The following is a 115,093-nucleotide window of genomic DNA, read 5'->3' on the forward strand; positions in this document are numbered from 1 at the left end:
GTAGGCCATTTGATATCTGACCCGGTTCCCGGGTCAATATTTTGAAGTTCCCTGATGTAGGCTATCCAGAGTATCAGGCTAGTCTTGTCTTCATCACTGATGATGCCCAGTTGTAATTCAGTCTGCCAAATATTGATCGTTGATTTAGCATCTGCCAGCAACGCAGCTTTTCGTTGTGCTGCTGCTTCAGCTTCCTCCTCGGGAGTTAAGGGGGGAAGATCAATCCATATCGGGTATCCATCTTCTGCAATGCCTCTCTCTTTTCCTTCAGGTGGTGTCCCCGAATACTCCATAAACACATTATCGCTTACTTCGATTAAATCATCAGGGAGAGTCCCTGCGGTGAGATAGTCATTTTTCAACGCAACGGGATAAAAGGCGTTATTTTCTGGACTAAACCAATAATTCATATTTTTTCTCGGCTAATAGTTAGTAACCAATGGCGAAGATAAATCCCTGTAAGTCTGTGGTAGCAGCTGGATCTGATTTTATGGCTACCCCACCAACTCGCACTGTTGCGGCAGTTTTGGAGGTTCCATTCGCCGTTGCCGTTTCCACAAGGGTTTCGCCTGAGTCCATTGGAGTAGCATTTACAATCAGGGCTGCGTTAGGGAAAGATATGGGATAGTTAAACGCAGTTACACCGTCGTATCCTTTGACCGCTGCTCCGCTATTCAAAGTTGCTGTGAGAGCTACTTTTCCCCATTGCAAAATGACAGATGCGCCTCCGGCGATTGGGATTTTTAACCACCCGGAAGCACTCAATGAACCTGTAGCAGCCGCCATCTTTGCCGCTTCCCCTAAACCAAGGTTTTTGGAAAAGCGGTTACACATAGCGAAATCTGTAAAAATCCTCCCACCGCGACATAGAGGAGGAGAATTGATGGCCGTCATTGGTTATATCCGCGTATCAACAATCGACCAGAACAGCGATTTACAGCGTAATGCACTCACAAGCGCAAACTGTGACCGCATTTTTGAAGACCGTATGAGTGGAAAAGTTGCCAACCGCCCCGGTCTGAAACGCGCTTTAAAGTGCGTTAATAGCGGAGACACCCTGGTCGTGTGGAAACTGGACAGGCTGGGGCGCAGCGTTAAGAACCTGATCGCACTGATATCAGAGTTGCATGAACGCGGTGCCCACTTCCGCTCTTTAACAGACAGTATTGATACCAGCACAGCCATGGGGCGCTTCTTTTTCCATGTGATGTCGGCACTGGCGGAGATGGAACGTGAGCTGATCGTCGAACGAACACTTGCCGGGCTGGCAGCAGCCAGAGCACAGGGACGCATAGGAGGAAGGCCCAACGCATTAAAGCCGCATGAGCGGGAACAGATTGGACGGCTATTGACTATGGGGCATACCCGCCAGCAGCTGGCTATTATCTACGGGGTGGGGTTATCGACGCTTTACCGGTATTTTCCGGTAGATGGTCAGAGGAAGGATGACGCGGTAGGATTGTAATTCTTTTGCAAATATTGAAACGCCGCAGCGGTGCCATTTATCTCACGGAAATGGGCGCATTTATCGCGCGGCGCATCATCTTTTTTCGGTATTTGGATCAACCTCAATGATTGCCCTCATTCCTGTATCAATCCAGAGCTTAGTCACAACATATAAATCTTTCGTGCAACAAAACCGTCTGCATTGTAGGCATTCCCTTCCTGATCAATGCCTTTGGATGAACTTTTAAAGGTACATTTTATTTGCTTGTCGAGCCGAGAGTAAGTCACTTGACCTGCATAGTATGTCAAAGACCTGCCACCATCTTTCGTTACGACTTTATATCCGTTAGCAAAAGCGAGGCTAGGGAGAAGGCACAGTACAGCCAATACTATATTTTTCATTCTCTGACTTACCTCATTTCTTCTCACAGTTGCGCATCTTATAGAAGAACCCTGTATTTGCATCTTCCACAATGAACCTATCGCCAAAGGTTGGACGGCGAATGAAGGTCACGCCACCTTTTTCGGCTTTTTGTTTTAATCCATCATCAGTGTTTTCCAGTTCAGGGGAATACAACTGATCACCATTGGGCATTTGGACGATGAAGTTATTTTCATTATCAAGAACAGTCGAGGCTCTCGACAGAATTTTGGTAGCTGTGTCTTGGCTGGATATGCGAATGTCACAAATATATTTTCCAGGCCCCTGATCTTCTTCTGCGAGTACAGGTAAGGAGAATAACGAAAGCGCGATTATGAGAGCTTTTTCATGGAAGGCCTTAGGATGTTAACAAAAGTAACATTTTACAGAGGGAATGGATAAGAGCAAATAAGGCGTTATGAATGGGGAGATCTCAAACCGAAAAAGTCAATCTTACAAAACTTGGGGCGGTCTATTCCGTAAAAAGGAAGGGGCATGAAGCCCCTTCGTCAACATTAACCAGCGTGACGGTAAGATTCACGCATACCACACGATAACCATCAGCGAACGCTGCTTGAGGACTTTTGTGGCGAACGGTTCCCGCTTGGCTATCAGGTAAGGCGGCTAAGTCTACCCAAACTTGCCCTGTACGAGCCAAGCCTGCACGGTAACCCTGATCGTAAGCGCAGCCGCAACATTTATGGCGACCTTCACCACCTTGATCGTGAGGTAAGCTGATGAAAAGAGTATTGTAACGGTGTGACAGTTTACAAATGGTCATGCAATGCTCCTTATGAGCGTCATTTTATGGTTTACATGATCCTCTTTGCCTGGCACAATCAAGCGTCAGAAATGAAGGCAAGGCTAAGATTCATACGGGTTTGGCGACTCGTATTGGTCATGCTTTGTAAGCCGGGTTCATGCAAATGAATCCGGTTTTTTATGCCTAAAATTCAGGCGCAGCACTACATGTGGGGTGGTCAATCAATGGCGGCCCACATAGTCGATATTTTAGAGATGATTCTTTTGTGCACAAGGGTTTATTTTGACGTTAAGTTAAGGCTGTGAAAGGGTAAAAAGGCTAAGTCCTCGTACCGTAAGGCCTGGAAGACATGTCAATAATTAAAAAAAAAATTCAAAATTTGATCGAGTGCTGGTTTCTTCTACATGATTTTGAGTATGTGGATTCATGTTACTGGTAACGATGAGAAAACTACACTATTGAGTATTCGTCACTGGTGCTGAAAATAATCAGTCACCGAATTGTTAGTGATCTGCTAGACCGCCAGCCCAGACCCTCCGCAAAGAACCAAAATGTTCACAAAATATCCAACAGCCGACACTCCCAGCAATGCACTTACTACTTGATCCCAGGTCATCACAACAGGGAAAACTTGCCACAATAGAGCATTTTTCTGTTCGTTTTCTGCTCTACTTAACATAATGGTTCATTGCATGAACTACAATGTAGCAGCTAAATGAGATGGTCGTTTCTGACCAAATAAACACATCATGCATCAACAAAAAAGGCCGCATCCCGCAGCCTTTTCCTCTCACATTTACCCTTTCGGGAAAACCCAAACATGCTTCTCAGGCAGCGAAAGATGGCAGTGCTGCGGATCCCGAACCTCATGCCCATACGCACGAATGACAAAATCATCCCCACCGTGCGGAACAGGTACTCCCAGCGGTCGCCGAGATACATGCTGGTGAGCAGCGGCAGCTCAAGCTGATTTTCCCCTGGTCCCTCAACCACCGCCACGCGCTCGACGCGGATCACCGCCGTCGCTTCTTCACCGCTCTGCACCCCTTCACCGGCCTGACCCCACAGCACCCAGCCTTTCCCTTCAATACGCGCTTTGCCGTCGCGTACTTCGGTGACCTTGCCGTGCAGACGGTTGTTGCTGCCCATAAACTCGGCGTAAACAGCGTTTTCGGCGAGCCGTACATCTCCTGCGGCGTGCCCTGTTGCTCAATTTTGCCGTTGTTAAGCAGCAGGATGCGGTCGGAAATCGACATCGCTTCGTTCTGGTCGTGCGTCACCATCAGCGCCGATAGCCCGAGCTTGATAATCAGCTCGCGCAGGAACACGCGGGCCTCTTCACGCAGCTTGGCGTCGAGGTTAGAGAGCGGTTCGTCCAGCAAAATCACCGGCGGGTTGTACACCAGCGCACGGCCATCGCCACGCGCTGCTGCTGCCACCGGAGAGCTGGTGCGGGTGACGTTTGCCAAGATGGCCCAGACCCAGCTGGTCCAGCACGTCCTGCACGCGCTGCTGGATTCTCTTTGCCGGGACTTTGCGCAGCTTGAGCGGATAGGCCACGTTCTCAAACACGTCTTGTGCGGCCACAGGGCATAGACTGGAACACCAGCCCCAGTTACGCTCTTCCGCCGGGACCTCGCTGCGCGGCGTGCCGTCGTAAACTTTATTGTTGCCAATGACAATCGACCCTGCGTCGGTTTTCCAGACCCGCAACGGCGCGCAGCAGGGTGGTTTTACCGCTGCCGGAGGGCCTAACAGGGAGACCACTTCGCCGCGCTTCAGGTTCATGGAGACACCTTTTAAAACAGGATTGTCGCCGTAGGTTAAGTGCAGATCGTCAACCGCTAATTCAATCATGTATTTTCACTCCGAAACGAAGGCAATGCCCAGACCTACCACGACCAGCAGGATGTTAATGAAAGAGAGCGCCGCCACGATATCGATGGCACCCGCGGCCCAGAGGGAAACCAGCATCGAGCCGATGGTCTCCGTGCCGGGTGAAAGCAGGTACACACCGGTTGAATATTCGCGCTCAAAGATCAGGAACATCAGCAGCCACGAACCGATAAGACCGTAGCGGGAGAGCGGAATGGTGACGTGGCGGGTGATCTGCCCGCGCGTCGCCCCGGTGCTGCGCGCCGCTTCTTCAAGCTCCGGCCCCACCTGCAGCAGGGTGGAAGAGATAAGCCTCAGCCCGTAAGCCATCCACACCACGGTATAGGCCAGCCAGACGCTGAAAATGGTGCTGCGCAGCGAACGCAGCCAGACGATGACGTTTTCACGCATCCAGTCGGTCCAGGCGAACCCGGAAAGCCAGCCGGATTTCAGCGAGTTATCCAGCCACATCGGCAGGAACAGGAACACCCACAGGAACGCCAGACCCGCCAGCAGGCCAGGCACGGCGCGCGGCACCAGCACGCTGTAGTCCAGGAAACGCGTGGTGTTATCCGGCTTGCGGTGCATGGCAATGCCGACAAACAGGTAGCACACCACGGCCAGCGCGCCGCCAATCACGCCAATCGCCATGGAGTTGACGATGGCGCGCAGCAGGTTGGGCTGCGCCCAGATGGTGCGGAAGGTGTTCAGTGAAAGCTCGTCCCACAGCGAAACGCCCACGCCCCAATTGGAGATAAACGCGCGCAATACCACGCCGAGCAGCGGAACGCCGATGGTGACGGTGAGCCAAAAGGCAATCACTCCGCCAGCCACCCAGCGCCATTTACCCAGCGGCAGCGCGCGTGCCTGCGAGGCCTTGCCCTTCATGGTGACGAAGCGGTTGGCGGTGCGCATCAGGCGACGCTGGAGCATCACCAGCGGGATGGTGATGCAGATCAGCACCACGGCAACCGCCGCCATCAGGTTATACGATGGGGTACCCATCTTGTTCGTCAGCTTATAGAGATAGGTCGCCAGCACCATGTTGCCTTCCGGGTCGCCGAGTACCAGCATCAGGCCGAACACTTCCAGCCCGAGGAAGAACAGCAGCACGGTGGCGTACAGAATGGACGGACGCACCATCGGCAGGCTGACGGAGGTCATGACCTGCCAGGGCGACGCGCCCGCGGTGCGCGCGGCTTCTTCCACATCGGAGCCCACGCTGCGCAGCGCAGACGAGATATACAGATAGGCGTGCGGGACGTGCGTCAGGCCGGCGATGACCACAATGCTCGACATGTCGTAGATATTCCACGGCACAAAGCCAATCAGCGCCTCAGCCCACTGGGAGAGAAAGCCCACCGGACCGGCGGCCACCACGTAGCCGAAGCCCAGCACCATCGGTGAAACGAAAATCGGGACCAGGATCAGTGGCTCAATCAACCGGCGGCCGGGCAGGTCGGTACGCACCATCAGAAACGCCAGCACGCCGCCCAGCGGAATGGAGATAAAGACCAGCCCGAAAGCAAGGATAAAGCCGCTTTTCAGGGCCTTATAAAAATCAGGGTCGGTGAAAATAAATTCAAATGATTCAAAGCTCCACTCTTTTGACGGCGAAAAGAACGGCGCGGACAGGAAGCTCTGTATCACGATAAACGACAGCGGCGTGTAGATAACCAGGGCGGTTATCAGCACGACGATGCCTCGCGGCAGGCTTTGCCACTTTCTGCGTAATGTATTCATGGGGTATCCCTGGTGTTGCAGCCCAGAAAAACGAACTCAGTCGATAAGGGAGCGCGGCGTCCAGCGCCGCGCTCAGACGCTTATTTACCGGCGGCGGTACGCCACTCTTTGATGTACTCCAGGCGTTTTTTCGGCTGCAGGTATTCCAGCAGCGTTTCATCAACCGGAATTGGCTTCAGCGCGTTGCCGAGGATTTTGGTCAGGCCGTTGATATCGTTTTTCCCTTCGATATCGTTACGAATGGAGGGAATATCCGCCTGATTGGCCAGAATGTTTTGCCCTTGTTCAGACAGCACATAGTCCAGCCACAGCTTCGCGGCGTTGCTGTTTTGCGATTGCTGGCTGATGAACGACACGCGCGACAGCACCAGGGTGTAATCTTTTGGATAGGAAATGCCGAGCGACGGATCGTTCTTCGCACGCGCTTCCGCGTAGGAACCGAGGATGTTGAAGCCGATCAGGTTTTCACCGGAGGAGACGCGCTCCATCATGGTGCCGGTAGACGACTGCACCGATAAGCCACCTTTGGCGACGTCGGCCAGGGTCTTAAAGTAATTAGGATCGGCGTTGTGATCCTGAACCGAGAGCATAAAGCCCAGACCCGATTTTTCGATATCGTAGGTGGTGACTTTGCCCTTGAATTTGTCCGTCTGGCTGGCAATCAGCTTCGCCAGCGCGGCATGAGAATCCGGCACGTCGCCGGCCGGGATCAGGCGCTTGTTGTAGATAAAGACCACCGGCTCATAGGTGGTGCCGTAAGCCTTATCTTTCCAGACCGCCCATTTCGGCAGCTGGCTTTGCTCCGGCGATTTATACTCCATGGCGTAGTCGGTGGCGAGCTTCAGGCCGGTGTCCATAGAGGAGCTCCAGACCACGTCGCCGCTCACGCCGCCGGAGGCCTGTTCGCTGATGAAGCGGTTGTACAGCTCGGTGCTGTTCATGTCGTTGTATTCGACTTTAATGCCCGGGTAGGTTTTTTCAAAGCCCTGGATCAGCGGCCCAGCGGCCTTGATGTCGGTGGTGGAGTAAATAACAACCTTGCCCTCTTTCGTTGCGGCATCAACAACTTTTTGATACTCAGCAGGATACCCCTGCGGCAGGGCAGAAAGTGCAGAAGCAGAGAACAGTACAGTAGCGGTAAGCAGAGAAATTCGGAACGTGTTCGACATTATAGTTAACCTTTTAGTTACATTTGAGGAACTAATTGTCAACATAGCGTATCGGGCTTCACCCACAAGAGGGAGAAGCGGGCAATGATTCCGAAGTGTGATTGTCGCCGTCGTTTCAGCAATTAACACCATAAAATCCGCGAACGTTAGCCTGTGAACGGTTCTGGATTACGGTTTATCGGGCGCTTTGCGGTATAACCTTCGCGGATGACCAATATTGCCATACAGCATTTCGACGCTGATTAACCCGCTCTCCACGCAGTATTCAAGGTAGCGACGCCCCGTGGTTTTGCTGATCCCCACGTTTTCCACCACCTCTTCAACCGACATCGCGGTGTCGGGATGCTCGGCAAACAGGTTTTTAATCCGTTCCAGCGTTTGGGGTTCAATGCCCTTCGTCGACGGCGTAATGGAGGCTTCCGCGGCGGGCAGGTTAAACAGGCGATCCAGCGCATGCTGGTCGACCACCTTCACCTGCTGCACGGTGTGGATGAAACGCATAAACCGCTCCAGAGAGGCGTGCAGGCGCTGGAAAAAGACGGGCTTAATCAGGTAGTCAAACGCGCCGCTGCGCATGGCGTGGCTGCACGTCTGCATATCGCTGGCGGCGGTGATAAAGATCACCGAACACTCATAGCTTTTCAGCAGCGGGTTATCGATGAGCTCAACGCCTTTACCGTCCGGGAGATAGTTGTCCAGCAGGATCAGCCGCGGCTGATGCTGACGAATTAGGCTACACGCCTGCTCAATCGACGCGGCGATGCCCACCACGCGCAAATGGAAATTCTGCTCGATATATTCGCGATGCAGCTCCGCCAGGTGCGGCTCATCTTCAACTATCACAACGTCAAGTGGTCGGGTGGTGCTCATGCTTTAGCCCTGTTGATCGGGGAGTAGAATAGGAATAAACACAGAAAAAATTGTGCCCTGCGGCGTGTTGTCGGCAATCTCAATACTGCCGCCAGCCTTGTCGATATAACCTGCCACCAGGAACAGGCCAATACCGTGCTCGGTACCCACAATGTCGTTTTCGCTGTCCGGCTTGCTGCTGAACCCCTGGCGGAAAATGTGCGGCTTCAACGCATCGTCCACCCCGCAGCCCCGGTCGGCCACCTCGATCAGCAGCTCCTGGTTACGGTCAGAAATGTAGAGTTCTACCGGCGCGTGGACCGGCGCGTTGAGGGTCGCCTCCACGGCGTTGTCCAGCAGGTTACCAATAATGGACATCAGCTCCGTTTCACTCAGCGCGGCAGGCAGGCGGGTGAGCTGGCAGGCGGGGTCAAACAGCAGCTCGATGCCTTTTTCGCGCGCGCTGACGTATTTTCCGAGCAGAAGCCCGCACAGCGCCGGGGAGGCAAAATGGGCTGAGACAAAGTCCAGCACGCGCTGCGCGCCCTCTGACTGCACCTGGATGTAACGGATCGCCTCGTCATAGTGTTTCATCTGCAGTAACCCGACCAGCGTGGCGGTCCAGTTCAGCTGTTCGTGGCGCATAATGCGCAGGTTATCCGCATAGCGTTTGATCTGACTGAGCTGGCTGCTGAGCGTGTTGATGTCATTTTTGTCACGAAAGCTGTACACCCAGCCGCTTTCAACGCCCGGTTCGACCTCAATCGCTACCCGGTTGACGATCACCTCCCGCTGGTTCAGCACCACAATCTGGTCGTGGCTCCCGCTGCTCACCGAGGCGTAGCGCTGGGATAAAAATCCTGGCGACGTTTGCAGAATGTCTTCCAGCGGTTTCCCGATAAGTTCTTTCTCACTTTGCCTTATATCCAGCATTTCTCGTGCCGCGCGGTTAATTAAAATCAGCTGCTTCTCACCGTTGACGGCAAATACCCCTTCGTACATGGCTTCCAATAGCGCGCGCTGCTGTAAAACCAGCTGAGCGATATCTTTTGGCTCCAGTCGGAACATCTGTTTTTTGAGGTTGCGGGTAAACAGCCAGGAGAAAATAAACAGCAGCAGCAGAAGCGCAGCGCCGTACAGCCCGGACTGCCAGAGAATGCGGGCATTAATGTTGGCAATATACGAGGTCAGATAGCCGACCGAGACAATGCCAATCACCTGATGCTGCGCGTTGAAGATGGGGGCTTTGCTGCGTAGCGACACGCCAATTCCGCCCTGGCGCACGGAAATAATGGTTTTGCCCTTTAACACCTCCGCATTATCCCCGCCGATCATCGGTAAATTAATACGCTCCGGGGATTCCGAATGATAAAGGTGCTGTTCCTCGGTATCGCCAATCACAATGTAGCTGGCATCGCTTTCGGCGCGCAGGGGCTGAATTAAACGGGCGATGCCGGGGATATCTCTGGCCGCAACCATTGCTGCCAGACCCGGCATCAGCGCGATCTGGCTGGCCTGAACCCGGGCGCGCTGGCCGAGATCGTGATGGAGCTGTCGGTCAATAAAATGAAACAGGATTGTTCCCAGCAGAACTAACAGCAGGCAGGAGAAGCACACCAGCGCTAAAAACAGCTTTACCTGAAAAGAGAGTCTGCGTTTCATTCAACCTGCGGAAGTTATGCAAAAGTGACATTTGCCGAGCCTGACATGTGCCAATAGCGGACGCAATCTGGCGAGAAAAGAGTTGTGACCTGGCTTTTCGTTTTCGGCGTTATAGCCATCAGGATCCCGTAAGGCTATGCTTCATTCAGCACGATAATAATTACAGAGGCAATGTCATGGATAAAGAACTACTGGATGCGGGTTACCGGGCCTATACCGGCGAGAAAATTGACGTTTACTTCAATACCGGGATCTGCAAACACTCGGGTAACTGCGTGCGTGGGAGCGCAAAGCTGTTTAATCTGAAACGTAAGCCGTGGATCATTCCCGATGAAGTGGACGTTGAAACGGTTGTACGCGTGATTGATACCTGCCCGAGCGGTGCGCTGAAGTATCGCCAAAAATAAGCGAGGAACCATGGATATTCTGGAAGGCCATAACAAGTTTTACGTGAATGATGCGAACGGCAATCAGGTCGCGGAGATTGTATTCGTACCGACCGGCGAGCACCTGAGCATTATCGAGCACACCGACGTGGATGAGAGCCTGAAAGGGCAGGGCGTCGGTAAACAGCTGGTGGCGAAAGTGGTGGAGAAGATGCGCGGTGAGAACCGTAAAATTATCCCGCTGTGCCCGTTCGCGAAACATGAGTTTGATAAAACGCGGGAATATGACGATATTCGGGCGTAAATAACACCGGCGATGGCCGGTGTTTTTTCATCTCGCCTGCTCAAATAGCAATATCAACGCGATCAGCACCATTATCCCTCCCGATGCCATGCTTATCAGACGCGCCGCCTGTGGCCGGGTCGCCAGTACCGCTTTCGAACCATACCCCACCAGCAGATAGACCAGCGTACAGGTGATAAGGTGCATCACGCCAAGCGCGGACATTTGCACCGCTATCGACCAGCTTCCGGTCGGGTCTGTAAACTGCGGAAGCAGCGCTAGGAAAAGTAAAAAAACTTTCGGGTTAAGGCCGCTAATGCAGAGCCCTTTCACCGCCCACTGCCTCCAGTTTCCCGCATGGTGGGCGGCCTTTTCCGGTGCGGCAGGGTGACGCAACAGCCCGATGCCAAGCCACAGGAGATACACGGCCCCCGCGACGGTCAGCCCGGTTAACGCCAGCGGATGTTGAGCAATCACTACGCCCACGCCAGCCACCACAATCAGCGTGGCTAACAGATGCCCGGACATTAACCCCATCACTGCCGGCACCACGCGTCGCCCGTTAATACCGGCGCTAATGGCGTAGGCCCAGTCGGCGCCCGGCGTCATGATAAGCAGAAAAGAAACCACCCAAAAGCCAGCCACAATACTCATTTCCATCGTCCTGAAGACTCCCGCAGTGCGTCAAAGGTTGAGAAAAAGAATATCGCTAACCCTGCGAAATAGGCTTTCAATGTTATGCTCATAACACCGTGAAATTGAGAAAATCTTCCACATGGATAGCATCGATCGAAAAATTCTTGCTGAGCTACAGTCTGATGGCCGTTTATCCCTTACCGAGCTGGCGGAAAGAGTGAATCTGAGCCTCTCGCCGTGCCATCGTCGCGTGCGGGCGCTGGAGCAAAGCGGGGCGATAACGGGATACCGTGCCAGCCTCGACCCCGCCAAAATGGGGTTCAACTTCCTGGCGATAGTGTTTGCGACGCTGAAGGAGGGTGACCGCAAGGCGGTTAGCGCGTTTGAAGCGGCGGTGGAGGACATTCCGCAGATCGTGCTGGCACAGCGCCTGTTTGGCGATCCCGATTATCTGATGCACGTCGTGACCCGCGACCTGTCCGCTTTCCAGAAACTCTACGACGAGAAGCTCTCCGCCATGCCCGGCGTGCAGCACCTTCGATCTACGCTTGTCATGAAAACGGTGGTGCAGGACAGACCTTTTCCGCTGGAATCAGCTGGGCGAGACTGAGAGGCATGCCCGGCAGAACGCCGGGCATGCAGGGCGTTTAGCCGACAAACATCACCGATACGCACAGCACGCCGACGATCAGCGTCAGCAGGTTGCCAATGGAGCGGTACTGTTTCAGCGATGGGATCAGATACGTCGACAGCGTCGGCATGATAAACAGGATCATGGCGATAAGCGGGCCGCTGATGGCGTAAATCATCGAAATGGCGTTCGGGTTAATGCAGCAGACGGCAAAGGTGATTAACGACACCCCCATAATGGAAATCGCGCGGTTAAAGGCGCGGCTCTTTTTCACGCCCACCTGATTGAGCGACGACTTCACGATCTCCGTCGCCCCTTCAATCACCCCAAAATAGGTGCCGAGGAACGATTTCGACATCGCAATAATCGCCACGATAATCCCGGAAATGCCCAGCCACGCCGGTGAAGAAGGCATCATCGACAGCGCGGACAGGATCGTTACCCCTTGCTCTTTGGCGGCCACAATGTACGACGGCGGAATTGAGAGCAGGCAGCTGAAGACAAAAAACAGCACGCTCAGGCAGATGATCAGGTACGCCACCTTCATGATTTTCTTGCATTTATCCATAGCACCGTCGGCAAATTTCTCGCGGCGATCAACGGCAAACGTTGAGATAATCGGGGTATGGCTGAAAGCAAATACCATCACCGGAATCGAAATCCAAACCTGATGCAGCGTATGACGATCGACGGCCATCTGGCTGGTCAGCAGCGAAGGTTGCCAGCTTCCGGTCAGATAGAGCGAGACAAAGAGAAAATAGGCAATCAGCGGAAACACCAGGAAGCCCATCACTTTTATCGTGATATGGCGTCCCATCAGGAAGATCAGATTCAGAACCAGCACCACCCCCAGGCTGACCAGCACGCGAACGGCGGTATCCACCGTCAGGTGTTTCGCCAGCTGCTCCGTGAGCGAGTTGGTGATGGCCACCGCATAAATCTGCACCACCACAAAGAAGGCGATGAAATAGAGCGTGGTGATCAGATTGCCAATCTTCCTGCCGTAGTAGTGCGAGACGGCGCCGGTGATCCCTTCATTGCCTTTTGTTTTTGACGACAGGATAAATTGCGCCAGCGCTCTGTGCGGCCAGTAGGTTAAGGGATAGGCCACGAGGGCGGTAATAAACAGGACGATAGCGCCTGCGGAGCCCAGCTGAATGGGCAAGAACAGCGTTCCTGCGCCCACGGCCGTGCCATAGAGAGCGAAACTCCAGAGAGTCTCATCTTTTGACCAAATTTTCGACATTAGAGCAACGTATCAACTATCAAACCATCGGAATGGCGTGCAATTTACCATAGTTATGCCTGAAGAGCGCAGTTGCTTCGACGGAGTTTGGCCGGAACGGGCGTCCGGCCAAAGGCGGTTTAGCCTGCCAGGGCGCGCCGTTGCTGGCGACGCTTAAGAAATTTCTCGCGCAGGCAATCGTATGCCCAGTTATAGAACATGGTGTACGGCAGGAAGAACAGGAAGAAACCTATTTCCAGCGTGAATGCCTGAGGCAGGGTGACGCCCAGCACCGCGGCGACAATCGACACGCCAATCACGATAAACCCGCATTCGAACCCCAGCGCATGCAGCGCGCGCACTTTTGCCGTACGTTTGACGCGCTGAACCGGCCAGAAACGGTCGAAGCCGAAGTTATAAATAATGTTCCACAGCATGGCGGTGGTGGCCAGAATAATGGTCAACCCACCCATCTCCACCACGGAACGCTGCATGAGCCACGCTGCCGTAGGGGCGAGGATCGCCGTCGCAATCCCTTCAAAACAGACAGCATGAAAGATCCGCTCCGGCAGTTTACGTTGGAGTGCATCCTGATGTTGCATAGTCATAGACCTCATTAATTCGCCGGTATGGGCGTTGATGCAGCCTATTTTCATCGCTAAAGCTGATATATTAAAGATAGTATCCATCGCTAAAGTAGATAGGTTATGCGCTATTCACCCGAAGCCCTTAATGCGTTTGTCGAGACCGTTGCGGCGGGCTCGTTTTCTGCCGCCGCACGTCGGCTGCGTAAAAGCCAGTCGACGATCAGCACGTCGATTGCCAATCTTGAGGCCGATCTCGGTTTCGAGCTGTTTGACCGCTCGGCGCGCCAGCCGGTGTTAACGGTCCAGGGAGAACAGGTGCTGGGCTACGTGCAGGCCATCCTGGCCGCCAGCACGCGGCTGGACGAGCTGGCGGTGTCGCTAACGGCGCAAACGGAGGCGCGTCTGACGTTTGTCCTTTCCGATACCCTCAACCCGGACGTGCTGGAAGAGATGATGAAACAGTTTGACGCGCGTTTTCCCCATACGGAATTCGAATGTCTGATTGGCGAGGAAGAGGACGTGATCCATCTGCTGCAAAAGGAGCGAGCGCAGATTGGCCTGACGGAAGCGCGCGACAGTTACCCTACGGATATTGGTGTCACCCGGTTGCCGATGCAGACCCGCATGGCGATCTACGTCGCGATCGCGCATCCGCTGGCCGGACAACATGACGTTCAGCATGACGAGCTGCACGGCTGGCGGGAGCTGCGGCTCAGCACCTATCTTGAGCGCGAGGCTGAGATCGCGCGCGGGCCCGTCTGGTCAGCCCCGAATTACCTGTTACTCTTGAGTATGGCGGTACAGGGATTTGGCTGGTGCGTGCTGCCGTGTGCACTGGTGGATGAATTTGCCGCCGCGAAATCCCTGGTACAGCTCAGTGTTCCCGGCTGGCCACGGGCGATCGGCATCGATCTGCTGTGGAATAAACGATCCCCTCCCGGCGTTGCCGGAAGCTGGCTGCGGCAGTATCTGCAGGATGCGCGCTGATCCTTGTGATTAAACTCACTATTTTTAAACAATTAAGATAATTGCCAGTAACAATCCTCTACTATCGTCATGTCATTTAACACAGAGGTCGTGATGAAAGATGTCGTAATAGTGGGTGCGTTGCGTACAGCTATCGGCTGTTTTCAGGGAGCGCTCGCGCGTCACTCGGCGGTTGACCTGGGCAGCGTGGTGGTAAAAGCGCTGGTGGAACGCAGCGGGATCGCAGCACATGAAGTTGATGAAGTGATCCTTGGACAGGTCCTCACGGCCGGTGCCGGGCAAAACCCTGCGCGTCAGGCGGCGCTGAAGGGCGGGCTGCCCAATACCGTTTCCGCCATCACCATCAACGACGTCTGTGGTTCAGGATTAAAAGCGCTGCATCTCGCGACGCAAGCCATTCAGTGTGGTGAAGCGGACGTGATCATCGCGGGCGGGCAGGAGAATATGAGCCGCGCGCCGCACGTGTTGACCGACAGCCGGACCGGCGCACAGCTGGGCAACAGCCAGCTGCTCGACAGCCTGGTGCATGACGGGCTGTGGGATGCGTTCAATGACTATCATATGGGCGTGACGGCGGAAAACCTGGCGCGCGAGTACGGCATCAGCCGTGAGGTGCAGGATGCCTACGCGCTAAGCTCGCAGCAAAAAGCGCGTGCGGCGATTGATTCCGGTCGTTTTCGCGACGAGATTGTCCCGGTCAGCACGCAGCGTCAGAGCGGCGAGCGTATCCTCGTGGATACCGATGAACAGCCGCGCACCGACGCCAGCGCTGAAGGCCTGGCGAGGCTGAACCCCGCGTTTGAAATGCAGGGCTCGGTGACGGCGGGAAATGCCTCTTCCATTAACGACGGCGCTGCCGCTGTCATGATGATGAGCGAAAGCAAAGCCCTTGAACTCGATCTTCCCGTCCTGGCCCGCATTAAAGCATTCGCCAGCGTAGGGGTTGATCCTGCGTTAATGGGGATCGCACCGGTCTACGCTACCCGCCGCTGCCTGGAGCGCGCGGGGTGGCAGCTTTCGGATGTGGATCTGATCGAAGTGAACGAAGCCTATGCCGCGCAGGCGATCTCCGTCGGAAAAATGCTGGAGTGGGATCCCCTGCGGGTCAACGTTAACGGCGGCGCGATCGCGCTGGGGCATCCTATCGGTGCGTCCGGCTGCCGCATCCTGGTTTCGCTGGTCCACGAAATGAAAAAGCGCAATGCCCGCAAAGGGATTGCCACACTTTGTATAGGCGGCGGGCAAGGGGTGGCGCTGGCCATCGAACGCTAACCTCTTCTCAAACAAAATGACCTCCTCCGGGAGGTTTTTTTTCGCGTCCTTTTTCTCCCGGCGGTTGAATTGTGATCCGAACATCATTTCCGCTATAAACAAAAATAAAAATGAAACGTTGTTTTAAATACAATTGAAAAGCCCACTTTATGCCGATAGTATGTGCTCATTATGAAAAACGGAACGCTGTTTCGTTTATTTCCGCCTTCGGGCATGACCACATCTGGAGGTTACCGTGGACGTCAGAGAAAGCATCCACAGTGCGCACGCCAAAACGCTGGATACTCAGGGGCTGCGCAATGCATTTTTAGTCGAGAAGGTATTCGAGGCCGACAGGTACACCATGGTTTACAGCCATATCGACCGCATTATTGTGGGTGGGATTATGCCCGTCACGAAAAGCGTCTCCGTGGGCGGTGAGGTCGGTAAACAGCTGGGCGTGAGCTACTTCCTCGAGCGTCGCGAGCTGGGGGTGATTAACATCGGTGGGCCGGGCACCATCACCGTAGACGGACAGTGCTATGAGATTGGCCACCGCGAGGCGCTGTACGTGGGTAAAGGGGCGAAAGACGTGGTCTTTGCCAGCATCGACGGCAGCAGGCCTGCGAAGTTTTACTACAACTGCGCGCCGGCTCACTCTACCTACCCAACCAAAAAAGTGACCCCGGCAGACGTCGCACCCGTGACGCTGGGCGACAACCTCACCAGCAACCGCCGCACCATCAATAAATACTTCGTGCCGGACGTGCTGGAGACCTGCCAGCTCAGTATGGGATTGACCGAGCTCGCGCCAGGCAACCTGTGGAACACCATGCCGTGCCATACCCACGAGCGCCGCATGGAAGTCTACTTCTACTTCAATATGGATGAGGACGCCTGCGTGTTCCACATGATGGGACAGCCGCAGGAAACGCGCCATATCGTGATGCACAACGAGCAGGCGGTGATTTCACCGAGCTGGTCCATTCACTCCGGCGTAGGGACGAAAGCCTACACCTTTATCTGGGGAATGGTGGGTGAAAACCAGGTCTTTGATGATATGGACCACGTTGCTGTCAGCGATCTGCGCTAGTCGCGGACGGTGAAGCATAAACCTGCCTGTGAGTGACAGGCTCTGAAAGAGTAAGGAATAAACATGATTCTGGATGCATTCTCTCTGCAGGGGAAAGTGGCTGTGGTTTCCGGGTGCGACACCGGGCTGGGTCAGGGGATGGCGTTAGGCCTGGCGGAAGCGGGCTGCGATATCGTCGGAATTAATATCGTTGAACCGACTGACACCATCGAACGCGTGACGGCCCTGGGCCGCCGTTTCCTGAGCCTGACCGCTGACCTGCGTAAAATCGATACCATTCCTGAACTGCTGGCGCGCGCGGTGGCTGAATTCGGTCATATCGACATTCTGGTGAACAACGCCGGGCTGATCCGCCGCGAAGACGCTATCAGCTTCAGCGAGCGCGACTGGGACGACGTGATGAATTTGAACATCAAGAGCGTATTTTTCATGTCCCAGGCGGCGGCGAAGCATTTTATTGCGCAGGGGAAAGGCGGCAAGATCATCAATATTGCCTCTATGCTCTCGTTCCAGGGCGGTATCCGCGTGCCGTCTTACACCGCGTCCAAAAGCGCCGTAATGGGCGTGACCCGCCTGCTGGCAAACGAATGGGCGAAGCATAACATCAACGTGAATGCGATTGCGCCGGGCTACATGGCGACCAACAACACGCAGCAGCTGCGTGCGGACGAGCAGCGTAGCGCGGAAATCCTCGACCGCATTCCGGCGGGACGCTGGGGTCTGCCGAGCGATCTGATGGGGCCGGTTGTCTTCCTGGCCTCCTCCGCATCGGATTACATCAACGGCTACACCGTGGCTGTAGACGGCGGCTGGCTGGCGCGTTAATTCCACCCGTATTAAGAACCTCTGCCCGTGGGCGGAGGTTTTTTTGCGCAATAATTGGCTTAGTCCATATCGCTAAAGATGAAAAATCCATACTAAAAAATCACAAATGACGGCAATCACACTTTTATTGCTTAAATATTAACTGATTAGTAAAAATACGTGATTATTCGCCACGAGTTGAAATTGTAATGTCCATCACAGAACCGTATGCCGTAGCGGAATAATCCATAACTTCGCGATTTCCTGCCTGACACTTTTCCTCGCTTTCTCGTAATTTCAGTTAACGAATTTTGCTGTTGAGGCAGGAAAAATATGACATCTATAAATGACTCTACCCTAATGCCCGCTGCGCTGCGCGATACTCGCCGCATGAACCAGTTTGTCTCCATTGCCGCCGCCGTGGCGGGCCTGTTGTTTGGACTGGATATCGGCGTCATTGCCGGCGCGCTGCCGTTTATTACCGATCACTTTACCCTCAGCAACCGTCTGCAGGAGTGGGTGGTGAGCAGCATGATGCTCGGCGCGGCCATTGGCGCGCTGTTCAACGGCTGGCTGTCGTTCCGTCTGGGGCGCAAATATAGCCTGATGGTCGGGGCAATTCTGTTCGTTGCCGGCTCCATTGGCTCGGCGTTTGCCGCTAACGTTGAAATCCTCCTGCTCTCCCGCGTGCTGCTGGGCGTGGCGGTGGGGATTGCGTCCTACACCGCGCCGCTTTATCTCTCCGAAATGGCGAGTGAAAACGTGCGCGGCAAGATGATCAGCATGTATCAGCTGATGGTCACGCTGGGTATTGTGCTGGCGTTCCTGTCCGACACCTACTTCAGCTACAGCGGCAACTGGCGCGCGATGCTGGGCGTGCTGGCCTTACCGGCGCTGGTGCTGATCGTCCTGGTGATTTTCCTGCCAAACAGTCCGCGCTGGCTGGCGCAAAAAGGGCGTCACGTGGAGGCGGAAGAGGTCCTGCGCATGCTGCGCGATACCTCGGAAAAAGCGCGCGAAGAGCTGAACGAAATCCGCGAAAGCCTGAAGTTAAAGCAGGGCGGCTGGGCGCTGTTTAAGATCAACCGCAACGTGCGCCGCGCCGTCTTCCTCGGCATGTTGCTGCAGGCGATGCAGCAGTTCACCGGCATGAATATCATCATGTACTACGCGCCGCGCATTTTCAAAATGGCCGGATTCACCACTACGGAACAGCAGATGATCGCAACCCTGGTGGTCGGGCTGACCTTCATGTTCGCCACCTTTATTGCGGTATTCACCGTGGACAAAGCCGGGCGTAAACCGGCGCTGAAAATCGGTTTTAGCGTAATGGCGATCGGCACGCTGATCCTCGGCTACTGCCTGATGCAGTTTGATAACGGCACGGCCTCAAGCGGGCTTTCCTGGCTTTCTGTCGGTATGACCATGATGTGTATCGCAGGTTACGCGATGAGCGCCGCGCCCGTGGTGTGGATCCTGTGCTCCGAAATTCAGCCGCTGAAATGCCGTGACTTTGGCATCACCTGTTCCACGACCACCAACTGGGTGTCGAACATGATCATCGGTGCGACGTTCCTGACGCTGCTGGACGCGATTGGCGCAGCGGGAACGTTCTGGCTCTATACGGTGCTGAACGTAGCGTTTATTGGCGTCACGTTCTGGCTGATCCCGGAAACCAAAGGCGTGACGCTGGAACATATCGAGCGCAAGCTGATGGCTGGAGAAAAACTGCGGAATATCGGCGTGCGATCGTAATGCCTGTTTAAGCGTTCAATACAAGTCAGAGTTGGTAAAATGGTTAGTAATTACAATAATAACGTAATGAAATTCACTACCAACTCTGGCAGGGTAGGATGAATAGAGGGATTTGAACTTAGGATAATTCTTAGGATAATGTATCATCGGAACACCGCTGTTATTTGCGCAACATGAAACGCATCCTAAAAAGAAGAATGTCTATGTCTGAGATGGATATCAAAAAAAGCACCGATCTTGATTTTCCCCGTTATACCTCCCCGGCAATACACGCTAAAGAAATTGATCTTTTCGGTTTATTAGCGGTCCTTTTGGCGGCCAAAAAACGCATTGTCACCATTACCCTTGCTTTTGCACTGGCGGGGCTGGCCATTTCATTTTTACTGCCGCAGAAGTGGACCAGTAAAGCAGTGATTACTCAGGCAGAATCGTCGCAGTGGAACCCGCTGCGCCAGATGATGGTAGCGTTGCAGGTACTTGACGTGGACGCGAAAATTTCCCGTCCGGAAGTCTTTGACATGTTTATTAAAAAGTTTCAGTCGCAGTCATTGCTCGAAGAGTACCTGAAATCCTCTCCTTACGTGATGTCACAACTTAAAGATGCCGAGGTGGATCCGCTTGAGCTGCATCGGGCGATAGTTAACATTTCAGACAGAATGAAAGCGGTGAATGACGCTCAGGGAAAAGACGCGGATAAAGCGCCTTTTGTCTCCTGGACATTGAGCTTCACTGCGCCGACAGCTGACGATGCGCAAGCCGTCCTGGATGGATACATCGACTATATCGCGGCTATTGTTGAAAAAGAGACGGTGCAGAATATCCGCAACCAGATCGCCCTGAAAAAGAACGTCGTTGAGCAGCAGCTGGAACTGGATCGTGTCCGTCTGACTAATATTCACAATACCAACCTGCAGCGACTGAATTATTCGCTGGAAGTGGCCAATGCCGCAGGCATTAAGAAACCGGTTTACAGCAACGGGCAGGCCGTAAAAGATGACCCGGATTACTCCGTTGCGCTCGGCGCTGACGGTATCGCGCAAAAGCTGCAGATCGAAAAAAATCTGAAGGACGTGACCGAGCTGAATGCAGAGTTCCAGAACCGGGAATACTACCTCGCACAGCTGAAAAAGCTCTCCTTTGCCGATGTTAAACTTGAGCCATTCAGGTACCAGCTTTCTCCCTCCATGCCGGTGAAAAAGGATGGCCCGGGCAAGGCTCTGATTGTCGTTCTGGCGGCGCTCCTGGGGGGGCTGTTTGCCTGCGGTAGCGTTTTACTGCGCGAGGCGATGCTCGCCCGTACTTCGCCACCAGAGCCGGTAGTGGAATAAGCTCTGCAGTTTAAAAAGGCGCTGAATACAGCGCCTTTTTTTATGTGCATCGATTGTGTTAAAAATGAAACACAGATAAGGAGGGATGATGAAAACGATCGGCCTGTTAGGTGGAATGAGCTGGGAATCGACAATCCCTTATTACCGCCTGATTAATGAAGGGGTAAAGCAGCGTCTTGGCGGTCTGCACTCCGCCAGCCTGCTGCTGCACAGCGTTGATTTTCACGAAATTGAAGCCTGCCAGTCGAGCGGTGAGTGGGATAAAGCCGGGGAGATCCTGGCCCAGGCGGCGCTGGGGCTGGAGCGCGCCGGCGCCGAGGGAATCGTGCTTTGTACCAATACCATGCACAAAGTGGCGTCGCATATTGAGGACCGCTGCGCGCTGCCGTTTCTGCATATCGCGGACGCAACCGGGCGTGCGGTTGCGGCATCCGGAATGCGCCGCGTAGCGCTTTTGGGTACACGCTACACCATGGAACAGGATTTTTATCGTGGACGTTTGCACAGTGAATTTGGGATCGAAAGCCTGATCCCTGATGAAGCAGATCGGGCGCGCATCAATCAGATTATCTTTGACGAGCTCTGCCTCGGTACCTTCACCGAATCTTCCCGCGCGTATTACGTCAGCGTGATTGAAAAGCTGGCGCAGCAGGGGGCTGAAGGGGTGATCTTCGGCTGCACCGAGATCGGCCTGCTGGTGCCAGCCGAGCGAAGCCCCGTCCCGGTATTCGATACCACCGCCATCCATGCCGAGGATGCCGTGGCGTTTATGCTGTCATAACGGGTTTTGCAGGTCAGGTAAGCGAAGCGCCACCTGACGCGCGTGCTCCTTTAAGTGTTCGGTGAAAGCGTCCACCAGCGCGGAAGCCGGACGGTGCAGCGGGCGGATCAGGCTCACGGTGAACGGGACGGAGACGCTAAAGCGGCGGATGACGATCCCGCTTCCGGCATAGTCCAGCGCCGTGAGCGGATTCACCACCGCGACGCCGACGCCTGCACGCACCATCGCGCAAATCGAAGCCGCGCTGTGCGTTTCCACTACCATTCGTCGTTTGACCTGATGCTCGGCAAACAGGGTATCCAGCAGCTGTCTGTAGCTGTCGGTCTGCGACAGGCTAATGTAGTTTTCCCCGTGGAAATCCTCCGGTGTGAGCACCGCCTTACCGGCAAGCCGATGCCCGGCGGGCAGAACGCACACTTCATCTAACGAGATCAACTCCGTGCGTGCCGTTCCCGCTGGCGTGGAGAGGGTTTCGGTCAGGCCTAAATCATGGCGCTGAGCCGAAAGCCACTCTTCAAGCAGGGGTGATTCCTGAGGCACGATGGTGAGGCTGACCTCCGGGTATCGGGCCAGAAAGGGCTGCAGCAGCATCGGCAAAAAAGATTGCGAAAAGACGGGCAGGCAGACGATCGACAGCTCCCCCTGGCGAAACTCGCGCAGGCTTTCCGCAGCACTCACTATTCTGTCCAGTCCGTACCAGGAGCGCTGAACTTCCTCGAACAGGCGTAACCCCTGCACCGTAGGGTGAAGCCTGCCCCGGGTACGTTCGAACAGCTTCAGCCCCAGCACTTTCTCGAAGCGGGCCAGCTCGCGGCTGACCGTCGGCTGCGAGGTATGCAGCATCTGTGCGGCTTCGGTGAGATTGCCGGTGGTCATCACGGCGTGAAAAATCTCGATGTGGCGTAAATTGACGGCGGGCATAGGGCACCTGAAAGCAGATTACTGTCCATATCATTTTTGCATAGACTCGCGATAAAACGATATTTTTTATTCTCTTCGCGCTGTGGCGTAATCTTCAAAACGCATTTACCCGGAGAAGACCATGCCACGCCCGCTGAACCAGACTGATACCGATTTGAACGCCGACAACCTGCTGCGCCTGCCCGCCGAGTTTGGCTGCCCAGTGTGGGTCTACGACGCGCAGATCGTTCGCGAGAAGATCGCCGCCCTGCATCAGTTTGACGTGGTGCGCTTTGCCCAGAAGGCGTGCTCCAATATTCATATTCTGCGCCTGATGCGTGAGCAGGGCGTGAAGGTGGACTCCGTCTCGCTTGGCGAAATCGAGCGCGCGCTGGTGGCCGGATTCGATCCGAAAGCCGACGGCGACGCGATCGTCTTTACCGCAGACGTGATCGACGATGCGACGCTTGCGCGCGTCCACGAACTGCAGATCCCGGTGAATGCCGGTTCTGTAGATATGCTGGAGCAGCTGGGTCAGGTTTCTCCCGGCCATCGAGTCTGGCTGCGCGTGAATCCGGGCTTTGGTCATGGGCATAGTCAAAAAACCAATACCGGCGGCGAAAACAGCAAGCACGGGATCTGGTATGCCGATATGCCTGCCGCGCTGGAGGTATTACAGCGCTACGGCCTGAAGCTGGTGGGTATTCATATGCACATTGGCTCTGGCGTCGATTACGGCCACCTGGAGCAGGTGTGCGGCGCGATGGTGCGCCAGGTTATCGACTTCGGTCAGGATCTGGAGGCGATCTCTGCCGGTGGCGGTCTCTCCATTCCCTATCGCGAAGGCGAAGAGGCGATCGATACCGATCACTATTACGGTCTGTGGAGCGCCGCGCGTGACCAAATCGCCGCGCATCTTGGCCACGCGGTGAAGCTGGAAATTGAGCCGGGTCGTTTCCTGGTGGCGGAAGCCGGCGTGCTGGTTTCGCAGGTGCGCAGCGTCAAAGAGATGGGGTCTCGCCACTTCGTATTGATTGACGCAGGTTTTAACGATCTGATGCGTCCGTCCATGTACGGCAGCTATCACCACATTACCGCCCTGGCTGCCGACGGCCGCGACTTAACGCAGGCGCCGCGGGTTGAGACGGTCGTTGCGGGACCGCTGTGCGAATCGGGTGACGTGTTCACCCAGCAGGAAGGCGGCAAAGTGGAGACCCGCGCGCTGCCAGAGGTCAAACCGGGTGATTATCTTGTGCTGCATGATACCGGTGCCTACGGGGCGTCGATGTCATCTAACTACAACAGCCGCCCGCTGCTGCCGGAAGTGCTGTTTGATAACGGCAAGGCACGGCTGATCCGTCGTCGTCAGACCATTCAGGAACTGCTGGCTTTAGAACTCATCTGATGAAAGTACGGCCCCGTTGTAACCGAATCGCGTAACACCAGCGTGCCGGTAAACGGCGGGATGGCATCGACCGGCTGGTTTTTTGCCAGCCGGATCGCCTGATCGATGGCCGTGACAATCATATTGTCGATGGGCAGATAAACCGATGAGAGCGCAGGCTCCAGCCATTTCGCGCTTGGGGCATCGTCAAAGCCGAACAGTGAAATATCCTGCGGAATTTTAAGCCCCGCCTGGTGTAACGCTTTGGACGCCCCCAGGGCCATATCGTCGTTACAGGCAAACAGGGCGCTAAAGGGCACACCGTCGGCAATCAACTCCTTGCATAGCTCGTATCCCCGCGTCATTCCCGCATCGCCGTACTTTATCCGACGCTCGTCCAGGCGGATGCCGTGCTTTTCCAGCGCCTTACGGTAGCCCATCAGCCGCGCTTTACCCGTGGGGGTGTGGATCGGAACGGTGATACAGGCGATCTCCCGATGGCCCTGGGCGATCAGGTAATCCACGGCCTTAAACGCGGCATCCTGCTGTTCGAAAAACACGCAGCGATCCGGCACCTGGCTCACTTCACGGTTAATGACCACCAGCGGCGTTTTCACGGTGTTCATCAGTTTGACGATCGCTTTTTCGCTCATGTAGCGCGTGTAAAGCACGATGGCATCGCACTGGCGATCGGCCAGCATCTGCACCGCCTGTTCTTCCTGTTCCGGCGCGTCGTGACCGTCGGTGACGATCAGCTGTTTTCCGTGAGTTTCCGTCTGCCGCGACGCCTGCTGGAGAAGACGACCAAAGTAAAAGCCGTCGAAGGTCGAGACGACCAGGCCAATGCTGTTGCTGGTCTGGTTAGCCAGCGAACGCGCGAGAAAGTTCGGGCGATATCCCAGCTCTTCCATCGCAGCAAAGACCTGCTGACGCGTACTCTCTTTAACCTGACCCGTGCCGTTCAGCACGCGCGAGACGGTAGCCTTCGACACGCCCGCACGCAGTGAGACATCCAGCATTGTTGCCATTCTACATTCCTGCTTCCACGTAATGGTTTGCAGTTTAACACAGACCTCACGGCGTATAGGCGATGCGGGAAGCGCAAAACTTCTGCCACGATCACGCTTTTTGGTCACGATTCGTCATGCATGCCTGAAGTAAAACTAAATAGTCTGACTCTGGTAAAATAATCGCCGAACCGAGCTGGGGCGACAGGCCAGCAAATACATGAGAAAACGCAGGTGAAATGTGAAAAAGATAGCCATCTTCCCGCTTTACCAGGCACCGCAGTATGCGGAGCAGGTCACCGACTGGCTCTGGCAGGCCTTTGGCGAAGGGCTTTCTCGGGAATTTTTCCACAGCATTGTTGAGCACAGCCAGACGCCGGGAACATTACCGCTGACCTTTATCGCCGTAGAAGACGAACAGCTTGTTGGTACGGTAGGGCTCTGGCGCTGCGATTTGATCACCCGTCAGGATCTCTTTCCGTGGCTGGCGGCGCTCTACGTTGACGACGCGGCGCGTGGCAAGGGGCTGGCAGGAAAGCTACAGCAGCACGTTATTACCTGGGCCGCACAGGCGGGATATGAAGAATTGCACCTCTGGTCTGCCTGCCGCGACTTCTACGAACGTTACGGCTGGCAGTATATCGGTGATGGGCTGGAATACCCCAACACCCTGGTCCACCTCTACCGTTATTCGCTCTGCGCTTCCGCAGGTGATGCAACGGAGTGACGGCGAACCAGCGTCGGGCTAAACAGATGCGTAATATCCGGCGGCTGGCGCTGTTCAGCCAGAGCTAGCGCGAGCTCGGCGGCCTGCGTTGCCATGGTGATAATCGGGTAGCGCACGGTGGTCAGACGCGGGCGCACGTAGCGAGAGACCAGCACGTCATCGAAGCCAATCAGCGAAATTTCTGCCGGTACCTCAATCCCGTTGTCATTCAGCACCCCCATTGCCCCTGCGGCCATCGAGTCGTTATAGCTGGCAACCGCCGTGAAATTCCGCCCGCGACCGAGCAGTTCGGTCATGGCCTGTTCACCACCGCTCTCATCCGGTTCACCGTAGGCCACCAGACGATCATTACACGGCAGTCCGTTTTCGCGCAGGGCATCGTAGTAGCCCTGCAGGCGGTCTTCCGCATCAGAAATCGGATGATTGGAACAGAGATAGCCAATCCGGGTATGGCCCTGTTGAATCAGATGACGGGTCGCAAGCCAGGCGCCGTAGCGGTCATCGAGGGCCACACAGCGTTTTTCAAACCCGGGAATAATGCGGTTGATGATCACCATTCCGGGCATCTGCTTCATCAGGTGAATCAGCTCGGCATCCGGGATCATTTTGGCGTGAACCACCAGCGCGGCGCAGCGGTGGCGGATCAGCTGCTCGATGGCCTGGCGTTCTTTTTGCTCATTATGATAGCCATTGCCGATCAGCAAAAAATTGCCCGTCTGATAAGAGACCTGTTCAACCGCTTTCACCATGGCGCCGAAAAAGGGGTCGGAAACATCACCCACTACCAGCCCAATGGTTTCGGTGGACTGCTGGGCGAGCGCGCGAGCATTGGCATTGGGATGATAATTCAGGGATTCCATGGCGGTTTGTACCGCCTGGCGCGATGCGTCACTGGCTTTTGGGGAGTCGTTAATCACTCGAGAGACGGTTGCCACCGACACACCTGCCAGACGGGCCACATCCTTTATTGTCGCCATTCATTACCTTCTTATTGGGGGTAAGCGTTTACACACCAAATAGTGTTGCGGAAAAGCGCCGCGCATTCAAGGGGAGCGGATTTCCGCTCTCCACAAACGTGACGCAGGACAACACTGGTAGTGTAATCGTTACACGCGCAGTCATGTCTGAAGAATGTCAATCTGAACCTTTGGTTACACTTTGCGTCAGGCTGTTGCGATTGTCCGATGGCAAGGATATTAGAGAGGTTGATACAGTCGAAATCCCAGAGGTATTGATAGGTGGAGTCAACTCCGGTTGATTAACACGCTTACACCAGCCTGCGTTTTTACGCAGGTTTTTTTTTGCCTGAAAGTTCAACCTGTAACAGCAATAGAAAATATTCACACCTGGTTGCACTTCGGCTCATTCCCTTGCGTTTTCCTGCTGGCGAAGCGCAGGTCGAACGACCACAATCAAGATCCCAGAGGTATTGATTGGTGAGAATTCTTAGTACGGTTTCGTACTCATCTCTTGCACCAACCTGCGCGGATGCGCAGGTTTTTTTTCGCCTCCACTTTTGCTGTCGCTCCCGTATCACTTCTCGTGTAATCTGCCACCATTTACTATCAACCCTCCACACTGGCTGGCAAATGGAGTTGAGATGCTATTTGGGTTCTTCCGTACACTGTTCCGCATTCTTTTTCGCATCCGCGTCACTGGCGATGCCCAGGCGCTTCGCGGCGAACGCGTTCTCATCACGCCAAATCATGTTTCCTTTATAGACGGCATTCTGCTGGCGCTATTTTTACCCGTGCGCCCGGTGTTTGCGGTCTATACCTCTATCAGCCAGCAGTGGTACATGCGCTGGCTCACGCCGCTGATTGATTTTGTGCCGCTCGATCCGACAAAACCGATGATGATTAAGCATCTGGTGCGTCTGGTTGAGCAGGGGCGTCCGGTGGTTATTTTCCCGGAAGGGCGTATTTCAGTGACCGGTTCGCTGATGAAAATCTACGACGGCGCGGGGTTTGTTGCTGCGAAATCAAAAGCGACCGTGGTGCCGCTGCGCATTGAAGGTGCCGAGCTAACGTATTTCAGTCGCCTGAAAGGGCTGGTAAAGCAGCGTCTGTTCCCAAAAATCACGCTGCATATTCTGCCGCCCACGTCGTTACCAATGCCGGACGCGCCGCGTGCCCGCGATCGCCGTAAAATCGCCGGGGAAATGCTGCATCAGATTATGATGGAAGCGCGCATGGCCGTGCGCCCGCGCGAAACGCTGTATGAATCTCTGCTTTCCGCGCAGCACCGCTATGGTGCGAAGAAAAACTGCATCGAAGACATCAACTTTACCCCGGATACCTATCGCAAGCTGCTGACTAAGACCCTGTTTGTGGGCCGCATTCTTGAGAAGTACAGCAAAAAGGGCGAAAAGATTGGCCTGATGCTGCCTAACGCGGGCATCAGCGCGGCGGTGATTTTTGGTGCGGTTTCCCGGGGGCGCATCCCGGCAATGATGAACTACACGGCGGGCGTGAAAGGGCTGACCAGCGCCATCACCGCGGCCCAGATTAATACCGTCTTTACCTCTCGTCAGTTCCTGGACAAAGGCAAGCTCTGGCATCTTCCCGAGCAGCTCACTCAGGTGCGCTGGGTCTTCCTTGAGGATCTGAAAGCGGACGTAACCACCGGCGACAAGCTGTGGATTTTTGCTCACCTGCTGATGCCGCGTCTGGCGCAGGTCAAACAGCAGCCGGAAGATGACGCGATTATCCTCTTCACGTCGGGATCGGAGGGCAACCCGAAAGGCGTCGTCCACAGCCACAAGAGCATTCTGGCGAACGTTGAGCAGATCAAAAGCATTGCCGACTTTACCGCGGATGACCGTTTTATGTCGGCGCTGCCGCTGTTCCACTCCTTTGGCCTGACGGTGGGGCTGTTTACGCCGCTGCTGACCGGCGCAGAAGTATTCCTCTATCCAAGCCCGCTGCATTACCGCATTGTGCCGGAGCTGGTGTATGACCGTAACTGTACCGTGCTGTTCGGCACCTCAACCTTCCTGGGCAACTACGCGCGTTTTGCTAATCCCTACGATTTCTATCGCGTGCGGTATGTGGTGGCCGGTGCGGAAAAACTGCAGGAGAGCACGCGTCAGATCTGGCAGGACAAGTTTGGCCTGCGCATTCTCGAAGGCTATGGCGTTACCGAGTGTGCTCCCGTGGTCTCGATTAACGTACCGATGGCGGCAAAACCGGGTACGGTGGGCCGAATTCTGCCGGGGATGGACGCGCGTCTGCTGGCCGTGCCGGGCATTGAGGACGGTGGCCGTCTGCAGCTGAAAGGGCCAAACGTGATGAACGGTTATCTGCGCGTAGAAAACCCAGGCGTGCTGGAGGTGCCAACGGCGGAAAACATCAACGGCGAGATTGAAACCGGCTGGTACGACACCGGTGATATTGTCCGTTTTGATGAACAAGGCTTTGTACAGATTCAGGGACGCGCGAAGCGCTTCGCCAAAATCGCCGGTGAAATGGTCTCTCTGGAAATGGTTGAGCAGCTGGCGACGGCCGTGTCCGCGGATAAGATGCATGCGACGGTGGTGAAGAGTGATGCCAGCAAAGGCGAGGCGCTGGTGCTGTTTACGACCGACGCTGAGCTTAAGCGCGACAGGTTACTGAGCTATGCGCGTGAACACGGTATCCCTGAACTGGCGGTGCCGCGCGATATTCGCTTCCTGAAGCAGCTCCCGGTGCTGGGTAGCGGGAAACCCGATTTCGTGACCCTGAAAGGCATGGTTGAAGAGGCGGAACAGCAAAATGCGTGAGTCAGTACACACTAACACATCGCTCAGATCGAAAGGCATGATGGCCGTTATCGCCGCACAGTTTCTCTCTGCGTTCGGTGATAACGCGCTGTTGTTTGCCACTCTGGCGCTGCTGAAAGCCGAGTTTTACCCCGACTGGAGCCAGCCGATCCTGCAGATGGTGTTTGTGGGCGCTTACATTATCTTTGCTCCGTTCGTCGGGCAGGTGGCGGACAGTTTCCCGAAAGGCCGGGTGATGATGTTTGCCAACGGCCTCAAGCTGCTGGGTGCCGCCAGCATTTGCTTTGGCTTCAACCCGTTTATTGGCTACACGCTGGTGGGCATTGGTGCCGCCGCCTACTCCCCAGCGAAGTATGGCATTCTCGGAGAGCTGACCACGGGCGATAAGCTGGTGAAAGCCAACGGCCTGATGGAGTCGTCAACCATCGCCGCAATCCTGCTCGGTTCCGTCGCGGGCGGCGTACTGGCCGACTGGCACGTCCTGGCGGCACTGGGCATCTGCGCGGTGGTGTATGGCGGGGCAGTTGTGGCGAACCTGTTTATTCCTAAGTTACCAGTGGCTCGCCCGGGGCAATCCTGGCGCTTTAAACCGATGACCGGCAGTTTCTTTACCGCCTGTCGCGTGCTGTGGCGTAACGGAGAAACGCGTTTCTCCCTGATGGGAACCAGTATGTTTTGGGGGGCGGGCGTCACGCTGCGTTTCCTGCTGGTGCTGTGGGTGCCGGTGGCGCTGGGGATTACTGACAACGCGACGCCGACCTATCTTAACGCGATGGTGGCCATCGGCATTGTGGTGGGAGCAGGTGCGGCGGCGAAGCTGGTGACGCTCGAGACGGTAGCACGCTGCATGCCCGCAGGGATCCTGATTGGCGTCGTGGTGCTTATTTTCTCGCTGCAACATGCATTATTGCCTGCGTATGTCCTCCTCATCCTGATTGGTATTCTGGGCGGTTTCTTCGTGGTACCGCTGAACGCGTTGCTGCAGGAACGTGGTAAGCAGACCGTCGGGGCGGGGAACGCTATCGCGGTACAAAACCTGGGTGAAAACCTGGCGATGCTGCTAATGCTGGGGCTCTACTCGCTGGCGGTAAAAGTCGGTGTGCCGGTGGTGGGGATTGGCGTCGGGTTTGGCGGGCTGTTTGCGCTGGCGATTGCGGGATTGTGGGTCTGGCAGCGTCGGCGCTGATAAGTGCGGCCTGATGCCCTCACCCCGGCCCTCTCCCACAGGGAGAGGGAGCAAACCCTAAAAACGGCAACGTGCGTTGCCGTTTTGCTTTTATTACGGTGCAGGATACGTATAAACCTGATGTACCGCTTCAATCTCCGCTAACACCTCTTCACTCAGGTTCAGGTGGAAACTCTCAATATTGGTTTTCAACTGTTCCATCGTGGTCGCGCCCAGCAGGGTGCTGGCAACAAACGGCTGACGACGCACGAAGGCCAGCGCCATCTGCGCAGGGTCAAGACCGTGACGCTTTGCGATATCCACATAGGCGGCAACGGCTTTCTGCGTCTGCTCGCCGCTGTAGCGGGTAAAGCGGCTAAAGAGGGTATTTCGCGCCCCGGCCGGTTTCGCGCCGTTCAGGTATTTCCCCGTCAGCGTGCCAAAGCCGAGACAGGAATAGGCGAGCAGTTCCACTTCTTCATACTGCGTCACTTCGGCCAGACCCACCTCATAGCTACGGTTAAGCAGGCTGTATGGGTTCTGGATGGTGACGATACGCGGCAGATCGTGTTTATCCGCCAGGTGCAGATAGCGCATTACGCCAAAGGCAGTTTCGTTAGAGACGCCAATGTAGCGGATTTTTCCCGCGCGCTGGCACTCGGTCAGCGCTTCCAGCGTTTCCAGCAGCGTTACGGCGGGGGCGCTCTCATTCCAGCTGTAGCCGAGCTTACCAAAGCAGTTGGTTGGGCGCTGCGGCCAGTGCACCTGATACAGGTCGAGGTAGTCGGTTTGCAGGCGCTTCAGGCTGGCGTCCAGTGCGGCGCGGATATTCTTACGATCGAGGATCTGATTCGGGCGGATCCCGGTATCGTTGTTGCGCGCGGGACCACTGACTTTGGAGGCAATCACCAGCTTTTCACGGTTGCCGTGTTTTGCCAGCCAGTTACCGACGTAGGTTTCGGTAAGTCCCTGCGTTTCCGGACGTGGCGGGACAGGGTACATCTCCGCGACATCAATCAGGTTAATCCCCTGGCTGACGGCGTAATCGAGTTGTGCATGGGCATCGGCTTCGCTGTTTTGTTCACCAAATGTCATCGTGCCCAACCCCAGTTGGCTTATTTCCAGAGCGCTGTGGGGGATACGGTGATAATGCATAGCCGGCTTCCTCAGTAGACTTATAGACCGCGTCAGGGCGTGCCCGACAAAGGAATATAAACATGGCAGAGGGGAAGCAAAAGGGGAAGAAAAAAATCAAAAAGGCCAGCAAGCGACTGACCTCTCTCTGTTTATCGCTCGATAATTTGCGATACTTCGTCGCGATTGATCTGCATTTTATTGCCTTCCTGGTCGCGGTAGCTGACCAGACCGGTATCATCGTCGACTTCGGGTTTGCCGTCGGTCAGGATCATTCGACCGTCTTTTGTCGCCATAACGTAATCGCTGCTACAGCCCGATACGGCAAACGCTAAACCGACTGCTGAAACTAACACTGCCCATTTTTTCATCGTTATCGTCCTCATCTGGCGCGTATCAAATCATAATCTAGTATTAACCCGATATGGCGACTTGAGGAAGCGGTAAAATCTTAAAAAGCAGTCGATTATGTTTGAGAGCTCGCAAAATAAGTAAAAAACTATGTTTTTAACAGGAAATGACGTGCCAGGAGCGCGCCGGTGAAATTCTTTTTGAGATAAAAGCCGCGCGGCAGCGTCAGTATCGGCTCGCCCCGCGCGCCGATTGCCTCGGTAAGCGCTTTGCTGTTGGCCGCTTTCGGGCGCAGCTGTAATACTTCTCCGTGTCGGGCGGTGATGCGCTCTACCTGCCCAAGCACAATCATGTCCATCAGCTCCTCCCAGTCCAGCCGCAGCTGTTGCTCCTCATCGTCGTTCGGGCTCCAGAGCAGCGGCGCGCCAATGCGACGCTCAGCCAGGGGGATCTGACGCTCACCTTCGACCGGCACCCACAACACGCGCTTCAGCTTGTGGCGCACGTGGCTGGTTTCCCACGTCACGCCGGTGTTGCCGGTTAATGGCGCTACGCAGACGAAGGTGGTCTCAAGGGGCTTGCCCTGGCTGTCTATGGGGATGGTTTTTAACTCCACGCCAAGCGCTGCAAAATCCTGCTCGGGTTTGCTCCCTGCGCTGGCGCCCAGCCACAGCTCAAGCAGCATGCCGATCCAGCCTTTATCCCTTTTCAGATCCTTCGGGATCTGAAGCCCTGCCATTGCCGCCAGCTCGCCAAGCGAAAAGCCTGCCAGACGCTGTGCCTGCTGTAGCAACTGGCCCTCGCTGGACGGCGGCGAGAGCAAGGGTGTAAGCGGATGCATGAAGGTAACCTTTTGATTAAAAAATAAACGAAGAAATTGTCCCCTGTGGATAGAGTTTAACTATTTCTGTACCAATATTCCATGTATATGATTTATAGGTTTTTTTATTCTTTTGAAATCGTTTCACCAGACTCAGAAAACCGGTTGTTCAAATCTGGTCACTGACAATGAACAGGATCTTACACCATGTTATCCACAGAAAAATGGGATAACTGGGCATAACCCTGACTACTGTTTCAATTTACAGCCTTGACGTGCGATGAAAATCGAATTTTCAAACAAATTGTGACTAACTTATTGGCACAATCTGTGGATAAAACCGACGCTGTTCGATCTTTCATCAGCACGACGATCCCTGATGTGATGATCGTCACGCTATTCTGTTTTTTGTGCATAAAAATACATTTAACTTTATGAAAAATATTGGATTATTTAAATGACGCGAAAGCGTTGGTAAGGCAGGGTTTGAGGTTGTTCATCGGTAATCAGACACTTCTTCACAACTATATCCACAGAAAAGGTGAATAAAATTCCCTTCACTGCCTCTCATCTGTTTATAACTCAGCACTTATTTGTGAGTTATTCAAATGTTATTAGGTTGCATCCCTGTAAGAGAGTGGTTTACCGCCTCCCTGTAGTGTGAAACAATCATTCATATATAAGGTTTAGTTTGGGGTAGTCCGGTGATTGATGACGATGGCTACCGCCCGAACGTAGGAATAGTAATTTGTAATCGTCAGGGCCAGGTAATGTGGGCCCGGCGATATGGTCAGCACTCCTGGCAGTTCCCGCAAGGCGGGATCAATCCGGGAGAGTCCCCAGAACAAGCGATGTACCGGGAGCTTTTTGAAGAGGTCGGTTTAAGCCGAAAAGATGTTCGCATCCTGGCTTCGACCCGCAACTGGTTGCGTTACAAGTTACCGAAACGTTTGGTGCGTTGGGACACAAAGCCGGTTTGTATCGGCCAGAAACAGAAGTGGTTTCTGTTGCAGTTGGTGGGCAACGATTCAGACATCAATATGCAAACCAGCAGTACGCCGGAGTTCGATGGCTGGCGCTGGGTGAGCTATTGGTATCCTGTTCGTCAGGTCGTGTCATTTAAACGCGATGTTTACCGTAGGGTGATGAAAGAGTTTGCAAGTGTGGTAATGCAGCTTCAGGAGATCCCGCCTAAGCCGCAGAGCGCACCTGCCTGGCGACGTAAAAGAGGTTAAGCTACGCAAATCATGCTCACCCGCTTGCGAGAAATAGTCGAGAAGGTGGCCAGTGCTCCGCGTCTGAACGAGGCGCTGAATATTCTGGTCACTGACATCTGTCTTGCGATGGAGACCGAGGTCTGTTCGGTGTATCTGGCCGACCACGATCGGCGCTGCTATTACCTGATGGCGACCCGTGGTTTAAAAAAACCACGTGGACGCACCGTCACGCTCGCATTTGATGAAGGTATCGTGGGTCTGGTTGGGCGGCTGGCTGAACCCATCAACCTTGCTGATGCGCAAAAACACCCCAGCTTTAAATACATCCCTTCCGTAAAAGAAGAGCGCTTCCGCGCTTTCCTTGGCGTGCCGATTATCCAGCGTCGCCAGCTGCTCGGCGTGCTGGTTGTCCAGCAGCGCGAGCTACGTCAGTACGATGAAAGCGAAGAGTCTTTCCTCGTCACGCTGGCCACGCAGATGGCGGCGATCCTCTCCCAGTCCCAGCTTGCCGCGCTCTTTGGTCAATATCGCCATACGCGCATTCGCGCTCTTCCGGCATCGCCAGGCGTAGCGATTGCGGAAGGCTGGATGGACGCCACGCTGCCGCTGATGGAGCAGGTTTACGAAGCCTCAACGCTTGATGAAGCGCTTGAGCGCGAGCGTCTTACCGCCGCGCTGGAAGAGGCGGCGAACGAATTTCGTCGTTACAGCAAGCGCTTTGCCGCAGGCGCACAGAAAGAGACGGCGGCCATCTTCGACCTCTATTCGCACTTGCTCTCCGACGCGCGTCTGCGTCGTGAGCTGTTTGCGGAGGTGGATAAAGGCTCGGTCGCAGAGTGGGCGGTTAAGAAGGTCATCGAAAAATTTGCCGACCAATTTGCGGCACTGACCGACGGTTACCTGAAAGAACGGGCTGGCGATCTCCGCGCTCTGGGACAGCGTCTGCTGTTTCATCTCGATGACACCATTCAGGGGCCGAATGCCTGGCCAAAACGGTTTGTTCTGGTCGCCGATGAGCTCTCGGCAACGACGCTGGCTGAACTGCCTCAGGACAGGCTGGCCGGTGTGGTGGTGCGCGATGGTGCCGCCAACTCACACGCCGCCATTATGGTGCGCGCGCTGGGTATCCCAACCGTTATGGGAGCGGATATCCAGCCGTCGGTACTGCACCGCCGTACGCTGGTGGTTGACGGCTATCGCGGTGAGCTGCTGGTCGATCCTGAGCCGGTTCTGCTCCAGGAATACCAGCGCCTTATCAGCGAAGAGAATGAATTAAGCAAGCTGGCGGAGGATGACGTTAACCTGCCCGCACAGCTTAAGAGCGGAGAGCGGATCAAAGTCATGCTCAACGCCGGTTTAAGCCCTGAGCATGAAGAAAAGCTTGGCAGCCGCATCGACGGTATTGGTCTATACCGTACTGAAATCCCGTTCATGCTGCAGAGCGGTTTCCCCTCCGAAGAGGAGCAGGTGGCGCAGTATCAGGGGATGTTGCAGATGTTTAACGACAAACCTGTCACCCTGAGAACCCTCGATGTCGGCGCGGATAAACAGCTGCCCTATATGCCGATCAGCGAAGAAAACCCGTGCCTGGGCTGGCGTGGGATCCGCATTACGCTCGATCAGCCGGAGATCTTCCTGATCCAGGTGCGTGCAATGCTGCGCGCCAACGCGGCGACGGGCAATCTCAGCATCTTACTCCCGATGGTCACCAGCATTGATGAGATCGACGAGTCCCGGCGACTGATCGAACGTGCAGGCCGTGAAGTGGAAGAGATGATCGGCTATGCGATCCCGAAACCACGGATCGGTGTGATGCTTGAAGTGCCGTCTATGGTCTTTATGCTGCCGCAGCTGGCAAACCGTGTTGATTTTATCTCTGTCGGCACGAACGACCTGACGCAATATATTCTGGCCGTCGACCGTAACAATACGCGTGTCGCCAGTATCTACGACAGCCTGCATCCGGCGATCATTCGCGCGTTAGCGATGATTGCCCGTGAAGCGGAACAGTACGGCATTGATTTACGCCTGTGCGGTGAAATGGCCGGGGATTCAATGTGCGTTGCGATCCTGATTGGTCTGGGATACCGCCATCTGTCGATGAACGGTCGCGCTGTCGCTCGCGTGAAGTACCTGCTGCGGCATATTGACATCAATGATGCCCGCGAGCTGGCTGAACGCAGCCTTGACGCGCAGCTGGCAGCAGAGGTTCGTCATCAGGTCGCGGCGTTTATGGAACGGCGCGGTATGGGCGGCCTGATCCGCGGCGGCCGCTAATTTGCATTTCTCCCTCTCCCCGTGGGAGAGGGCTGGGGTGAGGGCATCAGGCCGCACAATACCCTATACACATCTTTTACATCTCTGGCGCATCCTCCTCGCCCGCCTTGTGCTATGATTCGCAACTTTGGAGCCTCTGCTTACGGCAGAATCGCATTTCTACCGCTGTCCACTTTCAGCGGAATAACAACATCTTGTGGTGACAGATGAACAGTGGTTATCTGCATTTTCCGGAATTTGATCCGGTCATTTTCTCAGTAGGACCTGTTTCGCTTCACTGGTACGGTCTGATGTACCTGGTGGGCTTCATTTTTGCCATGTGGCTCGCTGGCCGTCGCGCCAGTCGTCCGGGCAGCGGCTGGACGAAAAACGAAGTTGAAAACCTGCTCTATGCGGGCTTCCTCGGCGTGTTCCTCGGTGGCCGTATTGGGTACGTGCTGTTCTATAACTTCCCGGTATTCCTGAATGACCCACTCTATCTGTTCCGCGTGTGGGACGGCGGCATGTCCTTCCACGGCGGCCTGATTGGGGTTATCCTGGTGATGGTGATTTTTGCCAAACGCACCAAACGCAACTTCTTCCAGGTTTCAGATTTTATCGCACCGCTGATCCCGTTTGGTCTCGGCGCTGGCCGTCTGGGTAACTTTATCAACGGTGAGCTGTGGGGCCGCGTCGACCCGAGCGTGCCGTACACGATGCTCTTCCCGGGCTCCCGCGCAGAAGATATCGCGCTGCTGCCATCACACCCGGAGTGGCAGTCCATTTTCGATACCTACGGCGTTCTGCCGCGCCATATGTCTCAGCTGTACGAGCTGGCGCTGGAAGGCGTGGTGCTGTTTATCATCCTCAACCTGTTTATCCGTAAACCGCGTCCGATGGGCGCTGTCTCCGGCCTGTTCCTGATTGGCTACGGCGCATTCCGTATTATCGTCGAGTTCTTCCGTCAGCCAGACGCACAGTTTACCGGCGAATGGGTACAGTACATCAGCATGGGGCAGATCCTCTCCATTCCGATGATTGTCGCGGGTGCCATTATGATGATTTGGGCGTATCGTCGTCGTCCACAGCAACAAATTTCCTGAGGAACCATGAAACAGTATCTTGAATTGATGAAAAAAGTGCTCGACGAGGGCACGCCGAAAAACGACCGCACCGGCACCGGTACGCTCTCCATTTTTGGCCACCAGATGCGCTTCAATCTGCAAGAAGGCTTCCCACTGGTGACGACAAAGCGCTGCCATCTGCGCTCGATCATTCATGAACTGCTCTGGTTCCTGCAAGGCGATACCAACGTTGCGTATCTGCACGAAAATAACGTCTCAATCTGGGACGAATGGGCAGATGAAAATGGCAACCTGGGCCCGGTTTACGGCAAGCAGTGGCGCGCCTGGCCAACGCCTGATGGTCGCCATATTGACCAGATCACCACCGTGATGAACCAGCTGAAAAACGATCCGGACTCGCGCCGAATCATCGTTTCCGCCTGGAACGTCGGCGAGCTGGATAAAATGGCGCTGGCACCGTGCCATGCGTTCTTCCAGTTCTATGTGGCGGATGGAAAGCTTTCCTGTCAGCTCTACCAGCGCTCCTGTGACGTGTTCCTCGGCCTGCCGTTTAACATTGCCAGCTATGCGCTGTTGGTCCACATGATGGCGCAGCAGTGCGATCTGGAAGTGGGTGATTTTGTCTGGACCGGTGGGGACACCCATCTTTACAGCAACCATATGGAACAGACGCATCTCCAGCTGACCCGCGAACCGCGTGCGCTGCCGAAGCTGATTATCAAGCGCAAACCGGCATCAATCTTCGATTATCGCTTTGATGATTTCGAGATTGAGGGCTATGACCCGCATCCGGGCATCAAAGCGCCTGTCGCTATCTGATGCGATAAAGCGTGACACAACCGGTGCTCTTTAGCGCCGGTTTTTTTTCGCCTTTATCCCGTTTCCCGAAGCGCTATCCAGAAAGCGTGCAACGCGCTGCAACACTCTCAATTCTCCGGATAACGCCTCGTAAAACGAGGATCCGTCGCTCGTCATCTTCACGGCGCTTCGCCACACTCCCGGTATGAAAAAAGAGAACGGTTTTACGCTTATCGAAACGCTGGTCGCGATTTCGCTTGTCGTTATCCTCAGCGCCTCTGGGCTGTACGGCTGGGACAGCTGGCAGCGGCAGCAGCGGCTATGGCAAACCGCCAGTCAGGTGCGAGATTACCTGCTGTTTCTGCGCAATCATGCCAACCGCTACAACCGCGACCATCAAATTACCCGTCTGCGGGTGGGAGGCATGGATTGTCTGGTGAGCTCTGCCGCGCAAGGCTGTGAGAAGGGCAGTCCCTTTGTGCTGATACCACTCTGGCCTGAGGTCGCGATCGGCGAGGTAACACCGTCGCTCGCGTTCTATGGATTAAAGGATACGGCATGGGCAGGGCGAATACGCGTTCAAAGCCGCGCAGGAGAATGGTTGATTATTGTCTCAAATGGAGGACGAATCAGGATGTGTAAGGTCTCTGCGGGAGGTTCATGTCGATGAAGCAGCGAGGTTTCTCACTGACTGAAGTTCTGATTGCAACAGTGATTAGCAGCCTTTTACTGATAAGCGCATCGCGTTTTTTACCCGGCTTGCAGCGGGCGGTCTTAGTGCAATCTGGCCAGAGACAACTGGAGGAAGAGGTCTGGCACCATCTGTTTGCCATGGGCAAACAGCTTCAGCGTGCGGGGTACTGCGCGGGAAACTGTCAGGGACAGGCGCTGATGACAGCCAGGCAAGGAAGTTGCGTCATTGTGCGGTGGGATGCCAACAGTAACGGCAGCTGGGATAACAGCGCATCAGAAAATGACAGCACCGGTTTTCGACTGGAGTCTGGTGCGCTTGAAACCCAGCGTGGAGCGACCTCATGTGAAGGAAAAGGATGGGAAAAGCTCACGGACCCGGACATGCTTACGATCGCGCATTTTGTGGTGAGAAAAGTGGAGCATGCCGGTTTTGCGCCAGAGGTGAATATCGAACTGGCGGCGATTCATAAAGGCGAGCAGGGGGAGCCCTGGCAGGCGTTGTATACGGTCACGGGGTACAACCTGTGAATCGTCAACGCGGAATGTCTTCGCTGGCGTTGGTTCTGCTTTTACTGGTGCTCGGTACCCTGATCCTCACGGGTCTCAATCAGCAGCTCACAACCTTTAGCGCGCTCGTCGGCGGTGAGAGCCGTTCGCTTCAGCAGCAGGCGACGGTGCAGTCCGCGCTTGAGTGGGGACGAGTTCAGAGCTGGTCGTCAGAGACACAGGTTCAGTGCAAAAAGACACCGGCGTGGCGAGTGTGTTTGCGCCAGCTGAGTGGGGCGCGTGTGCTGCTGATTGCCGGAGACAGCGGCCTGCTGCTCTGGCGCGCAGGAGAAATTGTCGACGGGAAAGTTCGCTTTTCGCCTCACGGCTGGAGTGATTTTTGTCCCCTTAAGGAGAGCGCGTTATGCCAGCTGCCGTGAACAGAGAAAAAGGGTTTAGCATGGTTGAGGTACTGCTGGCGATGATGCTGCTGGTTATCGTCGTGACGGCTCTGTCGGGTTATCACCGGGCTCTGGCGGCGCGGTTTACCCTATTTAATCAGTATCGCCAGCTCTGGCACCATGCCTGGAATCAGTCTCAGCTCTCAACAAATGTTCTCCCGGCAGGCTGGCAGGCCAGTCGGGGGCAGACAACGCACGCAGGATGTGTCAGCATCACGGTCACACTTATTTCTCCTCTGGGGCGGCGCGGTGAGATAACGCGCCTGCATTGCCCGGTTAGCCAGTAGTCGGGAGCGTCTATGTTAAGGGTCTACCACTCAAATCGTCTGGATGTGCTGGAAGCGCTGATGGAATTTATCGTTGAGCGCGAGCGGCTTGACGATCCTTTTGAGCCTGAAATGGTGCTGGTGCAGAGCACCGGTATGGCACAGTGGCTGCAAATGTCGCTTTCCCGTAAATTTGGCATAGCCGCAAATATTGATTTCCCGCTCCCCGCGAGCTTTATCTGGGAGATGTTTGTGCGCGTGTTGCCGGACATCCCGGAGCAGAGCGCCTTCAATAAACAAGGCATGAGCTGGAAGCTCATGGCTCTGCTGCCAGAAATGCTGCAGCACGATGAATTCGCCATGCTGCGCCACTACCTCAATGACGATACCGATAAGCGCAAGCTGTTCCAGCTGGCGTCGCGCACCGCCGATCTCTACGACCAATACCTTGTTTACCGTTCTGACTGGTTAATTCGTTGGGAAGCGGGCGAGCTGGTTGAAGGGCTACCGGAGGCGCAAATATGGCAGGCACCGTTGTGGAAAGCACTGGTAGAGCATACGGAGAAACTTGGGCAGCCTAAGTGGCACCGTGCCAACCTGTACGATCGGTTTATCTCCATACTCGAGAATGCGTCGGAGCGCCCGGCCCGACTGCCGTCACGCGTTTTTATCTGCGGGATATCCGCATTACCGCCTGTTTATCTGAAGGCGTTGAACGCGCTGGGTAAACATATTGATATCCATATTTTGTTCACCAACCCTTGCCGACAGTATTGGGGGGATATCCTCGACGAACGTTGGCTTGCGCGGCTGGTAACTCGCCAACGAAAGCGCCTTTTTGAAGAACGTTCCGTCCCGCTGTTTAAAGACGGCTCGACTGCCGGGCAGCTTTTTGATGAAGACGGTATCCAGAACCTGCCCAATCCACTGCTTGCCTCGTGGGGGAAGCTGGGGCGAGACTACATTCACATGCTTTCAGACATCACTTCATCAGGCGAAGGTGACGTGGATGCCTTTGTCGATATTACCCCGGATAGCCTGCTGCATCATATTCAGCTGGATATCCTCGATCTGGAAAACCATGCCGTGATGGGCGTGACGGCGAACGAATTCGAACGTAGCGACAGCAAGCGCAAGCTGGATGCTGACGATCGCAGCATCACGATCCATGTTTGCCATAGCCCTCAGCGTGAGGTCGAAGTGCTTCACGACCAGCTGCTGGCGATGCTGCAGGACGATCCCGAACTGACGCCACGCGATATTGTGGTGATGGTGGCGGATATCGACAGCTACAGTCCCTTCATTCAGGCTGTCTTTGGTAGTGCGACGGGCGAGCGATATCTGCCTTACGCTATCTCTGACCGTCGTGCCCGCCAGTCGCATCCGGCACTGCAGGCCTTTATCACTCTGCTTTCACTGCCGGATAGCCGCTTTATCTCCGAAGATGTCCTGGCGTTACTGGATGTTCCCGTGCTGGCTGCACGCTTCAGCATCACTGAAGAGGGGCTGCGCTACCTTCGTCAGTGGGTGAACGAATCTGGCGTTCGTTGGGGGATCGATGACGATAACGTTCAGGAGTTCGAACTTCCTCCTACCGGGCAGCACACGTGGCGTTTTGGCCTGACGCGTATGCTGCTGGGCTACGCCATGGAGAGCAGCCAGGGCGAGTGGAATGCGGTGCTGCCTTACGATGAGTCCAGCGGGTTAATAGCTGAACTGGTGGGGCATTTAGCGTCACTCCTGATGCAGCTTAACCGCTGGCGACACGAGCTGATGCAGTCGCGTCCGCTTGAAGCGTGGCTCCCGGTTTGCAGGGCATTGCTTAATGATTTCTTCCTGCCAGACAGTGACACCGAAGCGGCAATGGCACTGATTGAAACGCAGTGGCAGGCGATCATCGATGAAGGCGTGAACTCCCACTATCAGGAGGCAATCCCGCTGTCACTGTTGAGGGATGAGCTGACGCAGCGGCTCGATCAGGAGCGAATCAGCCAGCGTTTCCTGGCTGGCCCCATCAATATCTGCACCCTGATGCCAATGCGTTCTATCCCGTTTAAAGTGGTCTGTCTGCTTGGCATGAACGACGGCGTTTATCCGCGAGCGCTGGCACCGCTGGGGTTCGATTTGATGAGCGCAGATCCAAAACGGGGTGACCGTAGCCGCCGCGATGATGACCGCTACCTCTTCCTTGAGGCGCTCATTTCCGCCCAGAGTAAGCTCTATATCAGCTATATCGGCCGTTCCATTCAGGACAACAGCGAGCGTTTTCCCTCCGTTCTGGTGCAGGAGCTGGTGGACTATATCGGCCAGAGCCACTATCTGCCGGGGGATGAAGAGCGCAACTGCGATGAAAGCGAGCAGAGGGTGAAAGCTCATATCACCTGTTTCCACAGCCGCATGCCGTTTGACCCGGTGAACTACACGGCCAGCGAGCGCCAGAGCTATGCGCAGGAGTGGTTACCGGCAGCGAAAAAGGAGGGGAGTGCGCATACCGACTTCATACAGGAGCTTGACCCGCGCCCTGTCGATACCCTTACCTTCGAACAGCTTCAGCGGTTTTGGGCGCATCCGGTGCGCGCCTTCTTCCAGCAGCGATTGCAGGTCAATTTCCGTTCTGAAGAGAGTGAAATTCCTGATGCAGAGCCCTTTACGCTGGAAGGGCTGGAGCGCTACCAGTTAAACCTGCAGCTGTTGAATGCGCTGGTTGAAGAGGAAGATGCGGACAAACTTTACCGCCGCTACCGTGCTGCAGGACAGCTGCCCTATGGGGCGTTCGGAGAAATTGTGTGGGAGGCGCAGTGTCAGGAGATGACCGCCCTGGCAGAGCGCGTAAGAGAGTGCCGACAGCCAGGAAAAAGCATTGAAATCGATCTCAACTGCAATGGTGTACAGCTCACGGGCTGGTTAACCCAGGTTCAGCCGGACGGGCTGCTGCGCTGGCGACCCTCTATGCTTAGCGTTTCACAGGGTTTGCAACTCTGGCTGGAACATCTTGTCTACAGTGCGGATGGTTATAAAGGTGAAAGTCGGATTTTCGTGCGCAAAGAGGGCGAATGGCGCTTCCCGCCGATGGAGTCTGAGCAGGCGTTACGGTATCTGTCTTTGTATATTGAGGGCTACCGTCAGGGAATGAACAAACCGCTCCTGCTACTGCCGGAAAGTGGCGGGGCCTGGATAAAAGCCTGTTATGACGCACAGAATGATGCGATGTTAACGGATGAGGCGTCACTGCAGAAAGCGCGCAGTAAATTTATGCAGGCCTACGAAGGTAACATGATGGTGCGGGGCGAAGGTGAAGATGTCTGGTATCAGCGTTTATGGCGAACGCTTGAGCCAGAGTACTTTGAGGCCATCACGGAAGAGGCGCAGCGCTACCTGCTGCCGTTGTTTAAATTTAATCAGTCCTGAGCGCTGTATAAAAATTGCGCAGTATGGGGTGTTCATTTATGATGCACTTCTTATCACGGACTGATGTACCCAATAAAGAGATGTTGGCGTGTCCAGCACGCAATGTATTAATGATGTAGCCGTGATAAAGAGGTAGCACCTTGTTTAAAGCGTTTGTTTTGTTTTTCGCCCTCTGGGTACCTGTCACTCAGGCAAACTCCGGTTGGCAACCCGTTCAGGAAACTATTCGTAAAAGCGAAAAAGATACCCGTCAATATCAGGCTATTCGTCTTGATAACGGCATGACTGTGCTGCTGGTTTCCGATCCGCAGGCGGTGAAGTCCCTCTCGGCATTAGTGGTGCCGGTTGGATCGCTGGAAGATCCTGACGCGCATCCTGGACTTGCACACTATCTGGAACATATGACGCTGATGGGGTCAAAAAAATACCCGCAGCCAGATAGCCTGTCCGAATTTTTGAAAATGCATGGCGGCAGCCACAATGCCAGTACGGCACCGTACCGCACGGCCTTTTATCTCGAAGTCGAAAATGATGCGCTGGAAGGCGCGGTCGATCGCCTTGCTGATTCCATCGCCGCCCCCCTGCTGGATAAAAAATATGCCGACCGTGAACGCAATGCCGTCAATGCTGAGTTGACCCTTGCCCGCACGCGAGACGGTATGCGCATGGCCCAGGTCAGCGCCGAAACCATCAACCCTGCGCACCCGGGTTCGCGCTTCTCCGGCGGTAACCTGGAGACGTTAAGCGACAAACCGAACAGCCCGGTGCTTGATGCCCTGCACGCGTTTCGCGATAAATACTACTCCGCCAACCTGATGAAAGCGGTCATCTACAGCAATAAACCGTTGCCGGAACTGGCAGGCATGGCGGCTAAAACGTTTGGCCGGGTGCCGAATAAAAATATCGACCTGCCGCAGATAGACGTACCGGTTGTCACGGATGCGCAAAAAGGGATCGTTATCCACTACGTGCCGGCGCTGCCGCGCAAAGTGCTGCGCGTGGAATTCCGCATCGATAACAACACCGCACAGTTTCGCAGTAAAACCGATGAGCTGGTGACCTACCTGATAGGTAACCGTAGCCCGGGCACGCTTTCTGACTGGCTGCAAAAACAGGGGCTCGTGGAAGGTATTCGCGCCGACTCCGATCCGGTTGTGAACGGCAATAGCGGCGTGCTGGCGATCTCCGCCACCCTGACCGACAAGGGCCTGGCAAACCGTGATGAAGTGGTGGCGGCGATCTTCAGCTACCTCTCTTTACTGCGTGAGAAAGGCGTCGATAAGCGCTACTTTGATGAGCTCGCCCACGTGCTGGATCTCGATTTCCGTTACCCGTCCATTACCCGCGATATGGATTACGTTGAGTGGCTGGCGGATACCATGATCCGCGTGCCGGTGGAACACACCCTCGACGCGGTCAATATTGCCGACCGGTATGACGCCGATGCGGTAAAAGCCCGCCTGGCGATGATGACGCCGGAGAATGCCCGCATCTGGTACATCAGCCCGAACGAACCGCATAACAAGACGGCGTATTTTGTCGATGCCCCTTATCAGGTAGACAAAATCAGCGCGCAGACCTTCGCCGACTGGCAGAAGAAGGCCGGGGAGATTGCGTTGAAGCTGCCGGAGCTGAACCCCTATATTCCGGATGACTTCTCGCTGATCAAAACGACTAAAGATTACCCACACCCGGCGCTGATCGTTGATGAGCCTACCCTGCGCGTGGTGTACACCCCCAGCCGCTACTTCGCAAGCGAGCCAAAGGCCGATGTCAGCGTGGTGCTGCGTAACCCGAAAGCGATGAACAGCGCTAAAAATCAGGTGATGTTCGCGCTCAATGACTATCTCGCCGGGATTGCGCTCGATCAGCTCAGCAACCAGGCGGCCGTGGGCGGGATCAGCTTCTCCACCAACGCCAACAACGGTTTGATGCTCAATGCAAACGGCTATACCCAGCGTTTGCCTCAGCTGTTCCAGGCGCTGCTGGAAGGGTATTTCAGCTACACGCCGACGGAAGAGCAGCTTGAGCAGGCCAAATCATGGTATGCGCAGATGATGGATTCTGCGGAGAAGGGCAAAGCTTACGATCTGGCGCTTATGCCGGCGCAAATGCTGTCACAAGTTCCTTATTTCCAGCGAGAGGACCGCCGCGCGCTGTTGCCTTCGATCACCTTAAAAGACGTGCTGGCTTACCGTGACGCGCTGAAAACCAACACGCGTCCGGAGTTCCTGATCGTCGGCAACATGAGTGAGGATCAGGCCAAAACCCTGGCGGAGAATGTGCGCACTCAGCTCGGTTCGAAAGGCGACGAGTGGTGCCGCAACCAGGACGTGCTGGTTGAGAAAAAACAGAATGTGATTTTTGAAAAGTCGGGTAACAGCACGGATTCCGCGCTGGCCGCGGTATTTGTGCCAACGGGCTATGATGAATTCGCCAGCTCAGCGCAGAGTGCCGTGCTGGGGCAAATTATTCAGCCGTGGTTCTATAACCAGTTACGCACAGAGGAGCAGCTTGGCTACGCGGTGTTTGCCTTCTCCATGAACGTAGGTCGACAGTGGGGGCTGGGTTTCCTGCTGCAAAGCAGCGATAAACAGCCGGCGTATCTCTGGAAGCGTTACCAGGCCTTCTTCCCGCAGGTGGAAGCAAAACTCCGCGCCATGAAGCCGGAAGAGTTTGCGCAGATCCAGCAGGCCGTCATCGCACAGGTGATGCAGCCGCCGCAGACGCTGGGTGAAGAAGCCTCGCAGCTGAGCAAAGATTTCGATCGCGGTAATCTGAAATTTGATTCGCGTGATAAAGTAGTGGCCGAGATAAAACAGCTGACGCCGCAGAAGGTTGCCGACTTCTTCCATCAGGCGGTCATTAAGCCGCAGGGAATCACCATCCTGTCTCAGGTTTCCGGTAGCCAGAACGGGAAAACGGAGTACGTGAACCCGAAAGGCTGGAAAGTCTGGAAGAGCGTCAGCGCGCTGCAGCAATCTATGCCCTGGAGTAAGAAAGAATGACCGATACCGCTGAGTCCCTTGATCCCTTACGTTTACCTCTGCAGGGTGAACGATTGATTGAAGCCTCAGCGGGAACGGGAAAAACCTTCACCATTGCCGCCCTGTACCTGCGTCTGCTGCTGGGGCTTGGCGGCAACGCCGCTTTTCCACGCCCTTTGAGCGTGGAGGAGCTGCTGGTGGTGACCTTCACCGAGGCTGCCACCGCTGAGCTGCGGGGCCGTATTCGCAGCAATATCCACGAGCTGCGCATCGCCTGTCTGCGTCAGAGCACGGATAACCCTCTCTACGCGAGCCTTCTGGAAGAGATTGCCGATAAGCAACAGGCAGCCCAGTGGCTGCTCCTCGCTGAACGGCAGATGGATGAAGCGTCCGTCTTCACCATTCACGGTTTTTGCCAGCGTATGCTGAGCCTGAATGCGTTCGAGTCCGGAATGCTGTTTGAACAGCAGCTCATTGAAGATGAATCCGTGCTTCGCTATCAGGCCTGTGCGGATTTCTGGCGTCGCCACTGCTACCCGTTACAGCGCGATATCGCCGAAGCGGTACATGCCCTGTGGAAGGGTCCGGAGGCGCTGCTGCGCGCTATCGATAGTTATCTGCAGGGTGAAGCGCCGGTCATAAAATCCCCGCCGCCAGCGGATGAAACCCTGGCCTCACGGCATGAAAAAATCATCGCGAGAATTGCCGACATCAAGCAAAAATGGATTGAGTCCGTTGGCGAGATTGACGCAATCATCGAAAATTCCGGGATTGACCGACGCAAGTTTAACCGTGGCAATCAGGGTAAATGGATTGACAAGATCAGCGCCTGGGCGCAGGAAGAGACGCGAGGCTACCAGCTCCCGGACGCGCTGGAGAAATTCTCCCGGCGTTTCCTGGTTGAGCGGACCAAAGCCGACGGCATTGTGCCTGAGCATCCTCTGTTTGTGGCGATTGAAACCCTGCTGGCTGAGCCTTTAACGCTCAACGATCTGATGATTACCCGCGCCATGACGGAAATTCGCGACGCCGTCGCGCGTGAGAAACGCCGCCGGGGTGAACTGGGGTTTGACGATATGCTGAGCCGACTCGATGCGGCGCTGTGCAGTGAAAATGGCGAAGCGCTTGCCGCCGCGATTCGCTCCCGCTTCCCGGTGGCGATGATTGACGAATTTCAGGATACCGACCCTCAACAATACCGCATTTTCCGTCGTATCTGGCGCCAGCAGCCCGGTACCGCGCTGTTGTTAATCGGCGATCCGAAACAGGCCATTTATGCCTTCCGCGGTGCGGATATTTTCACCTACATGAAAGCCCGCAGCGAGGTTGACGCGCACTATACGCTCGACACCAACTGGCGCTCCTCTCCCGGCATGGTGGAAAGCGTCAACGCGCTCTTCAGCCGCATGGATACGGCGTTTATGTTCCGGGAGATCCCGTTTCAGCCGGTAAAATTTGCCGAGAAAAATGCCTCGTTGCGCTTCGAGTTCAACGGCGAGACGCAGCCTGCCATGAACTTCTGGCTGCTGGATGGGGAAGGCTACGGCGTTGCCGACTATCAAAATACGATGGCCCAGCACTGTGCCGCGCAAATCCGCGACTGGCTCAGTGCGGGCGCGCACGGTAAAGCGCTGCTGTGGAAGGGGGATAAACCTGCGCCGGTAAAGGCATCCGATATCACGGTGCTGGTTCGCAGCCGTCAGGAAGCCGCGTTCATCCGCGATGCCCTGACGTTACTTAATATCCCCTCCGTCTATCTCTCAAACCGCGACAGCGTCTTTGAAACGCTGGAAGCGCAGGAGATGCTATGGCTGCTGCAGGCCGTGCTGGCTCCGGAGCGGGAAAGCACGCTGCGTAGCGCATTAGCGAGCGCGATGCTCGGGCTGAACGCGCGGGATATTGATGCGCTCAACAATGACGAAGCCGCGTGGGATGCCGTGGTAGAAGAGTTTGTTCGCTACCGCGAAAAATGGCAGAAGCGCGGCGTGATGGCGATGGTGCGTGAGCTCATGGCGCAGCGCCACATTGCGGAGAATATGCTGGCGACAGCAGGCGGCGAGCGCCGTTTGACCGATATTTTACATATCAGCGAACTGCTGCAGGAAGCCGGTACGCAGCTGGAGAGCGAACACGCTCTGGTACGCTGGCTGGCGCAGCAGATTGCCGATCCGAACAGCAATTCGTCCAGCCAGCAGATGCGCCTTGAGAGTGATAAACATCTGGTGCAGATCGTCACCATTCACAAGTCGAAAGGCCTGGAATATCCGCTGGTCTGGCTGCCGTTTATTGCCAATTATCGCGTACAGGATCAGGCCTTTTACCACGATCGCGAGTCTTTTGAGGCGGTGCTCGATCTCAGCAACGCGGAGTCCAGCGTTGAGCTGGCCGAAGCCGAGCGTCTGGCGGAAGACCTGCGCCTGCTCTACGTAGCGCTGACCCGTTCGGTCTGGCACTGCAGCCTGGGCGTTGCGCCTCTGTTCCGTCGCCGTGGCGAAAAGACCGGGGAGAGCGATTTTCATCTGAGCGCGCTGGGGCGGCTTATTCAGCACGGTGAACCCAAAGACGCGGCAGGCCTGCGCCAGTGCATCGAATCACTTTGCACAGAGCATGTTGCCCTGCATATTCCGTCGCAGCCCGACAACAGCCGCTGGCAGATGCCGGAGCTACGTGAGTCAGCGCTCCATGCCCGCCAGGTAGTACGCACCATTGCCGACGACTGGCGCGTCACCAGCTACTCCGGTTTACAGCAGCACGGGCAGAGTATTGCGCAAGATCTGATGCCAAAACTGGACGTGGATGCCGCAGGAGCCGGTAGCGTACCCGCTGAGCCGGTGCTCACGCCGCACCAGTTTCCGCGCGGCGCCTCGCCGGGCACGTTTTTGCACAGCCTGTTTGAAGAGCTGGATTTTACCCAGCCGGTATCCGAAGAGTGGGTGCTGAAGATGTTACAGAGTGGCGGCTACGATGCGCAGTGGCAGCCGGTTCTCACCGACTGGATCCGCGCTGTACTGCACGCGCCGCTCACGACGCAGGGGATCTCCCTGAACCAGTTGACTGCCAAAGATAAGCAGGTGGAGATGGAGTTTTATCTTCCTATCGCCAGCCCGCTCAGGGCCGAGGCGCTTGATGCCCTGATCCGCGAGTACGATCCGTTATCCGCCGGGTGCCCGCCGCTGAACTTCCGCCAGGTGCAGGGGATGCTCAAAGGCTTTATCGACCTGGTTTTCCGCCACGAAGGGCGCTACTACCTGCTGGACTACAAATCGAACTGGTTGGGTGAAAGCAGCGAAGCCTACACCCAGGACGCGATGGCCTCTGCCATGCAAATGCATCGCTACGATCTGCAGTACCAGCTTTACACCCTGGCGCTGCACCGTTACCTGCGCCATCGCATGGCAGATTACCGCTACGAAACGCATTTTGGCGGCGTCATTTACCTTTTCCTGCGCGGAGTGGATGCAAATGACCCGCGTTCCGGCGTCTTTAGCACGCGTCCGGCAGCGGAACTGATTGAAAAAATGGATAACCTGTTTGCTGCAAGCACGGAGGAGGTGGCATGACGATGCAGGCGCTACTGCTGGACGCGGTTGAACAACGATTACTGCGCCACCTGGATGTGCAGTTCGCCATGATGGTGGCTGGCGAGGAGCCTGCCGTCATGCTTGCCGCCGCCATTCTGAGCAAAGACGCGGGGGAAGGGCACGTATGTCTGCCGCTGTCGCGTCTGGCGGTGGATGAGAAAATGCCTCCGGCTTTACAGGCGTGTTTCGCGCTGCTGGGGGACGCAGTGGACTGGCAGGAGATATTACTCGGCTCGCCTGCCGTGAGCGGAGCCGATACCGGGACGCCAATGATCCTTGTCGGCGAGCGTTTATATCTTAACCGGCTGTGGCGTAACGAACTGACGGTAGCGCGCTTCTTCAGCGAGACCAACGCCCCGCTTCCCTGCGATGAAGCGCAGCTCCGGCAAACGCTGGATACGCTGTTTACCTCTGACGACGCGACAGACTGGCAGAAAGTGGCGGCAGCCGTGGCCTTAACGCGACGGATCTCGGTGATTTCTGGCGGCCCGGGCACCGGGAAAACGACCACTGTGGCAAAACTGCTTGCTGCCCTGATTCAGCTATCGGGTGAGCAAAAGTGCCGTATTCGCCTGGCGGCCCCCACCGGTAAAGCGGCGGCACGTCTGACTGAATCGTTAGGCGGCGCGCTGCAAAAACTGCCGCTAACCGGGGATCAGCTTGCGCTTTTCCCCAATGAAGCCAGCACGCTGCACCGTTTGCTAGGCGCACAGCCGGGTAGCCAGCGTCTGCGCTATCATGCCGGTAACCCACTGCACCTTGATGTTCTGGTAGTGGATGAAGCGTCAATGATTGACCTGACGATGATGTCGCGTTTGATCGATGCGCTACCGCCGCACGCGCGCGTCATTTTCCTCGGCGATCGCGACCAGCTTGCCTCCGTGGAGGCGGGGGCCGTGCTGGGCGATATCTGCACCTATGCCAGCCTGGGATATACCGCGGAACGCGCTCAGGAGTTAGCCCGTCTCACCGGATGTTCGCTCACCTCTGAAAACCATTCGCTTGCAGGGGCGCTGCGCGACAGCCTGTGTCTGCTGCAAAAAAGCTACCGTTTCGGCAGCGACTCCGGCATCGGCCAGCTTGCGGCAGCGGTGAACCGGGGCGACCAGCGCACAACCACTGCGGTATTTGACGGTACCTTTACGGATATTGAGAAAAAATCGCTGCAAAGTGGGGAAGAGTATCAGGCAATGCTGGACGACGCCCTGCAGGGGTACCAGCACTTTCTGACGGGCGTACAACAGCAAAGTACGCCGGAGCAGGTCATTGCCGCGTTTGGCGAGTATCAGCTGCTCTGTGCGCTGAGGGAAGGTCCCTTTGGCGTCCGGGGTCTGAACGACAGGCTGGAACAGCTGCTGGCGCAAAAACGCAAAATTAACCGTACCCCGCACTCGCGCTGGTATGAAGGGCGACCGGTGATGATCTCCCGTAACGACAGCGCGCTGGGATTGTTTAACGGGGATATCGGGATTGCGCTCGACTGCGGTCAGGGCCTGCGCGTCTGGTTCCAGATGCCGGACGGGAGCGTGAAGTCTTTCCAGCCCAGCCGTTTGCCCGAGCATGAAACCGCCTGGGCGATGACGGTGCATAAATCCCAGGGCTCCGAGTTTAACCATGCGGCGCTGATCCTGCCCACGCAGCTTTCACCCGTAATTACCCGCGAGCTGATCTATACCGCCATTACGCGCGCGCGTCAGCGCCTGTCTCTTTATGCCGATGAACGGGTGCTGGTGCAGGCGATCGCCACCCGAACGGAACGCCGAAGCGGGCTGGGCGCGATATTTGAGTCCCTCTGAATGAAAGCCCTCGCCGGACGGTGAGGGCGTCGTATCATCCCAGGTCAGCCATCAGCACTTTTGAACGGCGCTGATAGTTGTACATCTCTTTCTTCGTTTCGGGCAGAGAATCGATATCCACCGGCGTGAATCCGCGCTCCTGGAACCAGTGAATGCTGCGCGTCGTCAGGACGAACAGCTTGCTCAGTCCCATCTGGCGCGCCTGTGCCGCCACGCGTTCAAGCAGCATTTCGCCGCGTGAAGAGCTACGGTAATCAGGATGCACCGCCACGCAGGCCATTTCACCGATCTTCTCTTCCGGGAACGGATAGAGCGCGGCGCAGGCAATGGTCAGGTTATCGCGCTGAATAATGGTGAATTTGTCGATCTCCATCTCCAGCTGTTCGCGTGAGCGGCGCACCAGAATACCCTGCTGTTCCAGCGGGCGGATCAGCTCCAGAATGCCGCCGATGTCGTTGATGGTGGCGCGGCGGATCTGCTCCGCACTCTCCATCACAATCTGTGTACCAATACCGTCGCGGGAGAATAGCTCCTGCAGCAGGGCCCCGTCTTCCTGATAGCTGATCAGGTGGCTGCGGCGCACGCCGCTGCGGCAGGCCTTCACGGCGCCACGCAGGAAGCGAACGGTGCCGGAGTGGTAATCGCCTTCGGCTTCCAGCGCTTCCACGCGGGCCTGGGCTTCATTCGGGAAGAGTTCCGGTACGATTGTTCCTTCAGCGTCCACGACGCCCTGCGAGGAGCAGAACCCAATCATTTTTTCCGCCTTCAGCTTGATCGCCAGCTGCGTGGCAATCTCTTCGGACGTCAGGTTAAAGCTTTCGCCCGTTACAGAGACAGCAACCGGGCCCATCAGCACGATGGCTCCGCTGTCCAGCTGGCGATGAATAGCTTCTTCATCAATACGACGAATGCGGCCGCTGTGGCAGTAATCCACGCCATCGTCCACGCCGAGCGGCTGGGCAATGATAAAGTTGCCGCTCACGACGTTGATATGCGCGCCCTGTAGCGGCGTATTGTTCAGGCTCATGGAGAGGCGAGCGGTAATATCCAGCTGCAGCAGACCCGCCGCCTGTTTCACCAGCTCCAGGGTTTTGGCATCGGTAACGCGGGTATGCTTGTGGTAAATCGGCTCGTGGTGGTGAGCGGCCAGGTTGGCGTCGATCTGCGGACGCGCGCCATACACCACCACCAGGCGGATCCCGAGGCTGTGCAGCAGGCCAATGTCATTGACGATGCTGGAAAAATTTTCATGCTCAATGGCTTCGCCACCAAGCATGATGACAAACGTTTTTCCCCGATGGGCGTTGATATAGGGAACAGAATGGCGGAATCCCTGGACCAGTTCGGTTCTACGTTCCTTCACCATGGCACGACCCTTAATGAATGTTTATTCGTAATTTCTGTATTTTTATTCGATTGTGGCCGCGTGTGCAAGTGCAAATTTTCCGCGACCCACAGAAATTGGTAAGTAAACCGTGCGTTAGCGTATGATTGTTTACCCTTTTATAGATGACAGTTTATGCGTCATTCGTTAAAGTTTTCGGTCAATTTGGACATTTTGTATATCAGTCAGTGTTCTTGCTCGGGAGAAGCATGTCGGGATCCAATTCAGCAATAAGCCGCCGCCGTTTGTTAAAAGGGGCCGGGGCAATGTGGTTGCTTAGCGTCAGTCAGGTCGGTCTTGCCGCCACCAGTCAGGTGGTGGCGGTGCGCGTCTGGCCGTCGTCGACCTATACGCGCGTGACGGTCGAATCCAATCGCGTGCTGAAATATAAGCAATTTGCCCTCAGCAACCCGGAACGCGTAGTGGTGGATCTCGAAGGCGTTAACCTCAACTCCGTGCTGAAAGGGATGGCGGCGCAGATCCGCGGCGACGATCCGTTTATTAAATCGGCGCGCGTCGGGCAGTTTGATCCACAAACCGTGCGCATGGTGTTTGAGCTTAAACAGAACGTTAAGCCGCAGCTGTTCGCCCTGGCGCCCGTCGCGACGTTTAAAGAGCGTCTGGTGATGGATCTCTACCCGGCCAATGCGACGGACATTCAGGATCCGCTGCTTGCGCTGCTGGAGGACTACAATAAGGGCGATCTTCAGCGTCAGGTGCCGCCTGCGCAAAGTGGCCCGCAGCCCGGAAAAGCAGGGCGCGATCGTCCGATTGTGATCATGCTCGATCCAGGACACGGCGGCGAAGACTCCGGTGCGGTGGGGAAATACCGCACGCGTGAAAAAGACGTGGTGCTGCAAATTGCACGCCGCCTGAAGGCGTTGATTGATAAAGAAGGCAATATGCGCGCCTATATGACGCGCAATGAAGATATCTTTATTCCGCTGAAGGTCCGGGTGGCGAAAGCGCAGAAGCAGCGCGCCGATTTGTTCGTGTCGATCCATGCGGATGCCTTCACCAGCCGCCAGCCAAGCGGCTCGTCGGTATTCGCGCTCTCAACTAAAGGCGCGACCAGTACCGCAGCAAGATTCCTGGCTGACAGCCAGAACGCCTCTGACCTGATTGGTGGCGTGAGCAAAAGCGGCGACCGCTACGTCGACCACACTATGTTCGATATGGTGCAGTCGCTGACCATTAACGACAGCCTGAAGTTTGGTAAAGCGGTGCTGGGCAAGCTGGGCAACATCAATAAGCTGCATAAAAACAGCGTTGAACAGGCCGGGTTTGCGGTACTCAAGGCACCGGATATCCCGTCCATTCTGGTAGAAACCGCGTTTATCAGTAACGTCGAAGAGGAGCGTAAGCTCAAGACGGCAAAATTCCAGCAGGAGGTTGCGGAGTCGATTCTGGCGGGGATACGGGCGTATTTCTCTGACGGGGCGACGCTGGCGCGGCGCGGGTAAATCTTTCAGCCGGGTAAATGCCCGGCAAATTCACAAACGACAGATACAAAAAAACACCCTTGAGGGTGTTTATTGTTTTTAGAAGTATTGGTTGCGGGGGCCGGATTTGAACCGACGACCTTCGGGTTATGAGCCCGACGAGCTACCAGGCTGCTCCACCCCGCGTCCGTCTTTCTACTCGTGTAGAAACTTACTTCTTCAAATTTGATTGGTTGCGGGGGCCGGATTTGAACCGACGACCTTCGGGTTATGAGCCCGACGAGCTACCAGGCTGCTCCACCCCGCGTCCGTCTTTCTACAGTCGTAGAAGATACTTCATCAAATTTTAATTGGTTGCGGGGGCCGGATTTGAACCGACGACCTTCGGGTTATGAGCCCGACGAGCTACCAGGCTGCTCCACCCCGCGTCCGTGGATGCGCACTATACTCGGATAGGTTTGTGATGCAACCCCTTTTTCACATAAATCATGATTTTGTATGTAAATTGAACGACATGGCTCTGTTTGGACTATTTTTTGCGCAAAATTTGCCAAAGGGCATGCGATCGCATTTCATTAGCCCTGGCGGTTTGTTATCTTCATCACGCGGAAATGGGCAACTTAAAGACGAGATATAATGAAAGGACGTTGGGCGAAGTATCTGATGGCGGGCGCAATGGTAGCGATTCTTGCGGCCTGTTCTTCCAAACCGACCGATCGCGGTCAACAGTATAAAGACGGGAAGTTATCCCAGCCTTTCTCTTTAGTTAATCAGCCTGATGCCGTCGGCGCACCGATTAATGCCGGTGATTTCTCCGAGCAGGTCTACCAGATCCGCAACGCGTCGCCGCGTCTGTATGGCACCCAGAGTAGCGTGTATAACGCGGTCCAGGACTGGCTGAAAGCAGGCGGCGATACGCGCAACATGCGCCAGTTTGGTATCGACGCCTGGCAAATGGAAGGGGCCGATAATTACGGTAACGTCCAGTTTACCGGCTACTACACCCCGGTTATCCAGGCACGACACTCCCGTCAGGGCGAGTTCCAGTATCCTATCTACCGTATGCCGCCAAAACGCGGTCGTCTGCCGTCTCGCGCTGAGATCTACGCCGGTGCGCTGAGCGAAAACTACGTTCTGGCCTACAGCAACTCCCTGATGGATAACTTCATCATGGACGTTCAGGGCAGCGGCTACATTGATTTTGGCGACGGTTCGCCGCTTAACTTCTTCAGCTATTCCGGTAAAAACGGCCACGCCTATCGCAGTATCGGCAAGGTGCTGATCGACCGCGGCGAAGTTAAGAAAGAAGATATGTCGATGCAGGCGATCCGCGAGTGGGGCGAGAAACACAGCGAAGCCGAGGTGCGCGAGCTGCTGGAGCAGAACCCGTCGTTCGTCTTCTTCAAACCGCAAAACTTCGCGCCGGTGAAAGGGGCCAGCGCGGTTCCGCTGATTGGCCGCGCATCGGTAGCATCGGATCGTTCGATTATTCCTGCAGGCACCACGCTGCTTGCTGAAGTCCCTCTGCTGGACAATAACGGCAAGTTCAACGGTCAGTATGAGCTGCGTCTGATGGTGGCGCTGGACGTCGGCGGGGCAATTAAAGGCCAGCACTTCGACATTTATCAGGGTATTGGCCCTGACGCAGGCCATCGCGCGGGCTGGTATAACCACTACGGACGCGTGTGGGTACTGAAGGCGGCGCCGGGTGCTGGAAACGTATTCAGCGGCTGATTGTGGTATTCTGAGCACAATACGGATTACTGTTCAGGGTGAGGAAAACCTCACCCTTTTTACATCTGAGGTTTTATGTCTGTGGTAATCAGCGACGCCTGGCGCCAGCGTTTTGGCGGGACGGCACGTTTATATGGTGAAAAAGCCCTGCAGCTGTTTGCGGATGCGCACGTCTGCGTCGTGGGCATTGGTGGTGTGGGGTCGTGGGCGGCAGAAGCGCTGGCGAGAACCGGTATTGGCGCAATTACCCTGATTGACATGGATGACGTTTGCGTCACCAACACTAACCGTCAAATCCATGCCCTGCGCGATAACGTTGGCCTGGCAAAATCCGAGGTGATGGCGGAGCGTATTCGTCTCATCAATCCGGAGTGCCGCGTGACGGTGATCGACGACTTTGTGACGGCAGATAACGTCGCGGAGTACATGAGCAAAGGCTACAGCTATGTGATTGACGCCATCGACAGCGTGCGGCCAAAAGCGGCGTTGATCGCATACTGCCGTCGCTACAAGGTGCCGCTGATCACGACGGGCGGTGCGGGCGGGCAAATCGATCCGACGCAGATCCAGGTGGCCGATCTGGCAAAAACCATTCAGGATCCGCTGGCTGCCAAGCTGCGTGAACGGCTGAAGAGCGATTTTAACGTGGTGAAGAACAGCAAAGGCAAGCTGGGCGTCGACTGCGTGTTCTCGACCGAAGCGCTGGTCTACCCGCAGGCGGATGGCTCAGTCTGCGCAATGAAAAGCACGGCGGAAGGGCCAAAACGAATGGATTGCGCCTCCGGGTTTGGTGCGGCCACCATGGTGACCGCCTCCTTCGGCTTTGTGGCGGTGTCTCACGCCCTCAAGAAAATGATGGCGAAGGCGGAACGTCAGGCCTGAGCCTGACGTGCGGCATCCAGTACCGCGTCGCTGAGCGCGATCAACCCCTGACCGCGCGAGGCGCTGAGCTGCGCGCGCAGCCCAAGCTCATCAAATAACGCCAGCGGCGAATGCGTCAGCAATTCCGCCGCGCTTTTCCCTTCCACAGCGGTCAGCAATACGGCCAGCAGGCCACGGACTATGCGACCTTCGCTGTCGCCGAAGAAGTGCAGCTTCTCGCCGGAGACGCTCACGCCCAGCCAGACGCGGTTTTCACAGCCAGCTATTTCTTTCGCCTGCGCTTTGAGATCGTCTGAAAGGGCAGGGAGCTGTTTACCCAGCAGGATCAGCTGTCGATATTTATCTTCCCACTGCTGGAGCGGGGCGAAGGTCTGTTTTAAGGTCTCTTCTGTTATGACCGTGCCAAACGGATGTCCGGCTAAAGCAGCGCTAGTCATTAATCCACCAGTATTTCAAGGGCTCGGTCAACGGCGGCAACCAGCGCGTCGACATCGCTTTGGGTATTATACGGCGCAAACGAGGCGCGCAGCGTACCGTTAACGCCGAGCGCCGCCAGCAGCGGCTGGGCGCAGTGCTGTCCGGCACGCAGGGCAATGCCGTACCCGGCGAGCAGCGTCACCATGTCGCTATGGTGAACGCCCGCAAAATCAAAGGCCAGCAGGCTGGAGTCCTGAACGCGGAACGATCGGAATCCCGGGCGCTTTTTGAGTTCTTCCTCTGCCAGCGTCGCCAGCCCCCGGCTCCAGCTTTCAGCCTGGACAATGTCGGTTTCAGCCAGCCACTCCAGCGCCGCGCTTAAGCCAATCACCCCCGCCACGTTCGGCGTACCGGCCTCCAGGCGATAGGGAACATCCTGAGTTTTGAAGCCATCGAACGACACTTCGGTAATCATTTTGCCGCCACCCAGCCACGGCGTCATTTTTGCCAGCAGTTCTGGCTTGCCGTACAGCGCCCCTATACCGGTTGGCCCGTAGAGCTTATGTCCCGAGAAGGCATAGAAGTCGATATCAAGCGCCTGCACATCAGCGGGGAAGTGCACCACGCCCTGAGCGCCGTCGACCATCACCACCATCCCGCTGGCATGGGCAATCCGAATGGCCTGAGCCAGGTCCGGGCAACCACCCGTGACGTTCGACATCTGTCCGAGCGCCAGAATGCGGCTGCGAGGGGTAATCAGTTCGGGGAGACGGGCTACGTCGGGAAGAAGGTCTGCACCCAGTGGAAGCTTCACCACGCGTGCACCCGTTTGCTCGGCCGCCATCAGCCATGGCACCAGGTTGGCGTGATGTTCCGCCTCGCTGACGACGATCTCATCGCCCGGCTGAAGCAGCGGGCGCGCGTAGCACTGGGCCACCATATTGATGGCCTCGGTCGTGCCGCGCGTCCAGACGATGTTTTTCCCGCTTTCAGCATTGATCAGACGCGCGACCTGATCGCGTGCGGCTTCGTAGCGCGCGGTTAATCGCTGCGCTTCGGCAAACTGGCTGCGATGCACGTTCCCGGCGCTCAGGCTGTAGAACTGCTGCGTGGCCGCAATCACCGCCTGTGGCTTAAGGGCGGTGGCGGCGCTATCCAGGTAAATACCGGCATCGGCCAGGGCCGGAAACTGTGCGCGGAACTGCGCAGGACTGAAAGCGTTCATGGGATTCCTCATTTCAATATAGCGATCGTCGCGCAATTTCAGCGGCAGGGCAAGGAGGTTGATATCTATCAGAATTGTCTGCTTATCCTTACGACCTCAAAAAAGCAGGTTATGCTAAATAGTGTTAGGCGGATGTTTTAGCCTGTTATAAATCGAGGTTTGAATAGCATTAATTGCTAAAGGAGAATAATCATGAATAAGACAGCTGCAATCATTTCTGCCTGTGCGTTTACTTTTGCCCTGAGCGCCTGTTCTGGTAATAACTACGTGATGCACACCAACGATGGTCGTTCTATCGTTTCGGAAGGGAAACCGACTACCGATAATGATACCGGGATGATTTCGTACAAAGATGCTAACGGGAACAAGCAGCAGATCAACCGCACGGACGTTAAAGAGATGAAAGAGATCGAGCATTAACAGATCGCAGGCGAAAAAAAAGCACCGCAAATTGGCGGTGCTACATTAATCACTATGGACAGACAGGGTAAATGTACAGGAAGTGAAAAATTGGTAGCGTTGCTACCGTGGTCTGAATCGCAGACCAATTGCAAACACAACAACACAACATCACAACCGTAAGCCAAAAGCCCTTCAGAACACGCATTCCGAAAAAAGCTCTTCGTTCCGGCTCAGGAAGTGCCGCCACTATAGGTATTTGCTGGTAGTTCCTCAACGGACAAATTATAATGGCTCAGATAAAAAAAACTAATAGGTTAAACGTTGTTTCCTGTTTGTTAAAATCCGTTAACATCTAAGCCAGATAACCATGTCAAAGCGATTGCCACCCCTTAATGCATTACGTGTTTTTGATGCAGCAGCACGTCACCTGAGCTTTACCCGCGCAGCAGATGAGCTTTTTGTGACACAGGCCGCAGTAAGTCACCAAATCAAGTCTCTGGAGGATTTTCTGGGCCTTAAGCTGTTTCGTCGACGCAACCGTTCGTTGCTGTTGACCGAAGAGGGGCAGAGCTATTTTCAGGATATTAAAGAGATTTTTTCCCAGCTTACGGAAGCCACGCGTAAGCTGCAGGCTCGCAGTGCAAAAGGTGCTCTGACCGTCAGTTTATTGCCCAGTTTTGCCATTCATTGGCTGGTGCCGAGACTCTCAAGCTTTAACTCAGCTTATCCGGGGATCGACGTTCGAATCCAGGCGGTAGATCGTCAGGAGGACAAGCTGGCCGATGACGTGGATGTTGCCATTTTTTATGGTCGCGGTAACTGGCCGGGCTTGCGCGTTGAAAAATTATACGCAGAATATCTCCTGCCGGTCTGTTCTCCTCTGCTGTTAACAGGTGAGAAGGCGCTGAAGTCACCCGCTGACCTGGCTCAGCATACGCTTTTGCATGATGCCTCTCGCCGCGACTGGCAAACTTATACCCGTCAATTAGGTCTTACACATATTAACGTGCAGCAGGGACCCATTTTTAGCCACAGTGCGATGGTGTTACAGGCTGCCATTCACGGGCAGGGCGTGGCGTTGGCGAACAACGTCATGGCGCAGTCCGAAATTGAGGCAGGCCGCCTGGTTTGCCCTTTTAATGATGTACTGGTCAGCAAGAATGCGTTTTATCTGGTTTGTCATGACAGTCAGGCAGAACTGGGTAAAATAGCCGCCTTCCGGCAGTGGATACTGGCGAAAGCGGCAACCGAGCAAGAAAAATTCCGCTTCAGGTATGAGCAATAACGTTTGTGTGCCGGGCACGCATCAATTCAGGACTTAAACATGACCAGCCGATTCATGCTGATTTTTGCCGCGGTGAGTGGCTTTATTTTTGTTGCACTGGGCGCCTTTGGCGCACATGTATTAAGCAAGTCTTTGGGCGCAGTAGAGATGGGCTGGATCCAGACCGGCCTTGAATATCAGGCATTCCACACGTTGGCGATTTTTGGGCTGGCGGTGGCGATGCAGCGTCGTATCAGTATCTGGTTTTACTGGAGCAGCGTGTTTATGGCGCTGGGTACCGTGTTGTTTAGCGGTAGCCTGTACTGCCTTGCACTCTCACATCTGCGCCTGTGGGCGTTTGTTACACCTGTCGGCGGCTTCAGCTTCCTGGCGGGTTGGGTATTAATGTTTATCGGAGCTATCCGTCTGAAACGCAAGGGCGTTGTTCATGAATAAGGTTGTTTTATATTGTCGCCCGGGGTTTGAGAAAGAGTGCGCCGCGGAAATTACCGATAAAGCGGCGAAGCGCGAAGTCTTCGGCTTTGCCCGCGTAAAAGAAAACGCGGGCTATGTGGTATTCGAGTGCTATCAGGCTGAAGACGCAGACAAGCTGGCGCGCGAGCTGCCGTTCAGCTCGCTGATCTTCGCTCGCCAGATGTTTGTCGCGGGTGAGCTGCTGAAGGATCTTCCGCCGGAAGACCGCATCACGCCTATTGTTGGCATGCTGCAGGGCGTGGTGGAGAAGGGCGGCGATCTGCGCGTTGAAGTGGCGGATACCAACGAAAGTAAAGAGCTGATGAAGTTCTGCCGTAAGTTCACCGTGCCGCTGCGTGCGGCGCTGCGTGATGCGGGCGTGCTGACGAACTACGAAACGCCGAAGCGTCCGGTGGTGCATATCTTCTTTATCGCACCGGGCTGCTGCTATACAGGCTATTCGTACACCACCAACAACTCTCCCTTCTTTATGGGTATCCCGCGTTTGCGCTTCCCGTCCGATGCGCCAAGCCGTTCCACGCTCAAGCTGGAAGAGGCGTTCCACGTCTTTATCCCGGCAGATGAGTGGGATGAGCGTCTGGCAAACGGCATGTACGCCGTCGACCTTGGCGCGTGTCCGGGCGGCTGGACCTATCAGCTGGTGAAACGCAATATGTGGGTATCGTCCGTTGATAACGGCCCAATGGCGCAAAGCCTGATGGACACCGGGCAGGTCACCTGGCTGCGTGAAGACGGTTTCCGTTATCGCCCGAACCGTAACAACATCTCGTGGATGGTGTGCGATATGGTTGAGAAGCCGGCAAAAGTCGCCGCGCTGATGGCCTCCTGGCTGGTCAACGGCTGGTGTCGTGAGACCATTTTCAACCTCAAGCTGCCGATGAAAAAGCGCTATGAGGAAGTGTCGCAGAACCTGGCCTACATTCAGGAACAGATGGACGAAAACGGTATTAACGTAGAGATCCAGGCGCGTCAGCTGTATCACGACCGTGAAGAGGTGACGGTGCATATTCGTCGCTGGTGGGCTGCGGTCGGTGGACGTCGCGACGAGCGATAGTGCGCTGATTGCCCCTCACCCCGGCCCTCTCCCCAAAGGGGCGAGGGGGGAAAAGACCGCACCGGGCAGTTTCCTCTCCCCCATGGGGAGAGGGTAGGGTGAGGGGATATTAACGTTCTAACCGCAACTGCTGTAAATTCCCGTCCAGCTGTAAATCCGTCTGTAGCGTTGCGATTTCCCGGCAGATAAACGCCATCTCTTTATGCGCCTCCAGCTTCTTGCGCCACTTTTCCGGTACCCCATCCAGACGGGCGTAAATCCCTTCCAGACTTTGAAAATCGGTCAGCAGCTGCGCGGCGCTTTTCGGCCCAATACCGGCGACACCCGGAACTTTAGAACTGCTGATGCCTGCCAGCCCCCAGTAATCCGGCAGTTGCTCGGGCGATACGCCGAACTCGCTGGCAATAAACGGCGCGTCCAGCCAGCGTTTTTGAAAATAGTCACGAATGCGAATAGTCGGAGAGAGCAGCTGGCAATAGCCTTTGTCAGTTGAAACGATAGTGGCCTGATGTCCGGCACTTGCCACCTTTACGGCCAGGGTGGCCGCGAGATCGTCGGCTTCGTTTCCCTGTGCGCCCCAGCAGGGAACGCCCCGCTGTTCAAATGCAGCGCGCAGCATGGGCAACTCGGCGTGAAGATCGTCCGGCATCGGGGCGCGTCCGGCTTTGTAGTCGGGCAGACGCTGGTGTCGCCAGCCCGTGTTGCGGGCTTCGTCATCAAATACCGCGACCGCATGGGTGGGCTCACTGTGGCGGATAAGCTGTTCCAGCGCGTGCAGGCAGGTGTCTTTACAAGGCGTCCCCTGTACCGCATGGATACGGCGAATCAGGTTAAGAGCATCGACGATAAGTAAATGAACGGCCACAGATAATCTCCCTTCTATCTCATGCGTGAAGGGTAACACTGTCAGCAGCGTGAAACTATGAATGGTGGGGAAAACAGGAAGAAGCCTCGCAAAACGAGGCTTCCTGAGGGGCTTAATCGCAGGTTACGATCTTCATCGCCAGGCCGCCGCGAGAGGTTTCGCGGTATTTGGCGTTCATATCTTTACCGGTTTCGTACATGGTTTCGATAACCTTATCGAGACAGACGCGCGGTTCGCTGGTACGGCGCAGCGCCATACGTGCCGCGTTCACCGCCTTCACGGAGGCAATCGCGTTACGTTCGATGCACGGTACCTGTACCTGTCCGGCAACCGGGTCACAGGTCAGCCCCAGGTTATGCTCCATGCCGATTTCCGCAGCAATGCACACCTGTGTCGGGCTTGCACCCAGCAGTTCGGCCAGACCCGCCGCCGCCATGGAGCACGCCACGCCGACTTCACCCTGACAGCCCACTTCCGCACCGGAGATAGACGCGTTCATCTTATACAGCGAACCAATCGCACTGGCGACCAGCAGGTAGCGCGCCAGCGAGTTCGCGTTCACTTCACGGATAAACTTGTCGTAGTACGCCAGCACCGCCGGAACGATACCGCAGGCGCCGTTAGTCGGCGCGGTGACCACTCGGCCCCCTGCGGCGTTCTCTTCGTTTACCGCCAGGGCGAACATGTTGATCCAGTCTACAACGGCCATCGGGTCCGTCGTCGTTTTGTCGGTGCTCACCAGCATACGGCGCAGTGCAGCAGCGCGACGCGGCACGCGAAGCTTGCCCGGCAGAACGCCTTCGGTGGTGATCCCGCGCTCAATACCGCCGCGCATCACTTCCCAGACGTTAGTGAAGTGCTGTTCGAGCTCTTCTTTACTGTGAAGTGCCAGCTCGTTTTTCATCATCAGGCCGGAGAGGGAAAGGCCCGTCTCCTGACAGTGACGCTGAAGATCCGCCGCCGTTTTGTACGGATACGGCACTTCGACAGAAGAGGTATTGGTTTGACCAAAGTGGTCTTCGTCGACGATAAAACCGCCGCCGATAGAGTAATACGTCTGGCTGTATACCGCTTTGTCGCCGGCCAGCGCGGTAATGCGCATGCCGTTTTCGTGCAGCGACAGGTTGTCCGCATGGAAATTCATGCAGTGGTCAACCGGGAATTCAACCTCATGCTCACCGTTCGCCAGCAGCAGGCGACCGTGGGTGTTCACATCCTGGATGAAGCCAGGGATCGCATCAATATCAACGGTATCCGGCAGGTTTCCCGCCAGGCCCATGATAATGGCGATATCGGTATGGTGGCCTTTCCCGGTCAGGGAAAGCGAGCCGTATACATCGACAACCACGCGGGTAATGTCATGCAAGATACCGCGTGCAATCAAGTCATCCGTGAACTGCTTACCGGCTTTCATTGGTCCGACGGTGTGAGAGCTGGAAGGACCAATACCGATTTTGAAGATATCGAATACGCTAATCATGATGCGTCCATTGCTTTCAGTCAGAGAGGGAGGAGTGCGCCGTCCGAAGACGGCGCGGGTGATGATCAGAACATGGTGTACAGGGAGTAGAAGATCGCAGAGATTGCGATAAGACCCATGATAACTACAAACACGTTGCTCACATGACCGCTGTACTTGCGCATAGCAGGGACTTTCTGAATCGCGTACATCGGCATCAGGAACAGAATCATCGCGATGACCGGGCCGCCCAGGGTTTCAATCATGCCCAGGATGCTTGGGTTCAGCGTTGCTACCGCCCAGGTGGTGAGCAGCATGAACAGCGCAGTGATTTTGTTCAGCTTGTTGATTTCAATGCTCTTGCCTTTACCGCGCAGAGATTTAATCACCATACCGTTGAAGCCTTCACGCGCGCCGAGGTAGTGGCCCAGGAAGGATTTGGTGATGGCGATAATCGCGATGATTGGTGCCATCCACGCAATGACCGGTGCGTTAAAGTGGTTCGCCAGGTAAGACAGAATAGAGATGTTCTGCTCTTTCGCTGCCGCCAGATCCACCGGGGAGAGGCTCAGTACGCAGCTGAAGACGAAGAACATTACGGTCAGTACCATCATGATGTGAGCGCGTGCCAGGATGCTGGAGCACTTCTTCTCTGCGCCATTACCGTACTCTTCACGTTTCGCCACAGCGAAAGAAGAAATGATTGGGGAGTGGTTGAAAGAGAACACCATCACTGGAATCGCCAGCCAGAGGGTCATCAGCAGGCCGTTACCGGTTGCCGATGCGCTGCTCAGGGACAGGGTTTCCAGCGCTGCACCGTTCCACTGTGGGATCAGGTAGCAAGCCAGCACCATCAGAGCAATAACGAACGGGAAGACCAGTACGCTCATTGCTTTCACAATCATCTGCTCACCGAAGCGAACGATAGTCATCATGCCCACGATCAGGATCAGAGACAGAATCGCACGCGGCGGCGGCGTCATGTGCAGCTGGTGCATCATGAAGCTTTCAACGGTGTTGGTGATTGCCACGCTGTAGACCAGCAGAATAGGGTAAATCGCGAAGAAGTAGAGCAGGGTAATTAGTTTACCTGCGCCAACGCCGAAATGCTCTTCAACAACTTCAGTGATGTCTTCGCCCGGGTTTTTACCGGACAGCACGAAGCGGGTCAGACCGCGGTGTGCAAAGAAGGTCATCGGGAAAGCAATGATAGCCATAATGATCAGCGGGATCAGACCGCCGACGCCTGCGTTGATAGGAAGGAACAGTACACCAGCGCCGATTGCTGTGCCGTAAAGGCCAAGCATCCACATGGTATCCGTTTTGCGCCAACCACTTCGGGATTCAATCGAAGCAACGGTGCTGGTTTGAGTGGTTTCCATCTGTATCTCCTGGAGGAAGCGAATTGTCAGGTTTTTTAGTCAAATCCGATGAAAAAGTGCCTGACGGTAATATGAAATTCGTTCAGTGACGGTTTTTTAATAATTTTCGCCCGTAACTATTGGCGGGCGGAAAGATACATTCTAGTTATGAATCTATCAGTGATCCTGATCCCAAATGCAATAATCCACTTATGATGTGGGCATCTTTAGACCATTTATCTGTTAAAAAAACATCAAAGAGAATTTACGGGCGCGAAGGCTACCACCAACGACATGTGAGCTGAAAGACTGACCCGTGATATAGGTGTCTTTCGCTGTAAAGAAATGGGTTTTTAGTATTTTCTGGCATGTAATTTAGATTAAGGCTGATAATTTACGGTTGAAAAAACAAGGTAATCGTTTGCGTTTGCGCATAGTTTGTAAAAGACATAAGTGATGCGTATGAATTACCTCGGTAATAAAAAAGCCGGGACGCGCAACAGGGCGACCCGGCTTTGATCAGATGCTGCTGAGCGTTAGGTGCAGATTTCGTAGCAAGGAATGTAGGCTGAGCCCGGCAGCTTCATGCGGTGCTGAGCGACAAAGCCCTGCAGCATGTCGTCCATGCGGCGCATCATCTCCGGATCGCCGTGGATCTTGTACGGACCGTACTGTTCAATGGCGCGGATGCCCATCTCTTTGACGTTGCCCGCCACAATCCCGGAGAAGGCACGACGCAGATCGGCCGCCAGGACTTCCACCGGCTGGTCCGGGTAGAGTTTCAGGTTCGCCATATTTTCATGCGTTGGCTCGAACGGGATCTGCAGGTCCGGCGCGATGCGGATTGACCAGTTAAAGCTGTACGCATCGCCGGTATCGCGACGGTTTTCTTTTACCAACGGCATCGCTTTTTTCATCTGGCGCGCCACTTCCGCGGCATCGTCAATGATGATGCGATAGTGACGACGCGCGGCTTCACCCAGCGTGTGCACGATAAACTCGTCCAGCACGCGGAAGTAGTCGGCGCTCTCTTTTGGCCCGGTCAGGATCAGCGGCAGAACCTGATCTTTGTTGGCCGGGTTCATCAGAATACCCAGCAGATAGAGCAGCTCTTCCGCTGTCCCCACGCCGCCCGGGAAGATGATAATGCCGTGGGCGATACGGACAAACGCTTCAAGACGTTTCTCGATATCCGGCATGATAATCAGCTCGTTAACCAGCGGGTTAGGCGGCTCAGCGGCTATGATTGACGGCTCGGTCATGCCGATAAACCGCCCCTCTTTATAACGCTGCTGCGCGTGTCCCACTGCGGCACCTTTCATTGGTGCTTCCATCGCACCTGGACCGCAGCCGGTACAGATGTTCAGCTCGCGCAGGCCGAGCTGCGTTCCTACCCGACGGGCATAAAGGTATTCGGTTTCGTTAATGGAGTGGCCGCCCCAGCAGACGACCATGTTCGGCGCTTCGCCAACGTGCAGGGCGCGGGCGTTACGCAAAATGGAGAACACCAGGTTGGTGATATGGACTGAGCTTTCCAGGTCGAGATGCTGGAAACGGCCTGCGTTGTGGATCTGCCCGTTAACAAACAGGATGTCACGCAGCACGGCAAACAGGTTAGCCTGAAGTGAACGAATGATGCGCCCGTCGACAAAGGCCTCTTCCGGCGGGTTGATGACTTCAAGCTTCACGCCACGCTCGCGACGCAGCACGTTGATATCAAAGCTTTCAAAGCGGGACAGTAGTTCTTTACTGTTATCTGTCAGGCTTCCGGAGTTCAGTACGGCAAGTGAACAGTTACGAAACAGTTGATAAAGATCGCTGCTGGCCGTGCGCTTAAGCATGTCCACTTCCAGCTGCGACAACATATCCATTGAGCCAAGCGGGCTAATATGTGTAATCAAGTGAGCTCCTTACGGGACGATTATCGTCTTTCCCTGTTGATTACAATAGCCCTGGCGTGTGACGTTTCACAACCTAAAGCGCGGAAGATACCGCGCATATTGTGAAAATATTTATATTATTGACGCACCAGCCGTCCCGTTGCCGGCACAAAATCGGTGTTGGTGCGCCACGGGTTGATGTCCAGACCGCCGCGGCGGGTGTAGCGCGCGTAAACGCTCAGTTTTTCTGGCTGGCAGAAACGCTGAATATCGCTAAAGATACGCTCCACGCACTGCTCGTGGAATTCGTTGTGATGGCGGAACGACACCAGGTAGCGCAGCAATTTTTCCCGGTCGATTTTCGGGCCGCGGTACTGGATCTGCACCGAGCCCCAGTCCGGCTGGTGGGTGATCAGGCAGTTGGATTTCAGCAGGTGGCTGACCAGCGTCTCTTCGACCACTTTTCCGCTCGCGGCGTTTTCGAGGTAATCGGCGCTGAATTCATAATTCTCCACCTCAATATCCTGATCGTCGATGCAGGTCCCGTTGAAGTGGGCGACTGGCTGCCCTTCCAGCTCGTGCAGGCGATACAGTGAAACGCTCACCTTTCCCTGCGCGCAGGCGCTTAAATCACGTTCCAGGGTGTGCTGAACGTCGTCCCAGCTGTTGAATTTTGTCTGGTTAAAACTGTTGAGATAGAGCTTAAAGCTTTTGGACTCGACGAGATTAACGCTGGCGTAATCCAGCTCAACGTGGCCCACCGCCACCTGCGGCAGACCGCGCGCGTTAAGCCAGGAGAGTTCGTACAGCGTCCAGATGTCACCGCCGACAAACGGCAATGCGTCTGCATGCAGGCCCAGAGGATCGCGGTTCAGGCTGCGCGGCACGCCCTGAAGCAGGCTTGCATCGTAGGTATCGCGGTAATCGGTCGATTTACCCAGCGTTAAGCCGGTTAACGCCTGATGATTTTCGTAAGACATGTTTCATAGCCACTTTACAGGTACACTTATGGCCTGAGTTTATCCTGTCTGACAAGAAGAGAGAAATCGGTGGACATCGAAACTGCAAATGCCCTCACTACCTTCACGGCCCGCTACTGTGACGCATGGCATGAAAAGGACCAGACTTGGCCGCAAAGTGCTGATTTGTATGGTGTACCTTCGCCGTGCATTATCTCTTCAGTCGACGATTACGTTATCTGGCAGCCAAAACCTTTCGACGGCGAGCAAAATGTAAATGCGGTTGAACGGGCAATGGACATTATGGTACAACCAGCGGTTCATGCGTTTTATACCACGCAGTTCGCAGGGGATATGCCCGCGCGCTTTGCTGATGTTACGCTGACGCTGTTGCAGACCTGGAGCGAAGACGATCTGCAGCGTGTTCAGGAAAACCTGATTGGTCATCTGGTCACGCAAAAACGACTTAAGCTTTCTCCGACGCTCTTTATTGCCACGCTGGACAGTGAACTGGACGTTATCTCCGTCTGTAACCTGTCAGGTGAAGTAATTAAAGAGACTATCGGCACCCGCAATCGCGAGACTCTCGCCCCCTCTCTTGCGGATTTCCTTACCCGACTTGAGCCACTTCTGTAATCCATGATGCTATAGCGCGTGTGAGAGATCTCTTACAACGTTTGTGAGAGATCGCTGAAGATTCAGTATTACCTCATTTAATTCAGATTAATATCACTCTGTTTTTCAATGGATTACCTGTTCATCGTATCGTTTTTAGGGATTTCTTACGGCTTACAACCCAGAAAGGGTGGGTTGTAAGACGAAGCGGAATAGCGGATTCTATCTCCGTCGACAGGACGCCGACACGAGAAACGAACATCAGGATGACGGCGTTTCTCACACAGGACTCGTCAGGATGGCGCTGCAGGAAGGCTTCATTATGAAGCGAAGTGGATAACGCAGGATGCGTAAGGGACACCTCCAGGAAGGAGAACGAGAGCCGGTCAGGATGGTCGGTGGGTCAGGAAGGCCAGGACGTTTCAGGATGAGACAAACACGTCAGGAAGATGTGTGCAGGATGCATTGGCTTACGGATGACCAGGCCTTCGGGCTTCAGGAAAAGTTGTCACGGATGAGCAGGGAGCACGAATTGTAGCTGGAATGCTGCGAAACGAACCGGGAGCACTGTTTTTACAGTGCTCCCTTTTTTTATTTCTGCCTTCCGCAATGCTATGCTGCGCGCCGTTCACTTTTTCAGTTGAGGTTACTATGACGCAACACGATAGCGTTCGTGCTCAGTTGCACGCCATCGAAGCCCTTTTGCGCCAACATCAGCTGTGGCAGGAGACCGCGCCGCAGCCAGAAGCGTTCGCGAGCACCCAGCCCTTCTGCCTGGATACGCTGGCCCCGTATGAGTGGCTGCAGTGGGTGTTAATTCCCCGCATGCACGCCCTGCTTGAGGGCGGTCACCCGCTTCCGCAGGCGTTTGCTGTCTCTCCCTACTATGAAATGGCGCTCGAGGCGACGCACCCTGCGCGCGACGTGATGCTGGTCGAACTGGAAAAACTGGATGCCCTGTTTGCCGGTGAAGATGCATGACGCTTGAGATCCTCTATCAGGACGAGTGGCTGGTGGCGGTGAATAAACCGTCAGGCTGGCTGGTACACCGCAGCTGGCTCGATCGCGATGAGAAAGTGGTGGTGATGCAGACCGTTCGCGACCAGATTGGTCAGCATGTTTTTACCGCCCATCGTCTCGACAGGCCGACCTCCGGCGTGCTGCTGATGGGGCTTTCCAGCGAGGCGGGACGCCTGCTGTCACAGCAGTTTGAACAGCATCAGATGCAAAAGCGCTACCACGCGATCGTGCGCGGCTGGCTGACGGAAGCCGCCACGCTGGACTATCCGCTGGTAGAGGAGCTGGACAAAATCGCCGATAAATTTGCCCGCGATGACAAAGGTCCGCAGCCCGCAGTAACGGATTATCGCGGCATGGCGACGACCGAAATGCCGGTTGCAACCAGCAAATTTCCGACCACACGCTACAGCCTGGTTGAGCTTCTGCCTAAAACCGGGCGTAAGCACCAGCTGCGACGCCATCTTGCGCACCTGCGCCATCCGATTATTGGTGACAGCAAACACGGTGATTTGCGCCAGAACCGCAGTGCGGCCGAACACTTTGGCTGCCATCGTCTGATGCTGCACGCCAGCGAGCTGAGCCTGACGCACCCGTTTACCGGCGAAGCGCTGACCATCCGTGCGGGGCTGGACGACGTCTGGATGCAGGCGCTGTCACAGTTTGGCTGGCTGGGACAACTCCCCGAAAATGAAAGGGTTGAGTTTGTATCGGGCAACGTTCAGGATGAACGATAAACGTATTCATTATGGGAAAATATCATGGCTGAAGTAGGCATTTTTGTCGGCACAATGTACGGCAACTCGCTGCTGGTAGCGGAAGAGGCTGAGGCAATACTCGCCAGCCAGGGCCATAAAGCCACGGTCTATGAAGATCCGGAACTGGCAGACTGGGAAAAGTATCAAGATAAATACATTCTGGTGGTGACCTCCACCACCGGGCAGGGCGATCTGCCGGACAGCATCGTGCCGCTTTTCCAGGGCATTAAAGACCAGCTTGGCTATCAGCCGGACGTGCACTACGGCATCATTGCCCTGGGCGACAGCTCTTACGCCAACTTCTGCGGCGGCGGCAAGCAGTTCGATGCGCTCCTGCAGGAACAGAGCGCCCAGCGCGTCGGCGAGATGTTGCTGATTGATGCCGGAGAGCATCCGGAGCCTGAAAGCGAATCAAACCCATGGGTCGAGCACTGGGCAACTCTCCTTAAATAGTTGTGTAGGCCGGGTAAGGCGGAGCCGCCACCCGGCGCTACACCCCGCTCCAAACGCCAATTCCGTGAACCACCTTCCATTCCCCTGGGCTTATGCCATAAACAACCTCTCATACACCCTTTAATACTGTGTTTCTGCACGGTGAGGTGATGAGGCACTCCTTCATATACTTTTCCGGTCACTATAAAACGGCGTCAGGCCGTACCAAAACGACAAAACACCAATCTCATTCTGATTACCCTACCGGTGCTGTACAGAATGAACCAGGCGAAAGCTATGTTTCAGGAGTGCAACAATGAGTACATTAAGCCACGCAGCGAGCAGCGCTGAAAAGCGCACCAACGCCCGCTACTGGATAGTGGTGATGCTGTTTATCGTCACATCCTTTAACTATGGTGACCGCGCCACGCTGTCGATTGCCGGTTCGGAAATGGCAAAAGATATCGGCCTTGATCCGGTGGGCATGGGTTACGTTTTCTCCGCATTCTCATGGGCCTACGTCATCGGGCAAATTCCTGGCGGCTGGCTGCTGGACCGTTTTGGATCTAAACGCGTCTATTTCTGGTCCATCTTTATCTGGTCGATGTTTACCCTGTTGCAGGGTTTCGTCGATATCTTCAGCGGCTTCGGCATTATCGTGGCGCTCTTCACGCTGCGCTTCCTGGTAGGCTTAGCGGAAGCACCTTCCTTCCCGGGGAACAGCCGCATTGTCGCTGCCTGGTTCCCGGCGCAGGAGAGGGGAACGGCGGTGGCGATTTTCAACTCCGCACAGTACTTCGCAACGGTGATCTTCGCGCCAATCATGGGCTGGCTGACGCATGAGGTGGGCTGGTCGCACGTCTTCTTCTTCATGGGCGGGCTTGGGATCGTCATCAGCTTCGTCTGGCTGAAAGTGATCCACGAACCTAATCAGCATCCAGGCGTGAACAAAAAAGAGCTGGAGTACATCGCGGAAGGCGGCGCGCTGATCAATATGGATCAGAAATCCGCAAAAGCAAAAGTCCCGTTCAGCCAGAAATGGGCGCAGATCAAGCAGCTCGTCGGTTCGCGTATGATGATCGGTATCTATCTGGGCCAGTATTGTATTAACGCCTTAACCTACTTTTTCATCACCTGGTTCCCGGTATACCTGGTGCAGGCACGCGGCATGTCGATTCTGAAAGCGGGATTTGTCGCGTCGGTCCCGGCAATCTGCGGCTTCGTCGGCGGCGTGCTCGGCGGAGTGATTTCCGACTGGCTGATGCGCCGTACCGGCTCGCTGAACATTGCGCGTAAAACCCCGATTGTGCTCGGCATGCTGCTCTCCATGACCATGGTGTTCTGTAACTACGTCAACGCCGAATGGATGATTATCGGCTTTATGGCGATGGCCTTCTTCGGCAAAGGCATTGGCGCGCTGGGCTGGGCGGTGATGGCGGATACGGCGCCGAAGGAGATCAGCGGCCTGAGCGGCGGCCTGTTCAACATGTTCGGCAACATCTCCGGGATTGTTACGCCTATCGCTATCGGCTACATCGTCGGCCCACCGGCTCTTTCAACGGTGCGCTAATCTACGTGGGTGTGCATGCGCTGGTGGCGGTGCTGAGTTACCTGGTGCTGGTGGGGGATATCAAACGCGTCGAACTTAAACCTGTAGCGGAGCGTGGATGATGACAACGCAATCGAGTCCAACCGTTACGGAGATGAAGGTCATCCCGGTGGCCGGGCAGGACAGCATGCTGCTCAATATCGGCGGTGCGCATAACGCCTGGTTTACCCGTAATATCGTTGTGCTGAAAGACAGCGCAGGGAATACCGGCGTGGGCGAGGCCCCGGGCGGAGAGGTGATTTACCAGACGCTGGTTGATGCCATTCCGCAGGTGGTGGGCCAGGAGATCGCCCGTCTGAACAAGGTGGTTCAGCGGGTGCATAAGGGCAATCAGTCGGCAGACTTTGATACGTTCGGTAAAGGTGCCTGGACGTTCGAACTGCGCGTCAACGCGGTTGCCGCGCTGGAGGCCGCCCTGCTCGACTTGCTGGGTAAGGCGCTCAATGTTCCGGTTTGCGAGCTGCTGGGGCCCGGCAAACAGCGCGATGCGGTAACGGTGCTGGGCTATCTGTTCTACGTTGGCGATCGCAATAAGACCGATCTCCCGTATCTGGCGCGATCCACGGGCGATCACGACTGGTATCGCCTGCGCCACCAGGAAGCGCTCTCCAGCGACGCGGTAGTGCGTCTGGCCGAGGCGGCGCAGGATCGCTACGGCTTTAAGGATTTCAAGCTGAAGGGCGGTGTGCTGCCCGGCGAGCAGGAGATTGAAACGGCCCGGGCGCTGAAAAAACGCTTTGCGGATGCACGGATCACCGTCGATCCCAACGGCGCATGGCTGCTGGACGAAGCGATTAGCCTGTGCAAAGGGCTGGGGGATGTCCTGACCTATGCGGAAGACCCCTGTGGCGCGGAGCAGGGCTTCTCTGGCCGTGAAGTCATGGCCGAGTTTCGTCGCGCCACCGGGCTGCCGGTCGCGACCAATATGATCGCCACCAACTGGCGTGAAATGGGTCATGCAGTGATGCTGAACGCCGTCGACATTCCGCTGGCGGACCCTCACTTCTGGACGCTTTCAGGTGCAGTGCGCGTGGCGCAGCTGTGCGATGACTGGGGGCTGACCTGGGGCTGTCACTCGAACAACCACTTTGATATTTCGCTGGCGATGTTTACCCACGTTGGCGCGGCGGCGCCGGGTAACCCGACCGCCATCGACACCCACTGGATTTGGCAGGAAGGGGAAGCCCGCCTGACGAAAAATCCGCTGGAAATCATCAATGGCAAGATTGCCGTACCGGATGCGCCGGGGCTGGGCGTGGAGATTGACTGGGATCAGATCCATAAAGCCCATGAGGCGTATAAAAAGCTACCGGGCGGCTCGCGTAACGACGCGGGCCCGATGCAATACCTGATCCCCGGCTGGACATTTGACCGTAAGCGCCCTGTTTTTGGACGTCACTGATAAAAGGATTACACGATGAGTACTTTTTCTACCCCTGTAGTCACCGCCATGCAGATCGTTCCGGTTGCTGGCCATGACAGCATGCTGATGAACCTGAGCGGCGCGCATGCGCCATTCTTCACCCGCAATATTGTCATTATCAAAGACAATTCCGGCCATACGGGCGTGGGCGAAATTCCGGGCGGGGAGAAGATCCGCCGGACGCTGGAAGATGCCATTCCGCTGGTCGTGGGCAAAACGCTGGGTGAGTACAAAAATATCCTCAACACCGTGCGCAACACCTTTGCCGATCGCGATGCCGGAGGGCGTGGCCTGCAGACCTTCGATCTGCGCACCACCATTCACGTGGTTACCGGGATTGAATCCGCGATGCTGGACCTGCTGGGTCAGCATCTGGGCGTTAACGTTGCGTCGCTGTTGGGCGAGGGGCAGCAGCGCAGCGAAGTGGAAATGCTGGGCTATCTGTTCTTTGTCGGCGACCGCAGGCTGACGCGATTGCCTTATCAGAGTCAGGCTGATGAACAATGCGACTGGTATCGACTCCGCCACGACGAGGCGATGACCCCGGATGCGGTGGTGCGCCTGGCGGAAGCCGCGTACGAAAAATATGGCTTTAATGATTTCAAACTGAAGGGCGGCGTGCTGGCCGGTGAAGAAGAGGCCGAAGCCGTCACCGCGCTGGCAAAACGCTTCCCGCAGGCCCGCGTGACGCTGGATCCGAACGGCGCGTGGTCGCTTGATGAAGCGATCAAAATTGGCAAGCAGCTGAAGGGCGTGCTGGCGTATGCGGAAGATCCGTGTGGGGCTGAACAGGGCTTCTCGGGCCGTGAAGTCATGGCGGAATTCCGTCGCGCCACGGGGCTGCCGACCGCGACCAATATGATTGCCACCGACTGGCGTCAGATGGGACACACCCTGTCATTGCAGTCCGTCGATATTCCGCTGGCTGACCCGCACTTCTGGACGATGCAGGGGTCGGTGCGCGTGGCGCAAATGTGCCACGAGTTTGGCCTGACCTGGGGCTCGCACTCTAATAACCACTTCGACGTGTCGCTGGCGATGTTCACGCACGTTGCCGCCGCCGCTCCGGGCACGATTACCGCTATCGACACGCACTGGATCTGGCAGGAAGGTAATCAGCGTCTGACTAAGCGGCCGTTTGAGATCAAAGGTGGCATGGTGCAGGTGCCTTCCTCACCGGGGCTGGGAGTTGAGCTGGATATGGACCAGGTCATGAAGGCTCATGAGCTGTATCAGAAACACGGTCTGGGCGCGCGCGACGACGCGATGGCGATGCAGTATCTGATCCCGGACTGGACATTCGACAATAAACGCCCGTGCATGGTACGATAAACGCATTGGGACCGCTCCCACGAGCGGTCTTTTACGTGGTGTATGCTTAACGTAACGACTATGCGTAAGGATGGCTTATGAAAATTGTTATCGCACCGGACTCGTATAAGGAAAGTTTGAGTGCGCTTGAGGTTGCGACAGCGATAGAACGTGGTTTTCGCGAGATCTTCCCCGAGGCGGTTTACGTCAAACTGCCGGTCGCGGACGGTGGCGAAGGGACGGTTGAGGCGATGATCGCGGCAACGCAGGGACGCATTGTGCATGTTCCGGTGACCGGTCCGCTGGGTGAGCGCGTGGAAGGGTTTTATGGCTTATCCGGAGACGAGCAGAGTGCCTTTATTGAAATGGCGGCGGCAAGCGGCCTGGAGCTGGTCGTCCCTTCGCAGCGTAATCCCCTGAAAACCACCTCCTGGGGCACGGGCGAACTTATTCGTCACGCGCTGGATGCGGGCGTTAAGCATATCATCATCGGCATCGGCGGCAGCGCTACCAATGACGGCGGAGCAGGGATGGTGCAGGCGTTGGGGGCAAAGCTGCTGGACGCCAGCGAACAGCCTCTTGGACAGGGCGGGGGCGAACTGGGAAAACTCGCGCGTATCGACCTGAGCGGGCTGGACAGACGTCTGGCGGAGTGCCGGATAGAGGTCGCCTGTGATGTGACGAATCCGCTCACCGGTAAGGATGGCGCGTCAGCCGTATTTGGCCCGCAAAAGGGGGCCACACCCGAGATGATCGTCACCCTGGACAACGCGCTGGCGCAGTATGCGAGAGTCATTGCCCGGGATCTGGATATCGACGTGCTAAACCTTGCTGGCGGCGGCGCGGCGGGGGGCATGGGGGCCGCGCTGTACGCCTTTTGCGGCGCGGAGCTGCGCCAGGGCATTGAGATCGTGACCGATGCGCTACACCTGGCCGACCAGGTGGCCGATGCGGATCTGGTGATCACGGGAGAAGGCCGCATCGACAGCCAGACGATCCACGGCAAAGTCCCTGTTGGCGTGGCGAAAGTGGCAAAACGCTTTAACAAACCCGTTATCGGCATTGCAGGCAGCCTGACGGCGGACGTTGGCGTGGTACACGATCACGGCATTGATGCGGTGTTTAGCGTGATCTACACCATCTGCTCACTGGAGGACGCGCTGGAAAATGCCAGCGAGAACGTCAGGATGACCGCAAGGAATATCGCGGCGGTGCTGAAAGTGGGGCAGGGAATGTAGTTCTCCCTCTCCCTGTGGGTGAGGGCATCAGGCCGCACCCGCAATTGTAGGCCCGGTAAGCGTAGCGCCACCGGGCTTTTACCTCAGCTCCCCAGCAACTTCGTCGCTTCCCGCGTTACGTTATCCATTTCATCCAGCAGCTCCAGGAACTCCGGTTCAAGCTCCGATTCCGGCGTGCCGGCACGCAGCTGCTGCTCCAGCAGCTGGCAGAGGTTTTTCAGCCGCGGCACGCCGCTGTACCCGCAGCTGCCGTGCAGCTTGTGGATTGCTTCCAGCAGCGCTTCCGGGTTTTCACCCACCAGCTGCTCTTCCACCTTATTGCGAATTTCCGGCAGAAACGCGACCAGCATTTGCAGCATTTCGCGGGCCAGGTCGGGCTTACCTGCCGCCTGGCGCAGCGCAAGCTGCCAGTCAAAGGTGGCGTTCTGGTTAACGCTGATTTCAACCGGCTCGCTGGAAACCGTGTACGTCCCGCCAATATGACCCGGCTTGTAGCGTAACAGCAGGTTGTGAAGTTTCTCTTCATCGATGGGCTTCGCCAGATAATCATTCATTCCGGCGCTCAGCAGCTTCTCTTTCTGTCCGGCCATCGCGTGCGCGGTGACCGCAATAACCGGGGTTTGCTGCTGATGCGGCAGCTGGTGGATCAGCTCGCAGGCCCGAATGCCATCCATGCCCGGCATCTGTATATCCATCAGGATTAAATCGAACTGCATCTGCTTCGCCTGTTCAACCGCCTGCGCGCCGCTGGTGCAGAGCTCAACGTGCTGAACCTGGTCTTCAAGCAACGCGCCAATCAGCTTCAGGTTGGCCGGATTATCATCCACCGCCATCACGCTCATCGGCAATTTTTGCTCGTCGTCAATCAGCGGGAGAGCATGCTGGCTAAGACGACAATACTCCGTAAGCGCGGGCAGGAGGCGGGTAGAGGTGAGCGGCTTCAGCAGACACGCGGCGGCTCCGTCGTTTTTCAACTCCTCTGCATTAATCTGGGCGTGGCAGGGTAGCGCCAGCAGCAGATAGTCGGTCATTGACGCGGCTTTCGCCAGCCGCTCCTGCTGCATGGTCAGTTCGCCGGTGAAGGTGACCGGGATCCCCATCAGCAGAATGTCGTAGTGCTCAACGGAAAGGGCCGAGAAGGTTGGGCTGTAGACCACCTCCAGCGGCGTGGTGCTTAAAATATCGAGCGCGCATTGCGCTGCCGCCGCGTTAGGTTCGACGTAGGCCAGACGCTTGCCTTTCAGGCAGTCCGTCACCGGGCCATCGGTTAGCACGTTCGGGTTGAGGTCCAGATTAATGTGGAACCAGAAGGTTGAACCGCGATTCGGCTGGCTGTGGAAAGAGATATCGCCGCCCATCTCGTTCACCAGGCGCTGCGTGATCACCAGCCCCAGGCCGGTACCGCCATGACGGCGGGAGATACTGGCGTCCGCCTGACGGAACGCCTGGAACAGACGCGACTGATCCCGCTCCGGAATACCGATGCCGGTATCGCGGATCTGGACTTCAATCTGCACCTTATTGCTGCTGATGGAGCGTTTTTCTACCAGAATGTCGATGTTACCGCTTTCGGTGAATTTAATCGCATTCCCGACAAGGTTGGTAATGACCTGCTGCAGGCGCAGCGGATCGCCAATGACGTTATCCGGCACGTCGTTTTTAATATTAAGCGTCAGCTCAAGGCCTTTGTCGTGCGAGGAGTGCGCGAGCAGCGTCACCACCTCATCGAGCGTACTGCGCAGCGGGAACGGAATACTCTCCAGGATCAGCTTGCCCGCTTCCAGCTTGGAGAAGTCGAGCACGTCGTTGATGATCGCCAGCAGGTTGTTGGCCGAACGTTCAATGGTGTGCAGGTGATCGCGCTGAGTCGGGTTGAGCTCGCTTTTCAGCGTCAGGCGGGTAAAGCCGATCACGCCATTGAGCGGCGTACGCAGCTCGTGCGACATATTGGCAAGGAATTCCGACTTGATACGTGCCGCTTCCTGGGCGCGCTTTTTCGCCAGATCCAGCTCAACGTTCTGGATCTCCATCTGCTCCAGCGTTTCGCGCAGGTCGGACGTGGCCTGGTCTACGTTGTGCTGCATCTCTTCGTGATACGCCGCCAGCGACATGGCCATCGAGTTGATGCCGTTTTTCAGCATATCCAGCTCACCCAGCATAAACCCTTCCACCCGGCTGTCGAGCTGTCCCCGGCGGATGCGGTCAACCGTATTAACCATGTTGCGGATGGGGCCCGTCACGTCGCGCATCAGGCGCCAGCCGAAGATCAGCGCAATGCCAATGCAGAACAGCATCATCACGCCAGAGATGAAAATTTCTTTGTACTGCTGTAGCCGGACCGACTTGAGATCCAGCTCCAGCGCCACGTATCCCAGCATATTGTTGCTGGATTTGGCGTCTGATTGCGCAGACTCATCGGGGGAATAGCTTTCCGATACGATCGGCGTGCGCAGGATCATGATATCACCGCGCCGCAGTACGGTGAGGTGGCGCGGGAACGGCGTACCATCCGGGATCTTCAGGGCCGCCGGATCGAGATGAAAATTCGAGGTGACAAACAGGCGGTTATGTTCGTCGTAAACGGAAATGGCGCGTACGATGTCCGAGTGACGGCGGTGGAGCACGCTGATTAACTGACCAATGGATTCGCGGTTTTGCAGGTTCATACCGTACTCGCTGGAAACGGCAAGCGGTTCGATAATGCTGGCGCCTGCATCCTCCAGCTGCCGCTGCAAATCGTTATAGCGGTGCACCACAAAGAAGATACTCAGCAGCAAACCGATGAGAACGGTGGGGGCGAGGATCAAAATCATCATGCGCGCGCGCAGGCTGTAGTTGGTCATGGCGTTCCGTTATGGGACAATTAAGATAATTATGTTTATGTGAGAAAAATCTCGGCGATGGCGCAATTCTACTCTGCAAAGCGACGCGTGACGACGCGTCAAATCATTACTGTTGAAGCCACGGACCTCGATCCGTTTGGTCAGGGAGTGGCACGTCACAATGGTAAGGCTCTGTTTATAACAGGTTTACTGCCAACAGAACGAGCAGAAATTACGCTGACGGAAGATAAACGCCAGTTCGCGCGCGGACAGGTTAAGCGTCGCCTCAACGATAGCCCGGAGCGCGTGAAGCCCCGCTGCCCACATTTTGGCGTTTGCGGGGGCTGCCAGCAACAGCATGCGAGCAAAGAATTACAGCAAAAAAGCAAAAGCCGCGCGCTGGCGCGTCAGCTTAAACATGACGTTAACGAAATTCTTTCCGATGTGCCCTGGGGCTATCGTCGACGCGCGCGCCTGAGCCTCAGCTATCAGCCAAAAACGGCGCGGCTGGAGATGGGGTTTCGCAAGGCCGGCTCCAGTGACATTGTCGATGTGCAGCAGTGCCCCATTTTGGTGCCCCATCTTGAGGCATTGCTTCCGGAAGTGCGCACCTGTCTTTCCGGGCTGGACGGCGTTCGCCACCTCGGGCATGTCGAACTGGTCATGGCAAACAATGGACCGCTGATGGTCCTGCGCCATACCGCGCCGTTGTCGAAAAAAGATCGCGAAAAACTGGAACGCTTTTCGCATTCCCACGACCTGGCGCTTTTCCTTGCACCACAAAGCGAGATACTTGAGCAGGTTACCGGTGAGGCGCCCTGGTATGCGTCAAACGGGCTACGCTTAACGTTCAGCCCGCGGGATTTCATTCAGGTGAATGATGGCGTTAACCAACTGATGGTTGAGAAAGCGCTGACGTGGCTGGACGTTCAGAAAAGCGATCGGGTGCTCGACCTGTTCTGCGGAATGGGCAACTTCACGCTGCCGCTGGCGCGAGAAGCGGCCAGCGTCGTCGGCGTGGAAGGCGTTGAGGCGCTGGTAGCTAAAGGGCAGGAGAACGCGCAGCAGAACGGCTTGCAAAATGTGACATTCTTTCATCAAAATCTTGAGGAAGATGTCACCCAACAGCCGTGGGCAAAGCAGGGCTTTGATAAAATTTTGCTCGACCCGGCGCGTGCCGGTGCCCCGGGTGTGATGGCACATATTATTAAACTCGCGCCGAAGCGTGTGGTCTATGTTTCCTGTAACCCGGCAACGCTTGCCCGGGACAGCGAGGCATTAATCAGCGCGGGTTACCAGATTCAGCGTCTGGCAATGCTGGACATGTTCCCGCACACTGGACATCTGGAATCGATGGTGTTGTTCGAGCACATCTAATTTGTTTGGCTTGTCGACTTCGACAGGCCCAGGTCCCTAAAGGAGAGGACAATGGTTGCGGTAAGAAGTGCACATCTTAATAAAGCTGGGGAATTTGACCCACAAAAATGGATCGCAAGTCTGGGAATTTCCAGCCAGCAGTCGTGTGAACGCTTAACCGAAACCTGGGCCTATTGTCTGCGCACTACGCAGGGGCATCCGGATGCCGATCTTCTCCTGTGGCGCGGCGTGGAGATGGTGGAAATCTTATCCATGCTGAACATGGATATTGAAACGCTGCAGGCCGCGCTTCTCTTCCCCCTCGCGGATGCGGACGTGGTCAGCGAAGACGTGCTGCGCGACAGCGTCGGGAAATCCGTAGTCGAGCTGATCCACGGCGTGCGCGATATGGCGGCCATCCGCCAGCTCAAAGCCGCGCACACCGATTCCGTCTCCTCAGAACAGGTCGACAACGTTCGCCGGATGCTGCTGGCCATGGTGGATGACTTCCGCTGCGTGGTCATCAAGCTTGCCGAGCGTATTGCCCACCTGCGTGAGGTGAAGGATGCGCCGGAAGACGAGCGCGTGCTGGCCGCCAAAGAGTGTACAAACATCTATGCGCCGCTGGCGAACCGCTTAGGGATCGGTCAGCTGAAGTGGGAGCTGGAAGATTACTGCTTCCGCTATCTGCACCCGGCGGAATATAAACGTATTGCCAAACTCCTGCACGAGCGCCGTATCGACCGCGAGCACTATATCGAGGAGTTTGTCGGCGGGCTGCGCCAGGCGATGAAAGAAGAGAACGTGCGCGCCGAAGTCTACGGCCGGCCTAAGCATATCTACAGCATCTGGCGCAAAATGCAGAAGAAACACCTCGCCTTTGACGAGCTGTTTGACGTGCGCGCCGTGCGTATCGTGGCGGAGCGTCTGCAGGACTGCTACGCCGCGCTGGGGATAGTACACACTCACTTCCGTCATCTTCCCGATGAGTTCGATGACTATGTCGCCAACCCCAAACCGAACGGCTATCAGTCTATCCATACCGTTGTGCTTGGCCCAGGCGGCAAAACGGTCGAGATTCAGATCCGCACCAAACAGATGCACGAGGACGCCGAGCTGGGCGTTGCCGCGCACTGGAAATACAAAGAAGGCACGTCCGGCGGAGCGCGTTCTGGCCACGAAGACCGCATTGCCTGGCTGCGCAAGCTAATTGCGTGGCAGGAAGAGATGGCCGACTCCGGCGAGATGCTCGACGAAGTGCGCAGCCAGGTCTTTGACGATCGCGTCTACGTCTTTACCCCAAAAGGGGACGTTGTCGACCTGCCGGCGGGCTCTACGCCGCTCGATTTTGCCTACCACATCCACAGCGATGTGGGGCACCGCTGCATCGGGGCGAAAATCGGTGGACGAATCGTACCGTTCACCTATCAACTGCAGATGGGTGACCAGATTGAAATCATTACCCAGAAGCAGCCCAACCCGAGCCGTGACTGGCTTAACCCGAACCTGGGCTACGTCACCACCAGCCGCGGGCGCTCGAAAATTCACGCCTGGTTCCGTAAACAGGATCGTGACAAGAACATCCTTGCCGGTCGCCAGATCCTCGACGACGAGCTGGAGCATATCGGGATAAGCCTGAAAGAGGCGGAGAAATTCCTGCTGCCGCGCTACAACTTCAACGAGCTTGACGAGCTGCTAGCGGCCATTGGCGGCGGCGATATCCGTCTGAATCAGATGGTGAACTTCCTGCAGGCGCAGTTCAATAAGCCAAGCGCGGCAGAGCAGGACGCGGCGGCGCTGAAGCAGCTGCAGCAGAAAACCTACGCGCCGCAGCAGCGCAGCAAAGACAACGGCCGCGTGGTGGTCGAGGGCGTGGGCAATCTGATGCACCATATTGCCCGCTGCTGCCAGCCTATTCCGGGCGACGATATCGTCGGCTTTATCACCCAGGGGCGCGGGATTTCCATTCACCGTTCCGACTGCGACCAGCTTGCCGAGCTGCAGTCGCATGCGCCGGAGCGTATCGTAGAAGCGGTCTGGGGTGAGAGCTATTCCGCCGGCTACTCGCTGGTGGTGCGCGTCACTGCCAACGACCGCAGCGGCCTGCTGCGCGACATCACGACCATTCTCGCCAACGAGAAGGTCAACGTGCTGGGCGTCGCCAGCCGCAGCGATACCCGCGAGCAGCTTGCCACCATCGATATGACTATCGAAATCTACAACCTGCAGGTGCTGGGCCGCGTGCTCGGCAAACTGAACCAGGTGCCGGATGTGATTGACGCGCGTCGTCTGCACGGCGGCTAAACACACTCTTCTGAAGGCCGGGTAAGGCTTTGCCGCCACCCGGCTTGTTTTTTTAATGGAAAACACTATGACTCAAATCGACCGCCTGCTCGGCATCATGAAACGCCTGCGCGACCCGGAAAACGGCTGCCCGTGGGACAAAGAGCAGACTTTCGCCACCATCGCCCCGTATACCCTTGAAGAGACCTACGAGGTGCTGGACGCCATTTCCCGCGAAGATTTTGACGACCTGCGCGGCGAGCTGGGCGATCTGCTGTTCCAGGTGGTGTTCTATGCGCAAATGGCGCAGGAAGAGGGGCGCTTTAACTTTGACGATATCTGCGCTGCCATCAGCGACAAGCTTGAGCGCCGTCATCCCCATATCTTCGGCGATGCCACCGCAGGGAACAGCGCGGAGGTGCTGGCCCGCTGGGAGCAGATCAAAAGCGCCGAGCGAGCGGAAAAATCCCAGCACTCGGCGCTGGATGATATTCCGCTGAGCCTGCCCGCGCTGATGCGCGCGCATAAAATCCAGAAGCGCTGTTCCGCCGTCGGTTTTGACTGGACCTCCCTCGGCCCGGTGCTGGATAAAGTGCACGAAGAGATTGACGAAGTCATGCACGAAGCGCAGCAGGCGGTAGTGGATGAAGCAAAGCTTGAGGAAGAGATGGGTGACCTGCTGTTTGCGACCGTCAACCTTTCTCGCCATCTGGGTGTAAAAGCGGAAACCGCCCTGCAAAAAGCCAACCTAAAATTCGAACGACGCTTTCGCGAAGTTGAGCGGATTGTCGCCTCGCGAGGCCTGGAAATGAGCGGAATTGACCTCGAGGCAATGGAAGAAGTCTGGCAGGAAGTAAAGCGCCAGGAATCTGATCTCTAACGAGATTTTGCGATCAAGCGCAATTTGTGTGATTTTTTAAATGACAAGCGCTTGATTTGCGTCAAAAACATTTACCCAAAAGGGGCTATTTTCTCACTCCTTATGTTTGTCATGGCTTGGAATGGAGACGGAGAATGAAAGTTTGTGGCGCTCGCCGTGTTCGGGTATACTACTTTCCCGTCCTGGTTATTCCATCGTTTCACCCTAACTTCTCAGGTTCAGCATGACAACGAACTATATTTTTGTGACCGGCGGGGTCGTATCCTCTCTGGGTAAAGGCATTGCCGCAGCCTCCCTCGCAGCCATTCTTGAAGCCCGTGGCCTCAATGTGACCATGATGAAACTGGATCCGTACATCAACGTCGATCCGGGCACCATGAGCCCAATCCAACACGGGGAAGTGTTCGTTACTGAAGACGGCGCTGAAACCGATCTGGATCTTGGCCACTACGAGCGTTTCATCCGCACCAAAATGACCCGTCGTAACAACTTCACGACTGGCCGCATCTACTCCGACGTTCTGCGTAAAGAGCGCCGTGGTGACTACCTGGGTGCAACCGTTCAGGTTATCCCGCACATCACTAACGCAATCAAAGAACGCATTGTTGCGGGTGGCGAAGGCCACGACGTGGTGCTGGTTGAAATCGGCGGTACCGTGGGTGATATCGAATCCCTGCCATTCCTGGAAGCGATTCGTCAGCTGGCGGTAGATATTGGCCGTGAGCACGCGCTGTTCATGCACCTGACACTGGTGCCGTACATGGCCGCCGCTGGTGAAGTGAAAACCAAGCCGACTCAGCACTCTGTGAAAGAGCTGCTCTCCATTGGTATTCAGCCAGATATCCTGGTTTGCCGCTCCGATCGTGCGGTTCCGGCGAACGAACGTGCGAAAATTGCATTGTTCTGTAACGTGCCTGAAAAAGCCGTTATTTCAATGAAAGATGTCGATTCCATTTATAAAATCCCGGGCCTGTTGAAATCTCAGGGCCTGGACGATTATATTTGTAAACGATTCAGCTTGAACTGTCCGGAAGCGAACCTGTCTGAATGGGAACAGGTTATTTATGAAGAAGCCAACCCGGCAGGCGAAGTGACTATCGGTATGGTCGGCAAATACATTGAACTGCCGGATGCCTATAAGTCAGTGATCGAAGCGCTGAAACACGGTGGTCTGAAGAACCGTGTTTCCGTGAACATCAAGCTGATTGATTCGCAGGATGTTGAAACGCGTGGCGTTGAAATCCTGAAAGATCTGGATGCTATCCTCATCCCTGGCGGCTTCGGCTACCGTGGTGTTGAAGGCAAGATCGCCACCGCGCGCTATGCGCGTGAAAACAATATTCCATACCTCGGCATCTGTCTGGGTATGCAGGTTGCGCTGATCGAATTTGCGCGCAACGTAGCGGGAATGGAAAACGCGAACTCTACGGAATTTGTGCCAGACTGTAAGTACCCTGTTGTGGCGCTTATCACTGAATGGCGTGACGAAGAAGGTAACGTCGAAGTCCGTACCGAGAAGAGCGATCTGGGTGGCACCATGCGTCTTGGCGCACAGGCCTGCCAGCTGTCTGACGATAGCGTGGTTCGCAAGCTGTATGGCGAGCCGGTCATCACCGAGCGCCATCGTCACCGCTATGAAGTCAACAACATGTTGTTGAAACCTATTGAAGCCGCGGGCCTGCGTGTTGCGGGCCGCTCCGGGGATGATCAGTTAGTCGAGATCATTGAAGTGCCAAACCATCCGTGGTTTGTCGCCTGCCAGTTCCACCCGGAATTTACTTCAACGCCACGTGACGGGCATCCGCTGTTTGCAGGCTTCGTGAAGGCCGCCAGCGACTACCAGAAGCGTCAGGCGAAGTAAAAAAAGTTAGAACGGCAACGCGTACCTTTGGTACGCGTTGTTTGTCTGGAGTTTTAGTTTAACTTGTACTGAGGAAAATCTAATGTCCAAAATCGTTAAAGTCATCGGTCGTGAAATCATCGACTCCCGTGGTAACCCGACCGTTGAAGCCGAAGTTCACCTGGAAGGTGGTTTCGTTGGTATGGCTGCTGCTCCATCAGGCGCTTCTACTGGTTCTCGCGAAGCGCTGGAACTGCGCGATGGCGACAAATCCCGCTTCCTGGGCAAAGGCGTACTGAAAGCGGTTGGCGCTGTAAACGGTCCTATTGCTCAGGCAATCCTTGGCAAAGACGCCAAAGACCAGGCTGGCATCGACAAGATCATGATCGATCTGGACGGTACTGAAAACAAATCTAACTTCGGTGCGAACGCAATCCTGGCAGTTTCCCTGGCGAACGCCAAAGCGGCTGCTGCTGCGAAAGGTATGCCACTGTTCGAGCACATCGCTGAACTGAACGGCACCCCAGGCAAATACTCCATGCCTGTACCAATGATGAACATCATCAACGGTGGTGAGCACGCAGACAACAACGTTGATATTCAGGAATTCATGATTCAGCCAGTTGGCGCGAAATCCCTGAAAGAAGCGGTACGTATGGGTTCTGAAGTGTTCCACAACCTGGCTAAAGTTCTGAAAGCTAAAGGTATGAACACTGCTGTGGGTGACGAAGGTGGCTATGCGCCAAACCTGGGTTCTAACGCAGAAGCACTGGCTGTTATCGCAGAAGCAGTAAAAGCTGCTGGCTACGAGCTGGGCAAAGACATCACCCTGGCGATGGACTGTGCAGCATCTGAATTCTACAAAGACGGTAAATACGTTCTGGCTGGCGAAGGCAACAAAGCGTTCACCTCCGAAGAGTTCACTCACTTCCTGGAAGACCTGACCAAACAGTACCCAATCGTGTCTATCGAAGACGGTCTGGACGAGTCTGACTGGGCTGGCTTCGCATACCAGACTAAAGTACTGGGCGACAAAATCCAGCTGGTTGGTGACGACCTGTTCGTAACCAACACCAAGATCCTGAAAGAAGGCATCGAGAAAGGCATCGTTAACTCCATCCTGATCAAATTCAACCAGATCGGTTCTCTGACCGAAACTCTGGCTGCGATCAAAATGGCGAAAGACGCTGGCTACACCGCTGTTATCTCTCACCGTTCTGGCGAAACTGAAGACGCTACCATTGCCGACCTGGCTGTGGGTACCGCTGCAGGCCAGATCAAAACCGGTTCTATGAGCCGTTCTGACCGTGTTGCTAAATACAACCAGCTGATTCGTATCGAAGAAGCGCTGGGCGAAAAAGCACCATACAACGGTCTGAAAGAGATCAAAGGCCAGGCATAATTGCATAAGCCTTAAAATGAAAATGCCAGTCGAATGACTGGCATTTTTTTTGGCTATTTAAAATCGACCGCCATTTGCTCCGGAATGGTCAGCCCCTGGGTGGTTTGCACGCAGCGGGCGATGTAATCCGTAAACCGGGGTGGCTTCGGCATCCCCATGCTCAGCAGCTTATCGTTGCTGAAGCGCACGTTAAGCGTGGCAAACGCACCGTATAAACGCATAGCTTTCAGCATCAGACGTTCGTTGCACGGCCCAAAAATATGTTTCAGCTCGCGGCGCATTCTTACCAGCGTTTCGTAGCTGACCTGCGCATATTTATCCCCGACGGGGGCTTTCTCCAGCGCCTGCGCCATTGCCTGATCGATATCCGCAAAGCGAACGCTGTTCTCTTCTCCCGCAGAAATATGTACCACTTCTCCCGGACGAGCGTTGCTGTTGAGCAGCATTAACATCGCGTCGGCGCAATAATCCACCGGAACAACGTCGATCCTGTCTTCCATTGAGCACATAAACTTCTGCAGCATCAGGCCCATGCTAAAGACCCAGAAAATGCTGCTCGACGGCGTGCAGCCGTGACGGGTATGGCCGACGACGATGGACGGACGGGCGATGAGCAGCGGCAGGTTCGGACACTCCTGGCGCATCAGCTGTTCGATGGTTGACTTCGAAAACGTGTATTCCACCAGGTGTTCAGCATTCTCTCTGAATTCAGCGCTTTCGGCGACCAGTGAATCCTGCTCCGGCGTGCATGACATTGCTGTGCCGACGTGGAGGAAACGCTGCAGTCCTGTAACCTGCTCCATACGGCGCGCCAGCGCGAGCGTACCTTCAACGTTGACCTTCCAGATCAGCGGGTTATTACCAAATGAGGCGACGGCCGCACAGTTAACCACGTGCGTGACCCGATCCAGACGGGGATCGCTCAGAAAGGCTTCAGGCTGGCTGAGGTCGCCAATCAGGATATTATCCACCTTCAGGGAGGCCAGTTTGTCCTCGGGAACGTTGAACTTGCGCATGTTCTCCAGCACGCGCTCCAGCCCGCTCTGCGGATCGCTGGCGCGCGCAAGCAAAAGGAGTTTTGCGGGTTGATCGCTGGTCAGGATTTTTTCAAGAACTGCACCGCCCAGAAATCCGGTCACGCCTGTAATCAATAACATCTTCATTAATACCGTCTCATTATGATTGATGAGGCGGATTGTAGGCGTGCAAAAGTAAACGGTATTTAAATAATAAAACGCCGAAATCAATGGCGTCTTAAGCTTATTTTAAGGAAAGGAAATCAGGTGGAGATATTGGACATTATCGCAAGGGTAAAAATTCACTCTATTAAAATTTAAATTTTAACTATCTGAATTTAAATATTTTTATGAGGTCTGCGCCGAATGGTGAACGTAATTCAAAATGTAATAAATATAATAATTTGTTACACCAAACATTTATCGAATAAATGTTTTAAATACCACTTAACTCAAATCAGACAACATAAGTCGCAGGCCGATTTATTTAGCCTGCGAATGTTTTTCAGAGCAAAAGGGGAAGCGTGGCGCTGGCGGTTTGTTGACTAACGTCGCCGTAATGACCATCCAGCGCAATCATGGACGTGGTCAACAGCTCGACCAGCAGCATGACTCCAACCTTAGCATTGAGCGAGCCTGCACTTAGAGGGCCTTCTGGTTTGGCGGCAACCAGCTGCATGTCGCTCAGAGAGGCCAGCGGGCTGCGGGGCGTATTGCTGAGAGCAAGAACCTTAACGCCGCGCTTGCGGGCAAGCTTCACCACGTGGAGTAAATCCCGCGTTGAACCCGAGCTGGAGATGGCCACGACCAGCGTCTCTTTCGAAAGCGTTGTCGCATTCATGGCCGCGCGGTGCATATCGCTAAACAGCTGTGCGGGTTTGCCCAGCCGTAGCAGCTTGTAATGCAGATACTCCCCGAGGATCGCGCTGGCCGCAACGCCATAAATCTGCACGGATTGCGCCTGATGCAGCGCCAGCGCCGCCTTTTCAAGCAGCCTGCGGTCGAGGAGTCTGGCGGTATCCTGCAAAGCCTGAACCGACTCATCCACGACGTTATCAATCTCATCCCCCGCCTGACGCGCGGGCTGGCCCTGCTGAATATCCAGCGCAAGCGCCATTTTAAATTCGTTATAGCCCTTGCAGCCCAGCGTCCGGCAAAGGCGCGTGACGCTTGCCTCGCTGGTGTGGCTCTCGCGCGCCAGTTCAGTGATCGTCAGGTAGAGCACCCGGGCAGGATCGCTGAGGACAAACTCGCCGAGTTTTTGTTGTGTTGGGCTGTACCCGGAAGCCTCCTGGCGGAGCTTCAGCAGCAGATTTTCATGGTCCGACATGCCACGTCCTTAATGTGTTTCGCTGCGACTAGTGTGGCGGAAAGGAGGGGAAAGATGCCAGTCATTTTGAAAAAGTATGATCGGCTTCCTGGTTTTTGATGATAATTTTCACTGTGTGTAATTTATATGGTAAAAATTTTCATCGTTTAATGGGGAGATGAAAAAATGATGCAAATGTTCAGTGGCGCTTCTTCGGGGGGATGGTTTGAAAAAGCGCAGCGCTTTGGTAAATCCTTTATGTTGCCTATCGCCGTGCTGCCCGCGGCGGGCCTGCTGCTGGGGATAGGCGGCGCGTTATCGAATCCCAATACGCTGGCGGCTTATCCGTTTTTAGACGTGGGCTGGCTTCAGGCCATTTTCACCATCATGAGCAGCGCCGGTTCAATCGTGTTTGCAAACCTCTCGGTGCTGTTTGCAGTTGGGGTTGCCGTCGGGTTGGCAAAAAGCGATAAGGGCACGGCTGGGCTGGCGGCGCTGCTCGCGTTTCTGGTAATGAATGCCACCATCAACGCGCTGCTGATCCTCACCGGCAAACTGGCGCACGAGAACCCGGGCGCTGTGGGGCAGGGCATAACGCTGGGGATCCAGACGCTGGAAACCGGCGTGTTTGGCGGCGTGGTGATTGGTCTGGTGACCTGCACGCTCCATCATCGGTTTAATAAAATTGCGCTTCCGCAGTTCCTCGGGTTCTTTGGCGGCTCGCGCTTTGTTCCCATAATCAGCTCGCTGGCGGCGATACTCGTCGGCGCGCTCATGACCGTGGTCTGGCCGCATTTCCAGAAACTGATTTTTGGTCTCGGCGGGCTGGTGGATGCCACCGGCTATCTGGGCACCCTGCTGTACGGCTTCATTTTACGCATGCTGGGCCCGTTTGGTTTGCACCACATCTTCTATCTGCCGTTCTGGACTACCGCGCTCGGCGGCAGTGAGATTGTTAACGGTCACCTCGTCGAAGGCACACAGCGGATCTTCTTCGCCCAGCTGGCCGACCCGAACACGCAGCATTTCTATGAGGGCACGTCGCGCTTCATGTCCGGGCGCTTTATTACGATGATGTTTGGCCTGCTCGGCGCGTGTCTGGCGATGTACCACACGGCAAAACCGGAGAACAAAAAGCGCGTTGCAGGGCTGCTGCTCTCTGCGGCGCTAACCTCGTTCCTGACCGGGATTACCGAGCCTATCGAGTTCTCCTTCCTGTTTATTGCGCCGGTGCTTTACGTCATTCATGCGCTGTTTGACGGGCTGGCGTTCATGCTCGCGCACATGCTGCATATCACCATCGGGCAAACCTTCTCCGGCGGTTTTATCGACTTCGTGCTGTTCGGCATTTTGCAGGGGGAGGCCAAAACCAACTGGATGTTCGTTCCGCTGGTCGGCGTGCCGTGGTTCTTCCTTTACTACTTCACCTTCCGCTACCTGATTAACCGATTTGATTTCGCCACGCCGGGTCGGGAAAAGGAGGCGATGGCCAATGAGGTGACCTTCTCGCAGAGCGAGCGCGCCGTTGCGGTGATCGCGGGATTAGGCGGAAAAGAGAATCTGGAAGAGGTGGACTGCTGCGCCACGCGTCTTCGCGTCACGGTGAAGGACGGCAGCAAAGTGAATGACGCGGCGCTGAAAGCCACCGGCGCGCGCGGCGTCATCGTGCGCGGTAACGGTGTTCAGGTCATTTATGGCCCGCACGTCACGATTATCAAAAACGAAGTGGAAGAGATCTTATCGTAATGAAAACTGTACTGGATAACCTGAAGGGAAAACTGGTCGTCTCCTGTCAGGCGCTGGGAAATGAACCGCTGCACAGCCCGTTTATTATGTCGCGGATGGCGCTGGCGGCGGCGCAGGGCGGAGCCGCTGCCATTCGTGCCAATAGCGTAGTGGATATTGAGGCCATTAAGCAGCAGGTCTCTTTGCCTGTTATCGGCATCATCAAACGGGATTACCCGGAAAGCGAGGTGTTTATCACCGCCACGATGAAAGAGGTGGATGAGCTCATGGCCACCTCTCCGGAAATCATTGCGCTTGATGCGACGGCGCGCGAGCGTCCCGGTGGAGAATCCCTGGAAACGCTGGTCGCGCGCATCCGCTCGCGCTACCCCTCGGTACTGCTGATGGCGGATATTTCCACCGTGGGCGAAGCCGTGACGGCGCAGGCGCTTGGCTTTAACTGCGTCGGCACCACGCTTTACGGCTATACGGCGGAAACGGCGGGCCATTCGCTTCCGGAGAACGACTGCGCGTTCCTGAAGGCCGTGCTGGCCGCCGTGACGGTTCCGGTGATTGCCGAAGGCAACGTGGATACGCCTGAACGCGCGGCCAGATGCCTGGCGCTGGGCGCGAATACGGTCGTCGTCGGCGGCGCGATCACCCGTCCACAGCAAATTACCGAGCGTTTTATGGCGGCGATTGGCGCGCAAAGCACCGATGGAGCATGACCATCCGGCGGGGATCTGCGATACTTATCGTTTATCCCCTTTACTGAGATGACTATGCAGTACCCGATTAACGAGATGTTCCAGACCCTGCAAGGCGAGGGTTACTTTACCGGCGTTCCCGCTATTTTCATTCGTTTACAGGGATGCCCGGTTGGCTGTGCCTGGTGTGATACCAAACATACGTGGGATAAGCTCGCAGATCGGGAAGTGTCGCTGTTTAGCATACTGGCGAAAACCAAAGAGAGCGATAAGTGGGGCGCGGGCAGTTCAGAAGATCTGCTGGCCATTATTGGTCGTCAGGGCTGGACGGCGCGCCACGTGGTCATCACCGGCGGTGAACCCTGCATCCACGATCTGACGCCGCTGACCGAGCTGCTCGAAAAGAACGGCTACAGCTGCCAGATTGAAACCAGCGGCACCCATGAAGTGCGCTGTTCACACACGACCTGGGTGACGGTATCGCCAAAAGTGAATATGCGCGGCGGGTATGACGTGCTGTCTCAGGCGCTGGAACGCGCAGATGAGATTAAGCACCCGGTAGGGCGCGTGCGTGATATCGAAGCGCTGGATGAACTGCTGGCAACGCTGACGGATGAAAAGCAGCGCGTCATTGCGCTACAGCCGATCAGCCAGAAAGACGACGCGACGCGCCTGTGCATTGAAACCTGTATTGCGCGCAACTGGCGCCTGTCGATGCAGACGCATAAGTACCTGAATATTGCATAAAAAAGCCCGGTGGCGCTAGCGCTTACCGGGCCTACGGTTCGAGGCTCTTGTAGGCCGGGTAAGCGTCAGCGCCACCCGGCAAGCATCACTCCCCGCGATAGATACAGCCAGCGGTACAGGTCTCTTTGATCATCACCGCGCTCAGCAGCGGCACCAGCGGCTTCATCTGATCCCAAATCCATTTTGCCAGCACTTCGCTGGTCGGGTTCTCAAGGCCCGGGATATCATTCAGATAGTAATGATCCAGACGATCGTAGGTCGGCTTAAACGCCGCCTTCAGCTCGGCAAAATCCATGATCCAACCGGTATGCGGATCAACTTCACCGGTGATCTCAAGACGCACCATGAACGAATGCCCGTGCAGACGGCCGCATTTATGCCCTTCTGGGACATGCGGAAGGTGGTGGGCGGCTTCGAAGGTGAAATCTTTAAACAGTGTGGTGGACATGATCGCTCTCAGTAATGCGGAAAAAACCGCCGCATAGTACCGGAAAGCACAATTTTTAGCATTAACTAAAACGGCTCTGAAGCCTGACGTCTCGTTAACAGGCGTTTTTTGTTGTTTTTATCGATAATTTTCAGAGAGTTAATTAATCGGTTTTATCGTTAAGTATGACAACTAAAACAGGTTAGTCCATTTGGTTATTTATTATTTCCATCCCTTCTTTAATTGTTATTATCCTCGCCGTTAACCTTATCTTCAGTTTGGATTTATTCGCTTAAAGTCCGCTTGGCTACTGGAACATAACGACGCATGACAACACAGGCCCCACCTTCAAATTTGCTTCCCCTTAATCCGGAGCAACTGGCGCGCCTTCAGGCTGCCACCTCTGATTTTTCTCCCACTCAGCTTGCCTGGGTCTCCGGTTATTTCTGGGGAATGCTCAATCAGCAGCCTGGCGCTGTGGCGGGTGCACCGGTAACGGCCGTTGAAATTCCGGCCATTACTCTGATTTCCGCCTCGCAGACGGGCAATGCGCGCCGCGTGGCCGAAGCGCTGCGTGACGACCTGCTGGCCGCCAAACTGAACGTAAACCTGGTCAACGCCGGCGATTATAAATTTAAGCAAATCGCGTCAGAAAAACTGCTGGTGGTGGTCGCCTCTACGCAGGGTGAAGGTGAACCTGCTGAAGAAGCGGTGGCCCTGCATAAGTTCCTGTTCTCGAAAAAAGCGCCGAAGCTGGACGGCACGGCGTTTGCCGTATTTGGCCTTGGCGATACCTCGTATGAATTCTTCTGCCAGTCCGGTAAAGACTTCGACAGCAGGCTGGCGGAGCTGGGCGCGGAGCGGCTGCTGGACCGCGTTGACGCGGATGTTGAATACCAGACCGCCGCCGCCGAATGGCGTGCGCGCATCGTTGAGGTGTTGAAAGCGCGCGTGCCGAAAGAGACGTCGGCGCAGGCCGCCTTCACCGCGACGGGTGCCGTCAACGACATTCACACCAGCCCGTACACTAAAGAAGCGCCGCTGACGGCGAGCCTGTCGGTGAACCAGAAAATTACCGGCCGCGATTCGGAAAAAGACGTGCGCCATATCGAAATCGATCTCGGCGACTCTGGCCTGCGCTATCAGCCGGGCGACGCGCTGGGTATCTGGTATCAGAACGATCCGGCGCTGGTGAAAGAGCTGGTTGAGCTGCTGTGGCTGAAGGGTGACGAGCCCGTCACCGTTGACGGCAAAACCCAGCCGCTTTCAGAGGCGCTGCAGTGGCATTTCGAACTGACGGTGAACACCCCGAATATCGTCGAAAATTATGCCACCTTAACGCGCAGCGAATCCCTGCTGCCGCTGGTGGGCGACAAAGCGAAGCTGCAGCATTACGCCGCGACGACGCCAATTGTCGATATGGTGCGTTTCTCTCCGGCTCAGCTGGATGCCGATGCGCTGATCGGCCTGCTGCGTCCGCTGACCCCGCGCCTGTACTCCATCGCCTCTTCGCAGGCCGAAGTGGAGAGTGAAGTGCATGTTACCGTCGGCGTGGTGCGCTACGACATCGAAGGCCGCGCCCGTGCGGGTGGGGCATCAAGCTTCCTGGCTGATCGCGTCGAAGAAGAGGGCGAAGTGCGCGTCTTTATCGAGCACAACGACAACTTCCGCCTGCCTGCGAACCCGGAAACGCCGGTCATCATGATTGGCCCAGGCACCGGCATTGCGCCGTTCCGCGCCTTTATGCAGCAGCGCGCGGCAGATGAAGCGCCGGGTAAAAACTGGCTCTTCTTCGGCAACCCGCACTTTACTGAAGATTTCCTCTACCAGGTTGAATGGCAGCGCTATGTTAAAGAAGGCGTCCTGACCCGCATCGATCTGGCCTGGTCCCGCGACCAGAAAGAAAAAGTATACGTACAAGACAAACTGCGCGAACAGGGCGCAGAGCTGTGGCGCTGGATCAATGACGGTGCCCACATTTATGTCTGCGGCGACGCCAATCGCATGGCGAAAGACGTTGAGCAGGCACTGCTGGAAGTGATTGCCGAATTCGGCGGTATGGATGCCGAAACGGCGGATGAATTTTTAAGTGAGCTGCGCGTTGAGCGCCGTTATCAGCGAGATGTCTACTAATGAGCGAAAAACATCCAGGGCCACTGGTGGTCGAAGGTAAACTGACAGACGCCGAGCGCATGAAGCTGGAAAGCAACTATCTGCGCGGCACCATTGCTGAAGATCTGAATGACGGTCTCACCGGCGGCTTCAAAGGCGACAACTTCCTGCTGATCCGCTTCCACGGTATGTACCAGCAGGACGATCGCGACATCCGCGCCGAGCGTGCCGAACAGAAGCTGGAGCCGCGTCACGCGATGCTGCTGCGCTGCCGTCTGCCGGGCGGGGTGATCACCACCAAACAGTGGCAGGCGATCGACAAGTTCGCGGGTGAAAACACGATTTACGGCAGCATCCGCCTGACCAACCGTCAGACCTTCCAGTTCCACGGCATTCTGAAGAAGAACGTGAAGCCGGTGCATCAGATGCTGCACTCGGTCGGGCTGGACGCGCTGGCGACCGCCAACGACATGAACCGTAACGTGCTTTGCACCTCGAACCCGTATGAGTCCGAGCTGCACGCCGAAGCCTATGAGTGGGCTAAGAAGATCTCTGAGCACCTGCTGCCGCGCACCCGTGCCTATGCGGAGATTTGGCTCGATCAGGAAAAAGTCGCGACCACGGACGAGGAACCGATCCTTGGCCAGACCTATCTGCCGCGTAAGTTTAAAACCACGGTGGTGATCCCGCCGCAGAACGATATCGACCTGCACGCCAACGACATGAACTTCGTGGCGATTGCTGAAAACGGCAAGCTGATTGGCTTTAACCTGCTGGTGGGCGGCGGCCTGTCCATTGAACACGGTAACAAGAAAACCTACGCCCGCACCGCGAGCGAGTTCGGCTTCCTGCCGCTGGAGCACACGCTGGCCGTGGCGGAAGCGGTAGTGACCACCCAGCGCGACTGGGGCAACCGTACCGACCGTAAAAACGCGAAAACCAAATACACCCTGGAGCGCGTGGGTGTGGAGACGTTCAAAGCGGAAGTGGAGCGTCGTGCAGGCATCAAGTTTGAGCCGATCCGCCCTTACGAATTCACCGGTCGCGGCGATCGCATCGGCTGGGTGAAGGGTATCGACAATAAATGGCACCTGACGCTGTTTATCGAAAACGGCCGTATTCTGGATTATCCGGGCCGTCCGCTGAAAACCGGTCTGCTGGAAATTGCTAAGATCCATAAAGGCGAGTTCCGCATTACCGCTAACCAGAATCTCATTATTGCCGGCGTGCCGGAGAGCCAGAAGGCGAAGATTGAGAAGCTGGCGCGCGATCACGGGTTAATGGATGCCGTTAAACCGCAGCGTGAAAACTCGATGGCCTGCGTGTCGTTCCCGACCTGCCCGCTGGCGATGGCCGAAGCGGAGCGTTTCCTGCCGTCATTCACTGACAAAGTGGAGGCGATTCTGGAAAAACACGGTATTCCGGACGAGCATATTGTTATGCGCGTCACCGGCTGCCCGAACGGCTGCGGCCGCGCGATGCTGGCCGAGCTGGGTCTGGTCGGGAAAGCGCCGGGTCGTTACAACGTGCACCTTGGCGGTAACCGTATGGGGACGCGCATTCCGCGTATGTACCGTGAAAATATTACGGAACCGGAAATTCTTGATTCCATCGACGAGCTTGTCGGGCGCTGGGCGAAAGAGCGCGAAGCGGGTGAAGGCTTCGGCGACTTTACGGTGCGTGCGGGCATCATTCGCCCGGTGCTCGATCCCGCAAGGGATTTCTGGGAGTAACCACGAGAGGTAACTATGTCCGTATTCGATCTAAACGCCCTTAATGACCTGCCAAAAGTCGAACGCATTCTGGCGCTGGCAGAAACCAATGCCCACCTTGAAAAGCTGGACGCCGAAGGGCGCGTGGCGTGGGCGCTGGAAAACCTGCCGGGAGACTATGTGCTCTCGTCGAGCTTTGGTATTCAGGCGGCGGTCAGCCTGCATCTGGTGAATCAGATCCGTCCGGACATTCCGGTGATCCTCACCGATACCGGCTACCTGTTCCCGGAAACTTACCAGTTTATTGACGAGCTGACGGACAAGCTCAAGCTGAACCTCAAAGTGTACCGCGCGACGGAAAGCGCGGCCTGGCAGGAGGCGCGCTACGGTAAGCTGTGGGAGCAGGGCGTTGAGGGCATTGAGAAATACAATGAGATCAACAAAGTTGAGCCGATGAACCGGGCGCTGAAAGAGCTCAATGCGCAGACGTGGTTTGCGGGGCTACGCCGCGAGCAGTCCGGCAGCCGTGCAACCTTGCCGGTGCTGGCGGTCCAGCGCGGGGTGTTTAAAGTGCTGCCGATTATCGACTGGGATAACCGGACGGTGTATCAGTACCTGCAAAAGCACGGGCTGAAGTACCATCCGCTGTGGGACCAGGGCTATCTGTCGGTGGGCGACACCCACACCACGCGCAAATGGGAACCGGGAATGGCGGAAGAAGAGACGCGATTCTTTGGGCTGAAGCGCGAGTGCGGGCTGCACGAAGGGTGATCCTTTATCCTCCCTCTCCCGGTGGGAGAGGGTTGGGGTGAGGGTATCAGGCCGCGCTATGCTTAAAAACCTCAGGCTTTCCCCGCTTTCGCCAGCTCCTTCACCAGCGGCAGCATGACCTTAACCACATCACGACTGCGGTGCTCAATCCGCTGCGGCAGCGCGCTATCAATGTGCTGCTGATTATCCAGCATCACGTTGTGCCAGCTTGTCCCGTCCGGGAAGGCTTTCGATTTAGCCCGCTGCTGATAGCCATCTTTTTTGCCCAGTGCCCAGTTTGTCGCTTCCACGTACAGCACCGGAATGCCCGCCTTATCGAACACTTCCCCGTCGTTGCAGCAGCCCGTTCCTCGCGGATAATCCGGGTTACCGCCGGGGTTGCTGGTGGCATAAACGCCATGGCTGCGGGCAATCGCCAGCGCCCGGTCGCGCGTCAGTTTCCGCACGGTACCCGGCGTACTCTGCCCGCTGTTGAAATAAAGCTTATCGCCGACGATCAGGTTATCGAGGTTGATCACCAGCAGCGTATTTTTCTTCTCCTCAGCGCTCATGCGTTTAAGGAGATTCTCAGCCCCGAGTTTGCCCTCTTCTTCACCGCTGGTGGCCACGAAACGAATGCCATACTGGGTTGGTATATCTTTCATCCGCTCGGCCAGTTCGAGCATCACGCCCAGGCCTGCCGCGTTGTCGTCCATGCCCTGCAGCGTCAGCCCACCGAGGTTGTTATCCGTATCGGCATCGCTCATCGGGGCGTAGGTATCAAGGTGCGCCATAATAATGATTTGTTCAGCCGCGCTACCTTCATGCGCCGCGATAACCGTACTGCCGGTCACGTTATGCCAGTTTTTCGTTTTATTTCGTGAGGTATAGACGTAGCGGCTGTGAAACGACCGGATATCGCTCTGGTAGCCCATCCCGGCAAACTGCTGGCGAAGATAGTCCGCGGAGAGCATCTCCGCAGGCGAGCCGGTCATGCGGCCAGGGAAGACGGTGGCAATATGCCGCGCCTGCATTGTGGCGATTTCACCATAAGGTTGGTTTTTTGCCTGGGCAGGAAGAATAAAGCAAACGCCGAGCGCCAGGGCAGCAATACGGTGGCGCGTTGCGGAAAACATAGTGAGTCCTTAAAAACAGAGCAAAATATTAACCCGCCTAGTATGAAACTGTGATCGCCCATACACAATTTGAATTGCTCTTAAATGCCCGATATTTCGCGTGTTAAGCACTTTTTGGTATTAGCTTTTTCACGGCGTTATTCCATTGAGTAACTACTCATTCCAATTCGTAATTTCATTCGGTCTAAGCCGCCCCCTATAGTCCCTTTATTCCTCGTTGTTAGTGAGTTGTTGCTTGTGGACTATCTGCCCTTATTTGCCGCGATAAAAGAGAAGCCGGTGCTGGTTGTTGGCACGGGTGAAATTGCCGATCGCAAAATCGCGTTTTTGCAGCGCGCAGGTGCGCAGGTGCGGGTAGTGGCAGAAGCGGATTTTGACGAATCACAAATCGACAGCGTCGTGCTGGTAATTGCGGCGACCGAAGATCGCGACCTGAACCGGCGGGTTTCCGACGCCGCTCAGGCCCGTTACCGCCTGGTGAACGTGGTGGACGACCAGCCGTTATGCTCGTTTATCTTTCCGTCGATCGTTGACCGTTCGCCGCTGCTGGTGGCGATCTCCTCCGGCGGTACCGCACCGGTGCTGGCGCGCGTGCTGCGTGAAAAAATCGAAGCGCTGCTGCCGACCAGCCTCGGGCGCATGGCGGAAAAAGCCAGCTTCTGGCGCAACCACCTGAAAACGCGCCTGACCAGCGTGACGGAACGCCGTCGCTTCTGGGAGCGCGTGTTTCGCGGCCGCTTTGCCAGCCTGATGCATGCCGGTAATGAGACGGCGGCGCAGAAAATCCTCGAGGACGAACTGGATAACCCCGGCAGCACGGGCGGGGAGATCATTCTGGTGGGGGCAGGGCCGGGCGATGCCGGGCTTCTGACGCTGCGCGGCCTGCAGGTGCTGCAGGACGCTGACGTGGTGTTCTACGACCATCTGGTCACCGACGGCGTGCGCGAGCTGATCCGTCGCGACGCGGAGCAAATCTGCGTCGGCAAACGGGCTGGCGAGCACTCGGTGCCGCAGCACGACACCAACCAGATGCTGGTTGACGCCGCCAAAGCGGGTAAAACCGTGGTGCGCCTGAAAGGGGGCGATCCGTTCATTTTCGGTCGCGGCGGCGAAGAGCTGCAGGCGGCAGCCGAAGCGGGCGTTCCGTTCCAGGTGGTGCCCGGCATCACGGCGGCCTCTGCGGTAACGGCCTACGCCGGTATTCCGTTGACCCACCGCGATTACGCCCAGAGCGTGACCTTTGTGACTGGCCACTACAAGGCCGACAGCACGCCGTTCGACTGGTCGCATCTCGCCCAGAGCCGCCAGACGCTGGCGATCTACATGGGCACGATGAAGGCGGCGGATATCAGCGAACAGCTTATTCAGCACGGTCGCGAGGCGACGACGCCCGTTGCCGTCATTTCTCGCGGCACGCGCGTCGATCAGCACGTTGCGACGGGCACGCTGGAACATCTTGCAACCCTGGCGAAAGACGCCCCGATGCCCGCCCTGATCGTGGTGGGTGAAGTGGTGCAGCTGCACAGCACGCTCGCCTGGTTCCAACACACAACCGATACAGAAGGCTTTGGTTCTTCTGTCGTAAATTTGGCTTAAGGAACGGTTATGGACCAAAAACGTCTTACACACCTGCGGCAGCTCGAAGCGGAGAGTATCCATATCATCCGCGAAGTGGCCGCCGAGTTTTCTAACCCGGTGATGATGTACTCCATCGGTAAAGATTCCAGCGTCATGCTGCATCTGGCGCGTAAAGCGTTTTATCCGGGCACGCTGCCGTTCCCGCTGCTGCACGTGGATACCGGCTGGAAATTCCGCGAAATGTACGAGTTCCGCGACCGTACCGCGAAGGCCTACGGCTGCGAGCTGCTGGTGCATAAAAACCCGGAAGGGGTGGCGATGGGCATCAACCCGTTCGTGCACGGCAGCGCCAAGCACACCGATATCATGAAAACTGAAGGGCTGAAGCAGGCGCTGAACAAATACGGTTTTGACGCGGCCTTCGGCGGCGCGCGCCGTGACGAGGAGAAATCCCGCGCCAAAGAGCGTATCTACTCCTTCCGCGACCGCTTCCACCGCTGGGATCCGAAAAACCAGCGCCCGGAGCTGTGGCACAACTACAACGGTCAGATCAACAAAGGCGAAAGCATTCGCGTCTTCCCGCTCTCCAACTGGACCGAGCTGGACATCTGGCAGTACATCTATCTGGAAAACATCGAAATCGTTCCGCTGTATCTGGCCGCCGAGCGCCCGGTGCTGGAGCGCGACGGCATGCTGATGATGATCGACGACGATCGCATCGACCTGCAGCCGGGCGAAGTGATCAAACAACAGATGGTGCGCTTCCGTACCCTCGGCTGCTGGCCGCTGACCGGCGCGGTGGAATCCAGCGCGCAGACGCTGCCGGAGATCATCGAAGAGATGCTGGTGTCCACCACCAGCGAGCGACAGGGGCGCGTGATCGACCGCGACCAGGCAGGCTCCATGGAGCTGAAGAAACGTCAGGGTTATTTCTAAGGAGCCGCCATGAACACCACTATTGCTCAACAAATTGCCAACGAAGGCGGCGTGGAAGCGTATCTGCACGCGCAACAACACAAAAGCCTGCTGCGTTTTCTGACCTGCGGCAGCGTGGATGACGGGAAAAGTACCCTGATTGGCCGCCTGCTGCACGATACGCGCCAGATTTATGAAGATCAGCTCTCTTCCCTGCATAACGACAGTAAACGTCACGGCACCCAGGGTGAAAAACTCGACCTGGCCCTGCTGGTGGACGGCCTGCAGGCGGAGCGCGAGCAGGGCATTACCATCGACGTGGCCTACCGCTACTTCTCTACCGAGAAGCGCAAATTTATTATCGCCGACACCCCGGGGCACGAGCAGTACACCCGTAACATGGCGACCGGCGCGTCCACCTGCGACCTGGCGATCCTGCTGATGGACGCGCGAAAAGGCGTGCTGGATCAGACCCGTCGTCACAGCTTTATCTCGACGCTGCTGGGGATCAAACACCTGGTGGTGGCGGTCAACAAGATGGATCTGGTGAACTTCAGCGAAGAGAAGTTCGAGGAGATCCGCCAGAGCTACCTGACCTTTGCCGAACAGCTGCCGGGCAACCTGGATATTCGCTTTGTACCGCTCTCGGCGCTGGAAGGGGATAACGTCGCCTCCCAGAGCGCGAACATGCCGTGGTACAGCGGTCCGACTCTTCTGGAGGTGCTGGAAACCGTTGAAATTCAGCGCGTGGTCGATACCCAGCCGATGCGCTTCCCGGTGCAGTACGTGAACCGTCCAAACCTCGATTTCCGCGGCTTCTCAGGCACCCTCGCGTCAGGCTCCGTGAAGGTAGGTCAGCGCGTCAAGGTGCTGCCGTCCGGCGTGGAATCGACCATCGCCCGCATCGTCACCTTCGACGGTGACCTGCAGGAAGCGGGCGCCGGTGAAGCCGTAACGCTGGTGCTGAAAGACGAAATTGATATCAGCCGCGGCGACCTGCTGGTCGACGCGCAGGAAACGCTGGCGGCAGTGCAGGGGGCTTCCGTGGATGTGGTGTGGATGGCGGAACAGCCGCTGACCGCTGGCCAGAGCTATGACATCAAAATTGCCGGCAAGAAAACCCGCGCCCGCGTGGACGGTATTCAGTTCCAGGTGGATATCAACAACCTCACCCAGCGTGACGTCACCGAGCTGCCGCTGAACGGCATCGGTCTGGTCGATCTGACCTTCGACGAACCGCTGGTGCTGGATCCGTATCAGCAGAACCCGGTCACGGGAGGTCTTATCTTTATCGACAGGCTGACCAACGTTACCGTCGGGGCCGGTATGGTTCGCGAACCGATTAAACAGGCTGCCGCGACGTCTGAATTCAGCGCCTTCGAGCTGGAACTGAACGCGCTGGTGCGTAAACACTTCCCGCACTGGGGCGCACGCGATCTGCTGGGAGGCAAGTAATGGCCGCCCATGATGAGAACGTCGTCTGGCATCCTCATCCGGTGACCGTCGCCCAGCGCGAACAGCTCCACGGTCACCGTGGGGTTGTGCTGTGGTTTACCGGGCTGTCCGGCTCGGGTAAATCAACGGTGGCGGGCGCGCTGGAAGAGGCGTTGCATCAGCAGGGCGTAAGCACGTACCTGCTGGATGGCGACAACGTGCGTCACGGCCTGTGCAGCGATTTAGGGTTTAGCGACGATGACCGCAAAGAAAACATCCGCCGGGTGGGCGAAGTCGCCAGCCTGATGGCTGACGCCGGGCTGGTAGTGCTGACGGCGTTTATCTCTCCGCACCGCGCCGAGCGCCAGATGGTGCGCGAACGCGTGGGCCAGGATCGCTTTATCGAGGTGTTTGTCGATACGCCGCTGGAGATTTGCGAAGCGCGCGACCCGAAAGGGCTGTACAAGAAAGCGCGTGCCGGAGAACTGCGCAACTTCACCGGAATTGACGCGGTATACGAAGCGCCTGAATCGCCTGAAATTCACCTGGAAGGTCAACAATTGGTAACAAATTTAGTAAGCCAATTATTAGACCTGCTCAGACGGGACGATATTATCAGATCCTGAGGCGGTATCGTTCGGGAGCTGTCTTCCCGAACGATGAGTCACGGTCACAGGATTAGCTATGCGCAACAGTGAACATTACATCACCACCACCGGGTCGGAGCCGCTAGCGACCGACGACGAAACGACCTGGTCATTTCCTGGGGCCATCATTGGCTTCGTCTCATGGCTGCTGGCGCTTGGCATCCCGTTTCTCATCTACGGCGGCAACACGCTGTTCTTCTTTCTCTACACCTGGCCATTCTTTCTGGCGTTGATGCCCGTGGCGGTTGTTGTCGGCATTGCGCTGCACTCTCTGCTCAACGGTAAGCTCCTCTACAGCACCGTGGTCACGATTGTGACGGTGGTTCTGATGTTTGGTCTGTTATTTTTGTGGCTCATGGGCTAACTTCAGCCATAATTCAAACCGTAACCAACTGTGTAACGATATTGTGCAGGACGATTCTGCGGAAAAAATGTGGTACATTTGCCCGCGATGTTGCGGCATCTCTGTTACCCCGGCGTAGTGCTCTGGGGAAGTCTTGGGATGATGATGCCGTTTTTCAGGGGGCAGGATGGGTAAACTAACGCTGCTGTTGCTGGCTTTGCTAATCTGGCTGCAATATTCGCTGTGGTTCGGTAAGAACGGACTGCACGACTATAGCCGGGTGAGCGATGACGTCGCGGCTCAGCAGGCAACAAACGCCAAACTTAAGGCGCGAAACGATCAACTCTTTGCTGAAATTGATGACCTCAATGGCGGGCAAGAGGCGATTGAGGAACGCGCACGCAATGAACTCAGTATGACTAAGCCGGGCGAAACCTTTTATCGTCTGGTTCCGGATGCGTCTAAACGCAATCAGGGCTCAGCACAAAACAATCGATAATCAGGCCCAGGATTACGACATGGCAGTAACTTTTTCGGACGTATGCGCCGTGGTGCCGGCCGCAGGTTTTGGCCGGCGCATGCAGACAGAATGTCCCAAGCAGTACCTCTCTATTGGCGATAAAACGATCCTCGAGCACGCCGTGGCGGCGCTGCTGGCGCACCCGCGGGTGAAGCGTGTGATTATCGCTATCAGCCCTGGCGATGCGCGCTTCGCGCAGCTGCCGCTGGCAAATCATCCACAGATTACCGTCGTTGACGGTGGCGCCGAGCGCGCCGATTCCGTGCTGGCGGGCATTCAGGCCGCCGGAAACGCGCCGTGGGTGCTGGTGCATGACGCGGCGCGTCCGTGTCTGCATCAGGACGACCTTGCGCGCCTGCTGGCCCTGAGCGAAACAAGCAAGGTTGGCGGGATTCTGGCCGCGCCGGTGCGCGACACCATGAAGCGCGCCGAGCCGGGCAAACAGGCTATCGCCCACACCGTCGATCGCGTCGATTTATGGCACGCGCTGACGCCACAATTTTTCCCCCGCGAATTGCTCCACGACTGCTTAACGCGTGCGCTTAAAGAAGGTGCGACCATCACGGACGAAGCCTCTGCGCTGGAGTATTGCGGTTTCCACCCTGAGCTTGTTGAAGGACGCGCTGATAATATTAAAGTGACGCGTCCGGAAGATTTACAGCTTGCGGAATTCTATCTTACCCGTTCGACCCATCAGGAGAAGGCATAATGCGAATTGGACACGGTTTTGATGTACACGCCTTTGGCGGAGAAGGCCCAATTATCATTGGCGGCGTGCGCATTCCTTATGAAAAAGGACTGCTGGCGCATTCTGATGGCGACGTGGCACTGCATGCGCTGACCGACGCGCTGTTGGGCGCTGCCGCGCTGGGGGATATCGGCAAGCTGTTCCCGGACACCGACCCGGCATTTAAAGGGGCGGACAGCCGCGAGCTGCTGCGCGAAGCGTGGCGCCGCATTCAGGCGAAAGGCTACACCCTCGGCAACGTCGACGTGACGATTATTGCCCAGGCCCCGAAAATGCTGCCGCACATTCCGCAGATGCGCGTGTTTATTGCAGAAGATCTGGGCTGCCATATGGACGACGTGAACGTCAAAGCGACGACGACCGAGAAGCTGGGCTTTACCGGGCGTGGCGAAGGGATTGCCTGTGAAGCCGTAGCGCTGCTGCTGAAGGCGAGCAAATGACAGACTTCGACAACCTGACATACCTGCACGGTAAACCGCAGGGGAACGGGGTGCTGAAAGCCAGCCCGGAAGATTTCCTCGTGGTGGAGGATCTGGGCTTTGAGCCGGATGGCGAAGGCGAACATATCCTGGTGCGTATTCTGAAAAATGGCTGCAATACCCGCTTCGTGGCCGACGCGCTGGCAAAATTCCTCAAAATTCATGCCCGCGAAGTGAGCTTTGCCGGGCAGAAAGATAAACACGCCGTCACTGAACAGTGGCTCTGCGCGCGCGTTCCCGGCAATACGATGCCTGATTTAAGCAAATTTGAGCTTGAAGGCTGTAAGGTACTGGAGTTCGCCCGCCACAAGCGCAAACTGCGTCTGGGGGCGCTGAAGGGAAACGACTTTACGCTGGTGCTGCGTGAAGTGACCGATCGCGATGACGTTGAGAAGCGTCTGAGCGCGATTCAAGAGCTGGGCGTACCGAACTACTTTGGCGCGCAGCGCTTTGGCATTGGCGGCAGCAACCTACAGGGTGCGCTGCGCTGGGCGCAAAGCGATGCACCGGTGCGCGACAGGAATAAACGCAGTTTTTGGTTGTCGGCGGCCCGCAGCGCGTTGTTTAATCAGATTGTGAGCGAAAGGCTGAAAAAACCGGACGCGAATCAAGTTGTTGTTGGCGATGCGCTACAATTAGCGGGACGCGGAAGCTGGTTTGTGGCAACGGCCGAAGAAATGGCCGATGTGCAGTCGCGCGTGGACGCAAAAGCGCTGATGATTACCGCCGCGCTGCCCGGTACGGGCGACTGGGGAACACAGGGCGACGCGCTGGCCGCCGAGCAGTCAGCCGTAGCGGATGCGCCAGAATTGCAATCCTTGCTGGTGCGGGAAAAAGTCGAAGCGGCACGCCGCGCGATGCTGCTCTATCCGCAGCAGTTAAGCTGGAACTGGTGGGATGACGTAACCGTCGAGTTACGCTTCTGGCTACCGGCAGGTAGCTTTGCCACCAGTGTTGTCAGGGAACTTATCAACACCTCAGGTGATTATGCGAATATTGCTGAGTAACGATGACGGGATCCACGCGCCAGGCATTCAGACCCTGGCGAAACACCTCCGCGAATTTGCGGACGTGCAGGTCGTGGCGCCCGATCGTAATCGCAGTGGAGCGTCTAACTCTCTGACGCTGGAGTCGTCGCTTCGCACCTTTACCTTTGAAAATGGCGATATTGCCGTGCAGATGGGTACGCCAACCGACTGCGTTTTTCTGGGCGTGAACGCGCTGATGCGTCCGCGTCCGGACATCGTCGTATCCGGCATTAACGCCGGTCCTAACCTTGGCGATGACGTGATTTACTCCGGCACCGTGGCGGCCGCAATGGAAGGGCGCCATCTGGGGTTCCCGGCGCTGGCGGTCTCGTTAAACGGCCACACGCACTACGACACCGCCGCCGCGGTGACCTGTTCGATCCTGCGGGCGCTCGGCCGCGAGCCGTTGCGTACCGGACGCATCCTCAACATCAACGTGCCGGATCTTCCCCTCGACGAAATTAAAGGCATTCGCGTCACCCGTTGCGGGAGTCGACACCCTGCCGATCAGGTGATCCCTCAGCAGGATCCTCGCGGCAACACGCTTTACTGGATTGGCCCTCCCGGCGATAAGTGCGATGCGGGTCCGGATACCGACTTTGCCGCCGTAGATGAAGGCTATGTTTCGGTTACCCCGCTGCACGTAGATTTAACCGCGTATAGCGCGCATGATGTGGTGTCGGGCTGGCTGGATCGCGCAGGAGTGAACGCGCAATGGTAAACAAACGTGTACAAACTCTTCTGGAACAACTCCGCGCGCAGGGGATCCGCGACGAGCACGTGCTTGAAGCGCTTGCTCAGGTTCCGCGTGAGAAATTTGTAGACGAGGCGTTTGAACACAAAGCGTGGGAAAACGTAGCGCTGCCTATCGGGCAGGGTCAGACGATTTCACAGCCTTACATGGTGGCGCGCATGACGGAGCTGCTGGAGCTGACGCCCGACTCCCGCGTACTGGAGATCGGCACCGGGTCGGGGTATCAAACCGCGATCCTGGCGCATCTGGTTCATCATGTATGCTCCGTTGAGCGGATTAAAGGTTTACAGTGGCAGGCGCGTCGTCGCCTGAAACAACTTGATTTACATAATGTTTCGACACGACACGGTGATGGATGGCAGGGTTGGAAGGCGCGCGCGCCGTTTGACGCGATCATCGTGACGGCGGCCCCGCCTGAAATTCCTGCGGCCCTGTTGTCGCAGCTGGATGAGGGGGGCATTCTTGTTCTGCCCGTCGGGGACGAGCAGCAGCTTTTGAAGCGCGTTCGTCGGCGCGGCGGCGAGTTTATTATCGACACCGTGGAAGCCGTGCGCTTTGTGCCTCTGGTAAAGGGGGAGTTGGCCTGAGACTCGGAATTATCCAGGGTTATTAAGGCAAATTCAGCGTATGGTGTGGCGCGAAAGATTCGTGCCATCACGGTAAATTTTAAGTCACTGGTAGTTAACACATTCCTGGGGGATAAATGAGCGCGGGAAGCCCTAAATTCACCATCAGCCGTGTTGCGGCATTATCACTGGTTTCGCTCTGGCTGGCAGGCTGTACAAGTTCTAACAACGCGCCTGCGCCCGTCAGTTCTGTCGGTGGAAACAGCGGCTCGGGTAACACGTCCAGCGGAATGTTGATCACTCCTCCGCCTAAAATGGGCACCTCTACGGCGCAACAAAATCCGCCAATCCAGCCGGTTCAGCGTCCAATGACGCAGCCGACACAGATTCAGCCAGTGGAACAGCCTGTTCAGACCCAAAATGGCCGCATAGTCTATAACCGTCAGTATGGGAACATTCCGAAAGGCAGCTATACCGGTGGCAGCACCTATACCGTGAAACGCGGCGATACGCTGTTCTATATTGCGTGGATCACCGGGAACGATTTCCGTGACCTCGCGCAGCGCAATAACGTCCAGGCCCCGTACGGTCTGGAAGTCGGGCAAACGCTCCAGGTGGGCAACGCAACGGGTACGCCGCTTACGCCTGGCAACACCGTTTCAGCGGCCGATGTGACGGCTCAAAATAACAGCGTTAAGCCTGCACAAAAATCCACCACGGTGGTTGCTTCACAACCTGTAATTACGTATTCTGAGGATTCAGGTGATCAGACTGCTAACAAAATGTTGCCGAATAATAAAGGGACTGCGACTGTTGTCACAGCACCGGTTACGGCACCTGTGGTTAGCTCTACTGAACCGACTGCCAGCAGTATGACCTCCAGTTCGCCAATCTCTGCATGGCGCTGGCCAACTGACGGCAAGGTTATCGAGAACTTCTCTTCCTCCGAGGGGGGAAATAAAGGGATCGATATCGCAGGGAGTAAAGGACAGGCTATCATCGCGACCGCAGACGGGCGCGTTGTGTATGCCGGTAACGCTCTGCGCGGTTACGGTAATCTTATTATCATCAAACATAACGATGATTACCTGAGTGCCTACGCCCATAACGACACAATGCTGGTCCGGGAACAACAAGAAGTTAAGGCGGGGCAAAAAATCGCTACCATGGGTAGCACCGGAACCAGTTCTACACGCTTGCATTTTGAAATTCGTTACAAGGGGAAATCCGTAAACCCGCTGCAGTATTTGCCGCAGCGATAATTTGACGGGGCATGCCAGCCAGGGTGTCTCGTTCAGGGATCACGGGTAGGAGCCACCTTATGAGTCAGAATACGCTGAAAGTTCATGATTTAAATGAAGACGCGGAATTTGATGAGAACGGAGTAGAGGCTTTTGACGAAAAAGCCTTAGTAGAAGAGGAACCCAGTGATAACGATTTGGCTGAAGAAGAGCTGTTATCGCAGGGCGCCACACAGCGTGTACTGGACGCGACTCAGCTTTACCTTGGGGAGATTGGTTACTCCCCACTGCTAACGGCCGAAGAAGAAGTCTATTTCGCACGTCGTGCTTTGCGTGGTGATGTTGCCTCGCGTCGTCGCATGATTGAAAGTAACCTGCGACTGGTCGTGAAAATTGCCCGCCGTTACGGCAATCGTGGTCTGGCTCTGCTGGATCTGATTGAAGAGGGCAACTTAGGTCTCATCCGCGCAGTTGAGAAGTTCGACCCGGAACGCGGGTTCCGTTTCTCAACCTACGCGACCTGGTGGATTCGTCAGACCATCGAACGGGCTATTATGAACCAGACCCGTACGATCCGCCTGCCGATTCACATCGTCAAAGAGTTGAACGTTTATCTGCGCACCGCGCGCGAGTTGTCCCATAAACTGGACCACGAGCCAAGCGCAGAAGAGATTGCCGAGCAACTCGATAAACCGGTTGATGACGTAAGCCGTATGCTGCGTCTCAACGAGCGCATTACCTCTGTTGACACCCCGCTGGGTGGCGACTCCGAAAAAGCGCTGCTGGACATTCTGGCCGATGAAGCTGCTGGACATTCTGGCCGATGAAAAAGACAACGGCCCGGAAGACACCACGCAGGACGATGACATGAAACAGAGCATCGTCAAATGGCTGTTCGAACTGAACGCCAAACAGCGTGAAGTGCTGGCACGTCGTTTCGGTTTACTGGGGTATGAAGCTGCGACACTGGAAGACGTCGGCCGTGAAATTGGCCTGACTCGTGAACGTGTTCGTCAGATTCAGGTTGAAGGTCTGCGCCGCCTGCGTGAAATCCTGCAGGGGCAAGGTCTGAACATCGAAGCGCTGTTCCGCGAATAAGCAACCTTTCGTCAAAAAAGGCCCGTCGTGAGACGGGCCTTTTTCTTTTGCGCTACGGCTTAGCCGTTTCGTGCAGCAGACGCCACGCTATCCGATCGCCTTCCTGATTGAGCACCGCGGTTGACCAGCGCACGTTGACGGGCAGGTCCGGCCGGGTTTGCGTCTCCCGGTAGTGGAGAACCGCGCCACGATCCCAGCGCTGGATCGTGGATAATTCGTCAATGACGATCTTCAGTCCTGAACGGCTTCCGCGCTGGTTTTCCAGAAAACTGGCAAGACCGATATAGTCGATCTGAACGCCGCCCGGTGGGATCATCAGAAAATCTGGGCTGAAGCGGGCGAGCAGAGCGTCGGAATCACCTTCACCTTTGCCTAACCAGTCTTCAAGCGCAATGTGGAGGTCGATAATGTCGTGTTCGAAAGGCGTCATGAATTCTCCTGTCGCAGCTGGGTGAGCACCTGCGTATTGTTAAGACGAAAAACGTACGGTACAGGCAGCAGGGTCATGCCTGCGGCAAAAATAAACATCCCGTGCCATGCGGCCAGCGGTGTCAGCCAGGCCTGCGCCAGGTTCAGCGCCTGCGCCAGCAGCAGGGCACCGGCAAAAAAGCTCAGCTGACGATTAAGATTCCACAGCGCGCTGGCATCCGGCATCTCTTCCCGGCGCGTCGTCAGAAAAGCGCTGCTCTGAGCCGTACTGCTGCACAGGCTTCCCCCCGCGCCCATTAAGGTAAACGCAACGGCAGGCAGCAGCGTAGCCGAACTGACGTTAATCAAAAGCAGAATACCCGTCGCCTGCAGCAGGCAGCCGATGACGATCAGCGGTCGGGGGCCGATGCGGTTAAAATAGCGTCCCGTTGCCGTGATGGCGATAAACGATGCCATGGACCACGGCAGCATGAGCATCCCCGTTGCGGCTGGGCTCATGTTCGCCACGTGCTGAAGATAAAACATGCCCGTGACGTTCACCCCAATAAACATGCCGGGTACGCAGATATAGACAAGCATGGAAAAACGCAAAAGCGGGTCCGCGAGCAACGACAGGTTTAGCAGTCTGGCCGCTTTCATCGCGGGCATCTCGTGTTTAAGCCACAGGCAGGCCAAAACAAAGGTCACGACAGCGACCGGTAGCGTGGCGAAAAATATCCATCGCCAGCTTAGCGTCTGCACCAGCAGGCCTCCGATAGCAGGGGAGCAGGCCGGGGCAAGCAGCGCGACCAGCATCACCGCCGAGGAGAGTCGGGCACGCTCGTGAGGCTTAAACTGTTGCCAGGTCAGTGCCTGTCCGACGGGGATCAGTAAGCCTCCTCCCACGCCCTGGAGTACTCGCCAGGCGATCAGACTTTCAAGCGTTCCAGATAGGCCCGCCGCTGCGGAGGCTGCGCTGAACAGAAAAAGCGAGAGCAGGATGACGCGCTTTGGCCCGATGCGGCGCGTGAGCACGCTGCTGAACGGGATCACCAGCGTCAGGCCGGCAATGTACCCGTTACTGACCCAGGCAAGGGCTGAAGGCGTGGTGTTAAAGGCGTGAGCCATTGCCGGGAAGGCAACGCTGGCAATAAACATATTGATTAAATCAAGAAAAAAGCCCAGCAGATAAACAGCGGCGACTTTGCTGCGATACGTCATGGTGGATCCTCCGGTGAGGTGGCGTATCGTATCGACCCCGGAAGCACGGATAAACCTGACAAAGCGCGATATACTGTCAAAAATATTTTGACAGTATAGGGCGTGATGATGATTAACCTGCAGCGGGCGCAGATGTTTGTCGCGGTGGCGGATACCGGCAGTTTCACTGCCGCAGCCGAGGCAATGGGGCTGACAAAAGCCGTGGTCAGCTTCAATATTCGTCAGCTAGAAGATGAGCTGGGCGTTACGCTGCTGCTGCGCTCCACCCGCCGTATGACGTTAACCGAGGCGGGCGCGCTATTTCATCAACGCAGCGTGGCGCTTCTGAAGGATGCGGAACGGCTGCAGGATGATGTCCGCGCGAATCATGCGGGGCTTACTGGCGAACTGCGGATCACGACTACGCCCGAGTATGGCTCACAGGTGGTGGTGCCGCTGCTGGCCAGGTTTAGCCAGCAGCACCCGGATCTTCGCGTGCGGCACGTTTCGTCGTCCCTGCACGCCGACCTTATCTCGGAGCGCTTTGACGTGGCCATCCGGCTGGGAACGCTTGCCGATTCGCGCAACCACGCCGCGCTGATTTCGCACTTCTCCATTATCCCCGTCGCGACGCCCGGGTGGTTGGTTAACCATCCGATCGAAACGCTTGCGCAGCTGGCCCACGCCGACTGGATTATTCACGAGCGCCTGGCCTCGCCGCTGCGCTGGCAGGTGAAGGATGCCAGCGGCGCGCCTGAAACGCTGGAAATAAAAAAAGCGCCGCGCCTGTTTGCCGACAGCGCTCAGGCCCTTATGGCTTTTGCGCTTGCAGGCGGAGGCGTGGCGTTACTGCCGGAATGGCTGGCGCGCGATGCGCTTGATGCGGGAAAACTGGTCCCGGTTTTACCGGGATATACCTTTGCGCGGCAGGGCATCTATGCGGTTTATCCCGATGCCCGGCATGTGTCAGCGAAGGTGCGCACGTTTATCGATTTTATGCGCACCAGCGTGAATTAATCGTGCATCATCTTTTTGATGAGCGCAGAGAACTGCTCGCGCTCGGCCTTGTTAAGACGTCCTAAAAACGCCTCATCCACCTCGTTGCCAACCGGTTTACAGCCAGCAATCAGGGCTTCACCTTCTGGCGTCAGGAAGACAAACCGGCGGCGCTTATCGGCCGGATCGTGCTCGCGCTTGACCAGCCCGCGCGCCTCCATGCGGCTGAGCATCTCCGCCAGGGTCGCTTTCGTACTGACCGCCACTTCGGTCAACGCCACCTGTTCAATACCCGGATGCTCGGCAATAGAGCGCATCACCGCATACTGTGGCTTGGTCAGTTCCGGTAAGGCATGTTGCCACTGCGCGGTATGCTGTTGAAAAAGCTGACGTAACAGGTGGAACGCCTCTTGTCTTAGTTCCATGAACACTCCGACGGAAAAAATCTCCCCCTATGATAGCCGCTATTGCTCTCAATTTTAACGCGGCATCTTTTAGCCATTCGTGTGATCGTATGCGAACAATCTTGTCAGGAAAATGATCCTGGAGTAGTTTATTTACAATGTTCGTGTACGAACAAATAATTGAGGTGATGAATGAGATTGATAGTAGGAATGACGGGGGCAACGGGCGCACCGCTGGGCGTGGCGCTGCTGCAGGCGCTGCGGGAAATGCCGGAGGTGGAGACGCATCTGGTCATGTCGAAGTGGGCAAAAACCACCATTGAGCTTGAAACGCCCTACACCGCGCAGGACGTTGCTGCGCTGGCTGACGTTGTCCACAGTCCGGCTGACCAGGCTGCCACTATCTCCTCCGGCTCGTTTCGCACCGACGGCATGATCGTCATTCCCTGCAGCATGAAAACGCTGGCGGGTATCCGCGCGGGCTACGCCGAAGGGCTGGTGGGACGTGCGGCGGACGTGGTGCTGAAAGAGGGGCGCAAGCTGGTGCTGGTGCCCCGTGAAACGCCGCTCAGCACCATTCATCTTGAGAACATGCTTGCCCTTTCCCGCATGGGCGTGGCGATGGTGCCGCCCATGCCTGCCTATTACAACCACCCGCAAACCGCCGATGACATTACCCAGCACATCGTCACCCGCGTGCTCGACCAGTTCGGTCTGGAGCATAAAAAGGCGCGCCGCTGGAACGGGCTGCGGGAGGCGAAACATTTTTCACAGGAGAATAAAGATGGCATTTGATGATTTGAGAAGCTTCCTGCAGGCGCTCGATGAGCAAGGGCAACTGCTGAAAATTGAGGAAGAGGTAAACGCCGAGCCCGATCTGGCTGCGGCAGCCAACGCGACCGGCCGCATTGGCGACGGCGCGCCCGCGCTGTGGTTCGACAACATTCGTGGCTTTACCGATGCCCGCGTGGTGATGAACACCATCGGCTCCTGGCAGAACCACGCCATTTCGATGGGGCTGCCTGCAAACACTCCGGTAAAAAAACAGATCGACGAGTTTATCCGCCGCTGGGATAAATTTCCCGTCACACCGGAGCGCCGCGCCAACCCGGCCTGGGCGCAGAATACGGTCGACGGGGAGGACATTAACCTGTTCGATATCCTGCCGCTGTTTCGCCTGAACGACGGTGACGGCGGTTTTTATCTCGATAAAGCGTGCGTTGTCTCGCGCGATCCGCTCGACCCGGACAACTTCGGCAAGCAGAACGTCGGGATCTACCGTATGGAAGTGAAGGGCAAGCGCAAGCTCGGCCTCCAGCCGGTTCCG

102 protein-coding genes, 3 tRNA genes and 3 pseudogenes (3 of these 108 running past the window's edge) are annotated in these 115,093 nt (G+C 56.1%); 70 read left to right on the forward strand and 38 right to left on the reverse strand.

Annotated elements, in window-relative coordinates:
- Positions 1-4, forward strand: partial view of a tail fiber assembly protein gene (locus ACJ69_RS21435; RefSeq protein WP_054830437.1) — the 3' end only. The gene continues 425 nt to the left of window position 1, outside the view; the window shows 4 of its 429 coding nt (coding positions 426-429); its start codon lies beyond the left edge, outside the window; the stop codon is at positions 2-4.
- On the opposite strand, the gene ACJ69_RS21440 is transcribed toward ACJ69_RS21435, so the two are convergent.
- Together ACJ69_RS21440 and ACJ69_RS21445 are read right to left on the reverse strand one after the other, a co-directional pair.
- Positions 1-410: the 5' portion of a tail fiber assembly protein gene (locus tag ACJ69_RS21440; protein WP_054830438.1), read on the reverse strand. 16 nt of this gene lie to the left of the window's left edge; the window shows 410 of its 426 coding nt (coding positions 1-410); it begins with the start codon at positions 408-410; its stop codon lies beyond the left edge, outside the window. The two genes, ACJ69_RS21435 and ACJ69_RS21440, sit on opposite strands and share 20 nt — an antisense overlap.
- 19 nt (positions 411-429) lie before the next feature.
- Positions 430-894, reverse strand: a complete 465-nt coding sequence (locus ACJ69_RS21445; RefSeq protein ID WP_059347727.1) for a gp53-like domain-containing protein — start codon at positions 892-894, stop codon at positions 430-432.
- Between ACJ69_RS21445 and ACJ69_RS21450 the strand changes: the two genes are divergently transcribed.
- Positions 884-1,465 carry a recombinase family protein gene (locus ACJ69_RS21450; RefSeq protein WP_054829540.1) on the forward strand — a complete coding sequence of 194 codons (582 nt, stop codon included), beginning with the start codon at positions 884-886 and terminating at the stop codon, positions 1,463-1,465. The two genes, ACJ69_RS21445 and ACJ69_RS21450, sit on opposite strands and share 11 nt — an antisense overlap.
- Positions 1,466-1,861: 396 nt before the next feature.
- Here the strand turns inward: ACJ69_RS21450 and ACJ69_RS21460 are convergent, their stop codons facing one another.
- The 8 genes and pseudogenes from ACJ69_RS21460 to ACJ69_RS21485 all read right to left on the reverse strand — a co-directional run bounded on the left by ACJ69_RS21460 (position 1,862) and on the right by ACJ69_RS21485 (position 9,928).
- The gene (locus ACJ69_RS21460) at positions 1,862-2,203 is read right to left on the reverse strand and encodes a hypothetical protein (protein ID WP_054829539.1); all 342 of its coding nucleotides are present in this window, start codon (positions 2,201-2,203) and stop codon (positions 1,862-1,864) included.
- Positions 2,204-3,377: 1,174 nt separating this feature from the next.
- Positions 3,378-3,701: a hypothetical protein gene (locus tag ACJ69_RS25530; protein ID WP_167347080.1), complete on the reverse strand. Its 324-nt coding sequence runs from the start codon at positions 3,699-3,701 to the stop codon at positions 3,378-3,380.
- Positions 3,644-4,033: an ATP-binding cassette domain-containing protein gene (locus ACJ69_RS25385; protein WP_167347081.1), complete on the reverse strand. Its 390-nt coding sequence runs from the start codon at positions 4,031-4,033 to the stop codon at positions 3,644-3,646. The genes ACJ69_RS25530 and ACJ69_RS25385 overlap by 58 nt, the downstream gene beginning before the upstream one ends.
- On the reverse strand, positions 3,990-4,487 hold the full coding sequence (locus ACJ69_RS25390) for an ATP-binding cassette domain-containing protein (protein ID WP_071886588.1): 498 nt from the start codon (positions 4,485-4,487) through the stop codon (positions 3,990-3,992). The genes ACJ69_RS25385 and ACJ69_RS25390 overlap by 44 nt, the downstream gene beginning before the upstream one ends.
- Positions 4,480-6,248, reverse strand: a pseudogene (locus ACJ69_RS21470) (ABC transporter permease). Before ACJ69_RS21470 ends, ACJ69_RS25390 begins: the two are co-directional and overlap by 8 nt.
- 80 nt (positions 6,249-6,328) lie before the next feature.
- Positions 6,329-7,417, reverse strand: a complete 1,089-nt coding sequence (locus tag ACJ69_RS21475) for an ABC transporter substrate-binding protein (RefSeq protein ID WP_059347729.1) — start codon at positions 7,415-7,417, stop codon at positions 6,329-6,331.
- 168 nt (positions 7,418-7,585) lie between these two features.
- On the reverse strand, positions 7,586-8,287 hold the full coding sequence (locus tag ACJ69_RS21480; protein ID WP_047646296.1) for a response regulator: 702 nt from the start codon (positions 8,285-8,287) through the stop codon (positions 7,586-7,588).
- Between the two features lie 3 nt (positions 8,288-8,290).
- Complete coding sequence (locus ACJ69_RS21485) at positions 8,291-9,928, reverse strand: ATP-binding protein (RefSeq protein ID WP_059347730.1); 1,638 nt, start codon at positions 9,926-9,928, stop codon at positions 8,291-8,293.
- A 176-nt stretch (positions 9,929-10,104) separates the two neighbouring features.
- On the opposite strand from ACJ69_RS21485, the gene yjdI reads away from it, so the two are divergent.
- On the forward strand, positions 10,105-10,335 hold the full coding sequence (yjdI, locus tag ACJ69_RS21490; protein ID WP_008499689.1) for a 4Fe-4S mono-cluster protein YjdI: 231 nt from the start codon (positions 10,105-10,107) through the stop codon (positions 10,333-10,335).
- A gap of 10 nt (positions 10,336-10,345) precedes the next feature.
- Entirely contained in the window at positions 10,346-10,618 is a 273-nt protein-coding gene (locus ACJ69_RS21495; RefSeq protein ID WP_008499687.1) for a GNAT family N-acetyltransferase, read from the forward strand.
- Positions 10,619-10,645: 27 nt separating this feature from the next.
- Here ACJ69_RS21495 and ACJ69_RS21500 read toward each other — a convergent pair whose 3' ends face one another.
- Entirely contained in the window at positions 10,646-11,257 is a 612-nt protein-coding gene (locus ACJ69_RS21500) for a LysE family translocator (protein ID WP_059347731.1), read from the reverse strand.
- Between the two features lie 115 nt (positions 11,258-11,372).
- Between ACJ69_RS21500 and ACJ69_RS21505 the strand changes: the two genes are divergently transcribed.
- On the forward strand, positions 11,373-11,843 hold the full coding sequence (locus tag ACJ69_RS21505; RefSeq protein ID WP_047646293.1) for an Lrp/AsnC family transcriptional regulator: 471 nt from the start codon (positions 11,373-11,375) through the stop codon (positions 11,841-11,843).
- A 37-nt stretch (positions 11,844-11,880) separates the two neighbouring features.
- On the opposite strand, the gene ACJ69_RS21510 is transcribed toward ACJ69_RS21505, so the two are convergent.
- Both ACJ69_RS21510 and ACJ69_RS21515 read right to left on the reverse strand, forming a co-directional pair.
- Entirely contained in the window at positions 11,881-13,110 is a 1,230-nt protein-coding gene (locus ACJ69_RS21510) for an amino acid permease (RefSeq protein WP_033146458.1), read from the reverse strand.
- 119 nt (positions 13,111-13,229) lie between these two features.
- Positions 13,230-13,691 (reverse strand): multidrug/biocide efflux PACE transporter, encoded by a 462-nt coding sequence (locus ACJ69_RS21515; RefSeq protein WP_054829537.1) that lies wholly within the window; start codon positions 13,689-13,691, stop codon positions 13,230-13,232.
- A gap of 105 nt (positions 13,692-13,796) precedes the next feature.
- On the opposite strand from ACJ69_RS21515, the gene ACJ69_RS21520 reads away from it, so the two are divergent.
- The 7 genes from ACJ69_RS21520 to ACJ69_RS21550 all read left to right on the forward strand — a co-directional run bounded on the left by ACJ69_RS21520 (position 13,797) and on the right by ACJ69_RS21550 (position 21,675).
- Positions 13,797-14,663, forward strand: coding sequence for a LysR family transcriptional regulator (locus ACJ69_RS21520; protein ID WP_059347732.1), 867 nt, complete (start codon positions 13,797-13,799; stop codon positions 14,661-14,663).
- Positions 14,664-14,756: 93 nt separating this feature from the next.
- Positions 14,757-15,935, forward strand: a complete 1,179-nt coding sequence (locus ACJ69_RS21525; RefSeq protein WP_038417283.1) for an acetyl-CoA C-acetyltransferase — start codon at positions 14,757-14,759, stop codon at positions 15,933-15,935.
- 235 nt (positions 15,936-16,170) lie between these two features.
- On the forward strand, positions 16,171-17,007 hold the full coding sequence (gene kduI / locus ACJ69_RS21530) for a 5-dehydro-4-deoxy-D-glucuronate isomerase (RefSeq protein ID WP_059347733.1): 837 nt from the start codon (positions 16,171-16,173) through the stop codon (positions 17,005-17,007).
- Between the two features lie 63 nt (positions 17,008-17,070).
- Positions 17,071-17,832 (forward strand): 2-dehydro-3-deoxy-D-gluconate 5-dehydrogenase KduD, encoded by a 762-nt coding sequence (kduD, locus tag ACJ69_RS21535; protein WP_059347734.1) that lies wholly within the window; start codon positions 17,071-17,073, stop codon positions 17,830-17,832.
- Positions 17,833-18,144: 312 nt separating this feature from the next.
- On the forward strand, positions 18,145-19,566 hold the full coding sequence (gene araE, locus ACJ69_RS21540) for an arabinose-proton symporter AraE (protein WP_029741163.1): 1,422 nt from the start codon (positions 18,145-18,147) through the stop codon (positions 19,564-19,566).
- Positions 19,567-19,769: 203 nt separating this feature from the next.
- Complete coding sequence (gene wzz(fepE), locus ACJ69_RS21545; protein ID WP_054829536.1) at positions 19,770-20,894, forward strand: LPS O-antigen length regulator Wzz(fepE); 1,125 nt, start codon at positions 19,770-19,772, stop codon at positions 20,892-20,894.
- Positions 20,895-20,982: 88 nt separating this feature from the next.
- Positions 20,983-21,675: an aspartate/glutamate racemase gene (locus ACJ69_RS21550; protein ID WP_054829535.1), complete on the forward strand. Its 693-nt coding sequence runs from the start codon at positions 20,983-20,985 to the stop codon at positions 21,673-21,675.
- On the opposite strand, the gene ACJ69_RS21555 is transcribed toward ACJ69_RS21550, so the two are convergent.
- Positions 21,670-22,596 carry a LysR family transcriptional regulator gene (locus ACJ69_RS21555; protein WP_047646287.1) on the reverse strand — a complete coding sequence of 309 codons (927 nt, stop codon included), beginning with the start codon at positions 22,594-22,596 and terminating at the stop codon, positions 21,670-21,672. The genes ACJ69_RS21550 and ACJ69_RS21555 overlap by 6 nt on opposite strands.
- A gap of 121 nt (positions 22,597-22,717) precedes the next feature.
- Here ACJ69_RS21555 and lysA point away from each other — a divergent pair, with 121 nt between their 5' ends.
- Complete coding sequence (gene lysA / locus ACJ69_RS21560; RefSeq protein WP_047646286.1) at positions 22,718-23,980, forward strand: diaminopimelate decarboxylase; 1,263 nt, start codon at positions 22,718-22,720, stop codon at positions 23,978-23,980.
- On the opposite strand, the gene ACJ69_RS21565 is transcribed toward lysA, so the two are convergent.
- Positions 23,950-24,987 (reverse strand): LacI family DNA-binding transcriptional regulator, encoded by a 1,038-nt coding sequence (locus ACJ69_RS21565; protein WP_029741168.1) that lies wholly within the window; start codon positions 24,985-24,987, stop codon positions 23,950-23,952. The genes lysA and ACJ69_RS21565 overlap by 31 nt on opposite strands.
- A 229-nt stretch (positions 24,988-25,216) precedes the next feature.
- Between ACJ69_RS21565 and ACJ69_RS21570 the strand changes: the two genes are divergently transcribed.
- The gene (locus ACJ69_RS21570; protein WP_059347861.1) at positions 25,217-25,693 is read left to right on the forward strand and encodes a GNAT family N-acetyltransferase; all 477 of its coding nucleotides are present in this window, start codon (positions 25,217-25,219) and stop codon (positions 25,691-25,693) included.
- Here ACJ69_RS21570 and galR read toward each other — a convergent pair.
- Positions 25,654-26,670 (reverse strand): HTH-type transcriptional regulator GalR, encoded by a 1,017-nt coding sequence (gene galR, locus ACJ69_RS21575; protein WP_023309052.1) that lies wholly within the window; start codon positions 26,668-26,670, stop codon positions 25,654-25,656. The genes ACJ69_RS21570 and galR overlap by 40 nt on opposite strands.
- 623 nt (positions 26,671-27,293) lie before the next feature.
- On the opposite strand from galR, the gene aas reads away from it, so the two are divergent.
- Complete coding sequence (aas, locus tag ACJ69_RS21580) at positions 27,294-29,453, forward strand: bifunctional acyl-ACP--phospholipid O-acyltransferase/long-chain-fatty-acid--ACP ligase (protein ID WP_059347735.1); 2,160 nt, start codon at positions 27,294-27,296, stop codon at positions 29,451-29,453.
- Complete coding sequence (lplT, locus tag ACJ69_RS21585) at positions 29,446-30,639, forward strand: lysophospholipid transporter LplT (protein ID WP_045888656.1); 1,194 nt, start codon at positions 29,446-29,448, stop codon at positions 30,637-30,639. Before aas ends, lplT begins: the two co-directional genes overlap by 8 nt.
- A 93-nt stretch (positions 30,640-30,732) precedes the next feature.
- Here the strand turns inward: lplT and ACJ69_RS21590 are convergent, their stop codons facing one another.
- From ACJ69_RS21590 to mutH, 3 genes are all read right to left on the reverse strand, one after another.
- On the reverse strand, positions 30,733-31,773 hold the full coding sequence (locus tag ACJ69_RS21590) for an NADP(H)-dependent aldo-keto reductase (protein WP_038417288.1): 1,041 nt from the start codon (positions 31,771-31,773) through the stop codon (positions 30,733-30,735).
- A 131-nt stretch (positions 31,774-31,904) separates the two neighbouring features.
- Positions 31,905-32,123, reverse strand: a complete 219-nt coding sequence (locus ACJ69_RS21595) for a YgdI/YgdR family lipoprotein (protein WP_008499668.1) — start codon at positions 32,121-32,123, stop codon at positions 31,905-31,907.
- Between the two features lie 128 nt (positions 32,124-32,251).
- Positions 32,252-32,944, reverse strand: coding sequence for a DNA mismatch repair endonuclease MutH (gene mutH / locus ACJ69_RS21600; RefSeq protein WP_059347736.1), 693 nt, complete (start codon positions 32,942-32,944; stop codon positions 32,252-32,254).
- Positions 32,945-33,627: 683 nt separating this feature from the next.
- Here mutH and rppH point away from each other — a divergent pair.
- The 12 genes from rppH to recD all read left to right on the forward strand — a co-directional run bounded on the left by rppH (position 33,628) and on the right by recD (position 51,957).
- On the forward strand, positions 33,628-34,158 hold the full coding sequence (gene rppH, locus ACJ69_RS21605) for an RNA pyrophosphohydrolase (protein ID WP_013098553.1): 531 nt from the start codon (positions 33,628-33,630) through the stop codon (positions 34,156-34,158).
- A gap of 12 nt (positions 34,159-34,170) precedes the next feature.
- Positions 34,171-36,417 carry a phosphoenolpyruvate--protein phosphotransferase gene (gene ptsP / locus ACJ69_RS21610; protein WP_023309047.1) on the forward strand — a complete coding sequence of 749 codons (2,247 nt, stop codon included), beginning with the start codon at positions 34,171-34,173 and terminating at the stop codon, positions 36,415-36,417.
- Positions 36,418-36,623: 206 nt separating this feature from the next.
- Positions 36,624-37,499, forward strand: coding sequence for a prolipoprotein diacylglyceryl transferase (gene lgt, locus ACJ69_RS21615; RefSeq protein WP_023309046.1), 876 nt, complete (start codon positions 36,624-36,626; stop codon positions 37,497-37,499).
- 6 nt (positions 37,500-37,505) lie between these two features.
- Entirely contained in the window at positions 37,506-38,300 is a 795-nt protein-coding gene (thyA, locus tag ACJ69_RS21620) for a thymidylate synthase (RefSeq protein WP_014885081.1), read from the forward strand.
- 184 nt (positions 38,301-38,484) lie between these two features.
- Positions 38,485-38,949 (forward strand): prepilin peptidase-dependent protein, encoded by a 465-nt coding sequence (locus ACJ69_RS21625; protein ID WP_029740488.1) that lies wholly within the window; start codon positions 38,485-38,487, stop codon positions 38,947-38,949.
- A complete protein-coding gene (locus tag ACJ69_RS21630; RefSeq protein ID WP_029740489.1) occupies positions 38,940-39,500 on the forward strand; it encodes a prepilin peptidase-dependent protein in 561 nt (186 codons plus the stop codon). Before ACJ69_RS21625 ends, ACJ69_RS21630 begins: the two co-directional genes overlap by 10 nt.
- A complete protein-coding gene (locus ACJ69_RS21635; protein ID WP_029740490.1) occupies positions 39,497-39,898 on the forward strand; it encodes a DUF2509 family protein in 402 nt (133 codons plus the stop codon). Before ACJ69_RS21630 ends, ACJ69_RS21635 begins: the two co-directional genes overlap by 4 nt.
- A complete protein-coding gene (locus ACJ69_RS21640) occupies positions 39,883-40,206 on the forward strand; it encodes a prepilin-type N-terminal cleavage/methylation domain-containing protein (RefSeq protein ID WP_023309042.1) in 324 nt (107 codons plus the stop codon). The genes ACJ69_RS21635 and ACJ69_RS21640 overlap by 16 nt, the downstream gene beginning before the upstream one ends.
- Positions 40,207-40,218: 12 nt before the next feature.
- A complete protein-coding gene (gene recC / locus ACJ69_RS21645) occupies positions 40,219-43,593 on the forward strand; it encodes an exodeoxyribonuclease V subunit gamma (RefSeq protein ID WP_059347737.1) in 3,375 nt (1,124 codons plus the stop codon).
- Between the two features lie 140 nt (positions 43,594-43,733).
- A complete protein-coding gene (gene ptrA / locus ACJ69_RS21650; protein WP_059347738.1) occupies positions 43,734-46,601 on the forward strand; it encodes a pitrilysin in 2,868 nt (955 codons plus the stop codon).
- Complete coding sequence (gene recB, locus ACJ69_RS21655; RefSeq protein ID WP_059347739.1) at positions 46,598-50,140, forward strand: exodeoxyribonuclease V subunit beta; 3,543 nt, start codon at positions 46,598-46,600, stop codon at positions 50,138-50,140. The genes ptrA and recB overlap by 4 nt, the downstream gene beginning before the upstream one ends.
- The gene (gene recD, locus ACJ69_RS21660; RefSeq protein ID WP_059347740.1) at positions 50,137-51,957 is read left to right on the forward strand and encodes an exodeoxyribonuclease V subunit alpha; all 1,821 of its coding nucleotides are present in this window, start codon (positions 50,137-50,139) and stop codon (positions 51,955-51,957) included. The genes recB and recD overlap by 4 nt, the downstream gene beginning before the upstream one ends.
- Before the next feature lie 34 nt (positions 51,958-51,991).
- Here the strand turns inward: recD and argA are convergent, their stop codons facing one another.
- A complete protein-coding gene (argA, locus tag ACJ69_RS21665) occupies positions 51,992-53,323 on the reverse strand; it encodes an amino-acid N-acetyltransferase (protein ID WP_023309037.1) in 1,332 nt (443 codons plus the stop codon).
- A gap of 227 nt (positions 53,324-53,550) precedes the next feature.
- Here argA and amiC point away from each other — a divergent pair, with 227 nt between their 5' ends.
- Entirely contained in the window at positions 53,551-54,804 is a 1,254-nt protein-coding gene (gene amiC, locus ACJ69_RS21670) for an N-acetylmuramoyl-L-alanine amidase AmiC (protein ID WP_029740496.1), read from the forward strand.
- An 88-nt stretch (positions 54,805-54,892) separates the two neighbouring features.
- Here amiC and ACJ69_RS21675 read toward each other — a convergent pair.
- The 3 genes from ACJ69_RS21675 to ACJ69_RS21685 all read right to left on the reverse strand — a co-directional run bounded on the left by ACJ69_RS21675 (position 54,893) and on the right by ACJ69_RS21685 (position 55,211).
- Positions 54,893-54,969: transfer RNA gene (locus ACJ69_RS21675), tRNA-Met, on the reverse strand.
- Between the two features lie 44 nt (positions 54,970-55,013).
- Positions 55,014-55,090: transfer RNA gene (locus ACJ69_RS21680), tRNA-Met, on the reverse strand.
- A 44-nt stretch (positions 55,091-55,134) separates the two neighbouring features.
- Positions 55,135-55,211, reverse strand: a tRNA-Met gene (locus tag ACJ69_RS21685).
- Positions 55,212-55,419: 208 nt separating this feature from the next.
- On the opposite strand from ACJ69_RS21685, the gene mltA reads away from it, so the two are divergent.
- Together mltA and tcdA are read left to right on the forward strand one after the other, a co-directional pair.
- A complete protein-coding gene (gene mltA, locus ACJ69_RS21690) occupies positions 55,420-56,517 on the forward strand; it encodes a murein transglycosylase A (protein ID WP_023309035.1) in 1,098 nt (365 codons plus the stop codon).
- A gap of 75 nt (positions 56,518-56,592) precedes the next feature.
- A complete protein-coding gene (tcdA, locus tag ACJ69_RS21695; protein ID WP_045261323.1) occupies positions 56,593-57,399 on the forward strand; it encodes a tRNA cyclic N6-threonylcarbamoyladenosine(37) synthase TcdA in 807 nt (268 codons plus the stop codon).
- On the opposite strand, the gene csdE is transcribed toward tcdA, so the two are convergent.
- Both csdE and csdA read right to left on the reverse strand, forming a co-directional pair.
- Positions 57,390-57,836, reverse strand: coding sequence for a cysteine desulfurase sulfur acceptor subunit CsdE (gene csdE, locus ACJ69_RS21700; RefSeq protein ID WP_029741563.1), 447 nt, complete (start codon positions 57,834-57,836; stop codon positions 57,390-57,392). The genes tcdA and csdE overlap by 10 nt on opposite strands.
- A complete protein-coding gene (gene csdA / locus ACJ69_RS21705; RefSeq protein ID WP_054829543.1) occupies positions 57,836-59,041 on the reverse strand; it encodes a cysteine desulfurase CsdA in 1,206 nt (401 codons plus the stop codon). Before csdA ends, csdE begins: the two co-directional genes overlap by 1 nt.
- A gap of 192 nt (positions 59,042-59,233) precedes the next feature.
- Here csdA and ACJ69_RS21710 point away from each other — a divergent pair, with 192 nt between their 5' ends.
- The 4 genes from ACJ69_RS21710 (at position 59,234) to rlmM (ending at position 62,256) form a co-directional block, all read left to right on the forward strand.
- The gene (locus ACJ69_RS21710) at positions 59,234-59,461 is read left to right on the forward strand and encodes a YgdI/YgdR family lipoprotein (protein WP_008499648.1); all 228 of its coding nucleotides are present in this window, start codon (positions 59,234-59,236) and stop codon (positions 59,459-59,461) included.
- Positions 59,462-59,810: 349 nt separating this feature from the next.
- Positions 59,811-60,728, forward strand: coding sequence for a glycine cleavage system transcriptional regulator GcvA (gene gcvA / locus ACJ69_RS21715; RefSeq protein ID WP_023309032.1), 918 nt, complete (start codon positions 59,811-59,813; stop codon positions 60,726-60,728).
- Between the two features lie 39 nt (positions 60,729-60,767).
- Positions 60,768-61,163: a DUF423 domain-containing protein gene (locus ACJ69_RS21720; RefSeq protein WP_023309031.1), complete on the forward strand. Its 396-nt coding sequence runs from the start codon at positions 60,768-60,770 to the stop codon at positions 61,161-61,163.
- Complete coding sequence (gene rlmM / locus ACJ69_RS21725; RefSeq protein WP_059347741.1) at positions 61,156-62,256, forward strand: 23S rRNA (cytidine(2498)-2'-O)-methyltransferase RlmM; 1,101 nt, start codon at positions 61,156-61,158, stop codon at positions 62,254-62,256. The genes ACJ69_RS21720 and rlmM overlap by 8 nt, the downstream gene beginning before the upstream one ends.
- Positions 62,257-62,365: 109 nt before the next feature.
- Here the strand turns inward: rlmM and xni are convergent, their stop codons facing one another.
- The 5 genes from xni to queF all read right to left on the reverse strand — a co-directional run bounded on the left by xni (position 62,366) and on the right by queF (position 68,801).
- Entirely contained in the window at positions 62,366-63,121 is a 756-nt protein-coding gene (gene xni / locus ACJ69_RS21730) for a flap endonuclease Xni (RefSeq protein ID WP_059347742.1), read from the reverse strand.
- Between the two features lie 112 nt (positions 63,122-63,233).
- Positions 63,234-64,601: an L-serine ammonia-lyase gene (locus ACJ69_RS21735; protein WP_033146431.1), complete on the reverse strand. Its 1,368-nt coding sequence runs from the start codon at positions 64,599-64,601 to the stop codon at positions 63,234-63,236.
- A gap of 65 nt (positions 64,602-64,666) precedes the next feature.
- Positions 64,667-65,962, reverse strand: coding sequence for an HAAAP family serine/threonine permease (locus tag ACJ69_RS21740; protein ID WP_029741560.1), 1,296 nt, complete (start codon positions 65,960-65,962; stop codon positions 64,667-64,669).
- Between the two features lie 515 nt (positions 65,963-66,477).
- The gene (gene ppnN, locus ACJ69_RS21745; protein ID WP_023309027.1) at positions 66,478-67,842 is read right to left on the reverse strand and encodes a nucleotide 5'-monophosphate nucleosidase PpnN; all 1,365 of its coding nucleotides are present in this window, start codon (positions 67,840-67,842) and stop codon (positions 66,478-66,480) included.
- Positions 67,843-67,958: 116 nt separating this feature from the next.
- Positions 67,959-68,801 carry an NADPH-dependent 7-cyano-7-deazaguanine reductase QueF gene (gene queF, locus ACJ69_RS21750; RefSeq protein WP_021241894.1) on the reverse strand — a complete coding sequence of 281 codons (843 nt, stop codon included), beginning with the start codon at positions 68,799-68,801 and terminating at the stop codon, positions 67,959-67,961.
- Positions 68,802-68,870: 69 nt separating this feature from the next.
- On the opposite strand from queF, the gene syd reads away from it, so the two are divergent.
- The 8 genes and pseudogenes from syd (at position 68,871) to ACJ69_RS21795 (ending at position 77,183) form a co-directional block, all read left to right on the forward strand.
- A complete protein-coding gene (gene syd / locus ACJ69_RS21755) occupies positions 68,871-69,416 on the forward strand; it encodes a SecY-interacting protein (protein WP_054829532.1) in 546 nt (181 codons plus the stop codon).
- Between the two features lie 630 nt (positions 69,417-70,046).
- The gene (locus ACJ69_RS21765; RefSeq protein ID WP_059347743.1) at positions 70,047-70,376 is read left to right on the forward strand and encodes a YqcC family protein; all 330 of its coding nucleotides are present in this window, start codon (positions 70,047-70,049) and stop codon (positions 70,374-70,376) included.
- Entirely contained in the window at positions 70,373-71,149 is a 777-nt protein-coding gene (gene truC, locus ACJ69_RS21770; RefSeq protein WP_054829531.1) for a tRNA pseudouridine(65) synthase TruC, read from the forward strand. Before ACJ69_RS21765 ends, truC begins: the two co-directional genes overlap by 4 nt.
- Before the next feature lie 24 nt (positions 71,150-71,173).
- A complete protein-coding gene (locus ACJ69_RS21775; RefSeq protein ID WP_054829530.1) occupies positions 71,174-71,623 on the forward strand; it encodes a flavodoxin in 450 nt (149 codons plus the stop codon).
- 295 nt (positions 71,624-71,918) lie between these two features.
- Positions 71,919-73,273, forward strand: a pseudogene (gene gudP / locus ACJ69_RS21780) (galactarate/glucarate/glycerate transporter GudP).
- Positions 73,273-74,613: an enolase C-terminal domain-like protein gene (locus tag ACJ69_RS21785; RefSeq protein WP_059347862.1), complete on the forward strand. Its 1,341-nt coding sequence runs from the start codon at positions 73,273-73,275 to the stop codon at positions 74,611-74,613. The pseudogene gudP and the gene ACJ69_RS21785 overlap by 1 nt, the downstream one beginning before the upstream one ends.
- A gap of 15 nt (positions 74,614-74,628) precedes the next feature.
- Positions 74,629-75,966: a glucarate dehydratase gene (gene gudD / locus ACJ69_RS21790; RefSeq protein ID WP_059347744.1), complete on the forward strand. Its 1,338-nt coding sequence runs from the start codon at positions 74,629-74,631 to the stop codon at positions 75,964-75,966.
- A gap of 77 nt (positions 75,967-76,043) precedes the next feature.
- Positions 76,044-77,183 carry a glycerate kinase gene (locus ACJ69_RS21795; RefSeq protein WP_059347745.1) on the forward strand — a complete coding sequence of 380 codons (1,140 nt, stop codon included), beginning with the start codon at positions 76,044-76,046 and terminating at the stop codon, positions 77,181-77,183.
- A gap of 83 nt (positions 77,184-77,266) precedes the next feature.
- Here the strand turns inward: ACJ69_RS21795 and barA are convergent, their stop codons facing one another.
- The gene (gene barA, locus ACJ69_RS21800; protein WP_054829529.1) at positions 77,267-80,026 is read right to left on the reverse strand and encodes a two-component sensor histidine kinase BarA; all 2,760 of its coding nucleotides are present in this window, start codon (positions 80,024-80,026) and stop codon (positions 77,267-77,269) included.
- 57 nt (positions 80,027-80,083) lie between these two features.
- Between barA and rlmD the strand changes: the two genes are divergently transcribed.
- The 5 genes from rlmD to eno all read left to right on the forward strand — a co-directional run bounded on the left by rlmD (position 80,084) and on the right by eno (position 87,766).
- Positions 80,084-81,382 carry a 23S rRNA (uracil(1939)-C(5))-methyltransferase RlmD gene (gene rlmD, locus ACJ69_RS21805; RefSeq protein ID WP_059347746.1) on the forward strand — a complete coding sequence of 433 codons (1,299 nt, stop codon included), beginning with the start codon at positions 80,084-80,086 and terminating at the stop codon, positions 81,380-81,382.
- Between the two features lie 51 nt (positions 81,383-81,433).
- Positions 81,434-83,665: a GTP diphosphokinase gene (relA, locus tag ACJ69_RS21810; RefSeq protein WP_029741552.1), complete on the forward strand. Its 2,232-nt coding sequence runs from the start codon at positions 81,434-81,436 to the stop codon at positions 83,663-83,665.
- Positions 83,666-83,732: 67 nt separating this feature from the next.
- Complete coding sequence (mazG, locus tag ACJ69_RS21815) at positions 83,733-84,524, forward strand: nucleoside triphosphate pyrophosphohydrolase (RefSeq protein ID WP_023333241.1); 792 nt, start codon at positions 83,733-83,735, stop codon at positions 84,522-84,524.
- Positions 84,525-84,747: 223 nt separating this feature from the next.
- The gene (gene pyrG / locus ACJ69_RS21820) at positions 84,748-86,385 is read left to right on the forward strand and encodes a glutamine hydrolyzing CTP synthase (protein WP_023309013.1); all 1,638 of its coding nucleotides are present in this window, start codon (positions 84,748-84,750) and stop codon (positions 86,383-86,385) included.
- Positions 86,386-86,467: 82 nt separating this feature from the next.
- On the forward strand, positions 86,468-87,766 hold the full coding sequence (eno, locus tag ACJ69_RS21825) for a phosphopyruvate hydratase (RefSeq protein ID WP_023309012.1): 1,299 nt from the start codon (positions 86,468-86,470) through the stop codon (positions 87,764-87,766).
- Positions 87,767-87,819: 53 nt separating this feature from the next.
- On the opposite strand, the gene ACJ69_RS21830 is transcribed toward eno, so the two are convergent.
- Positions 87,820-88,929, reverse strand: a complete 1,110-nt coding sequence (locus tag ACJ69_RS21830) for an SDR family oxidoreductase (protein ID WP_059347747.1) — start codon at positions 88,927-88,929, stop codon at positions 87,820-87,822.
- 358 nt (positions 88,930-89,287) lie between these two features.
- Positions 89,288-90,112: a MurR/RpiR family transcriptional regulator gene (locus ACJ69_RS21835; RefSeq protein ID WP_047646266.1), complete on the reverse strand. Its 825-nt coding sequence runs from the start codon at positions 90,110-90,112 to the stop codon at positions 89,288-89,290.
- 165 nt (positions 90,113-90,277) lie between these two features.
- Here ACJ69_RS21835 and ACJ69_RS21840 point away from each other — a divergent pair, with 165 nt between their 5' ends.
- The 3 genes from ACJ69_RS21840 to queE are packed head-to-tail and all read left to right on the forward strand — an operon-like array spanning position 90,278 to position 93,270.
- Positions 90,278-91,837, forward strand: coding sequence for a PTS transporter subunit EIIC (locus ACJ69_RS21840; RefSeq protein ID WP_059347748.1), 1,560 nt, complete (start codon positions 90,278-90,280; stop codon positions 91,835-91,837).
- Positions 91,837-92,544, forward strand: coding sequence for an N-acetylmannosamine-6-phosphate 2-epimerase (locus tag ACJ69_RS21845; protein WP_054829527.1), 708 nt, complete (start codon positions 91,837-91,839; stop codon positions 92,542-92,544). The genes ACJ69_RS21840 and ACJ69_RS21845 overlap by 1 nt, the downstream gene beginning before the upstream one ends.
- A gap of 54 nt (positions 92,545-92,598) precedes the next feature.
- Entirely contained in the window at positions 92,599-93,270 is a 672-nt protein-coding gene (gene queE, locus ACJ69_RS21850) for a 7-carboxy-7-deazaguanine synthase QueE (RefSeq protein WP_023333236.1), read from the forward strand.
- 85 nt (positions 93,271-93,355) lie between these two features.
- Here queE and queD read toward each other — a convergent pair whose 3' ends face one another.
- The gene (queD, locus tag ACJ69_RS21855; RefSeq protein WP_023309002.1) at positions 93,356-93,718 is read right to left on the reverse strand and encodes a 6-carboxytetrahydropterin synthase QueD; all 363 of its coding nucleotides are present in this window, start codon (positions 93,716-93,718) and stop codon (positions 93,356-93,358) included.
- Between the two features lie 306 nt (positions 93,719-94,024).
- Between queD and cysJ the strand changes: the two genes are divergently transcribed.
- Genes cysJ through cysH form a run of 3 tightly spaced genes read left to right on the forward strand, consistent with a single transcriptional unit; the run spans position 94,025 to position 98,292 of the window.
- Complete coding sequence (gene cysJ / locus ACJ69_RS21860; protein ID WP_047173513.1) at positions 94,025-95,830, forward strand: NADPH-dependent assimilatory sulfite reductase flavoprotein subunit; 1,806 nt, start codon at positions 94,025-94,027, stop codon at positions 95,828-95,830.
- Positions 95,830-97,542 carry an assimilatory sulfite reductase (NADPH) hemoprotein subunit gene (gene cysI, locus ACJ69_RS21865; protein ID WP_059347749.1) on the forward strand — a complete coding sequence of 571 codons (1,713 nt, stop codon included), beginning with the start codon at positions 95,830-95,832 and terminating at the stop codon, positions 97,540-97,542. Before cysJ ends, cysI begins: the two co-directional genes overlap by 1 nt.
- A gap of 15 nt (positions 97,543-97,557) precedes the next feature.
- On the forward strand, positions 97,558-98,292 hold the full coding sequence (cysH, locus tag ACJ69_RS21870) for a phosphoadenosine phosphosulfate reductase (protein ID WP_059347750.1): 735 nt from the start codon (positions 97,558-97,560) through the stop codon (positions 98,290-98,292).
- Between the two features lie 71 nt (positions 98,293-98,363).
- On the opposite strand, the gene ACJ69_RS21875 is transcribed toward cysH, so the two are convergent.
- Entirely contained in the window at positions 98,364-99,407 is a 1,044-nt protein-coding gene (locus ACJ69_RS21875) for an aminopeptidase (protein WP_047646260.1), read from the reverse strand.
- A gap of 237 nt (positions 99,408-99,644) precedes the next feature.
- Between ACJ69_RS21875 and cysG the strand changes: the two genes are divergently transcribed.
- The 13 genes and pseudogenes from cysG (at position 99,645) to rpoS (ending at position 110,758) form a co-directional block, all read left to right on the forward strand.
- Positions 99,645-101,003, forward strand: coding sequence for a siroheme synthase CysG (gene cysG / locus ACJ69_RS21880; protein ID WP_059347751.1), 1,359 nt, complete (start codon positions 99,645-99,647; stop codon positions 101,001-101,003).
- Positions 101,004-101,012: 9 nt separating this feature from the next.
- Positions 101,013-101,921, forward strand: a complete 909-nt coding sequence (cysD, locus tag ACJ69_RS21885) for a sulfate adenylyltransferase subunit CysD (protein WP_010434549.1) — start codon at positions 101,013-101,015, stop codon at positions 101,919-101,921.
- A gap of 9 nt (positions 101,922-101,930) precedes the next feature.
- Complete coding sequence (cysN, locus tag ACJ69_RS21890; protein WP_023308996.1) at positions 101,931-103,355, forward strand: sulfate adenylyltransferase subunit CysN; 1,425 nt, start codon at positions 101,931-101,933, stop codon at positions 103,353-103,355.
- A complete protein-coding gene (gene cysC / locus ACJ69_RS21895) occupies positions 103,355-103,960 on the forward strand; it encodes an adenylyl-sulfate kinase (RefSeq protein ID WP_010434543.1) in 606 nt (201 codons plus the stop codon). Before cysN ends, cysC begins: the two co-directional genes overlap by 1 nt.
- Before the next feature lie 58 nt (positions 103,961-104,018).
- Positions 104,019-104,345, forward strand: coding sequence for a DUF3561 family protein (locus tag ACJ69_RS21900; RefSeq protein ID WP_008499610.1), 327 nt, complete (start codon positions 104,019-104,021; stop codon positions 104,343-104,345).
- 166 nt (positions 104,346-104,511) lie between these two features.
- Entirely contained in the window at positions 104,512-104,823 is a 312-nt protein-coding gene (ftsB, locus tag ACJ69_RS21905) for a cell division protein FtsB (RefSeq protein WP_008499609.1), read from the forward strand.
- A 19-nt stretch (positions 104,824-104,842) separates the two neighbouring features.
- Complete coding sequence (gene ispD / locus ACJ69_RS21910; RefSeq protein ID WP_029741542.1) at positions 104,843-105,553, forward strand: 2-C-methyl-D-erythritol 4-phosphate cytidylyltransferase; 711 nt, start codon at positions 104,843-104,845, stop codon at positions 105,551-105,553.
- Positions 105,553-106,032, forward strand: coding sequence for a 2-C-methyl-D-erythritol 2,4-cyclodiphosphate synthase (gene ispF / locus ACJ69_RS21915; RefSeq protein ID WP_029741541.1), 480 nt, complete (start codon positions 105,553-105,555; stop codon positions 106,030-106,032). Before ispD ends, ispF begins: the two co-directional genes overlap by 1 nt.
- A complete protein-coding gene (gene truD / locus ACJ69_RS21920) occupies positions 106,029-107,078 on the forward strand; it encodes a tRNA pseudouridine(13) synthase TruD (protein ID WP_047646258.1) in 1,050 nt (349 codons plus the stop codon). The genes ispF and truD overlap by 4 nt, the downstream gene beginning before the upstream one ends.
- A complete protein-coding gene (surE, locus tag ACJ69_RS21925) occupies positions 107,059-107,820 on the forward strand; it encodes a 5'/3'-nucleotidase SurE (protein ID WP_023308990.1) in 762 nt (253 codons plus the stop codon). Before truD ends, surE begins: the two co-directional genes overlap by 20 nt.
- Entirely contained in the window at positions 107,814-108,440 is a 627-nt protein-coding gene (locus ACJ69_RS21930; protein WP_023333224.1) for a protein-L-isoaspartate(D-aspartate) O-methyltransferase, read from the forward strand. The genes surE and ACJ69_RS21930 overlap by 7 nt, the downstream gene beginning before the upstream one ends.
- Before the next feature lie 116 nt (positions 108,441-108,556).
- Positions 108,557-109,681, forward strand: a complete 1,125-nt coding sequence (gene nlpD / locus ACJ69_RS21935) for a murein hydrolase activator NlpD (protein WP_029741538.1) — start codon at positions 108,557-108,559, stop codon at positions 109,679-109,681.
- A gap of 59 nt (positions 109,682-109,740) precedes the next feature.
- A pseudogene (rpoS, locus tag ACJ69_RS21940) lies at positions 109,741-110,758 on the forward strand (RNA polymerase sigma factor RpoS).
- A gap of 52 nt (positions 110,759-110,810) precedes the next feature.
- Here the strand turns inward: rpoS and ACJ69_RS21945 are convergent.
- Both ACJ69_RS21945 and ACJ69_RS21950 read right to left on the reverse strand, forming a co-directional pair.
- The gene (locus tag ACJ69_RS21945; protein WP_054829526.1) at positions 110,811-111,188 is read right to left on the reverse strand and encodes a DUF4440 domain-containing protein; all 378 of its coding nucleotides are present in this window, start codon (positions 111,186-111,188) and stop codon (positions 110,811-110,813) included.
- Complete coding sequence (locus tag ACJ69_RS21950; RefSeq protein WP_054829525.1) at positions 111,185-112,387, reverse strand: MFS transporter; 1,203 nt, start codon at positions 112,385-112,387, stop codon at positions 111,185-111,187. The genes ACJ69_RS21945 and ACJ69_RS21950 overlap by 4 nt, the downstream gene beginning before the upstream one ends.
- Positions 112,388-112,495: 108 nt before the next feature.
- Here ACJ69_RS21950 and ACJ69_RS21955 point away from each other — a divergent pair, with 108 nt between their 5' ends.
- Positions 112,496-113,383, forward strand: coding sequence for a LysR family transcriptional regulator (locus ACJ69_RS21955; RefSeq protein WP_059347752.1), 888 nt, complete (start codon positions 112,496-112,498; stop codon positions 113,381-113,383).
- Here the strand turns inward: ACJ69_RS21955 and ACJ69_RS21960 are convergent.
- Positions 113,380-113,787: a MarR family winged helix-turn-helix transcriptional regulator gene (locus tag ACJ69_RS21960; protein WP_054829542.1), complete on the reverse strand. Its 408-nt coding sequence runs from the start codon at positions 113,785-113,787 to the stop codon at positions 113,380-113,382. The two genes, ACJ69_RS21955 and ACJ69_RS21960, sit on opposite strands and share 4 nt — an antisense overlap.
- Before the next feature lie 171 nt (positions 113,788-113,958).
- On the opposite strand from ACJ69_RS21960, the gene ACJ69_RS21965 reads away from it, so the two are divergent.
- Positions 113,959-114,561: a non-oxidative hydroxyarylic acid decarboxylases subunit B gene (locus tag ACJ69_RS21965; protein WP_008499595.1), complete on the forward strand. Its 603-nt coding sequence runs from the start codon at positions 113,959-113,961 to the stop codon at positions 114,559-114,561.
- On the forward strand, positions 114,551-115,093 hold the 5' end (the start) of the coding sequence (locus tag ACJ69_RS21970) for a non-oxidative hydroxyarylic acid decarboxylases subunit C (RefSeq protein WP_047348031.1). Its footprint extends 885 nt past the window's final position; 543 of the gene's 1,428 nt are visible here — the first part of the coding sequence; its start codon is at positions 114,551-114,553; the stop codon falls past the right edge of the window. Before ACJ69_RS21965 ends, ACJ69_RS21970 begins: the two co-directional genes overlap by 11 nt.

It is taken from the genome of Enterobacter asburiae (assembly GCF_001521715.1).
In the GTDB taxonomy this organism is placed as follows: domain Bacteria; phylum Pseudomonadota; class Gammaproteobacteria; order Enterobacterales; family Enterobacteriaceae; genus Enterobacter; species Enterobacter asburiae.

Excerpts from the sequence above, each read along its gene's own strand:
- ACJ69_RS21450 (WP_054829540.1), top strand. The coding sequence starts at position 884 with ATGGCCGTCATTGGTTATATCCGCGTATCAACAATCGACCAGAACAGC.
- ACJ69_RS21445 (WP_059347727.1), bottom strand. The coding sequence starts at position 894 with ATGACGGCCATCAATTCTCCTCCTCTATGTCGCGGTGGGAGGATTTTT.
- ACJ69_RS25390 (WP_071886588.1), bottom strand. The coding sequence starts at position 4,487 with ATGATTGAATTAGCGGTTGACGATCTGCACTTAACCTACGGCGACAAT.
- ACJ69_RS21475 (WP_059347729.1), bottom strand. The coding sequence starts at position 7,417 with ATGTCGAACACGTTCCGAATTTCTCTGCTTACCGCTACTGTACTGTTC.
- ACJ69_RS21480 (WP_047646296.1), bottom strand. The coding sequence starts at position 8,287 with ATGAGCACCACCCGACCACTTGACGTTGTGATAGTTGAAGATGAGCCG.
- ACJ69_RS21485 (WP_059347730.1), bottom strand. The coding sequence starts at position 9,928 with ATGAAACGCAGACTCTCTTTTCAGGTAAAGCTGTTTTTAGCGCTGGTG.
- yjdI (WP_008499689.1), top strand. The coding sequence starts at position 10,105 with ATGGATAAAGAACTACTGGATGCGGGTTACCGGGCCTATACCGGCGAG.
- ACJ69_RS21495 (WP_008499687.1), top strand. The coding sequence starts at position 10,346 with ATGGATATTCTGGAAGGCCATAACAAGTTTTACGTGAATGATGCGAAC.
- ACJ69_RS21500 (WP_059347731.1), bottom strand. The coding sequence starts at position 11,257 with ATGGAAATGAGTATTGTGGCTGGCTTTTGGGTGGTTTCTTTTCTGCTT.
- ACJ69_RS21505 (WP_047646293.1), top strand. The coding sequence starts at position 11,373 with ATGGATAGCATCGATCGAAAAATTCTTGCTGAGCTACAGTCTGATGGC.
- ACJ69_RS21510 (WP_033146458.1), bottom strand. The coding sequence starts at position 13,110 with ATGTCGAAAATTTGGTCAAAAGATGAGACTCTCTGGAGTTTCGCTCTC.
- ACJ69_RS21515 (WP_054829537.1), bottom strand. The coding sequence starts at position 13,691 with ATGCAACATCAGGATGCACTCCAACGTAAACTGCCGGAGCGGATCTTT.
- ACJ69_RS21520 (WP_059347732.1), top strand. The coding sequence starts at position 13,797 with ATGCGCTATTCACCCGAAGCCCTTAATGCGTTTGTCGAGACCGTTGCG.
- ACJ69_RS21525 (WP_038417283.1), top strand. The coding sequence starts at position 14,757 with ATGAAAGATGTCGTAATAGTGGGTGCGTTGCGTACAGCTATCGGCTGT.
- kduD (WP_059347734.1), top strand. The coding sequence starts at position 17,071 with ATGATTCTGGATGCATTCTCTCTGCAGGGGAAAGTGGCTGTGGTTTCC.
- araE (WP_029741163.1), top strand. The coding sequence starts at position 18,145 with ATGACATCTATAAATGACTCTACCCTAATGCCCGCTGCGCTGCGCGAT.
- ACJ69_RS21550 (WP_054829535.1), top strand. The coding sequence starts at position 20,983 with ATGAAAACGATCGGCCTGTTAGGTGGAATGAGCTGGGAATCGACAATC.
- ACJ69_RS21555 (WP_047646287.1), bottom strand. The coding sequence starts at position 22,596 with ATGCCCGCCGTCAATTTACGCCACATCGAGATTTTTCACGCCGTGATG.
- lysA (WP_047646286.1), top strand. The coding sequence starts at position 22,718 with ATGCCACGCCCGCTGAACCAGACTGATACCGATTTGAACGCCGACAAC.
- ACJ69_RS21565 (WP_029741168.1), bottom strand. The coding sequence starts at position 24,987 with ATGGCAACAATGCTGGATGTCTCACTGCGTGCGGGCGTGTCGAAGGCT.
- galR (WP_023309052.1), bottom strand. The coding sequence starts at position 26,670 with ATGGCGACAATAAAGGATGTGGCCCGTCTGGCAGGTGTGTCGGTGGCA.
- aas (WP_059347735.1), top strand. The coding sequence starts at position 27,294 with ATGCTATTTGGGTTCTTCCGTACACTGTTCCGCATTCTTTTTCGCATC.
- lplT (WP_045888656.1), top strand. The coding sequence starts at position 29,446 with ATGCGTGAGTCAGTACACACTAACACATCGCTCAGATCGAAAGGCATG.
- ACJ69_RS21590 (WP_038417288.1), bottom strand. The coding sequence starts at position 31,773 with ATGCATTATCACCGTATCCCCCACAGCGCTCTGGAAATAAGCCAACTG.
- ACJ69_RS21595 (WP_008499668.1), bottom strand. The coding sequence starts at position 32,123 with ATGAAAAAATGGGCAGTGTTAGTTTCAGCAGTCGGTTTAGCGTTTGCC.
- mutH (WP_059347736.1), bottom strand. The coding sequence starts at position 32,944 with ATGCATCCGCTTACACCCTTGCTCTCGCCGCCGTCCAGCGAGGGCCAG.
- ptsP (WP_023309047.1), top strand. The coding sequence starts at position 34,171 with ATGCTCACCCGCTTGCGAGAAATAGTCGAGAAGGTGGCCAGTGCTCCG.
- lgt (WP_023309046.1), top strand. The coding sequence starts at position 36,624 with ATGAACAGTGGTTATCTGCATTTTCCGGAATTTGATCCGGTCATTTTC.
- thyA (WP_014885081.1), top strand. The coding sequence starts at position 37,506 with ATGAAACAGTATCTTGAATTGATGAAAAAAGTGCTCGACGAGGGCACG.
- ACJ69_RS21625 (WP_029740488.1), top strand. The coding sequence starts at position 38,485 with ATGAAAAAAGAGAACGGTTTTACGCTTATCGAAACGCTGGTCGCGATT.
- ACJ69_RS21630 (WP_029740489.1), top strand. The coding sequence starts at position 38,940 with ATGTCGATGAAGCAGCGAGGTTTCTCACTGACTGAAGTTCTGATTGCA.
- ACJ69_RS21640 (WP_023309042.1), top strand. The coding sequence starts at position 39,883 with ATGCCAGCTGCCGTGAACAGAGAAAAAGGGTTTAGCATGGTTGAGGTA.
- recC (WP_059347737.1), top strand. The coding sequence starts at position 40,219 with ATGTTAAGGGTCTACCACTCAAATCGTCTGGATGTGCTGGAAGCGCTG.
- recB (WP_059347739.1), top strand. The coding sequence starts at position 46,598 with ATGACCGATACCGCTGAGTCCCTTGATCCCTTACGTTTACCTCTGCAG.
- recD (WP_059347740.1), top strand. The coding sequence starts at position 50,137 with ATGACGATGCAGGCGCTACTGCTGGACGCGGTTGAACAACGATTACTG.
- argA (WP_023309037.1), bottom strand. The coding sequence starts at position 53,323 with ATGGTGAAGGAACGTAGAACCGAACTGGTCCAGGGATTCCGCCATTCT.
- amiC (WP_029740496.1), top strand. The coding sequence starts at position 53,551 with ATGTCGGGATCCAATTCAGCAATAAGCCGCCGCCGTTTGTTAAAAGGG.
- mltA (WP_023309035.1), top strand. The coding sequence starts at position 55,420 with ATGAAAGGACGTTGGGCGAAGTATCTGATGGCGGGCGCAATGGTAGCG.
- tcdA (WP_045261323.1), top strand. The coding sequence starts at position 56,593 with ATGTCTGTGGTAATCAGCGACGCCTGGCGCCAGCGTTTTGGCGGGACG.
- csdE (WP_029741563.1), bottom strand. The coding sequence starts at position 57,836 with ATGACTAGCGCTGCTTTAGCCGGACATCCGTTTGGCACGGTCATAACA.
- csdA (WP_054829543.1), bottom strand. The coding sequence starts at position 59,041 with ATGAACGCTTTCAGTCCTGCGCAGTTCCGCGCACAGTTTCCGGCCCTG.
- ACJ69_RS21710 (WP_008499648.1), top strand. The coding sequence starts at position 59,234 with ATGAATAAGACAGCTGCAATCATTTCTGCCTGTGCGTTTACTTTTGCC.
- gcvA (WP_023309032.1), top strand. The coding sequence starts at position 59,811 with ATGTCAAAGCGATTGCCACCCCTTAATGCATTACGTGTTTTTGATGCA.
- ACJ69_RS21720 (WP_023309031.1), top strand. The coding sequence starts at position 60,768 with ATGACCAGCCGATTCATGCTGATTTTTGCCGCGGTGAGTGGCTTTATT.
- rlmM (WP_059347741.1), top strand. The coding sequence starts at position 61,156 with ATGAATAAGGTTGTTTTATATTGTCGCCCGGGGTTTGAGAAAGAGTGC.
- ACJ69_RS21735 (WP_033146431.1), bottom strand. The coding sequence starts at position 64,601 with ATGATTAGCGTATTCGATATCTTCAAAATCGGTATTGGTCCTTCCAGC.
- ACJ69_RS21740 (WP_029741560.1), bottom strand. The coding sequence starts at position 65,962 with ATGGAAACCACTCAAACCAGCACCGTTGCTTCGATTGAATCCCGAAGT.
- queF (WP_021241894.1), bottom strand. The coding sequence starts at position 68,801 with ATGTCTTACGAAAATCATCAGGCGTTAACCGGCTTAACGCTGGGTAAA.
- ACJ69_RS21765 (WP_059347743.1), top strand. The coding sequence starts at position 70,047 with ATGACGCAACACGATAGCGTTCGTGCTCAGTTGCACGCCATCGAAGCC.
- truC (WP_054829531.1), top strand. The coding sequence starts at position 70,373 with ATGACGCTTGAGATCCTCTATCAGGACGAGTGGCTGGTGGCGGTGAAT.
- ACJ69_RS21775 (WP_054829530.1), top strand. The coding sequence starts at position 71,174 with ATGGCTGAAGTAGGCATTTTTGTCGGCACAATGTACGGCAACTCGCTG.
- ACJ69_RS21785 (WP_059347862.1), top strand. The coding sequence starts at position 73,273 with ATGACAACGCAATCGAGTCCAACCGTTACGGAGATGAAGGTCATCCCG.
- gudD (WP_059347744.1), top strand. The coding sequence starts at position 74,629 with ATGAGTACTTTTTCTACCCCTGTAGTCACCGCCATGCAGATCGTTCCG.
- ACJ69_RS21795 (WP_059347745.1), top strand. The coding sequence starts at position 76,044 with ATGAAAATTGTTATCGCACCGGACTCGTATAAGGAAAGTTTGAGTGCG.
- barA (WP_054829529.1), bottom strand. The coding sequence starts at position 80,026 with ATGACCAACTACAGCCTGCGCGCGCGCATGATGATTTTGATCCTCGCC.
- rlmD (WP_059347746.1), top strand. The coding sequence starts at position 80,084 with ATGGCGCAATTCTACTCTGCAAAGCGACGCGTGACGACGCGTCAAATC.
- relA (WP_029741552.1), top strand. The coding sequence starts at position 81,434 with ATGGTTGCGGTAAGAAGTGCACATCTTAATAAAGCTGGGGAATTTGAC.
- mazG (WP_023333241.1), top strand. The coding sequence starts at position 83,733 with ATGACTCAAATCGACCGCCTGCTCGGCATCATGAAACGCCTGCGCGAC.
- pyrG (WP_023309013.1), top strand. The coding sequence starts at position 84,748 with ATGACAACGAACTATATTTTTGTGACCGGCGGGGTCGTATCCTCTCTG.
- eno (WP_023309012.1), top strand. The coding sequence starts at position 86,468 with ATGTCCAAAATCGTTAAAGTCATCGGTCGTGAAATCATCGACTCCCGT.
- ACJ69_RS21830 (WP_059347747.1), bottom strand. The coding sequence starts at position 88,929 with ATGAAGATGTTATTGATTACAGGCGTGACCGGATTTCTGGGCGGTGCA.
- ACJ69_RS21835 (WP_047646266.1), bottom strand. The coding sequence starts at position 90,112 with ATGTCGGACCATGAAAATCTGCTGCTGAAGCTCCGCCAGGAGGCTTCC.
- ACJ69_RS21840 (WP_059347748.1), top strand. The coding sequence starts at position 90,278 with ATGATGCAAATGTTCAGTGGCGCTTCTTCGGGGGGATGGTTTGAAAAA.
- ACJ69_RS21845 (WP_054829527.1), top strand. The coding sequence starts at position 91,837 with ATGAAAACTGTACTGGATAACCTGAAGGGAAAACTGGTCGTCTCCTGT.
- queE (WP_023333236.1), top strand. The coding sequence starts at position 92,599 with ATGCAGTACCCGATTAACGAGATGTTCCAGACCCTGCAAGGCGAGGGT.
- queD (WP_023309002.1), bottom strand. The coding sequence starts at position 93,718 with ATGTCCACCACACTGTTTAAAGATTTCACCTTCGAAGCCGCCCACCAC.
- cysJ (WP_047173513.1), top strand. The coding sequence starts at position 94,025 with ATGACAACACAGGCCCCACCTTCAAATTTGCTTCCCCTTAATCCGGAG.
- cysI (WP_059347749.1), top strand. The coding sequence starts at position 95,830 with ATGAGCGAAAAACATCCAGGGCCACTGGTGGTCGAAGGTAAACTGACA.
- cysH (WP_059347750.1), top strand. The coding sequence starts at position 97,558 with ATGTCCGTATTCGATCTAAACGCCCTTAATGACCTGCCAAAAGTCGAA.
- ACJ69_RS21875 (WP_047646260.1), bottom strand. The coding sequence starts at position 99,407 with ATGTTTTCCGCAACGCGCCACCGTATTGCTGCCCTGGCGCTCGGCGTT.
- cysD (WP_010434549.1), top strand. The coding sequence starts at position 101,013 with ATGGACCAAAAACGTCTTACACACCTGCGGCAGCTCGAAGCGGAGAGT.
- cysN (WP_023308996.1), top strand. The coding sequence starts at position 101,931 with ATGAACACCACTATTGCTCAACAAATTGCCAACGAAGGCGGCGTGGAA.
- cysC (WP_010434543.1), top strand. The coding sequence starts at position 103,355 with ATGGCCGCCCATGATGAGAACGTCGTCTGGCATCCTCATCCGGTGACC.
- ACJ69_RS21900 (WP_008499610.1), top strand. The coding sequence starts at position 104,019 with ATGCGCAACAGTGAACATTACATCACCACCACCGGGTCGGAGCCGCTA.
- ftsB (WP_008499609.1), top strand. The coding sequence starts at position 104,512 with ATGGGTAAACTAACGCTGCTGTTGCTGGCTTTGCTAATCTGGCTGCAA.
- ispD (WP_029741542.1), top strand. The coding sequence starts at position 104,843 with ATGGCAGTAACTTTTTCGGACGTATGCGCCGTGGTGCCGGCCGCAGGT.
- ispF (WP_029741541.1), top strand. The coding sequence starts at position 105,553 with ATGCGAATTGGACACGGTTTTGATGTACACGCCTTTGGCGGAGAAGGC.
- truD (WP_047646258.1), top strand. The coding sequence starts at position 106,029 with ATGACAGACTTCGACAACCTGACATACCTGCACGGTAAACCGCAGGGG.
- surE (WP_023308990.1), top strand. The coding sequence starts at position 107,059 with ATGCGAATATTGCTGAGTAACGATGACGGGATCCACGCGCCAGGCATT.
- ACJ69_RS21930 (WP_023333224.1), top strand. The coding sequence starts at position 107,814 with ATGGTAAACAAACGTGTACAAACTCTTCTGGAACAACTCCGCGCGCAG.
- nlpD (WP_029741538.1), top strand. The coding sequence starts at position 108,557 with ATGAGCGCGGGAAGCCCTAAATTCACCATCAGCCGTGTTGCGGCATTA.
- ACJ69_RS21945 (WP_054829526.1), bottom strand. The coding sequence starts at position 111,188 with ATGACGCCTTTCGAACACGACATTATCGACCTCCACATTGCGCTTGAA.
- ACJ69_RS21950 (WP_054829525.1), bottom strand. The coding sequence starts at position 112,387 with ATGACGTATCGCAGCAAAGTCGCCGCTGTTTATCTGCTGGGCTTTTTT.
- ACJ69_RS21955 (WP_059347752.1), top strand. The coding sequence starts at position 112,496 with ATGATTAACCTGCAGCGGGCGCAGATGTTTGTCGCGGTGGCGGATACC.
- ACJ69_RS21960 (WP_054829542.1), bottom strand. The coding sequence starts at position 113,787 with ATGGAACTAAGACAAGAGGCGTTCCACCTGTTACGTCAGCTTTTTCAA.
- ACJ69_RS21965 (WP_008499595.1), top strand. The coding sequence starts at position 113,959 with ATGAGATTGATAGTAGGAATGACGGGGGCAACGGGCGCACCGCTGGGC.